We start from the raw sequence: 113,596 nt of genomic DNA on the forward strand, positions 1-113,596 counted from the left end.
CGGGGTGGTAGCGGTTCGAGGGCAGCAAGGGCGCTGCAACCACTTCGCCGGGCGCGGCCAGCTGGTCGATCGAAAACAGTTCGACCTCGGCCGCACCGGGCGCGGCATAGGCCAGCACCGTATTCGTGGTGCCGAGATCGATGCTGACCAGGTAGGGCGTCACTGAGGGTGTCACTGAGGCGTCACTGGTCCGACGTGGAGCGAACGTCGAATTCGACTTTCCAGCGCTGGCCGTCACGCGCCACCGCCGCCAGTTCGAGCGTTCCCGCTTCGGTCGCCAGCGCGTGCAGGGTCACCTGCACCACGTCGCCCGGAGTGCGGCCATCGGCCGGCAGCGTGGCCTGGATTTCGTTCTGTTCCTGCAGCTCGTCCGGGCCCCAGAAGTCGAGCACCTCGCCGATCGCATCCTGGCGCCGCGTGGTGGAGCCGAAGAAGCGGAAGTGGACAGGTTCGCCCACCACCAGGCCGAATTCCTGGCCAGGCAGTTCGAGTTCGCTGCCTTCTTCCATGCCGAAGGGCGCCACGCACAGGGCCTGGATCGGCGGTTCCATGCCGGGAATGGCCGGCATCGACGATTCGACGCCGACATAGTAGGAACGGGCCGTCCCGCCGCGGATGCGCACGCCGCCGCCGCGCCGCGCATAGCTGTAATAGGCCGCGCCGCGCGCCACTGCCAGGTCGAGGTCTGCGCCTTCCAGCATGCGTGCGGCCTCTGCGCCTTCCATGTAGAGCCAGTCGTTGAGGGTGTCCATCACGCGCTGGGCCAGGATGGCGGACTTGAAGACGCCGCCGTTGAACAGCACTGCGCTCGGATGCAGGAAGCTGTGTTCGGCGCTCACGCGGCCCTCGAAGCCTTCGAGTTCTGCCGTGGCACCGGCCTGGCGTGCCAGGAAGGCGCTGAGGTGCTTCGTGATCGCGGCATCCTGCGCATACGGCAGGCCCAGTTGCGTCAGGCCCGCACGCGCACGCGTCGCAGGACGCGCGCCGGCTTCCACACGCGGGAAGAAGCCATCGGTAATGAAAGTGGTGACTTCCTCGCGCGTGAGTTCCGTGCGAATCGAGCCGCCGATCAGCTTCGAGCCGCGGCTCGGCACCACGATCGGCCAGGTGGTGGCATTCGCGTCGGCCAGCAGATGTTCCTTGGCGCCGCGGCAGCCGTAGGTGAGGGCGCGCATCTGCCAGGCGTCCAGCTGGGTGCCGTTGGCGGCCAGCTTGCGCGCGACCAGGTGGGCCAGCGCCAGGTCCATGTTGTCGCCGCCAAGCAGGATGTGATCGCCCACGGCCACGCGGTGCGGTTCGAGCTTGCCGTCGCGTTCGAGGATGGCGATCAAGGAAAAGTCGCTGGTGCCGCCGCCGACGTCGACCACCAGCACGATGTCGCCGGCTTTCACCTGCTTGCGCCAGCTCCCATTGCTGCCCTGGATCCAGCTGTACAGGGCCGCTTGCGGCTCTTCCAGCAGGGTGGCGGAGGTGTAGCCGGCCTTGCGGGCCGCTTCGGCCGTCAGTTCGCGCGCGCCCGGGTCGAACGAGGCGGGAATCGTCACCGTCACCTGCTGCTCGTCGAAGGGCGCTTCCGGATGCGCGCTGTCCCAGGCGCGGCGCAGGTGCGCCAGATAATGGGTCGAGGCCTCGAGTGGCGAGACGCGCGTGACTTCTTCCGGCGCGTCCGGCGGCAGGATGGCGGCGCGGCGGTCCACGCCCGGATGACAGAGCCAGCTCTTGGCCGACGACACCAGGCGGATCGGCGTGGTGGCGCCGCGCGAACGCGCCATCTCGCCGGCGACAAGCGTCTCGCCTTCCGTATTCCACGGCAGGGCCAGTTCGCCCGGCGCCAGTTCGTCCGGATGCGGCAGGTAAAGGAAGGAGGGCAGCAGCGGCAGCGCTTCGACCGTGCCGGGCGCGGTCAGCTGCGGCACGGACAGGACGCCGTGCGCGGTATTCTCGCCGTCACTCGCTTCCAGGTCGACCCAGGACAGCGCGCTGTGCGTGGTGCCGAGGTCGATGCCGATGGCGTAGCGCGCGCTCACAGTTCCACCTCGGCGGGCGCCAGCACGCTGGCGTCGTGTTCCTTGGCCAGCTGCGGCAGGCGCACCTCAGTCGCCTTCCAGCCGCGGTGGGTGAGCAGGCCCTTGAACGGGGCCTTGCCGACCACGTTGCCGGTCAGGCGCACGCTGGACGCATCGAAGCCTTCTTCGAGCGTGACGCGCGTGCCTTCGGCCTCGCTGCGCACCGGTTGAATCGTGAAGTGGTCTTTCAGCACGCGTGCACAGCCTTCGTGCACCACGCGGGCGGCGGCGCCGATGTCGGCGTCGGCATAGGCGGCCAGGTTTTCGTGGGCGAAGTCGATCAGGCGCGCCTCGCGCTGCAGCAGGGTCAAGAGTTGCAGAGCCGCTTCCGGCGTGGTTTCGCGCAACTGGACGGGGACCGGGACCGGGGCGGCGGCGGGCGCCGGCATCGGGGCGGGTGCGGCGACGGGGCCGACCTGGTCATCGCGCACGCGCGCGGCGAATTCGGCGTCGCCGACGGTTTTGAAGAAGGTGCTGAAGGCGAGGGAGAGCCGGCTCCAGAAAGAGGGCAGTTGGGTCGGTGTGCTCATTCTTGATGTTCTGTAGGGTAAGTGACCGGCGCGCTGTCAGACAGCGTCGGGGCCTGGGTCCGGACAAACGCGAATGATACCAGTTTGACCACGGGGCGAGCACGCACGCGGCGGGCACGTCGCGCCCGCCGGCCCTGGCCATATGCTGCCCTTGAACAAGAATGCAATACCCTTTGCGCGCGCCCTCAGCCGCGCCGCGCCGCCTCAATCGTGGCGATGTCGATTTTTTGCATCTGCATCATCGCTTCGAAAACGCGCTTGGCCACGGCCGGGTCGGGGCTGGCGACGCCCTCGAGCAGGACGCGCGGCGAGATCTGCCACGACAGTCCCCATTTGTCCTTGCACCAGCCGCAGGCGCTTTCCTGGCCGCCGTTATTCACGATGGCATTCCACAGGCGGTCGGTTTCTTCCTGGTCCTCGGTGGCAATCTGGAAGGAAAACGCCTCGCTATGGGTAAAGGCCGGGCCGCCGTTGAGTCCCACGCAGGGAATGCCGAGCACCGTGAATTCGACCGTCAGCACATCGCCCTCTTTGCCAGATGGAAAGTCGCTCGGTGCGTGATGGACTGCTTTCACTTCGCTGTCCGGAAACGTTTCAGCGTAGAAGCGCGCGGCCTCGAGTGCGGCGCCGTTGAACCAGAGGCAGATCGTGTTCTTGTTCATGGTGTTCTCCTGTTGTGAAGGTTCTTATTCCTTGATGTCAGCTTCAACCAGTTGCGCCAGCAAAATCAACGATTCCTGCCAGCCGAGATAGCAGGCCTCAGCCGGAATCATCGCAGGAATGCCTTCCTGTTTCACCTGCATCTCGACTCCGCAAAACACCTCGCGCAGCGTGACCGTGGTCTGCATCCGGCCCGGCAGGTTCGGGTCGTCGAAGGCGGCCGTATAGCACAGGCGCTTGCCCGGTTCCAGCTCCAGGTACTCGCCGCCGAAGGCATGGCTGTGGCCGGTGGTGAGATTCGTGAACGACATCCGGTAGCGCCCACCCACGCTGGCATCCATTTCGTGCACGGTGCCGAAGAAGCCGTGCGGCGGCAGCCATTTGGCCATGGCGCCGGGTGTCGTGAAGGCGCGGTAGACGCGCTCGGCTGTGGACTTGAGCACGCGGTGCAGCTCGACGGTATTCGTGGACATGATCGGTTTCCTTATGTGAAGACAGAGGACGTCCCTCTGGAAATACGACGAAGACAGGGTCCGGTATTCGACAGCGCGGCGCACTTATTTTTCGTTGGCCAAGCATGATTTTTGTGTCCGGCTGGAATTTAATTGTGTCGGATTTCTTTACATTTTTATAATTGATGAGTTATCGATAATTTGCAAGTGCCTGATTTTTAACGCCGTAAATGGGCTGGTACGAGGGTTGCTAGTAGTAGGTTGCGGTTCCTGATCAACCACCGAATGAGGAATTCAGTCATGAAACTTTTCAAGAAACTGGCCTGTGCTACTGCGGTTGCATTGTCAATGGGCGCTGTCCACGCGGCCCCGGTCCTGAACGACTGGGTTTTCAATCCAACCGGTGGCGGCTTCGCTAGTGGTCAGGAAATCAACGAGTATCTGGACGTGAACGGCAATGCCTTCATCCAGATCAACCCAACGGGCGGATCGAGCTTCTCGTTCACCGAGCACGCAGTGTTCAACATCACCCAGGCTGACAGCAACGGCGCGCTGTTCCCAGTGAATTACCCGGGCGGCAACATCACCGCAATGTTTGAAGCGACCGGTACCGGCAATTTCAGCGGCTCCTTCAGCTTCAGCGGCGGCACCATTCGCATGTTCCAGAACCCGGCCAACAACCAGTACGCCACCACGGCCGGCATCTATGGCGCCAACCTGGGTAACGAGATTGCCGTGTTCACCGTGATGGCCGGTGGCGGCGGTTTGGTCGATGCAAGCGGCTCGCCCACGAATAACGGCCAAGTGACCGTGTTCGCACGGGCAGAGGCGGGTGGACTCGATTCCGGCTACTTCTTCCGTGAAAACGGTGAGGACCTGTCGACGGAATCGATCATGGCCTTTGCCTTCACCAACGCCAACACCGTTTCTTCGCCAACCGACACCCTGGTGGACGAAGTGGCTTGCGAATACGCTGGCTTCACGGGCAATGGTTGCAACGGCTCCGCCTATGCAAATACCCCGACCAACTTCTTCGTGAGCAACAACGGTCAGTTCAAGCTGTCCGAAGTGCCGGAGCCAGGTTCGCTGGCCCTGTTCGGTATCGCCATGCTGGGCGCGGGCGTCGTGACCCGCCGCCGCGCCGCCAAGATGTAAATCGTTTCAGGCGCATGGACAGGAGCGGGCTTGCCCGCTCTTTTTTTTTGCTCAGAAGCGGTAGGCCTGCCCATCGTCCGGCACCAGCACCCGCGCCTCATCCATCCCGGTTTCGGCCACATGGTCGAGCAAGTCGCGGCGCGATTGCGTCATGTGGTTGAACGCCTCCATGTGGATGCCGATGACCGTCGCGCCCGGCGCCGCATCATGGGCACGTTTCAGGTCGTGCTTGCCCATGATGATCGCGTCATCGAAACCGGCGACGCGCGCATGGCCCGTGTTGAGGACGATGACGTCGGGCCGGCAGTTTGCTATGGCCGCTTCCACGGCGGGCGTCCAGACCGTGTCGCCGGCCACGTACACCGTCTTGCAGCCTTCGCGCCGGAACACGATGCCGATCGTCTTGCCCAGGAAGGAGCCCAGCATCGCCATGACGGCCGTGCTCCCATGCTGGCCCGTGACCGGCGTCAGGCGCACGCCGCGGAACTCGCTCTGCTCACCGAGCACGCGCACGTCCGTAAAACCGTCCTTGCGGATGCTGGCGGCGTCCTGCTCGTCCTGTGCGAACAGGGGGATGTCCTTGGGCAGCGCCTGTTTCGCCGCTTCGTCCCAATGGTCGAGATGGGTGTGGGTGACGATGACGGCGTCGGCCCGGACGATCTCCTCGATGGGCAAGGGCAGCTCGACCAGCGGGTTGCGCAGGTGGCTGTTGACCGTGCCTTCGAAGCCGGGATAGCTGTCTTTTTTCGCCAGCATCGGGTCGACCAGGAAGGTGGTGTCGCCATAGCGAATCTTGACGGTGGCATTGCGGATCTGCTGGAAGCCGACGGTGCCGGTATTGGCGTCGACGAGGGCGTTGTCGAGAACGGGTGCGAGGGTCATGGTCTTGTCCTTTGGTTGTGAAGTGAGGCCATTCTCTGCTCGGCGGCGCGGCGCCGACAGTGGCCCGAAGGTCGATGTTCGATATAATCGGGCCATGTCGATCACCCATCCCCAGCGCATCGCCGTCGTCGCTTTTGCGGGCATGACGCCGTTTCACTTGTCGGTTCCCTGTCTCGTCTTCGGCAGCATGAGCGAGGGGGCGGCGCCCTTCGAGGTGCTGGTCTGCGCCGCCGAAGGCAAGGCCTTGCCTACCTCGGCCGGTTTCGCCATTGCGGTGGAGCGCGACTTGTCGGTCATCGACAGCGCCGACATCGTCATCATGCCCGCCTGGCACGAGGACTGCCGGCCCGCGCCGGTCGAGCTGCTCGACCATTTGCGCCGCGCGCATGCCAGGGGCGCGCGCGTGGTGGGCTTGTGCCTGGGCGCCTTCCCGGTGGCGCAGGCGGGCCTGCTGGACGGGAAGACGGCGACGACGCATTGGGAGCTTGCCGCCGGCCTGGCGCGGCGCTACCCGAAGGTAAAAGTGAACCGGGACGTGCTGTACGTGGACGAGGGCAGGGTACTGACGTCGGGCGGGGTGGCCGCGGGGCTCGATTGCTGCCTGCACCTGCTGCGCGAACTGCGCGGTGCGGAGGTCGCCAACCGGGTGGCGCGGCGCTTGCTCATCGCGCCGCACCGGCAGGGCGGGCAGGCGCAGTTCATCGAGCATCCTGTGCCGTCGAAGGCGAGCCAGGGACGCTTTTCGGAAGTGCTGGACTGGGTGCTGCACAACCTCGCCCAGCCGCACGGCATCGACGCCCTGGCCGAGCGCGCCGCCATGAGCCGCCGCAATTTCACGCGCCACTTCCGCCAGGCGACCGGCACCTCCTTCAAGCAGTGGCTGCTGAGCCAGCGGCTGGCCCAGGCGCAGCGCATGCTGGAGTCGACGAATGCGTCGATCGAGGTGGTGGCGGGCGAAGCCGGCTTCGGCACGGCCCTGTCGCTGCGCCAGCATTTCCGGGCCAGCCTGCATACCTCGCCCTCGCACTACCGCCGCCAGTTTCGGGCGGGACAGGCCGGCGCCTAGGGCAGGACACGGCGCATTCCGCTATCATGGCAGGCCTTCGGATCGCCCGCAGGTCAATCATCCAGGCACATGGAAGCGTATGGAAAGCCACACCGAACGAAAACAGATTCACTGGAATCCACGCCCGCGCACGCGCGCCGGCCTGCATCTGAAAACCGAGAAGCTGCCGTATCAACGGCCGGTCATCGCCCACTCGCAGTTCACGGCCAGCGCCATCATGGTGGCCGAGCGCATGGACCTGCGGGCTTTATCGGGTTTCGAAATCATCGCCAAATCGCCCTTCATGGTGAAGCTGGGCGGGGGCGGGATCGCGGCGCTGTTTCGCTACGGCGCCGTGGTCCTGTTCAACGCCTCGAGCGAGGAAAAGGCGAACCTGCTGGAGATGCTGGCCGCCCATTCGTCCGGCCCGGGCGATATCGGCGCCGAAGAAGTGGCGATGATCCACGTCGGCCCGGACGACGAGGAAGGCCCGTCGGGCCAGTACATCAAGATCAAGAATGCGGACCGCCTGCGTTTGCAGCTCATCGCCGAAGTCATGGCAAAGGCGACCATGCTCTCGTTCCAGGAACGGCGCGCCGCGCGCGACTTCGATCGCAGCGAACCGCTGGCGCGCGACCTGGCCGAAGACGGGCGCTTCTCGGCCAAGCCGGCCGAACTGCTCAAGGCGGTCGGCAACATGCTGCTCGCTGAAAACCGCCTGAACGGCCGCGCCGGCGTGCTCGATCGCCCCGACCTGCTGTGGGATAACCCGGGCCTGTCCGGCCTGTACGCCAGGCTGGAGGGCGACTACGAGCTGCACGACCGCGCGGCGGCGCTGGACCGCAAGCTCACCACCCTGTCGCATACCTCGGAAACGCTGGTCGAAACCATGCGCTACCACAGCTCGCACCGGCTGGAGACGGCGATCTTCCTGCTGATTTTTGTCGAGCTATGCCTCGGGCTCTACGGCCACTTCGGGCATTAAGGCACGGCGCTTACTGACGCGCCTGGATCCCTTGCTTGTCCGCCGCGGCAATCACCTTGTTGACGGCCGCGATCACCAGTTCCGGCTCTTCGAGCTGGATGTTGTGACCGCTCTTTGAGGTCACTACCTGCGCGCCCTCGCTGAACTGGCGCACGAAGCTGGCGTGCAGCGCCTGCTTGACGGCCACCGCCTGCGCCGTCTCCAGGAAGAACATCGGCTTGTCCGCCTGCTGCACCGAGGTCAGGACCACGGTCGGCACGTTCGGCAGCGTGCCGGCCAGCGGCAGCGTGCCGCTGTCGAGCACCGGCTGCAAAAACTTCAGCTCGCTCTGGAACTTGGCCGGCACCATGGCGGCGAACTGGCGGTCGTCTTCGGCAACGCGCGCCGCATCGAGCTTGCGCAGGGCGGGATTGAAGCCTTCGTCGGCCGGGTCGACCAGCACCATGCCCGCGACCTGGCCCGGGTGGCGCGCGGCAAAAGCGCGCACCAGCAAGCCGCCGTAGGAATGGCCGACCAGGATGAAGGGCGGCGTCAGCTTGGCCGCGGCAATGAGCTGTTCGAGTTCGGCCGTCGCCTGCTCGAAGCTGCGCGGCTCGGGACGCGGATCGGAACTGCCGTGGCCCGCGCGCGAATAGGTGACGGTGCGCGCGACCTTGGCCAATTCAGGCGCGACTTTGCGCCAGGCGCGCAGGTCGGTCCCGAAACCCGATTCCATGATGACGGTGTAACGGCCGGCGCCGCCGCTTGCCACCTGCACCTGGTAGGGCTTGGCGCCGACTGCGATGTGTTCGGCCGTGAGGGGCGCGGCGGGCGCCGGCGTCTGGGCTTGCGCATGGGCGGCACAGCAAGCGATGATGGCTGCAGCGGCGAGGGAACGAATGAGGAGCTTCATCTTGTTTCCTTGTGATGGGTGAGACCTGCTTTCCGGATGCTTGAAGGTAGCATCCTGATGCACGGCCCATTGGCGCCGTGCGACGAACTGCCGAAGCAGCAGCCTGGAATGCAGCGCTTGAGAAAGGAAGAATACGGATGATGACCCTCTACCACTGCATGAATGCACGCTCCTTCCGTCCCTTGTGGATGCTGGAAGAACTGGGCCTGCCGTATGAATTGAAGATGCTGCCGTTTCCGCCGCGCGTCGTCGATAAAGCCTACCTGGCGATCAATCCGCTGGGGACCGTGCCCGCACTGTTCGATGGCGAGGTCCGGATGACCGAGTCGGCGGCCATCTGCCAGTATCTCGCGGCACGTGCCGGCTCAAACCTGAATGTCGAGCCGCACGAACCAGGCTATGCCGCCTATTTGAATTTCCTGCATTTCGGCGAAGCGACCCTGACCTTCCCGCAAACGCTGATCCTGCGCTACGCCCGTTTCGAACCCGCCGAACGCCGCTCGCCGCAGGTGGCCGAGGATTACGAAAAGTGGTTCCTGGCGCGGCTGCGCACACTCGAGCCGCTGTTGGAGCAGCACGCTTTCCTGGCGGCGGACCGCTTTACGGCCGCCGACGTCTCGGTCGGCTACGCGCTGTCACTGGCGCAGCGCCTGGGCTTGCACGCGCGCTTCACGCCGGAAGTGGCGCGCTACTGGGAGCGCCTGCAGGGGCGTGACGGGTACCAGGCTGCGCTGGCATCCCAGGAGCGCGCCGCAGTGGCGCAAGATGTGTCGACGCTGTCCGCGACGGATGTCCAGCCTTGACGCACTGGCCGGCTTCTTCGTCCTGCGCAATCAGCCGGCCGGCAGCGCATTCACGGCAACCGGAAGCAGAAGGCGCGCCGCCGCGTAGCGGTTGATGCGTGCCACCGCTTGGGCGGGGCCATAGTCGACGAAATTGAGCAGCCTGCGATTGCGTGCCGTATGGAGCAAGCCGGCAAGCGCCAGCAACAGCAGCGCAATCAACAGAAAGATGTCGGGCATGCTTACTCCGGCCGCGGCGTATCCGGCAGGGTCGCCGCCCCGGTCACCAGGGCCTGGCAGTAGGCCCCGAAATCGTCCAGCCCGCGCTTGATGATCGTCACCAGCGCCGGCAGGGGCGCGGCCTGGTAGTCCCATTCGGCGCGGCAGAATTCGCCGGTGCGCTTCAGGTCCTCGGCCAGGGTGGGGTCGATCCAGCCGTTGTCGGCCAGGATGGTGATGACTTCGCGCTCGTTGAAAGGTTCGCCCAGGTCGGCCATGGCGATGACGTAGTCGCCCATCTCGACCGCCGCTTCCCAGGCGCGGATCACGTTGAGCGTGGCCGCGTCCTGGCGCGTGAGGTCGCCGACGAAAGTCGTCGGGTCCTTCTCGTACTCTTCGCGCGCGCGGCGGCAGCAGCGTTCGATGGTGGCGGTCTTGCCGATCAATACGGTGTCATCCATGCTGGCTCCTTACATCAAGAACAGGATTGCGGCAACGATCGTCGGGCCCAGGGCGCCGGCCAGCAGGCCCAGGGCGCCGATCGATTCGTCGTTGAAGCCGCGCCGCAGCAGGGCGGCGCCGGCGGGGTTCGGGGCATTGGCGATCACGGTCAGGCCGCCGCCGGCAACTGCACCGGCCACCAGCATGTATTTGGCGTGCTCGGACAGCCCGGAGATCAGCGAGCCGAGATAGGTCAGTGCCGCATTGTCCGTGATTGCGGTCAGGCCCAGCGCACCGAAGAACAGGGCGGTGGGGGAGAGGCTGGAAATGATCGGCTGCAGCCACCATTGCTGCATCCCGCCCAGCACCACCAGCCCGGCCAGGAAAAAGCCGACCAATAGCCCTTCTTTCAGGATCAAGGGGTCCTGGTGGCGCTGGTAGGCCTGGGTAAAGCCCAGGAACAGCAAGAACAGGCCGAGGAAGAGCACCGGGTGGTGCGCCAGCAGCACGACCGCGGCCAGGAACAGCAGGTGGACGGCCGAGACTTTGAGCGGAACCGGCTTGATGGCCTCGCCCGTTGCCGGCGCCAGGTGTTTGCGCAGCAGCAGGGTGACGACGCTGGCGTTGATGAGCACGGCCAACGCCGCGCGCCAGCCGAAGTGGGCCAGCATGTAGGCACTGTCCCAGCCCCAGGTCGAAGCGACCATCAATACCGGCGGTGCCGCATAGGCCGTCAGGGTGCCGCCGATCGAGACGTTCACGAACAGCACGCCCAGCGCGCCGTATTTCAGCGGTTCCGGAATCCCGGGGCGAAACACCTGGGGCGCCAGCATCAGGGCGGCCAGCGTCATCGCGGCCGGTTCGGTGATCAGGGAGCCGGTGAGCGGCACCAGGCCCAACCCCAGCCAGGCAAGGGCGACTTCGGTACGCACCGGCACGATCCGCGCCAGCGTGCCCAGCAGCGCGCGTACGGCGTCGAGGATCGGACGCGAAGCGGCGATGACCATGACCACGAACACGAACAGGGGTTCGGTGTACTGGCGCGATTCGGCGTAGTCGACGGCGCTGTCCGGGCCGGAAATGAAGGCCATCGCCGCGATCAGGACGAAGGCCCAGAAGCCGAACACGACCTCGACTTCGCCGAGCAGGTGGTACAGGCCTTCATGGCGCGGATGGCGGTCGGCCAGCAGCTCGAACCCTTTGGCGGAGAAGGTATGGATCAGGGCGCAGGCAAAGACGATGGCGCCAACGAGCTGCATGGTGGTCATGCGCGGCACCCGTGAAATGGGAAAGCGTTCATTGTCAGTAAAATAATGAATGAAGGTCCATTATTTCACCTTTTGGGGCGGACCGGATTCCATCCGCCGCGCGCAGCCGGACATTCGTTATCGGGCAAGCAAGGTATAATCCACCGAGGGTGATCGTACCGCAGGGTACGACAGGATGCGCGATGGTCGGGCCGCCACGCGGTACCGTTACGCCTGTCGCCCATGATCCTGCCCTCGTCCATCTTTCCGCTGCTGCCGGCAACTCCCTCCCTCCCTGGCCTCGATTCGTCCTGACGCCATATCGCCCTGCTTTTCAGCAGGCGACAGCCTTTGCCCGTCCGCGGGCTTGTTAACAAGTGCAGTCCGGACCATGACCGTGGGCCGGCCAACGGAGAAGAAAATTGCGCATCGAAAAGCGACTCTCAAAAACATTCAAGCAATTCACCGAATCGGGCAAGGCGGGCGGCATCGTGCTCATCGTCTGCACGGTCGTCTCGCTCCTGCTTGCCAATTCGCCGCTGGGCGAAGGTTATCTCGGTTTCTGGCACCAGTATGTGGCCGGCCTGTCCATTGAACACTGGGTCAACGATGCGCTGATGGCCATCTTTTTCCTGCTCATCGGCCTGGAACTCGAGCGCGAGCTGCAGAACGGCGAACTATCCGATATCAGGAACGCGATGCTGCCGATCCTGGCCGCGGCCGGGGGCATCGCCGTACCCGCGCTGATCCATTTCATGTTCAATGGCGGGACTGCGACGCAGGCCGGGATCGGCATCCCGATGGCGACCGATATCGCGTTCGCACTCGGTGTGCTGGCCCTGCTCGGGAGCCGGGTGCCGGCATCGCTGAAGGTCTTCCTGACCGCGCTGGCGGTAATGGACGACCTCGGCGCGATCATCGTTATTGCCGTCTTCTATACGGCCGAACTGTCTTTCCTGTACCTGGTGGGGGCGTTTGCCGTCTTCGCCGCGCTGCTGGCCACCAACCGCGTGCTGCGCGTCATGGCGCTCTGGCCCTATCTGCTGGGAGGCGCGCTGATGTGGTTCCTGATGCTCAAGTCGGGCGTGCATGCCACGATCGCCGGCGTGCTGCTGGCCTTTACCATCCCGTATTCCAGCGTCGAGGACGATGCCGCGTCGCCTTCGCACCGGCTCGAACACGTGCTGCACAAGCCGGTCGCCTTCCTGATCCTGCCGGTGTTCGCCCTGGCCAATACGGGCATCGTGATCGGCACCGGCTGGGCCGGGGACCTGATGTCGGCGAACAGCCTGGGCATCGCGCTGGGGCTGGTCGTGGGCAAGCCGGTCGGTATTTTCCTGTTCAGCTTTGGTGCGGTCCTGCTGGGCATTTGCCGCCTGCCGCTCGACCTGGCGTGGCGTCATGTGCTCGGTGCCGGCCTGCTGGGCGGCATCGGCTTTACCATGTCGATCTTCATCACCAACCTGGCCTACACGGGCCAGGCGGATGTGATCAATGCGTCGAAGATGGCGATTCTCCTTGGATCGCTGGTGGCGGGCGTGATCGGTTTTGCCTGGCTCAAGTTTCTCGGTGCGCCACTGGCTTCGGATCCGGATACCGATACCATGGACTTCGACGACGCCCCGCTGCGCGCGCGTTGACATGAAGGCGATCCTGCACCCGGCCAGGGCGGTGGCCCTGGCCTTCCTGGCGGCGATCCTGATCGGCACGCTGCTGCTGACGCTGCCGGTGGCGCGTGCGGACGGGAGCGCGGCACCGGCGATGGTGGCCTTCTTCACTTCGGTGTCGGCCGTGTGCGTCACGGGCCTGGTCACGGTCGACACGGGCAGCTACTGGTCGACCTTCGGCCAGGCGACCATCATGGCGCTGTTCCAGCTGGGCGGCTTCGGCATGATGACGGCGGCGACCTTGCTGGGCCTGATGGTGAACCGCTCGCCGCGGCTGCGCACGCGCCTGATGACGCAGACGGAGACGCGTTCGCTGGCACTGGGCGACGTGCGCAGCGTGGCCAGGGTGGTGCTGGCGATGACCTTGCTGTGCCAGTGCGTCATCGCGGTGGTGCTCATGCTCAGGCTGCACCTGGGGCATGGCCTTGGCTGGCGCGAGGCGGCCTGGTCGGGGCTGTTCCATGCGGTTTCCGCTTTTAACAATGCCGGCTTTTCGATCCATGGCGACAGCCTGGTGCGCTACGCCGGGGATGCGCTCATTCTTCTTCCCCTGATGGCGGGATTCATCGTTGGGGGCATCGGCTTTCCGGTACTGCATGACTTGCGTCAGCGCTTCAACGATCCGCGCCACTGGTCGCTGCACACCAAGCTCACGCTGGCGGGCACACTGGTGCTGCTGCTCACGGGCTTTTGCGCCGTGCTGCTGTTCGAATGGGACAATCCCGGCACGCTGGGGCCGCTTGGCATCGGCGGGAAGTTGCTCAACAGTTTTTTCATTTCGGCCTCGGCGCGTACCGCCGGTTTCAATACGGTCGATATTGCCGCGTTGACGCAGGAAACCTGGGCGCTGCATTACCTGCTCATGTTCATCGGCGGCGGCAGTGCCGGCACCGCCGGCGGCGTGAAAGTGGCGACCGTCGCCGTCCTGTTCCTGCTGGTGCTGGCCGAAGCGAAAGGGCACAGCGACACGGAGGCGTTCGGCCGCCGGGTCGGGGCATCGGCCCAGCGCCAGGCCATCACGGTGCTGGCGATCGGCAGCGCGCTGGTCGTGCTCAGTACCGTGGCCTTGCTGCGCATAACCCATTTTCCGACCGATCAAATTATTTTTGAAGTGATATCCGCATTCGGCACGGTTGGCCTGTCCACTGGCATTACCGCGCAGTTGCCGGAAGCGGGCCAGGCAATACTGGCCTTATTAATGTTTTTTGGCAGGGTAGGTACGATCACGCTGGCCACGTCCCTGGTCATGGGTGAGCGGCGCATGCCTTATCGTTTTCCGGAGGAGCATCCAATTGTTGGGTAGAATTTTCACAGAGCAGTTCGCATTTTCAAGCAGCGACAGCGTCGTCGTCATTGGCCTGGGCCGCTTCGGCGGCGCCGTTGCCCAGTCGCTGGTGCGCCTCGGCCACGATGTCATGGGCATCGATCACAAGGAAGACCTGGTGCAGGTCTGGGCCGATCGCCTGACCCATGCCGTGCAGGCCGACTCGACCAACGAAAACGTGATGCTGCAGCTCGGCGTGGCCGACTTCTCGCATGCGATCGTCGCCATCGGCTCGGACCTGGCCGCCAGCCTGATGACGCTGATGGTGCTGACCGAGCTGGGCATCAAGGATATCTGGGTCAAGGCCATGTCGCCCGAACACGGACAGATCGCGCAACGCATTGGCGCCCATCACATCATCTATCCGGAAGCCCACATGGGCGAGCGCGTTGCACACCTGATTACCGGACGCATGATCGATTTCATCGAGTTCGAAGACGGGTTTGCGATCGCAAAAATCCATGCGCCGGCCGAGACCCATGACAAGACCCTGGCCGAAGCCCATGTGCGCTCGCGTTTCGGCGTCACGATCGTCGGCGTCAAACGCGCCAACGAAGACTTCCAGCATGCCTTGCCCGACACCCACATCCGCCCGGCGGACCTGCTCATCGTGTCGGGGCCGACCAGGAAGATCGAAGAGTTTGCGGCGGGCAAGCGCAAGAACGCCTAGCCGGCTGGCTGATGTTCCGGATGATAGTCCGCATGCTGGCGCCGCACGAGCGCCAGATCGGCCGGGAAGTCCAAGGCGCGTTCGGCACGCGCCAGCGCCAGGTCGGCGTGGCGCCGGGCCGCCAGGGCAAGCTGCACATCGCCGCAGCGGCCCAGCTCGCCGAGCACGCGCTGTACCCGCATTGCCACTTCAAGCAATCCGGCGCCGTCGCGTGCCAGCGCCGGAAAGACATCGTCGAACATGTCGTCGAGCGCCAGGGGCGGCACTTCCACCCGGTCGTACTCGGGCACCTCCGGCGCGGCGCGGCTGGCCCAGTTGGCGAACAGGCGTTGCAGGGAGCCGAGGATGCCGATGGCCGTGCCAGGGTCGTTGATGCCCGGAGATAAGGCGCGCGACCCGATCTCCGCCAGCACCACCAGGCCAAAGCGCGGGTCGTCGTCGAAGCGGCGCACCGGGCCGACGGTAAAGGCCGCGCGCAGGAGGCCGGCGTCGACCGCGCCGCTGTCTGCTCCATCCGGCAGCACATAGCCGAGCGGCCGCGACGGCTCGATCATGCCTCCAGGGACGACAGCGAGCGTGATACGGAGCTTGTTGCGCTCGGCCAGGCGCTGCAATGCCGGCATGTCCACCCGTTGCAGGTAGCCGCTTTCGGCGCCATGGAAGGCAAGGCCGCAGTGCGGACCGCTGGCGCTCAGCCCGCCGAGGCAGGGAAGCTGTCGGCGCCGGTCCATGGCCTTGCCCGTTGCCTGCTCGACCTTGGCGATCACGGCGCCGAGCCGGCCCAGCCGCGCGATGCTGTCGACCCAGCGCACGAAGACCAGCACCACGATGATCAGGGTCAGCAGGGTCAGCACGAACAGCGTGAAGCGTCCGGCCTTGCCGAAATAATCGTTGGTCGCCGCGCTCAGCGCCACGATGGCATAGATAAAGGCGCCGACGAAGACCGACAGCGCGTTTTGCGACACGTCGTCGGCCACCACCAGCGGGAAGGCGCGCGAGCTCGCCGACTGGCCGGTGGAGGCATACGCGGCGACCATCGAGGCCACGGCGAAGGTGGCCACGCCAAGCATGCTGGCGGCAATAATCTTCAACAAGTCGATGATCGCGCCCTGGGCGATTTCAGGAACCTTCCAGTCGATGGGGATACTGTCGGCGAAATGCGCCAGCAGCACGCCCGCCACCGACAGGACGCAGGCAATCACGGGCTTGATCCACAGACGCTCGCGGTAGCGGTTCAGGAGGAACTGGAGGCGGTCGGGCAGCTGCATGCGGGGACTTTCGGTGCGGGGCGTCAAAAATCGTAGCGCAGGCCGGCCACGATGGCCCGGCCGCCGCGCATGCCGGGGTCTGCGTCGGCCAGCCCGCCGCGGCGCGCGACGAGGGCGGCCGTATCTGCCTCGCGATAGACTTCGGCAAACAGCGTGTGCTTGTCGGACAGCGCGTGGTCGAGGCCGAGATGGACGATGTTGCCGCCATAGTTCTCCACCTGCACGAGCATGAGCTTGAAGGTGGTTTTGCCCGCGACATAGCTGCCGAACAGATTGACGGCGCGATTGCCGTCGCTTGAAAATCCGCCCGGCCGGCGGTTGCCGGTGTCGAACAGCTCGACCTTCAGCGCCAGATACAGCTTGCCGAGCCGATGGCTGGCGGACAGTCCGTACAGCCGGTTGCTGCCGTAGCCTGCATTGCCCCGGTCATCGATGCCTGCCGCGACCCGGGTCTCGCCGTGCACCCAGGCGGCCGTCGCCTGCCAGCGCCGCGCGTCGATGCGCGAGGTCGAGACGCTGTTGGCGGAACTGCCGGCATACGCGGCAGCCATCGAGAGCCCGTGCAGCTCCGGCGTTTCATAAGCGACGGTCCGGGCGACCCGAAACACGGTATACGTCGCGAAGCCGCTGTAATAACTGCTGAACATATCCACCGGCGCGGCAATCGCATTGTAATAAGGCATCCACTGCTGGCCGTAGCTGATCGTGCCGGCAGTCCCGCGCAATCCGACCCGTGCGATCCGCAGGCGCTCTTGCTGGTCATACGGGTCGCGCAGCCTGACGTTGGCGGAATCGGCAGGAAGTTCCAGATGCCCGAACAGCGCCAGCGCGGCGCCCTGCGGATAGTCGAGTTTCACGCCCAGGCGCGAGTATGCATCGCGCAGCGACGTATACGCGGCGACGCGGTCGCGGCGATCCGGACTGACCCGTTCCGCCTGCATGCGCAGCGAGCCGTAGAAGTCGATGGCTGGTTTTGTTTGGGCGGCGGCGTCGCTGCAATGGCAGCTGGCGACGGCCAGGGCGACGCCCGCCGACATGGGTCCAGGTTTAAACATGGGCTGTCCTCAGGATCTCGAACATCAATTCGCGCACACCGTCCCAGACGATCTGTACGCCCAGGCACAGCAGGATGAACGCCGTCAGGCGCAGAAACACCGCGGTGCCGGCTTCACCGATCAGGCGCAGCAAGTGCTCACCATAGCGGAAAGCCAGGTACAGGAGCACGCCAATGACCGCCAGCGCCAGCAGCGCAGCGCCCATGCGCGCCAGCGAGGCCGCCAGTTCCGCGTCGTGCAGGGTGACGCCGACCGTGATGGCAACCGAGATCGAGGCCGGGCCGCAGCTGATCGGAAAGGTCAGTGGGTAAAAAGCCTGCCGGTGCGCGTGATCGGGCGTGAAGGCATCGGCCAGCGCGGTCCGGCTATCCTGGTTGGCCGGCGTCGCGCCGAGCAGCCGCCAGGCGACGGAAGCGAGGATCAGGCCGCCGCCGACGCGCACGATGGGAAGCGAAATACCGAAGAAATCGAGGACGTAGGAACCGATCAGCATCGAACCTGTCATCAGCCAGAACATGTTGCGCGCAATGCGGCGCGCAAGCAGGGTGCGGGTCGCAGGCGACGCGCCTTCGGTCATGCTCAGGAAGATCGGCGCCGTCGCGGCCGGATTGAGAATCGGTAGCAGTGTCACCAGCACGAACAGGAAACTCTTGGCAGCTGCCAGCATCAGGTCGGCTGTCATGGCAAACGAAGGAGCTGCATTGGTATCTTCCTGGAAAACGACCGGCGTCGTATGAGGGGGCGTGCCCGGGTGAGGCCAGTCGCGCGACATAGCCACTCTACCTGCGACGCGGTTCGGCGGACACACCACTGGCGGGACGCGTTGTGCTGCGCAGCATTCCATTATATAAAATACATGCATATTTGTGCAAATGTGACTGGTTTGTTACAATTCACCTTCTCTGCATCAATACCAGGCAGGTACAGCGCCAAGGCGACACTGCGTTGACGCCCTCGTTCCCTGTATCCGTTGACGTACGACACGCCGCGGGCGACACGAAGCGGCTTCACGCTTCACCACGATGGAAACCAGGCTATGCGCTACGTCTTTCTTGGAAACGGCTTGACTACATGGTCCATTGCCCTGGGCATTGGATTGTCTGTCTGTCTCCTTCTGTATTTTGCCAGGCAGCTGGTGGTGCGCCGTCTCGCGCTGTTTGCGGCCACGACGGCGACCTATCTGGACGACCTCGCGGTGAAGGTCCTGTCGGCCACGCATCCGCTGTTCTTCGTGCTCATGGGTGTGTACGCCGGGGCGCAGTCGCTGGCCCTGCCCGAGGCGCGGCTGACCTTGCTGTCGCGCCTGGCGATTGCGGCATTGCTGCTGCAGGTGGCGCGCTGGGGCGACGTCGGCGTGCGTGCGTGGCTGCATCATTACCGTACCCATCGCGCCGGCCAGGATGCGGCCAGCACCACGTCGACCGCGGCGCTCGGCTTTGTCGTGCGCACCGTGATATGGCTGGTGATCATCCTGATGATTCTGGATAATTTCGGCGTGAATATCACGACGCTGGTCGCCAGCCTGGGGATTGGCGGCATCGCCGTCGCACTGGCGCTGCAGAACATTCTCGGCGACTTGTTCTCGTCGCTGTCGATTGTGCTGGACAAGCCGTTCGAGGTGGGCGATTTCATCACCGTCGACGATATCTCGGGAACGGTCGAGTTCGTGGGCCTGAAAACGACCCGGATTCGGGGACTCGGCGGCGAGCAGGTCGTTTTTTCGAACAGCGACCTGCTCCAAAGCCGGATTCGCAACTTCAAGCGGATGCAGACGCGGCGCATCGTTTTTGGGATCGGCGTGACTTACGAGACAAGCAAACAGCAACTTTTGGCCATTCCTGACATACTGCGCGAGGCAGTGCAGGCCCAGCCGGACGTGGATTTCGACCGGGCCCATTTCAAGGCCTTCGGGGCCTCGTCGCTCGATTTCGAAACCGTATATATCGTCAAAACGCCGGCCTACGGCGCCTACATGGACGTCCAGCAGGCGATCAATATGGCCCTGTTCGAGCGCTTTGAAAGCGAAGGTATCGAATTTGCGTACCCAACGCAGACGCTCTACCTGTCGCGCGTAAACAAGGCTACCGCCGTCGCGGAATAAAGGAAAGCTATGCAGATGTTTTTCTCGGCCGGCTTCATTTTGTTGATTGTCTTGTGGGGCATTTTTGCGCCGGACAATATGGCCGCCATCTTCGATACCTTGCTCGCCGCGCTCACGCGCAACTTCGGCTGGCTCTACCTCTGGGTCGTGCTGGCCATGGTGGTGTTTGCCGCATACGCGGCCTTCAGCCGCTACGGGAACCTGAAACTCGGCGCCGACGACGACGAGCCGGAGTTCGGCATCGGCAGCTGGTTTGCCATGCTGTTTGCCGCCGGCATGGGCATTGGCCTGGTGTTCTGGGGCGTGGCCGAACCGCTGTCGCATTACGGTACCGCGCCTCCCGGCACGCAGGCCAATACGCCGGAAGCGGCCAACGCCGCCATGCGCTATGTGTTTTTCCACTGGGGCATCCACCCCTGGGCCGTGTACAGCGTGGTCGCGCTGGCGATCGCCTTCTTCCAGTACCGGCGCGGCGCCAGTCCCCTGATCAGCAGCGTGACGAGCGCCTTGCCCTGGCGAGCGGTGCAGTCGATGGCCGGGCTGTTCAACGTCATCGCCGTGGTGGCCACCGCTTTCGGCGTGGCCGCTTCGCTGGGTGCGGGTGCGCTCCAGATCAACAGCGGCTTGAACGCGGTATTCGGGCTGGACGTGGGCAAGGCGGCGCAGGTCGCGATCATCGTCCTGACCGCCGCGGTATTCATCTCATCGGCCGTCACCGGCGTCGACAAGGGCATCCGCTACCTGTCGAACTTCAACATGGGGGTGGCGGTACTGCTGGCGCTGGCGGTATTCGTGCTGGGGCCGACGGTGGCGATCATCGATACTTTCTCGAATACCCTGGGCAACTACCTGAGCGAGTTCGTGCGCATGAGCCTGCGCGCGACGCCGTTCCGCGACAGTAGCTGGGTCGGCAACTGGACGATCTTCTACTGGGCCTGGTGGATTTCCTGGTCGCCTTTCGTGGGCCTGTTCATCGCGCGCGTCTCGCGCGGGCGCACGATCCGCGAGTTCATCCTCGGCACCGTGCTGGCGCCTTCGCTGGCCGCCTTCGTCTGGTTTTCCATCTTCGGCGGCACCGCTCTGTATCTGGAGATCTGGCAGCAGGTGCCGCTGTCGGCGGCGGTCAAGGCCGACGTGGCGACGGCGCTGTTCGCCATGTTCGACGCGATGCCTTTCGGAATGGTGATGTCGGTGCTGGCCACGCTGCTGGTGTTCGTGTTCTTCGTGACCTCGGGCGACTCGGCCGTGCTGGTGCTGGGCATGATGAGCACCGGGGGCAATCCGAATCCGCCACGGCGCATCAAAATCATCTGGGGCGTGCTGGTGGCCGGGATTGCCGTGAGCCTGCTGCTGGCCGGCGGCCTGAAGGCGGTGCAGACGGCCACGATCCTGTTTGCCTTGCCGTTCGCGCTGGTGATCGTCCTGATGATGATTTCCCTGGCGCGTGCCTTGCGCGAGGATTGGCAGGCCGAGGCGCGGCGCGAGCGTGAGTTGCGGCGCCGCATGCGCGAGCTGGCCGTCAAATAGCCCGGCCGTCCATGAACGCCCCCGACAGCCAGCCGCTGCCTCCGTCCCCCTCGCTGCGCGCGGCTATCGCGCACCGATTCAGCCTGCTCGACGACAAGGCGGACGATGCCGAGATCGACCGCAGCCTCCGTGCCGGGATCGAGCTGCGCGGGGCGACGCCGTGGATCCTGATGCTGGCGATCCTGATCGCCTCGATCGGCCTGAACATCAATTCGAATGCGGTGATCATCGGCGCCATGCTGGTGTCGCCGCTGATGGGGCCGATCGTCGGGCTCGGCTATGGCGTGGGCATCTTCGACTTTTTCCTGGTGCGCCGTTCGCTGGCCAACCTGGCGATCGCCGCGGCGATCAGCCTGCTCACCTCGACGCTGTATTTCATGATCACGCCGCTCGACGAGGCGCAGTCCGAATTGCTGGCGCGCACCACGCCCTCGCTGTGGGACGTGCTCATTGCCCTGGCCGGCGGCCTGGCCGGCATCATCGGGCTGACGCGGCGCGAAAAATCGAACGTCATTCCCGGGGTGGCCATCGCCACCGCGCTCATGCCGCCCCTGTGCACGGCCGGCTACGGCCTGGCCAACGGCGACTGGGCCGTGTTCGGCGGCGCCTTTTACCTGTTTTCGATCAACTGCGTCTTCATCGCGTTCGCCGCGGTGGTGGTCATCGAATTCCTGCGCCTGCCGCATCGCAAGTTCGTCGATCCGGTGCGGGAGCGCCGCGTCAAGCGCGCCTTGATCGCGATCGTGCTGGTCACCGGCCTGCCGAGCATCTACCTGGCGGTGCGCCTGGTCGACAACGAGGTCTTCAGCAGCCGCGCGCGCGACTTCGTGCGCAAGGAGTTCAAGGCCGTCAAGGTCCATGTGCTCGAGACGCGCCTGACGCCGCGCACGCGCGACATCGAGGTTACCCTGATCGGCCGGCGCCTGCCTGCCGCCACGATCGGCGCGATCGAGGCACGCCTGGCGCCGGCGGGACTGCAGGGCGCGCGCCTGGCGGTGCACCAGGCACAAGCCGAGGATACCAACAAGATCGACGTCGGCAGCCTGAAGGCCGATATCCTGGCCGGCGTCGTGCGCAGCAACCAGCAGGTAGTCGACGACAAGGACGCCACCATCGCCGCGCTGCGCGCACAGGTCACAAACCAGCAGGGCTGGGTGGCGCAGGCCGACGCCGTGACGCGCGAGTTCGAGGCCCAGCATCCGCAGTGCGGCAACGTCCTGGTCGGCATGGCGGCGGCGCCCGAAGCGGGAGCGGGTTTGATTCCTTTCCTTAGCGCCGATTGCCGCAGGCTGCCGAAGGCCGCCGAGGCCACCCGGATCAAGGCCTGGCTGAAGGTGCGCATGAGCAATCCGGATGCCAGGCTGGTGCTGGCCGCGGTGCGCGGCGCCATCGTGCGCCGGCCGCCCCCGGCCGTGGAGGCGGCGCCGGCCGCTGCGCCCTAGGAAACCGGCATGAAGACCTCCCACGACTGGCGCGGCAGGATGCGCGGCGAGTTCTCCGACTGGCAGCGCTGGTGGGGGCGGGCGCTGGTCGTTGCGCTGGCCGGCGCGGCCGGGCTGACCGTGGTCGGCTTTACCTGGCTGTCCGAGCGTGCGTTCGACCTGTTCGAAGGGATGCAGGGCCTGGCCTGGTGGACTCCCCTGGTCTGGACCCCGCTGTGCACGGCCGCCATCGTCTGGCTGACGCGCCGCTTCGCACCAGGCGCGGCCGGGTCGGGCATACCGCAAGTCATGGCGGCGCTCGATCCGGCGCTGGCGCCTGAGCAGCGCGGACTGTTCGTCTCGCTGCGCCTGAGCCTGGCCAAGATCGCGCTGACCGCCAGCGGCCTGCTGGCCGGCTTGTCGCTCGGGCGCGAAGGCCCGTCGGTCCAGATCGCGGCCGGGATCATGCTGCAGGCCCGGCGCTGGCTGCCGCAGCGCTCGTCGGTGACGGTCCACGGCTTGCTGGTGGCCGGCGGCGCGGCCGGCATCGCAGCGGCCTTCAACACTCCGCTGGCCGGCGTCATGTTCGCCATCGAAGAGCTGGCGCGCTCGCCCGAGCAGCGCAGCAGCGGCCTGATCATCACCGCCATCGTGCTGGGCGGCGTGGTCGCCGTCTCCGTGCATGGCAACGCCACGTATTTCGGGGTCGTGCACACCGGCGACATTGGCATTGCGCTGCTGGTGCCCGGCATGGTCGTGGCCTTGTGCGCCGGTCTCGCCGGCGGCCTGTTCTCGCGGCTGCTGATCGTATCGCTGGCGGGGGAGGGACGCGACCGGCTCAGCCGCCTGCGCGCGCGCCGTCCGGTCTTGTTCGGCGCCGTGTGCGGCGCCGGCGTGGCCGTCATCGGCCTGGTCACGGCCGGCGCCACCTTCGGTTCCGGCTACGGCCCGACCCGCGGCATGGTCGAGGGCGTCGCGACGATGCCGATGATGTATGCCTTCTTCAAATTCGTGGCCACCTGGCTCAGCGCCTGGTCGGGCGTGCCGGCCGGGATTTTCGCGCCGTCGCTGGCGATTGGCGCGGCGCTCGGCAACGACGTGGCGCTGGCATTCTACGGGGCGCAGGTGCCGGCGCTCATCGCGCTCGGCATGGTCGGTTTCCTGGCGGCGGCCACGCAGGCGCCGCTGACAGCCTTCATCATCGTCATGGAAATGGTCGACGGCCATGCAATGGTGCTCAGCCTGATGGCCTGCGCGCTCGTGGCGAGCATGGCGTCGCGCATCATCAGCCCGCCACTCTACCCGACGCTGGCGCGCATGCAGCTGGCGCGGGCGCAACCGGCGGCGCCTGCCCTTGCGGCTCAAGAGGCAAGTCCATGATAAATTTCCTCTTCCTGCGCAAAATGCAGCCGCAGGATGGCGTCGAGGGCATACAGGGTACGGCGCAACTCCTGTAGCGAGGCCCCGTCCGCGCCCTGGTCCGGCGCCGTCTTCGACAGCCGGTCGACGATGCGGCTGAGGCGGTAGATTTCGCGATGCGTGCTGCTCATCGACGCCAATGGGTCTTCTCCTCCGATCAGCCGGGCGACACGCGGATACAGCGCGACATCGTCGTTGGACTCGTGCGGAAGAATCTGGCGCAGGAGAGAATCGTTCAGCGACAGCAGTTCTTCCCGCATGGCCAGAGCGGGAAGCATGCCCGCCTGATCGGCCAGCCGGCCAAGGCGGTCGATGACGGGCAGCAGCCGGGCATGTTCTTCCCTGAGGTGGTCCAGATCGGCGGCCGACATGCGCTCGCCGCCAGGTGGCGCCCCCAGCCGAAGTACACGCAGCGCATTCAGGATGACGGCCACGTCGATCAATTCCTGCAGCAATGCGCCGGCAACCGGCGGCAGGTAGCCGAACGCCGCGACCAGCATGGCGACGGCCGACAATCCCATCCCGCCCACGACGCTCTGCAAGGCAATGGCCCTGGTGCGCTGAGCAATGCGCACGGCGAACGCGAGGCGGTCCAGGCGGTCGACCAGCAGCACGACCTGGGCCGATTCGGCGGCGGCAGCCGCGCCGCGCGCGCCCATGGCGACGCCGATATCGGCCGCCGCCAGGGCCGGCGCGTCGTTGATGCCGTCGCCGACCATCAGCGTGACCCCGTCCTTCCTGGCTTCGGAGATGGCCGCAAGCTTCGATGCCGGCGTCTGCTCGGCCACCACCGCGTCGACGGCCAATGAACGGCCAATGGTGTTCGCGACGTCGGCCCGGTCGCCGGTCAGCATCACGATCCGCCCGACGCCCAGGGCGCGCAGCATGCGCAGTGCGCGCGGCGATTCCAGGCGAATTTCATCGGCCATCTGCAGCACGCCGCAGAATTGGCCGTTCAGCGCGACATACACACCGGCAGCGCCTTCGTCGCCGATGCGTTCAACCAGATTGGCGGCCCAGGCCGGCCATGGCGCCGTACCCAGGATGTAGTCATGGCCGCCGATGCGCACTTCCTGGCCATCCACCCAGCCAGACAATCCCGCGCCCGGCTGCTCGCTCACGCTTTCGGGAACCGACAGGCGCAGTCCGCGCTCGATGGCGGCGCCGACCACCGCCTGCGCGATCGCGTGGCCGGACATTTGTTCCAGCGAGGCCGCCAGCCGCAGCAGCGTTTCCTGGATGACGCCGGGGGCGGCCGCGATCGCCACCAGACGCGCCTTGCCGCCGGTAAGCGTGCCGGTTTTATCGAAAAACATGGTCTTCACTTGCGCCATCTTTTCGAGCGCAGCGCCGTGCTTGATCAGCACGCCGCGCTGGGCACAGCGCGACATTGCGCTGACGATGGCAACCGGCACCGCCAGGATCAGCGGACAGGGCGTGGCGACCACGACCACCGCCAGGGCCCGGTTCGGATCGCCGCTCAGCAGCCAGGCCAGGCCGGCGATACCCAGGGCCAGCGGGACGAACAGCAGCGCATAGCGGTCGGCAAGGCGCGCCGCCGGCGCCTTCGATGCCTGCGCCGCCTGCACCAGGCGGACGATATTGGCGAAGGTACTGTTCTCGGCGCTACTGGTGGCAAGCAGGTCGAATGCGTCGCCGGCGTTCACGACGCCGCTGCCGAGCGATTTCCCCGGTCCGTAAGACACCGGCAAGGACTCGCCCGTCAGACTCGATTCGTCGACAGTAGCGCCTGAGATGAGCGTACCGTCGACCGGTACCGTGTCGCCCGGCCGTACGGCGAGGCGGTCACCCGGCTTGACGGCCGCGAGCGGCACCTGGATCAGTTGCCCGTTCTCGTAACGGTTGGCGCTGCGCGGCGCTTTGCTCAGCAGGGCCGACATGTCGTCATGGGCGCGCTTTTCCGCATAGCCCTCCAATGCGCGGCCGCTGGCAAACATCAGGGCGATGACCGCCGCAGTGAAATATTCCTCGAGGGTAATCGCGCCCGCAATCGATACCAGGGCAATCAAGTCCAGCCCGAATTTTTTATGCAGGAGTGCGACGACCGTATCGACCACCACGGCAACGAGCACGATGGCGGCGCCGCTCAGCCAGATCCAGCCAGCGACCTGGTCCGCGCCGGCAAGACGAAACGCGGCGCCGGCAACCAGCGTGACGGCACACGTCGCTAGCTGCACCAGACTGATGTGATTTGTCGATGGCATGCTGACCCATGCATGAAGCGCCGGCCAGGGTGGTTGGCGCCTGACCCGTACAGCAGTCTAGCACTGCTATAGGTCCTGTCCAGGCCTGGGTCTGGCGGACGCCATGGGCAATGCGGGCAAGGCATTTTGTGCACGATTCCTGGTGTTTTCAAACTAGACACATCTTGCCAAAAGCTGAATGAGCGAGTACTGTACATCCATACAGTACTTTTGCATTGTTCAAATAATGTCTTCTCAACAACACACTGCCACACCAGAAGATTTGCATCCCTCCCTGTGGCGCGCCTCGCAGCTGGCGCATGCGCAGTCGCGCTGTGTCGACACCGGCCATCCGGCCCTGTCCAAGCAGTTGCCGGGCGGCGGCTGGCCCACCGGCACCCTCATCGATTTACTCCTGCAGCAGCCCGGCATCGGAGAAATGCGCCTGCTGCGCCCGGCCCTGGCGGCGGCCGCATCGCGCCGCATCGTGCTGCTGCAGCCGCCCCATCCGCCGCAGGCATTGGCGCTGGCCGCGCTCGGCGTGCCGCCCTCCCAGCTGATCTGGCTGCGCAGCACGCGCGGGGCCGATGCCCTGTGGGCGGCCGAGCAGGTGCTGCGCAGCGGCAGTTGCGGGGTGCTGCTGTTCTGGGCCAACCATGCGCGCGGCGAAAGCCTGCGCCGCCTGCACCTGGCGGCCCAATGCGGCGAGACCCTGTTTTTCATGCTGCGTCCGCTGGCCAGCGCCCAGGATTCCTCCCCGGCGCCGCTGCGCCTGTCCCTGCGGCCCGCCGCGGGCGGGCTCGACATCGGCTTCGTCAAACGCCGGGGACCGCAGCGCGATGCGCCGCTGTTCCTGCCCCTCACTCCTTCTTTGCTCCAACGCCATGCGACTGTGGATCGGCCTGTATTTGCCCCAGCTACCGCTCGAGGTCTTCAGCCCGAACTGGTCAACTGACGCGGGCTGCGTCGTGCTCGAGCAAGAGCGGGTGCTGGCAGCCTCGCCCCTCGCGCGCGCCGCTGGCGTCCAGGTCGGCATGCGCCGCGGCGGGGTGCTGATGCTCATGCCCGAGGCGCGCATCGTCGAGCGTTCGCTCGAGCGCGAAGCCGAGGCCCTGCACGCGGTGGCAATGGCCCTGCTGCAGTACACGCCGCAGGTAACGCAGGCCGAAGAGTCGACCCTGCTCATCGACATCGGCGCTACATGCAAGTAATTGCCAAATTACCACACAATGCAAGTTATAATTAATGGACAAGGTCATTAAGGCAAGGAGCTACGATTGCGAGAGTTACGTCGAAAGGTATTGATTCCTACGTTCACGCTAACTGAGGTTTGCGACAAAGGCGACACTGCTGCATTTAAACGGTTAATCTCCGGCTCAAAGAAACGTGGGCCGTTTACGTATCACTTAAAGCCTGTGGTTGATCCTATAGAAGGAGCTCATCGAAATCATAATCTATTTCCGATTGTACTTAGTCGAGACTCAATCCCCTGGGATTTTGGAACATTATTCATATTGAGCCGATTGGAAGCTGAAGATAATCCAGACATGGTCACATTAAAATGTATAGCCGATGATCTAGGGGCATTCAGAGAGTGGTTAGATTCGCATGAAAACCCGGATGATTTATTATTCAGTTTTCCGAAGTTGCCGTTAAGCCGTGTGACTTATCGCTATCGGGGCAACCTCAAGAAAAAAATTGAAATCGGGGAAATTGCCGCGAGCACGGCGAAACGCCGGATGGCAACTGTAGTATCTTTTTACCGATGGATAATCAAGGAGGAGCTTTTTCAGCCAGCTAATGATCCTTGGCAAGAACGAACATACGGCTTAACGGTGGCGAACTCATATGGAGGCTCTGTTAAAAAGACGGTGAAATCTACCGATTTGCAGATTTTAGCGTCGAAAGCTGATGATCCGCTCGACGACACTATCCAGGATGACGGCAAGCTACGACCTTTGCCACTGGAGGAGCAAAAGTGGGTAATGGAAGCTGCCGATGCGCTGGGTAATGGTGAAATGTATCTTTTTATTTTGTTTATGCTACTTACTGGAGCGCGGATTCAAACCGTTGGTACATTGCGTGTGCGACATTTTATACAACCTGATGCCGCTTTTTCAAATGGCATAGCTGGGCAGGGGCAGGTATTTAAGCTTAAAGCAGGGCCAGGGACAGGCATCGACACTAAGAGAAATAAGAATAAGACGTTGCAGATTCCTAAGCTTTTGTATGAGGCTTTACATGTCTATGTAACCTCAGATCGAGCTCGTCGTCGCAGGGAAATGGCGCCGGGAGGTGACTACTTAGATCAATATTTATTTCTTACTCAGCAAGGCAGTCCTTATTACACAGCTAAAGTGCAGTCATCAAGTTATGATCCAAACATGGTGCGCCGACATCACAAAAACGGAGGAACTGTTCGCCAGTTCCTTAAAGAACGTCTGATTCCTTTTGTGCAAAATCGTTATGATCCAAGATTTAAATTTCGCATACACGATCTTCGTGCAACTTTTGGAATGAATCAAACTAATATACAGATGTCTCTAGTTCAAGCCGGCGTGATTACATTGAACAAAGCCCGTTCAATCGTAAAGGAGCTGATGTGGCATACATCAGCGGCAACCACCGATAAATATCTCGACTACCGTAAGCAGTTGAAAATGATTCACGCTGCGATAAATGGGCATGGCGACCATGTGCAAGGATGGATCGACAGGGCGATGAAAGGCATCGAAAATCGTTAAAAGAGAAATAAAAGATTTCAGTCAGCGGGATTTTTTAATAGTCGATCTGCCGCTGGATCAGAAAACCAAGATCATTCGACCAGAACAGATAATACTTCGATTTGATCGCTTATATATTGATATCGGCGCGTTGTGTTACCTGAGTCGTTCTCGCGCCCGGCGTAATCCTGCGCAACCTCTAAGCGTTGATAAATCCTCCTATTGCGCTAAAAGAGTTGGGCAAATTGGCAATTCAATTAAGCGCCTCTCTAGCATGCTTAAAGATGGGGCGTTCCGCCCATCTTCAGTTTATGGAACGGCAAGACGATTCAAGCAATTTATGGACTGGGCTGATGAAAATGCATACCACGACTGCCTTGATGGAGGCGATGCAACCGAAATTGCTTTCCGCCTCTGGGCAGAGCACGTGTATGAGCAGTTTCGACATCATAAATTAACTTCCGGATCCGCAGGTGCTCTGCAGAGCGATGTATGTGAATTGCTTGAGCAGATAACAAACTGTGAAAACCTACGTCGCGGGGTCCGGTTTGTCAGCTCCCGAAATAGAGGTGAGGGTTCAGAGCCAGCTTCAGAATATGACTTCGCACAGACGCTCGCACTAAACCAATCATTATTTGATGGACTTTGTGATCTAGTTCTCAAGAACTTGCCATTTCCTTTCAAACTAAAAATGCCTGGTTCTCTTGGCTGGAAAGACAATTACTTGTGGTTTTTCCCAAGTCATAAATCGCATTTAGCTCCCCATCTTTGGGGCGCGCCGCGGGAAAAACTGGCTTATCCATATTGGGCCTATGATTACGAGAATGGTCGTATAGCGAGCGTGGAAGAAATTGCACACCATTACAGAACGAAAAGTCATCGTAACAGGGGCCGTGAAGGTGCAAATAAGGCAATTAAGGAAGCGTTAGTACATGTAGATCGTGCTAACACCGATACTAAGCATCGAGTGCGTGTTGACCTTGCAATGGTTGCCCAGGCAGCGTTTCTATTTCTTTTTCATGCCAACACAGGCTGCAACTCGGCAGTTGCTCGTGAAATTGAAACAGATGGTTCAGTCGATGCGTCGACACTTAATCAGAGTTATCGCGTCATAAAAATGCGCGCACAGGGGAAGGAGATTTCGGTTGTTTGCCCCGCCTCGTTTATGCCAAGTCTTCGGCGTTTTATGGATTTGCGGAAATATTTGCTAAATGGCTTAAGTTGTCCATTCCTTTTTTTTACTCTGGGAATGCGGACTAAATCTATCCAAGCCAAGCCTGAGAAAATTTATAGTAGTGTGTTGCATCTACACTATGAAAGCATACGGAGGATTTATCCCGCGATTCCCCGAATAAGTCCCACAAAAATCCGAGCGACAGTGAATGATTATTATCGTCGAACGCATGATGGGTATATATCATCACGTATTATGGGGCATTCTGAAAAAGTAGCTGATCGCAGTTACTTGGCGGGATCACCAGTCGATCATCATGACGAGTTCACGTTATTTTTAGATGCTGTCTCAAATTCTGCCCGGCAGCAGAAGATAGTATCTCCTGGCTCAATGCCTAAAGATGCAAGAAGCCTAGAAGAAGGCGGGAAATGCACGAATTATGGAAAGCCCGAGGTCATAGAAGATGCGCCGTCAATTCCTGATTGCAACCAAGGTTGTCTTTTTTGTGTAAATCGAGTTTTAGTTGCTAACGAGGAGGATGCCCGTAAGGTTGCAAGTGCAGCCTTCGTTATGGAGCAGTTGATTTCTGGTCCTTTATCCGAATCCGAATTCCGTCCAAAAATTCTAAAGTGTGACCAGGATCTGGACAAGATAGCGAGCTTTAATGGCTGCGAACGTATGGTTTTGATAGTGAAGCGAGACGTTTATGAAAAAGGAAATCTAACGCCATATTTTGCCGATAAGTTTCAGCTTTTTTTGGAGTTGGGAATTCTTTGATGAAGTTATTTGATGCGAACCTTAGTCTGCCTAATGAAGCTCGACCTCCGGACCAATGGAAAGATGATTACGAGAATACGCTGCAATTAGAGAGCGTTATTAGCCGCGATAAGGAAGGGAGTGTAGTATCAATTGTAGGTGATTTTGTGTGGGACTGGACTCCATATGACCCTAATGGACAGCGCTCCTCGATTTACTTTTATTATTGGCGTAATCCTAGGGCAACAGTAGATCAATCCGAAGTTACACCATCGCGCATTACTCGCATGCGCGAACTGCAATACCTTATGGTTAAATTGATTTATAGGGAGGGTGGGCAGTTATTGGGAGGACGTGCGCTCAGACAAAATTTGGGTGTGCTTCTTCATATTGCTCGTCTCGCCGAGTCTAGGTCATGCTCTATTCGGGATATTCTTACCAGCCGCGATGATCTTGACGCTTTGATTCAGATTGTACCCAGCGCCGCAGCGCAAGGGCTCATTGCTTGGCTCTGCTTCCTTGCGAAAATCGAAGAGGATGGGAGGCTCGGTTATCGTGTTGCTAAGCCGCGTCGATGGCGTCAGCTTCGAAAAAAGGCCAAGGAATATCAACAGTCTCTTAAGCAGCATGCCGCTATTCCCTCTCGTATTTATGCGTCGATTATTAACGAATTGTCGAGCGAGTTAGATGATATCGAGGAGCATAAAGAGCGCCTCATTTCCGCACTACGTGCTTCAATTACGGAGCGAGAATATGATCGGAAGGATGCCGATGGGTATTTGGGTCCAGCGATTGTCCGGCGCTACGGACTTGAAGAGTATTTTTCTCGTCGTGGATTTACCTACTCTCTAAAAGGCATCAGCGCTGCTGTTACCGACATATTTCGTGTTTGTAAGTTGCAAATTCATGCTTTCACTGGCATGAGGGATGGTGAGGCGCGCCATTTGCCCTTTCATTGCATGGCCACAGAACGTAGACTGCATGGACGCAATCATTCTTTAGTTGTTGGAGTCACCACTAAGCTTGAGGGCGGTCGGGCAAGACGCGCTAAATGGGTTACGACTGACCGGGACGGATTTCGTGCAATTCGATTAGCTCAACAATTCGCTTCAATTATTTACGGCAGTATCGGTGTAACTCCGAGCGAAAGTGAAAGATTGAAGGATAAATATCCGTTGTTCATTTCAACTCAGTATTTGCCGTGGCTTAGTACTAAATCGGAAGGTGCTTCTAGTAAATTCATTGTGTCGCCCGGGGCTCTAAGTGGGGCATCAAAACATTTGCTGGGAAAGCTTAGGCCAATCATACAAGAAGAGGACGTTGCGGAACTGGAGCAGATTGATGCTTTTCGTTCTTGGCGTGACGAAGAAGAGTATGCCATTGGACAGCCCTGGTCTTTGAAGTCCCATCAGTTGCGACGTTCTCTGGCGCTATATGCTAATGCGTCTGGCTTAGTGCGGCTCTCGTCGTTACGGCGGCAACTCCAACACATTACAAGGGAGATGTCACTTTATTATGCTCGTGGAAGCGTCTTTGCGATTAATTTTGTTGCCGAGGACCCAAAAGGCTACAAGCAGCATATGGCGGTAGTGTGGCAGGAAGGAGGGCATGAAGCGGAATACCTTGCATTTGTCAAGGATGTGCTTGATAGCGACGAGCCCATGTATGGCGCGGCAGGAACTTATTACGAGATGAAGAAGAAGCGCAACGAATATTTCTCCCCTGAGGAATTGAAGAAGCAAATCAAAATGGGACGTCTGTCTTATCGGGCGACTCCGCTAGGTGGATGTACTAATCCAAACCCATGTGAAAGCGTAAAAGGACTGCGATTAATCGATTCGGCCTGTGCAACGGAAGGATGCAAGAATTTAATTGGTAAGCACTCGAAGATCATAGAATTGGTACGCCTGCAGCGTGGAGTATTGAATGGGATTGATCCATCATCAATCGCTTATCAAATGGAGAAAGAAGAGCTCGACTCTTTAATTGCAACTGAGGTTTCATGGCGACCTCGTAGCGAATGCAGTGAAGTTTAGAAAGGAAATAAACATGTATGACGCGCTTAATGAATACTATTTAGCGTTAGAACGCCTTAAAAATGGAAGTCCAGAAAGAGTTGCAAAAGGAACGAGGATAACTAACGATGCTGTTTCGCTCGAAGCAGGGCGAAAGAAAGGTACGATCAAAAGATCGAGACCAGTCTTTGAGGATCTAATTAGCGCCATTAGCGCAGCGTCACTTGAGTCTCGTCCGGAAAGTGTCCACAAGGAACAGTTAGCCTTGGCGAAGGCCGAAACCGCAAAGTATCGTGTCCTATGGGAAGAGGCCCTGGCACGCGAGGTGTCGCTGGTCAAGCAATTGTGGAGCGAACGCGCAGAGTGGGCAGCAGAGAAATCTGCGCTTACAGGGAAGAAGGTGTCGTCTATTTTGAGTCAGAAGCTCCATACAAAAGAGAGAACACGTCCTTAATAATGCGTCCTACTTAACGTCTAAGCTGGATTGCTCCTTCCACTATCTCCAACATTGTTCATAGCCATGCGCCTTTGGATCGGTCTACATCTGTCCCAGCTCCCGCTCGAGGTATTCGAATCAAGCTGGTCGAATAATGGCACAGGCGTCGTCCTTGAGAACGAAAAGGTGCTGGCAATGTCATCTGTCGCACACATCGCGGGACTGAAGCGCGGGATGCGCCGCGGGAGTGCACTCATGCTTATGCCGCAAGCGCGGATTTATGAGCGTTCCACCGCTAATGAAGAGGCAGCGCTACACACCGTCGCGATCGCAATGCTCAAATACACGCCCTTGGTAACACTTGCAGAGGAATCGACAATTTTAATCGAAATTGGGGCTAGTTTGCGTCTGTTCGGCGGCGTACGCGCATTGTGTAAGCTCGTCCGGGCAGATTTGCATGGTATGGGATTTTCCGGTTATGTGAGCTGTGCACCAACCGCGCGGGGAGCGTGGTTGCTCGCTCGGTTTCAAGGCGGACGTGTGCTTAAGCCTGAAACCATGATGCGTCATCTAAACCGTCTCCCAGCCATGACTCTGCCTGCAGCGAGGCCTTTCGCTCGCTGGTTGGAAGGTATCGGTTGCGAGACCATTGCAGACCTTCGCCGACTTCCGCGTCCAGGTCTGCAGCGTCGGTGTGGCCGGCAGCTACTCGACACTATTGACAGCGCGTTTGGCGCGGCCCCCGAGCTGTTTGAATGGATCGAGGCGCCCACAACGTTTGAAGCCAAGATAGAATTCTTTGATCGCATTGAAAACGTCGACTTATTGATGGTGGGCGCACAGCGCTTGGTGCTGCAGCTCATCGGGTGGTTGTGTAGTAAGCAGTTGGCCGTAGAGCGAGTCACGCTTCGGCTGGAACACGAGCGAGGAAGAGAAGCCCAGCCCGCCACTGCTGTAGAAATCACGCTTGCTGAGCCCGCGTGGCAGGGCGAACACCTCATCCGCCTGATGAAAGAACGACTTGGAAAGGTCGAGCTCGTTGCGCCCGTCATTGGATTGGCCCTGGAAGTAACGCAGCTACAGCCGATGGCACCGCTGAGCGAGTCTCTTTTTGTAGAGCCAGGAGGATCGCAAGAAGATCAGGTTCGGATGTTGGAATTACTAGTCGCTCGCTTGGGCGCTGATAATGTAGTGCAGCCGTCACCTGTTGCCGACTACCGTCCTGAAGTGGCAAACGCCTGGGTCTCAGTTCAGCAAAAAGTACGAGAGGCCGTTATAACGTCGCAGCTTCCGTCTAACCCTAATAGAGTCATGAGGCCGACATGGTTATTAGCCAAGCCAATTGCCTTGCTGATGCGCAACCACCGTCCGTTCTATGGCTCACCTTTACGCATGGTCTCAAACCCAGAACGCATCGAGGCTGGCTGGTGGAACGGTCCGCAGACACGCGACTACTTTATCGCAGAAGGGGAGGATCACACCTTGTATTGGGTCTACCGTGAGCGTATCGGAACCGACAGTACCGAACCGCGTTGGTTCTTGCATGGCTTGTTCGGCTAGCTCAACCAGCATTCATGGCAGCTTAAGTCAGTCTAAAGGTCTTAAGAACCACGTTCCAGGAGTACAGTCCCTTGGGTTCGTGACCAAGTACTCTGCGTACTCAACCACATCTTGTCCTTTTAGCATTTCGAAGACAATGTCGCCAGCTTTTAAAACCTTATCGAGGAGAATGCTAGTTATCCATGATTCCCTTGCCGAGGAAGGCCTACGCCAAGGTCGAATCGACTGGCTGTTCGCTAGTCGGTAGTCCGCATAACGGCGAATGCTTCCTGGAAGCATGTTGTAGATGTGCTGTGGGGTATGTCTACCTTCTTGTGTCAAGGCGGCAAGGTTCCTGACCGCGTAGTAGATGACATTCCATATCTGCCCAATCGAGCATAGACCCAAGTAAAGCCGCAGGGCGGTAGCAACTTTAGCAGAATAAATACCAGGATGAGCAAATCGGTAGCGTTCCCACTGACTGACGAAGTATCTCCTGCATTCGTCTTCAGCTACCATGTACCAAAGCGCTTCGACTGCTTTAGGATCAGGTTGATCCAGTCGTCGAAACAATACTGCAAGAATTTCGTCTATCGATCTTCCGGAAAGATCGTTAGCGAGCGTCCACGCACCAGCCCTGATGTTACACGTTAAGGCATCGGTGTTTTGGTCCAAGGTAAATGCATCTAGGTCAGAGCACAGAGCGGGAAGAAATATTCCGTCGGTGCAAAGCCGAGCATAGATCTCGTCTGCAAGTTCTGGAGTCGGAGCGAGTTCGTCCATCTGCATCTCTAGCGGTGGCACGACGCCCTCTCCTGGGCCCAAGTTCGCTGCGAGCAGGGCAGCATACAGTAGACACGATTGGAAAAAACTCAACTGCGTGTAGTCAACCGGTTTGGCTTTTTCATGCAAACGCTTCAGTGCGTCTGTCACACGATCCCGCCGGTGCTTCAAGATGACGAAATCGTTTCCTCGCTTCGGCATGAGTGCGACTGCAGAGCAGGAGGTGCAGATTGGAGGAGGCGAACCTCTTTCAGACCTCTGAATCGTCCCAATTAGTGATGAGTACTCGCTACGGGTTGCCAAAGAAATTTGGTTTCCGCAACTGCCACAACGAACGCGAGGGAAGTATAAACGACACGCCGATTTCAGCATGTCAACCATCTCCCCCTTGCTGAGTCCTGAGTCCGACAGCAAGGTCTGGAACGACTCCCTCCACTTACCATTTGACGATCTTGCCCAGTACCTCAAACAAAAATTGTTTGCGATCTCACTGTCGGTCAAGAGGCAGATATAACGCGTGCGATTTCGAATCATTTTCCGAGACGGGTCCTGAGCAAATTGCTGGACCACGTCACATCACTAGAGGCTGGTCGGCTATTCCGCATCGCCGGCTTCATTTTTGAAAATGATGACTATAGTCCGAAGACGCAATCATAACGCAGAGCCATGATTTCCCCCGAATATAGGGAGAAATCTTTTGGATCCAGGTCTAGCGTTTGGAAAGGTGTTGCGTACCGTCCGCCGGGAAGTTGGCCTCACTCAGGAACAACTTGCACTTGCAGCGGACGTCGACCGCACATTCGTCAGCCTGATCGAACGAGGGGAGCGCCAGCCGACCGTACGCGTCCTATTCAAACTCGCTGCTGCCTTGCAGGTTTCAGCTGTGCGACTGATCCAGATGACCGAGGATCAGGTCGGATTGACTGCTACGTAATGCGTAGCCGACCTGCTGTCGGTTCGGCCTTGCTTCAGACACCTGGTCTAATGAACCAGCCAATTGTGGCACGACTTCGAACGGGTTGCCGACCAGGCCATAGCCACCACCGAGTAGATGGGCACTTCCGGATTCTTGTTAAACGCCACGATGGCCTGCAGTCCATAATGCGGGTCAGGTACAGGATCGCGCCTGAGATGCCGACCGACACGTACATGGCCGGGCGACGATCTGTCCGTTCTGGCCAACCTGCCAGTCGTTCGACACGCAACCGGCGTCAACCGCACCGCTCGGCACCCATCACTCGCGACGACAGAGATAACGATACGTGTCGCAGGTTTCTGTCATGCTGGAGGAGCGCTAGATTACTTAAAGTAGAGTGATTCCGAACCGTTTCACTACAAGTGCAAACACACCGAAACAGGCGATTGTGATCAGAGCGCAAGACCCGAGCGTCCACCAGAAACCGAAACGTTGCAACAGCCACGGAAACGCAAGAAACATCGGCAGGGTCGGCACCACATACCAGAAGGTGTACCACGCATGATTCGCGAGCTTAGCCTCTGGCTGGTTTTCGATATGTAGCCACACCAAGGTGAGCAACGTGATCATCGGCAGGGCGGCAACGAACCCACCGAAGCGGTCGCTACGTTTCGCCACCTCCGACACCAGTACGACGACCGCTGCGGTAATCAAGTATTTCGTGATGAGCCACTTCATTGTTCTCCCTTTTCACTTGGTTATTCCGGCGGCCGTCGGAGCGGCCACCGGAACTGCGCTTACTTAATCGAGAAGCGCACGCTGATAGACTTTTTGTCGGCGAATGTGATGGCGGCAACCGCCTTACTGCCCGGTGCCAGTTTGGCGTCACCTTTGACGACTAAGGTGTTGTCTGCGCCTGCCTCAAGCGGCAGCGCGGTCTTTTGCGTGCCCTTGAGCACGGTCAGGGTGCCGGTTGCGCCTGCGGTCGGCAGGGCCTTGCCGTGGTCGTCAACGTAAATCGTGGTAATGCCGTCTTTGGACACTAGTTCGAACGCGAGGTCGCCTGCGCTTTGCACGATGCCGCCGTGCTTGGCCTTGGCGCCGTGTGCAAGAACGTTACCCGACAGGGCCACACTGACCGCAAGGGCCATAACTGCAAAAATCTTTTTCATTTTGATGCTCCAGAAAACTGTAGCGGCTGGGGATGGGCGCCGCCACTTGGCCCGTATGAATCAATAGGTGTCGCCGCCTTTTTCAGCCAACAACCGCTCCAGCGGCCTGCGGCCTACTTTCCAGAAGATAAGCGGCGTCAGTAATGAATCGAGCAAGGTGGAACTGATCAGCCCTCCGAAAATCACGACCGCGACCGGATGCAGAATTTCCTTGCCTGGTGCGTCGGCGGCTAGCAGCAGCGGCGTCAACGCAAAGGCAGCAACGAGCGCGGTCATCAAGACCGGCGTCAAACGCTCGATCGAGCCGCGTACGATCATTGGCCAGCCGAAGGTTTCACCCTCGAACTTGCAGAGGTTGATGTAGTGGCTCACCTTCAAGATGCCGTTACGGGTGGCGATGCCGGCCAGGGTAATAAAACCAACCATCGATGCGACCGACAGCGACACCCCGGCGATCCACATGGCAACCACGCTGCCGACCAGGGCGAACGGAATGTTGCCCATGATGACGAGTGCCAGCGTCGACGACCGATAGCGCGAATAGAGCACCAGGAAGATCAGCACAAGTGAGGCCAGAGACAGGCCGACGATGAGCTGCTGCGCCTGTTCCTGGGCCTGGAACTGGCCTTCTACGCTCACAAAATAGCCGCCTGGGAGCTGGCTAGCGGACACCGTCTTGCGCACGTCTTCAATGATCCTCGACATGTTCGAGCCATCGGTATTGGCATACACGACAATGCGCCGGCGCCCGTTTTCACGGCCGATCTGGTTTGGGCCATCGCCTTCTTCCACAGTCGCAACACTCGACAGCGGGATCTGTCCCGCCGGGGTGGTGAGCATCACCCGCGCCAGGTCCTGCGGCGACCGGTCCACGTCGGCCAGGCGCACAACGAGGTCAAAGCGGCGCGCGCCGTCGATCACTTGGGTCACACGCGTGCCTTCCGCCAGCGACTGCAGCGCCTGGAGCACGTCACCCGCGGCCAGGCCATACTGCGCCGCCTTGCGGTAATCGATGCGCACCTTGATCTGCGGGATCAGGACCTGGCGCTCCACCGACAAGTCGACTAGGCCGGGCACGGCGCGCAGGCGGCCCTGCAGGCCATCGGCCAGGCCACGCAGGGTGTCGATGTCGTCTCCGTAGATTTTCAGGGCAATCTGCGCGCGCACTCCAGACAACAGGTGGTCCAGACGGTGAGAGATGGGCTGCCCGATTGCCACCGATGCTGGAATGACAGAGAGCTGGTTTCGAATGCTGGACATGATCTCTTCGCGCGACCGCTCAGACGGCTTCAGGTCGACGTCGATCTCGGATGAGTGAACGCCCTCGGCATGCTCGTCCAACTCGGCGCGGCCGGTACGCCGCCCAACCCTGGTCACTTCCGGCACCTGGGCAATCAGCGTCTCGGCCAGTGAGCCCATGCGATTCGCTTCCGCCAGCGATGTGCCCGGCGTGAACGTCATTCCCATCACCAGCGAGCCCTCGTTGAAGGCTGGCAGGAATGCACGCGGGAAGAAAGGCACGGATGCAGCGGCCGACACGACAGCGATGAGGGCAATTGCCAGCATCAGGCGGGTACGCGGGAAGGTCCAGTTCAGCGCGGCGGTATCCCATTGCTTCATGCGGCGCACGATCGGGCTGTCACCACGATGCAGGGACTTCATGCGGGGCAGTAGGTAGTACGCCAGGGCCGGGGTAACCGTCATGGAAACCAGCATCGACGCTAGGATCGAGGCGATGTAGGCAATGCCGAGCGGTGCAAACAGTCGGCCCTCTATGCCAGGCAGGGCAAACAGCGGCACAAACACGAGCACCACGATTACGGTGGCATAGACGATGCCCGAGCGTACCTCGACCGAGGCATGCCAAATCACCTCCAGCACCGACTGGCCGTCTTCTTTGCGTTGCTTGAGCCTGCGTACGATGTTCTCGACGTCGACCACCGCATCGTCGACAAGTTCGCCGATGGCGATCGCCAGGCCCCCCAGTGTCATCACGTTGATGGACTGGCCCAGCAAATGGAAAGCAAGCGCAGTCACCGCAAGCGAGAGCGGGATGGCAATCAACGAGATCAGCGTGGTGCGGACGCTGAGCAGGAAAGCGAACAGCACAATGGCAACTAGAATGGCGCCGTCGCGGAGAGCCTCGACAACGTTCCCGATCGAGGATTCGATGAAGTTTGCTTGCCTGAACAGGACTACCGGCTGCGAAATGCCGGTCGGCAGACCCTGCTTGAGTTCGGCCAGCGCCGTTTCGATATCGCGCGTGAGGCGCACTGTGTCGCCTGCTGGCTGCTTCTGGACGCTGACAATCACCGCCGGCTTGCCGTTCAAGCCCGCGTCGCCGCGCTTGAATGACGGCGCGTAGCGTACGCTGGCGACCTGTTCAAGAAGGACTGGTGCCCCGTTGCGATAGGCTACGGCCAGGCCACTGATGTCTTCGAGGCGATTAGTACGGCCGAGGTTGCGGATCAGGTATTCGCGGTTGTTCAGGTCGACGAACCCGCCACTGGTGTTGGCCGCGAAGCCGCGTAGCGCAGTGGTGACTTGTTCGAGAGATACCCCAAATTGCGCCATGCGGGCCGTATCCGGCTCGACCCGCAACTGGCGCACTTCACCGCCGATTGGGATCACCTGCGACACTCCCGGGATCGACAGCAGGCGAGGCCGCAACACGAAGTCGGCATACTCACGCGCCTTCATTGGATCGGTTTTGGCAACGTCGATCGGCAGCGCAATGAGCATGATCTCGCCCATGATCGAGGACACCGGTCCCATCACGGGCGCGATGTTGCCAGGGAGTTGTTCCTTGACCAGGGTGATCCGCTCCGATACAAGCTGGCGGTTGCGGTAGATGTCGGTACCCCAGTCGAACTCGGCATATACGATCGACAGACCGACGCCCGAAACCGAGCGCACCCGTGTGACACCGGGCATGCCGTTGAGGGAAGTCTCGATCGGAAATGAGACGAGTTGTTCCACTTCCTCGGGGGCCATGCCGCCGGCTTCGGTCAGCACGGTGACGACCGGCTTGTTCAGGTCGGGGAAGACGTCTACCGGCGTTTGCCATGCCGTCATGGCACCGTAGATCATCAGCATCAGTGCTGCCGCCAGAACGAACAGGCGATTGTCGAGGCTGAAGCGAACTATAGAATTAAACATGGATGCTCACCGGATCTGGTTGATCAGGGATGTGCCAATGACCACCACCCTGTTGTCGGGTGTGAGCCCCTTGGTGACGATGACGGTGCGCGCGTCCAGCGCCGTCGCCTCCACCGGCAGCGCGATGAAGCGCTGCGCACCGGATTTAATCCAGACCACCGTTTCATTGGCCGGATTACGGGCCAGTGCCGCCGCCGGAAGGGCGATGCCTTTGACCTTGGTATCGAGCTTGGCCAGGACCGTCACCGGCTGACCTACTGCCAGGTCGAGGTTCGTACCGCGCGCACGGAAATTGATCGGCACGGCGCCGTCGCGCAGGGTGCGGCCGCCGCCAAGCAGCGTCAGCTCGACATCCGGCACGTCAACGAGCGTCGCAGTGCTGATTTTGCGGGCGATGCCTGCATCGGCAGACAAGGCTTCGATCACCATTCGCTGCGGATCGACAATCTCGAAAAGCACGTCCTTCGATTCGACGATCTGGCCATTAAGCACCGATGCGCTGGCAATGATGCCGCTAGCCGGTGCAGTAATCGCCTCGCTGCCGCTGATCGACCCGGCAACCGCGCGTTCCCGCCCGATCGTGCTGGTCAATTCTGCCTGGGCCGCTTCAATTTCCTTTGCGGGCACCACGCCTTCGAGCGATTTCAGGCGTGCTACACGCTTTGCCAGCAGGGTCTTATTTGCCCGTAATTCGGCCAGTTCCGCAGCCTGGTTGCCGCGCTCGATGGCAGCGCCGGTTGGGCGCAGGCGAGCCAGGACCTGGCCCTTGACCACGCGCTGGCCAGCGACCGGCAGCCCGTTCGGCCCCGGCGCAATTTGCCCGCCGAACGGCGCCTGCACCCGGCCGCCAGCGTTCGGATCGATGCTCGCGCGGCCGTTCAGAGCCACACTGCGCGCAAATTCTCCCTCCTTGACCATGAGCGTGCGTACGCCCATGCGGCGCTGCGCCAGTTTTGGCACATTGACGCTGCCGTCGGGCAGGCGCGCCAGGCCGCCAACGCTGGCAGTTGCCTGGCCGTCCAGGTGCTCGCCGTTCGGGCCGTGTGCGCCAGGCGCCGCTTGCAGCGAGGTCGCAAACACGCCGGCAACAAGGCTGGTAACAATTCGTTGAGTCATCTTCATATCAAACTTCCTTGCGTTGACGGCGACGGCGGGCGACGAATACTGCGGCGACTGCGAGGGTGGCGGCCGCAATTGCGGCCAGCAGCCAGCGGCTCACGCCGTGGCCATGCCCGTGATCGTCAGCCGCTGCGGCGACCGTCAGCGTGCCTTCGAGCAGATCGCTTTCTTCACCGGAAACCAGTGTGAACAGCAAGGCATGGGTACCCGGTTTTGAAATTGCAGCGAGGAATTTCGGATCGTCGATCGCGTAGTCGCCGAGATCGGCGTGGAACTTGGCTTTTGCCTTGAGGTCTTTGTACTGGACCTCAAGTGCGCCGTTTAGCACGGGCTCATTGGTCTCGTAGCGGTCGATCATGATCGACAGCTCGCCACCAGAAAGGTGGCCAAGCAGCTCGAAGGCTTCGGTAAAAGTCTCGATACGGGGAACTGACGTAGCCGAGCCGGTGGCGGTAGCTTGGCCGTCGAGGTGTTCGCCGTTCGGCCCGTGGGCGCCGGGGCTGGCCAGTGCCGGCGACATGGCGAGCATGGCGGCAAACAGCAGGTACAGGTATTTCATGGAAGAATTCCTAAGGCTTGATTGAGTTGGGCGTGTGCGAGCCCGAGCGCGACCTGTTGCTGGGCGAGCGCGATGTCGGCCTCGTGCGTGAGTGCGCGCGAACGCAGCAGGTCGGCAAGTCCCCGTTCACCCGCGTGAAATGCCTTTTCAAAGAGTGCGGTGTGTTCGTGCAGGGTAGTGGCGCGTTCGGCGGCGGTGTCGAGCGCGGTCCGCGCATTCGCCAGCCGTTCCCGGGCGATCCCGACCTCGGCATCGGCACCTGCCTGGATTTCAGCAGCCTCAGCTGCTGCCGTCGCGATTGCGGTCTGCGCCTGGGCCTCGGCGGTCCGATTGCGGGCGGCGCTTCCGAGCGGGATCTGCAGCGCCATGCCGATGCTGTTGACGCCCTCGCGCAACGGCCTTTCGTCTTCCCTGCGCACTGACACTGCGATCGTCGGCGGCGCCGAGCGGGTGGCCGCGGCCAGCCGCAGGGCGGCGCGTGCGCGCTGTTCGGACGCCTGGGCGGCGGCCAGACGAGGATTGTTCGGCATGGCGGCCACGGGCAGGGCTTCCGGTTCGAGCACCGGCAAGGCCGGCAGCCCCGTCAGCACCCGGTAGCGTGCCAGTGCTTCGGCCGCTGCCGTTTGCGCATGGGTTACCTCGATCCGCGCGGCCAGCACTTCCTGGCGCGCGAGCAAGCCGTCGCTGCGGGCAAGGTCGCCGGCCTTGACGCGCAGCGCTACCTCGTCCGCCAGGCCCTCAAGGTGGTGCAAGTGGTCCTGCTTTTCCTGCAGGCGCACCTGGGCGGCGGCCGCTTCCCACATGCGCTGGCGCACCTGGCCGGCAATGGCCAGGCGCGTCGCCGCGATATGGGCGGCGACTTCATCGGTGCTACGCGCTGCCAGGGTCTCGCGGGCGCTTTTTTGCCCGGGCAGCCAGAACGAGGACGAAACCGAGATTTCCGACTCGCGCTGGTCGCGCTCGGATGCACCGAGGTCGCTGCGGCGCGACAAGCCGAGCGTCGGACTGGAGGCCAGCCAGCTGCGGGAGTTCGCCCGCGCGGCAAGCATTTCGTCCTGGCGCGCGTCGAGCGTACGGGCGGCGCTGGCGCGTTGCCAGGCACTGTCGACGGCCTGCTTAAGGGTGGTTCCGGGCGCGGGCGGCGCGGGAGGTGCCGCCAGTGCCAGGCACGGCAGCGCAAGGACGGCACGGATAATGTACAAGGACAGGCGGCAAGTGCGCATGTGTTCTCCATCGGATGACAATTGAAATCACCGAGGGCGAGCACAGCAGCGCGACCAGGCCGCGCCTGGATTGAACGTTTATGTGTGCTGCAGCCCCCCGGCAGTGTGGCCGGGGGAGCGGGCAGGGGGCCTGTGTGGCCCGTCGAGGAAGGGCTCGGGGACTGCCTGGGCACGGTATGGCCGTGCCACGGACCCTGTCTGTTCAGGCGGGAACATCAGGCGCGGGAACCCGACGCCAGCCGGCTGCGAAGTTGAAGAGTGTTCCTGGGCATGATCGAACGACTCATCGGACTCGTCGTAGTGAACCGAGCCGTCGTCCTCATGGTGATGCTGGATGCCCTCATGGTGCTCGAGTTCATGCACGAGCGAGGCCGCGCCCACGGCCGGCGGCAAGCTGCCCTGCATGGCAAAACCATACAGCGGCAAGCACAACAGCAGGAGGAGATGGACAATCCGGCGCAAGAAAATTACCAATCGAAATTTTCGAGGATTATAGCAGCAGCACTTAATTATCGTGACCAGTGTCCTGTTGACAATCTAGAATGCGAGGCCATGGACTCCTCCGAAACCCGCATCCGCATCCGTACCGATGAGCACCGCTTCTGGCGGGTCTTTCTCATCTTCCTGCGACTTGGCCTGACGTCCTTCGGCGGCCCAATCGCCCACTTGGGCTATTTTCGCAACGAATTCGTCGTACGCCGGGCGTGGTTGTCGGAGCGCAGTTACGCCGACTTGGTAGCCCTGTGTCAATTCCTGCCGGGGCCGGCCAGCAGCCAGGTCGGAATGGCATTGGGTTTTTCCCGGGCGGGCTACGCGGGAGCGCTGGCGGCCTGGGCCGGCTTCACCCTTCCTTCCGCGCTTGCCCTTATCCTCTTCGCGCAGGGAATATCCACCTATGGCCATGCGATCGGAAGTGGCGCACTGCACGGCCTGAAAGTGGTAGCGGTCGCCGTCGTCGCCCAGGCCGTATGGGGAATGGCACGCAACCTGTGTACCGATCGCTTGCGCATTACGATCATGGCCATCGCGGCCTGTGTTGCCTTGCTTGTACCGTCCGCATGGGGACAGGTTGGCGTCATCGCCGCCGCCGGGGCTGCCGGCATGCTGTTGCTGAAACCAGTGCTCGATGCGGCCCACGATCCGCTGCCAATGACGATCGGCCGGCGCGCCGGTGCGGCCTGGCTGGCATTGTTCTTTCTCTTGCTGACCGCTCTCCCTGTCCTGGCCCAGCTGCTGCCCAACCAGGCATTGACCCTGGCGGACATTTTCTACCGTGCAGGATCCCTTGTATTTGGTGGTGGGCACGTCGTCCTGCCCCTGCTGCAAGCGGAGCTCGTGCCCACCGGCTTGGTCAGTAATGAAATTTTTCTTGCTGGTTACGGGGCGGCGCAAGCCGTTCCCGGGCCGCTGTTTACGTTCGCCGCATTCCTGGGCGCGTCGATGGCCGCGACACCTTCCGGCTGGATCGGCGGCATGGTCTGCCTGCTTGCAATTTTCGTTCCGTCTTTCCTGCTGGTCGCGGGCGCTCTGCCGTTCTGGGAGCCATTGCGCCGGAATGCGCGTACGCAAGCGGAGCTGGGCGGAATCAATGCGGCCGTGGTAGGCCTGCTCCTCGCGGCGCTCTATCATCCGGTATGGACGAGTGCCATTCTTCGGCCGCACGACTTCGGCCTTGCTCTGGTCGCTTTCATTGCGCTGATCTTCTGGAAGCTTCCACCATGGCTCGTGGTCGTCTTCAGCGGAGCCGCAGGCTGGCTCCTTCACGCCGCATGACAGTTGCGGCGGCCTATGAGGTTGGACAAACTAACTCAATTCGTCTGCGACCGTCCCTGGCACCCCTGTTCCCAGTGCATGAAGAATCGCGCAAGCGCTGGTTGAATCCGTGGCGAGACAGCGGTTCCGTAGCGTGCGGAGTTGCGAATCGAGTACCGTCAGCGACGCCAGGCGTTCCGCAACGTTCTTGATGTGCCGGTCGAGCAAGTCATTGACGCCTGCGCAGTCCAGTTCGGGGTGGTCACGCAAATCCAGTAATTCCCTGACCTCGTCGAGAGTCATGTCGAGGACTCTGCAGTGTCGAATGAACATGAGCCGCTCGAGATGGCGCTCTCCATAGCTGCGGTAGTTGTTGGATGACCGGTCGGGCATCATCAGAACGCCGATTCGCTCGTAATAGCGGATGGTCTCCACGGGGCATCCCGTTTCATGGGCAAGTTCGCCTATTTTCATTATTCGCTCCGGCGCGCAAATCGTTCTTGACCCTCTACCTGCTACAGGGTATCCAATGTGAACTATACATAGTTTGCAAGGAAAACAATATGTCCGACTGTCAGACCAAAGCCTGCTGCGCGAAGACTGCGCCGGTTGCAACGCTGGACGAGACCGATGCCGCAATCGCACCCAATTCACTGCTTCTGCGTATCGACCAGATGGATTGTCCGACTGAAGAGGGCTTGCTGCGCCAGTCGCTTGGACGCGTTGCGGGCATTGACGAACTCGAATTCAACCTCGTCGGGCGCCGCTTGCGCATCAGCCACAGCCTCGGCGAACCAGGCCCGATTCTGGCGGCGGTGCGCGCTACCGGCATGGACCCGGTGATCGAGCGCATGGAGGAGGAGGAAACAATCGGCGGAGGTACGGTATTTCGTATCGACAATATGTGCTGCCCGACCGAGGAGCGCCTGATCCGCAACAAGCTCGCTGCGATGCCGCAGGTCACTCAACTTGACTTCAATCTCCTTCAGCAGCAGTTGAAGGTCACTCACACGGGCCCGGACGGACCCATCCAGGAAGCGTTGACCACGATCGGAATGCACGCCGTACGCGTCGCCACGAGCACAGAAGGAAGTGCCCCAATAACTCCCGCCACGGTTCCAGGCGCAGGCAGGCGTTGGCGACAAGCGGGTCTGTTCGTCGGCTTGGCAGCGGCGATCGGCGCCGAAGTGATTGCGTGGACGACAGGGATGGAGCATTCGGTCCCAGTCATCCTGCTGTCCGTGCTGGCAATCCTGACCACTGGTCTTGGCGTATACAAGAAGGGCTGGATCGCGCTCAAGAACCGCAATCTCAACATCAACGCCCTTATGTCCATCGCCGTCACGGGCGCTGTCCTCATCGGGCAGTGGCCGGAAGCGGCAATGGTGATGGTTCTGTTCGCGATTGCCGAGATGATCGAAGCAAAATCGCTTGATCGGGCACGAAACGCAATCGAGGGACTGATGGCGCTAACGCCGGATAAGGTCAGCATACGTCAGGCCGACGGTACATGGAGCGAGCGCGAAGCCGGTTCGGTGACGGTCGGAAGCATTGCACGGGTGGGGCCAGGGGAACGAATCGCACTCGATGGCGAGGTAACGACGGGCCAGTCGTCGGTGACCCAGGCGCCGATCACGGGTGAAAGCATGCCTGTGCCGAAATCAACCGGCGATAAGGTATTCGCGGGGACCGTCAACGAAACGGGTTCGTTCGAGTACCGGGTTATCGCCCCACACAGCAACTCGACACTCGCGCGCATTATCCGCGCGGTCGAGCAAGCGCAGGGCAGCCGCGCTCCGACACAGCGGCTGGTCGACCGTTTTTCGCGCATTTACACGCCTGCGGTTTTCGTCATTGCCCTGGCCGTCGCGATCGTGCCGCCGCTGCTATTGGGCGCGGATTGGATGTCCTGGGTCTACAAGGCCCTGGTGATGCTCGTCATCGCTTGTCCTTGCGCCCTGGTGATCTCGACGCCCGTCACGATCGTCAGCGCGCTGGCCGCTGCCGCACGTTCAGGAATCCTGATCAAGGGTGGCGTCTACCTCGAACAGGGGGGCAAGCTGCGTTCGCTGGCACTGGACAAGACCGGGACGATCACGCAGGGCAAACCTGTCGTGACCGATGCTTTGGCCGTGCGCGGCGATGCCGGCACCCTTATGCAACTTGCGGCCTCCCTGGCCGATCGGTCCGATCACCCGGTGTCGAGTGCAGTGAGCCGCTACTGGCACGGCCAGTTACACGGGCAACAGTTGTCGGTCGTAACGGACTTCGAGGCCATTACCGGACGTGGCACGAAGGGACGCATCGATGGCCAATGGTATTACCTTGGCAATCACCGACTGGTCGAGGAACTAGGAATTTGTGACCCGGCAACTGAAAGCGTCCTTTCAAGGCTGGAAGGCGAAGGAAAAACTGCTGTTGTCCTGTGCGATGCCACGGCGCCACTCATGGTCATCGGCGCCGCCGATACCATGCGTGAGTCCAGCCGCGACGCAATCGCCCAGCTGCATGCTTTGGGCATCAGGACAGTCATGCTCACCGGCGACAATGCAGTGACGGCGGATGCCATCGCACGCCAGGTCGGTATCGACGACGCACGTGGCAACCTTCTGCCCGAGGACAAACTCGCGGCGGTCGACGGCGAAATCGCACGGTACGGTATCGTAGGCATGGTTGGCGATGGTATCAACGACGCGCCAGCACTAGCGAAAGCACACATCGGCTTCGCGATGGGCGCCGCCGGCACCGACACTGCGATTGAAACGGCCGATGTCGCGCTGATGGATGACGACCTGCGCAAGATTCCCCAGTTCATTCGGCTGAGCCGGCGGGCCAACGCGATCCTGCGCCAGAACATCGCTTTTGCCCTTGCAATCAAGGCGGTGTTCCTGTTCCTCGCCATGGCCGGCTCGGCCACGCTGTGGATGGCTGTGTTCGCCGATATGGGGGCCAGCCTGCTCGTCGTATTCAACGGGCTCCGGCTATTGAAGCCTGGACGGGCGCCCTGACTGATCTGTATGGACCGGCGGCCAGCCTTGGATTACCTGTTCAGGCTTTATCCGCGTAGTTCGATGGTTGCAGCGCTCGTTCCACCAGCTCGATCAGAATGTGAATGACCTTGATGTGGAGTTCCTGCACCCGATCCGCGTATTGTCCGCCACTCGTGCAGATGCACACGTCGGAATTTTGTGCGAGCTGCGATCCGGCGCGCCCGGTCAGGCCAATCACCTTCATTCCTTTTGCGCGGGCTGCTTTCGCAGCCAGCACGACGGACGCGCTGGTTCCGCTTGTGCTGATTGCAAACAGCAGGTCGCCGGTCCCGCCATTGCCTTCCACAAATCGGGCGAACACCTGCTCGTAGCCGTAGTCGTTGGCAACGCAGCTGATATAACTTGGATCGCTGATGGCGATTGCCGCCATGGCGGGACGGTTGTCGCGAAAACGGCCCGACAGCTCTTCGGCCAGATGCATCGCATCGCACATCGAACCGCCATTGCCGCACGAGATCACGCGCTGGCCGCTTCGTAAGGCGTCGATGAGTAACTGTGCGCCTGCCTGGATATTGCCAAGTTCGATGTCATCGGCGATGAGGCGGTCGAGCGCCTCGCGCGCCTCGACAAGATTGCGCTTGATATAGTCGATCATTCCTTTGCTCCTTCGCGTTCGTCATGGTCGTGGCCTGTGTGATCGTCGGGCGCAGTCTGGGCAGCGGGGCCGAAACTGTGGTCCTCGACTGCTTGTTCGCAAGGCGTCGTCTCGATCTGAATGGTGCTGTGATGGATGTCGTATTTGCTCGCAATGAGCTGGCGGATGTCCAACAACAGCGCTTGTGGGTTCACGACGTTTTCGCGCTGCACGACATGCACTGTCAAGCTGGCTTTTCCACTGGTAATTGACCAGACATGCAGGTCATGTACGCTGGCTACGCCCGGGACCCCGGCGATCGCGCTCTTGACCTCGGCAATGCCAAGACCCTCGGGGACGCCTTCGAGCAGTACGTTCATGCTGGCCTTGAGCAGTGTCCACGTACGCGGCAACACCCACAGTCCGATACCGACTGCAATGATCGAGTCCACCCAGGTCCAGCCTGTGTAGCGGATAACGAGGGCACCGATGATCACACCGATCGAGCCGAGCATATCACTCCAGACTTCGAGATAGGCACCTTTGATGTTCAGGCTGCTGTCTTTGCCGCTGGAGAGGAGCCGCATGCTGATGAGGTTGACCACGAGGCCGAAGGCAGCGACGATCAGCATTGTGCCCGACTGGATCTCAGGTGGATTGTTCAGGCGTTGGTATGCCTCGTACAGAATATATATAGCCACCAGGAACAGCAGGATGGCATTGAAGGCTGCTGCCAGGATTTCGAAGCGGTAGTAGCCGAAGGTGCGCTCGCTATCGGCAGGGCGCCGGCCGATCCGGATTGCCGCGAGCGAGATGGCCAATGCGGCGGTGTCGGTGAACATGTGCGCCGCATCCGAGATCAGCGCAAGGCTGTTCGTGAGAATGCCGCCGATGATTTCTGCGATGAGGAAGGCTGTTGTAAGAATGAGTGCAATCCAGAGCGGTCGTTCGCTCTGGCCCGGCTGTGCTGCGTGTGAATGTCCTGAGCCCATTGTGTCTCCTTTATGTCTTGATTTGATGGTGATGCTTGTAATGCCGATCGTCGCCCAATCAGCCACGATCGGGCGATGCTTGGCAGCTTCGTAGCAAACGTGTCGCCGACCGTGCTCCCGGCACTACTTCCGCTTTGCCTTGCGCCTCGATTTCTGCTGAGGTTTCGTTCTGGTGGATTTTTTCCGGTCGCGGTATTTGAGCCAACCTAAAAACACCATGATGACGCCGAATAAAACGAGGCTGCCGATTGCGACAGTTTCGATTACCTGACCGCGTATCTCCTCCGGCAGCTGTTGTTGCAGTCTCATGTCTTCGTTTCCTTCCATATTTTAGGGGGACGCTTGTTGAGCAGTCAGTTCATTGCGCGCCCTAGATGGAGCAACGCCCGCACGCACAGCATCAGTACGATGGCGATGCCTGCTAGGGCATCGAGCCGCCCTGCATCGGTACTAAGTGCGCTGAAAGCGATACACACGGCAAGCGCAACCGGCGCTGCCGACAGAAGTGCATCAGTACGCGCACTATTGGATCGACTTTCGTCTGAACAGAGCGCAAGGCCAGCGGTTGTGAGCGCCGCGATGACCCCTGGCACGACGAATCCCGCTATCGCCCCGGCATCGATCGTCTCGACGTGAAACATGCCGTGCGCACCAGTCGCCGTTACGAACAGAGCGAGCAGCACGCAAGTCGTCCACAGAAGAAGCTGGGCAACGAAAAACCATGTTTCTCCGCCCCTGGGATGGTTCCTGCCAGCGTCACGTTCGTCGATCAGGAGCCGGAAACCGACACTGGCAACATGATGCGCAGCTGCGCCCATGAGGACGACACTTTCCAGAACAAGCCCCCCGGCTGCGCAGCTGACAAAAGCAATGCCGTGCGCAACTAGGTCAATCTTGACGAACCAGCGCCTTTGGTGCCCGTCCCCGCCTGAATTGTCGCGTGTCATTTCGTGCTCCTAGGAGGGGCCACAGAACAGACTGCGGCCCGGCGCTTTCAATGCACAAGGACTTTGGCTGGTTCAACTGGAACCTCATCGCTGTCCTTGCGATGCGCAAGCCGGTAAAGGAGAGGAAGCACGAGCAGCGTCAGCGCAGTCGACGACAGGATGCCGCCAATCACAACCGTCGCGAGCGGCCGCTGCACCTCGGCGCCGGTCCCGGTGGCGATTGCCATCGGCACGAAGCCGAGCGACGCCACCAGAGCGGTCATCAGGACTGGCCGCAGCCTTGTCAGCGCGCCATGCGTGATGGCCCTGTCCAGTCCCATGCCTTCCTCGCGCAAGGTGCGGATGTACGAGATCATCACCAGGCCGTTCAGGACAGCCACCCCCGACAACGCAATGAATCCAACGGCAGCCGATATCGACATCGGGATGCCCCGCATCGCGAGTGCAACGACGCCACCGGTGAGGGCGAACGGAATGCCGGTAAACACGATCAGTCCATCCTTGACGTTGTTGAACATCATGAACAGCAGCGTGAAGACAATGAACAGCGCGAGGGGCACAACGAGCTGCAGACGGGCGGTGGCCGACTGCAACTGCTGGAAGGTCCCACCCCAGCTGGTCCAGTAACCGGGGGGCACTTTGACCTGCTTCTCAATGGCGGCGGCTGCTTCCGGCACGAAGCTGCCGATGTCGCGGTCGCGCACGTTCGCGCTGACGACGATGCGGCGTTTGCCGTTTTCGCGACTGATCTGGTTCGGGCCAGGCGCGAATTCGAGCGTGGCGACTTCACCCAGCGGAATGTAGGTCGTGGCGGCGCCGTCCTTGGAGGGCAGCGAAATCGGCAACTGACGCAGCGCGTCCAGATCGGTTCGCAAGGTTTCCGGCAAGCGCACAACAATGTCGAAACGACGATCGCCCTCGAACATGGTGCCCGCTTCGCGCCCTCCAGTTGCGATTGCGAGCGCCTCCTGCACATCGCCGATATTGAGGCCATAGCGCGCTGTCTTCTCACGGTCGATATTCACGGTCAGCATCGGCAGACCTCCCGTCTGCTCGACCTTGACTTCGACAGCTCCAGGGATTCGCCCAAGCACCTCGGCGATTTCCTGGCCTGTTGCCGCGAGCACGTCCATGTCGTCGCCGAACACCTTCACGGCGACGTCGCTGCGTACGCCCGAGATGAGTTCGTTAAACCGCAACTGGATCGGTTGCGAGAATTCATACGCGTTGCCCGCATACTTCTCGGTTTCCTCCTGGATCGCCGTGATCAGCTCGGCACGGCTTTTCTTGGGCTTGGGCCAGTCCGACTCGGGTTTGAGCATGATGTAGCCATCCGAGATGTTTGGCGGCATCGGGTCGGATGCGATCTCGGCAGTGCCGGTCCGGGCGAATATCCGATCGATCTCCGGGAACTTCGCTTTCAGGCCGGCCTCGACTTTTTTCTGCATCTCGACCGATTGGCTCAAGCTCGTGCCAGGAATGCGCAGCGACTGCAGGGCCAGGTCGCCTTCGTTGAGGCTTGGGATAAACTCGCTGCCGAGCCGCATTGCAAGGAGGCCCGACAATCCAACCAGGACGATCGCGCCCGTGATGACAACGGCCGCATTACGCATGACTTTGCCCAGCATAGGCTCGTAGGCTCGCTTGGCCATTGCCATGATCCGGTTCTCCTTCTCGGCGACGCGCTTGCCGATAAAGAGGGCGACAGCTGCGGGAATGAAGGTGATCGACAGGATCATCGCCCCAACCAGCGCGGCGACGACTGCAAATGCCATCGGATGGAACATCTTCCCTTCAACGCCGGACAGCGCGAAGATCGGCAGGTAGACCACCATAATGATGAGTTGGCCAAACAGCAGCGGCCGGCGCGCTTCCTTGGCGGCGATGAAGACTTCGTGGAAGCGCTCCGTCAGGGTCAACTCGCGCTTGTGGTGGTCCTGCGCGTGGGCCAGACGGCGCACGCAGTTCTCGACGATCACGACCGCGCCGTCGATGATGATGCCGAAGTCGAGAGCGCCCAGGCTCATCAAATTCGCGCTGACCCGGTACGTGACCATGCCGGTGAACGTGAACAGCATCGCCAGCGGGATCACCATGGCGGTGATGATCGCCGCACGGATATTGCCGAGGAAAAGGAATAGGATGACGATCACGAGGACCGCGCCCTCGAGCAGGTTCTTCTTGACCGTATTGATGGCTTTGTCGACCAGCACGGTACGGTCGTAGACCGGGATCGCCTTGACCCCTTTCGGCAGCGAGCGGTTGACGTCGACCATCTTGGCGGCAACTGCCTGGGAGACGGCCCGGCTGTTCTCGCCGATGAGCATGAAGACCGTGCCGAGCACGACCTCGCGGCCGTTCTCCGTTGCGGCACCCGTGCGCAGTTCCTGCCCGATACCGACAGTGGCCACGTCACGCACGCGGACCGGCACCCCTTTCACGTTGGTTACTACCGTGTTGCGGATGTCGTCCAGGTTGCGCACTTGGCCCGGCGCGCGGATCAGGAACTGCTCGCCGCGGCGCTCGATATAGCCCGCGCCCACGTTGTTGTTGTTACGGTCGATCGCGCCGACGACGTCGGACATCGACAAACCGTAAGAGCTGAGCTTGGCCGGGTCGGGCGCGATCAGGTATTCCTTCGCGAAGCCGCCGATCGAGTTGATCTCGGTAACCCCGGGCACCTGCCGCAGTTGCGGCTTGATGATCCAGTCTTGGATTTCGCGCAGGTCGGTCGGGGTGTAGAGCGTGCCGTCAGGCTTTTTCGCTCCGGGATCGCTTTCCACGGTCCACAGATAGATCTCGCCAAGACCCGTGGAAATCGGGCCCATCATCGGCACGACGCCGCCGGGCAGGTTCTCCCGAGCTTCCTGGATCCGCTGGTTGACCAATTGGCGGGCGAAGTGGATGTCGGTACCGTCCTTGAAGATGACGGTCACCTGTGAGAGCCCGTAGCGCGATAGCGAACGAGTTTCTTCCAGCCCGGGCAGCCCGGCCATCACCGTTTCGATCGGGAAGGTCACGCGCTGCTCGACTTCGAGCGGAGAGTAGCCGGCTGCTGACGTGTTGATCTGGACCTGAACATTGGTGATGTCGGGCACCGCGTCGATCGGCAGCTTCTGGTAGTTGTAGATGCCGACGGCCGCCATCGCGGTGACCGCCAGCATGACGAGCCATCGGTGTTCGATGGCAAAGCGAATGATGCGTTCAAACATATCTGTTCCTCGTTCAGTGGCCGTGCTCGGCGCCGCCCTTGCCTTGCTGGGCTTTCACAACGAAGCTTCCCGTTGCAACGTATTGCGTCCCGGCGGTCAGCCCGCTCAGGATCTCGATGCTTTTTCCATCGCTCGCGCCGACCGTCACCGGCTGGGCCTGGAAACCCTGCGGCACTTTCGTGAAGACGACGGTCTTGCCTTCGATCGTCTGGATTGCCTCGGCCGATACGGTGACGGCCGCATCCTTCCTGCCGCGCACGACGGCGACATTGACGAACAGGCCCGGGCGCCAGGCAAGCCCTGGGTTGTCGATCACGACACGCGCGGTCGCGGTTCGAGTCTGCTCCCCCAGCAGGCTGCCGACATAGTTGACCTTGCCGGTTACCGATGCGCTGCCGGCGGCGGACCGGATCGTGACCGGCTGGCCAACACGCACGGTCTCCAGGTCCTTGGCGGTGACGACGATCTCGACCCACACGGTCGACAGATCCGACACGAGGAAGACATTCGCATCTTCCTTGACCGCCTCGCCTTGGGCCAGGTGCTTTTCAACGACGACGCCGTTAAAGGGGGCACGCAGGATGTAGCGGTTGACGGCGCCCGAGGCTTGCTCGGCGCCGAGGGCCGTCAGCTTCGATTTGGCCGACTGCGCCTCGATCTGCGCTTCTCGGTAGGCCTGCTCGGCTTGCAGATAGTCCTGTTGGGCCGAGATCCGGTCTTCCCACAGTTTTTTCTCACGTTCATAGGTCACGCGCGCCAACCCGAGCCGCTTGTCTGCGGCCAGGGCGGTGCTGCGCAGCTCGGCGACGTCGGCACTGGCGATCACGGCCAGTGGCTGGCCCTTCTTCACCTCCTGCCCAAGGGAGGCGGACACCGACTCCACCACGCCGGCCAGGCGCGGGACAATGTGCGCGGTACGGTCTTCGTTGAACCGCACTTCACCAGGGAGAGTGACGGCAGTGTCGATGCTCGCCGGAGCGGCCTGGGCGGTGACAATCCCGGCGCCTTGCACCTGCTGCGGCGTCATCTCGACCAGACCAGGGGCTTCGTCGGCATGGCTTTCCTCTTTGCCTGGTGCTTTTTCAGCGGTCTCCTCTGCGTGCTCGCCACCTTCCTGCGCGGCAGGAGCATCCTTCTTCCAGAAGAAGATAGTGAGGGCAAGCACGACGCCGATGGCGAGTACCGCGAGGACTGAAAACGTGGATTTCTTGTCGATGTTGAACTTCATGGGGTGATCCTGTTGGGGTGATGGGCGCCGGCGTCTGGGTCGACGTAGCGGCCAAGTTCCGCGACGGCGCGATAGCGGTCGTAGAGTGTCTGGATGTATTGGGTGCGAATCTGCAGTAGCGTGCGTTGCGCATCGAGGACGTCGAGGAAAGCGAATTTGCCGGCCTCGAAACCGGTCACGGTCGAATCGAACACCCGTTGCGCCGCCGGCAGGATTTCCTCGCGCATGCTGCGCACCTGTTCGCGCGCCAAATGTGCACGCTGATAGGCGCTTGCTAGGCCCTGATGCAAGCGTATGCGCTCAGCTTCGAGCTCTGCCTGTGCTTTCTCGGCGCGGCCGAGCGATGCCTGCAGGCTTCCCTGGTTACGGTTGAACAGCGGTAGTGGGACCGACAGCCCGAGCACGGTCTGCGACCGGCCGATTTCGTCGTCCTTCTTGTTGCCTACAATGAGCGTGAGATCCGGCATCCGCTGCGAACGGTCGAGGCCGACCTGCGCTTCTTCGCGTTCGACCCGCAGGCGGGCGCGCCCCAGCTGCGGCGAAGTGTCGAGACCTTGTTCAAGCTCGGAAAGGGGAGGGGTGGAGGACAGGTCGAGTTCCGGAATCACCAGGGTCGGGGCTGAGGGACCTGTCTCGCCCCAGTATGCGACCAGCGTGTGCAGTGCAATCGATAAGTCGCTCTGCGCCTGGGCGAGCTCGAGCCGGGCCGACGCCTGCGCTACACCTGCGCGGTCTTGTTCGACGGGCGACACGCGGCCGGCCGCAACCCGCTTTTGCGCAGCGACTGCAGCCTTTGCCGCCACGTCGAGCGAGGTTTCAGCGAGCAGCACCCGTTCCTGGGCGCCGAGCGCATCAAAAAAAGCAGTGGTCACATCGACACGCAGGTCGATTCGCGCAACGCGCAGGTTGCCAGTGGCAAGGCTCCGCTCGCGTTCAGCGAGGCGCATGCGCGCCGAACGCTTGCCTCCGAGCTCGATCAATTGGCTCAGCTGAACCGTTTGGGTGCGGGTGCCACGCTGAGCGCCTTCGCGTACGAACGAGACTTCAGGATTGGGCAACAGGCCAGCCTGGCGTTGCAGGCCAGTGGCGATTGCGACGTCAAGCGCTGCCGCACGCAGGCCTGGATTGGCAGCAAGGGTCTTCGCGACAGCCTGTTCCAGCGTGAGTGTCGCGTCGACCGCCTCGATGAATTGCTGGGCCACGCCAAGGGGCGCGTTCTGCGCTGAAATTTGCGCAGCAGTCGGGGACATCTGTGCCAATAGCACGGACGCCCCGACGAGGAAATACTTGGGATGCATGAATAACTCCGGTTGTTAATAACGAAGGCTATTCAGCAGCGATGCGTATCGGAGCACCCGCAGGCGCTCCAGAACAACGATTAGATTGGGTTTATACGATCTGCCGCCGAATCAGACGGCGGAGATCCATTGAGGCCGCTCTGGACGCGCGGAGTACGAAGAGGAGTAGAGCATCAGGCTCACGGGTGGCGCAAGCCGAACCGGTTCGAGAATCGCTACGGCTATCGGGAGGCTGTCGAAGGAGAGCGGCGCATGGGCACAAGACGAGCAGTGCGAATGCAGGCTTGCTTTCTTGGCCGATCCGGTCGGCTTGTCACTATTCTCGGAAGCCAGCTTGTGCGCATCGGTCTCTGAGGAGTGATGGCCTAAATGCTGGGCCGCGCGCCCCGATTCATGCTGGCAATAGGCAGCGACCACGCTCCAGCTGAGCTGAAGAGCGAGAATTGTTAGGACGAGGTAGATGAATCGTCGGGCTGCCATGACAAAAAGTATAGCACGAGGCATCGCTTGCACTCGTACGAGCGTCGACGCGCGGCCCGGTTCCGCAGTTCAGCCTCTTATGTCCGCAATTGCAAACCGACCGTCGGAATCAGGTCTCTGCCTGATTCGCGTATCGCTCAGGCACCGTTCTCAATGCGTCTGGCGAACTTGTTCGTTATCAGATGATTAGCTCTTGGCGTGCCCTAGGATGGCTGCATCCACCTCTCAAGATTTCAGCCATGCCGAAGATTTCCATCCTCCAACGCTCGAACCTGTCCGAAGACCAGTGGCACTCGATGCTGATTTCGCTCCTGCGTGGCCTTGCGGCGCTTCAAGTCGCGGCGGCGCACCTACGCGCCCAGGTGTACCCCAGCTTCGACAGCGTTCAAAACCCTTCGCTTGCCTTTATAGGATTCGCATTTGGCGTCGGGTTCCCGTATCTGGCGGTGATCGTATTCTTCGTGCTCAGCGGCTGGCTGGTCGGAGGCAGCCTGCTCAACCGCCTGAACGCAGATCGCGCCATTGCAAACTACGCTATCGACAGGGTCACGCGGTTATGGATCGTGCTGACACCGACCTTTGTAGCGATGCTGCTGTTCGGTGTGGCAACAGGTGCGCTCGATTCTTCAAGGCTATCGTTCGCGCCCGATAATGACTACTCGGCAGCGGCGTTCGCCGGGAACCTCGCTGGGCTGCAAACCATCTTCGTGCCTAAGTTTGGAGGTAACTTTCCGCTGTGGAGCCTGGCAAACGAGACCTGGTACTACATCCTGTTTCCCATGCTAGTGATACTGCTCCGTACTCGCTCGACGCTGCACAGGGTTGCAATCCTGATGGCGATCGCTGCAATCGTGTACCTGCTCGACAGTGCCATCCTGCTGTACTTCTCGATCTGGCTGCTGGGGGCGGCGTTCTCGCGCATACGGATCGACTGCGGTACCGCCCTGCGTTGGGCCTTATTCCTGGGCGTGATCGCCGCCGCAGTCGCAATCCGCCTGAAAGGAAAGAGCCATATCGAGGTCGACAGTTTCGCTCAGTACCTGTTGTTCAGTCTGGTCTTCGTTCTGTTCCTGTCGAGCATGCAGTTCAAACAAGCCCGCACTCGGTCGATTGACTGGCTGAATCGCATCGGTCGCTTCTTTTCGGAGTTTTCGTTCACGCTGTACGTGCTGCACATTCCCTTAATGGCCGCCTTGCTTCATTTCCTCACGCCTGTCCTGGGCATGGAGCAGCTCGACCCGAGCCGGCCAGCCCATCTGTTGATCTACGCAGCCGTCTATCTCGCACTGGTCGGCGGCGCCTGGCTGTTCCACTTGCCGTTTGAAGCCAGGACTCACCGTGTCCGGGAATGGCTCAAGTCAGTACTGGGAACCCGCACTCGTCCCGCCAGCGCAGCTGTTTCCGATGCTGCCGCTGGTCTGACACGGGAAACTGGCGCAGGGGTTCAGTCAAGATAAGGGGCGATCGCCGCCGTCTGCACGCCCTTGCTGCCGAGTATGCGACGCATGCGCCGCTCCTGCAACAAGCGCCATGCGGCCGGTATCACCAATAGCGACAGAAGTGGCGCTGTGACCATGCCGCCTACCATCGGCGCGGCAATGCGCTGCATGACTTCGGAACCGGCAGCGTCGCCGAACATAATGGGCAGCAGGCCCGCAACGATCACGGCAACCGTCATCGCCTTGGGGCGGATGCGCTGCAGCGCCCCTTCGCGGATTGCTTCGAGCACCAGTTCGCTCGTGAGCATCCTGCCGGCGTCAAGGCGGCTCTGCAGCGCATTGCGCAGGTAGACCTGCATGACAACGCCGAATTCGGCCGCAAGTCCGGCCAGGGCAATGAAACCGACGGCGGTCGCCACCGAGACCGCATGCCCCAGCAGCCAGATGAACCAGAATCCGCCGACCAGCGCGAAGGGCACGGTCGCCATCAGCAGGAGCGCTTCGCCCACCGAGCGGAAGGCAAGGTAGAGCAGCACTGCAATCAGAAGCAGGGTGAGCGGAATCACGGTCGCCAGGCGGTCGGACGCGCGCTCCAGGTACTCGAACTGTCCGGACCACCCGATCGCATATCCTGGCGGGAGGACCACCGCCTCGCGCACCCGGGCCTGCATCGAACGCACGGCGCTCAAGAGGTCGACGCCGCGCACGTCCACATACACCCATCCGGACAGGCGGGCGTTCTCGCTGCGGATCATCGGCGGTCCGTCGGTGACGACGATGGTCGTCACGTCGCCAAGCCTGATCTGGGCTCCGCGTGAGGTCACGAAGGGCAGCTCGCGCAGCGCCTGTACCGAATCCCGGTAGTTCTGTGGGTAGCGCATGTTGATCGGGAAGCGCTGCCGGCCATCGACGACTTCGCCGACGTTCTGGCCGCCGATCGCCGACGCCACCAGCGACTGGATCTCGGCGACATTCAGGCCGTAGCGCGCAGCACGGACCCGGTCGATGCCGACGTCGATGTAGCGCCCGCCACTGAGCCGCTCGGCCAGCGCCGAGCTCACGCCGGGGAGCGGCTTGACGGCAGCTTCGATGGCAGTAGTTAGCTTGTCGATCTGGTTCAGGTCCGGACCCGACACCTTGATGCCGACCGGCGTCTTTATGCCGGTGGAGAGCATGTCGATGCGGTTCCGGATCGGCGGCACCCACACGTTCGACAGGCCCGGCACCTTGACGATGCGGTCCAGCTCTTGCACCAGCAGGTCAGTGGTCATGCCCGCGCGCCACTGGTCTCTCGGCTTGAACTGGATCGTCGTCTCGAACATCTCCATCGGGGCCGGATCCGTCGCGCTCTCGGCACGGCCGGCCTTGCCGAACACGGTCGCCACCTCCGGAACGGTCTTGATCAGGCGGTCGGTCTGCTGCAGCAGTTCGCTTGCCTTGGCGGCGGATAGCCCGGGCAGGGCCGACGGCATATAGAGCAAGTCGCCCTCGTTCAGCGGCGGCAGGAATTCGCCGCCAAGCCGGGATACAGGAAGGGCTGTGAGGACGAGGGCTGCGAGCGCGATGCCGATCGTGGTGCGCGGATGACGCAGGCTCGCGTCTAGGACGGGCCGGTACACGCTGACGAGAAAACGGTTGACCGGGTTCGACGACTCTTTCGGAATCCTTCCCCGGATCAGGTAGCCCATCAGCACCGGCACCAGCGTGATGGCCAGTCCCGCTGCGGCGGCCAGCGTGTAGGTCTTCGTATAGGCCAGCGGCCCGAACAGCTTGCCCTCCTGCGCTTCCAGACCGAATACCGGCACGAAGGACAGCGTCACGATCAGCAACGAAAAGAACAGCGCCGGACCGACTTCGGTCGATGCCCGTGCCACGATTTCCCAGCGGGTGCGCGCGTCGATGGCTTGGGTTGGGTGGGCGGCGCCATGTTCTTCCAAATGCTTGTGGACGTTCTCGACCAGGACCAGGGCCGCGTCGGTAGCGGCGCCGACGGCGATCGCAATCCCTCCGAGTGACATGATGTTGGCGTTGACGCCCTGATAGCGCATGACGACAAAGGCCGCCAGCACGCACAGCGGCAGGGTGATCACGGCGACCAGGGCGCTGCGCAGGTGGAACAGGAACACGGCGCAGACGATGGCGACGACCACGAATTCCTCCGCGAGCTTGGTGGCCAGGTTGGAGACGGAGGCCTTGATCAGGGTCGAGCGGTCATAGGTAGTCACCACTTCGACCCCTGGCGGCAGCGAGGGCTTCAGGCTCTCGAGCCTGGATTTCACCGCTGCGATGGTATCGAGCGCGTTTTTACCCGAGCGCATGACGACCACGCCGCCGGCCACTTCACCTTCGCCGTTGAGCTCCGCGATCCCGCGCCGCATTTCCGGGCCCAAGCGCACGCTCGCCACGTCGCGCAGCAGGACCGGCGTACCGGCGTCGCTCGCGTTCAGCACGATCTGGCGGAAGTCTTCCAGCGAGCGCAGGTATCCATGCGACCTGACGACGTACTCGGTTTCCGCGATCTCGACCACGGAGCCGCCCGATGCCTCGTTGGCCTTGCCGACCGCATCGAGCACCTGGGTATGCGACATTCCGAACGCACGCAGCCGGTCCGGGTCGAGCACGATCTGGTACTGCCTTACCATGCCGCCGATACTGGCCACCTCCGCGACGTTCGGCACCGTCTTGAGCTCGAACCGCAGGAACCAGTCATTCAGTGCACGAAGCTGGCCCAGGTCCAGCCGGCGGCTGCGGTCGACCAGTGCGTATTCGAAGACCCAGCCGACGCCGGTGCCGTCCGGACCGAGTTCGGCGCGCACGCCGGCCGGAAGGCGGCCCTGCACCTGGTTGACGTATTCGGTCACGCGCGAACGGGCCCAGTACAGGTCGGTTTCGTCGTCGAACAGCACGTAGACAAAGGAATCGCCGAAGAAGGAATAGCCCCGCACCGTCTTCGCGCCGGGCACGGAGAGCAGGGCGGTCGTCAGCGGATAAGTGACCTGGTCTTCCACTAGCTGCGGCCCCTTGCCGGGATATTGCGCGCGGATGATGACCTGGGTGTCGGACAGGTCGGGCAGCGCATCGAGCGAGGTGGCGCGCAGCGCGTGCACGCCCCAGGCCGCCAGCAGCGCTGCGGCAAGCAGCACCCACACCCGTCCTGCAATCGACGCGCGGATGATGCGCGCGATCACGGCTTGCCTCCCTTCGACACGACCACCTTCTTGAGGTCGTAGCCGTCCTCGCCTTCGACAAACTCGAACTCGACGACTTGCCCCGCTTTGATGTCCCTGAACGCATCGGCGCCGGGCTTGTTGAACTCCATCGTCATGGACGGCCATTGCAGGGTCGGAATCGGTCCGTGCGACAGCGTCAGTGCTTCGTCCGTGACTTGCTCGACCTTGCCGATGCCCACATGCGTTGTCGGGGCAGCCTTCGCCGGCGTGCCTGGCTTGGCCGGTGCCGGTTTAGCCATCGTGCCCATGTCGTTCGCCTGGCCGCCGCCGGAAAACTTCGGCAGGATCGACTTCAGGTTAGCTTCCGAATCGATCAGGAACTGGCCGGATGCGACCACCTGCTGGCCCTCCGTCAGGCCGGCGGTAATCTCGGTGTCGTCGCCGGTCTCGCGGCCGGTTGTCACCACCACAGGACGAATACGGCTCCCGCCCTCGACGACCAGCACGACCGAGCGGGTACCCGAAGCGATGACGGCTTCGCTCGGCACGAGCAGCTTCGACGCGGCTTTCCCGGCACTCAGGCGTACCCGCATCAACATGCCCGGCGTCAGCGAGCCGTCCCGGTTGTCGAGTTCGACCCGTGCCTGGGCCGTACGGGTCGAGGCGTTCACGCCGGGCAGGAGCGCGGCTACCTTGCCCTGGTAGGTACGCTGCGTGTCGCCACTGCCCGTCGCAGTGACCTGCATGCCAGGCCTTGCCGCGCTGATCAGTGCTTCAGGTACTTCGGCCACCAGCCATACCGTGTCCATGCCAACCACCTTCGCAATCGTCATGCCGGGCGTGACCTGCGCGCCTTCGCGCACGTTCAGCTCGCTGACGATGCCGGTGACCGGGGAAGTCAAGGTGTAATGTCCTCGCACGCGCCCGGTGCGTTCGAGGTCGGCGACCAGGGTCGCGGGCATCGCCAGCGCACGCATGCGCTGGCGTGCGGCATCCGCCAGGACGGCGTCGCCCGTGCGTTTGAGCGCCAGGTATTCCTCCTGGGGCGCGATCCATTCAGGGACGAACAGCGATGCGACCGCCTGGCCGCGCCGGACCCGTTGCTGCGGCGAGCGCACGTGCAGCTTGTCGATGAAGCCGGTTGCGCGGCTCTGGATCACCTCTTCGCCGCTTGCATCGAACTGCGTGCTGCCCACCAGCTCGAGCGTGTCCGCGACGTCCGCGCGGCGCACCGTCGCGTAGCGGATGCCGAGATTCTGTTGCAGGGCAGGCGACACCGTTACGCCTGCCGATGCGTCCTCGTCAGCGTAGACCGGCACAAGCTGCATGTCCATGAAGGGACTCTTGCCGGGCTTGTCGAAACGCTTGCCCGGCACCATGGGATCGTGCCAGTACAGGACGCGACGGCCTGTTGCCGCAGCCGGCCCGCCAGTACCTGCATCCGGCGCGGTCTGTTGCGATCCGAGCCAGTATCCGCCGTAGCCAAGCGCGATGCCGGCCGCCACGAGCAGGCCGATTTTCTTCATCGAGTTCGGTTTCATCGCGCCTCTCCCGATGCCATATTGCTGTCTTGCGGGAGCAGGCGCAGCTCCAGTTCCACCCAGGTCAGCGCCGCCTCGAGTTCCAGGGCATTGACCTGAAGGCGCCGATCCAGCGCATTGCGGCGCGCCTTGAAAACCGCGGTCAGCGTGCCAGTCCCGCCGCGATAGTCCGCCGCGGAGGTCTGCACCTGCCCGTCGGCCGCCGGAAGGAGCGCTTCGCGTAGTCGGGCAATGCGGCCTTGCATGCTGGCGAGCCGCTCGGACTGCATTTCGACCGCCGAATGCGCGGCGACCAGCGCTTCTTCGTACTCAAACCTGGCCTTGGTGCCGAGTTCCGCCTTTTCGGCGATCTCGCGGTCCTGCCGCCGCGCCCTGGCAACCGGCAAAGGGACGCTAACGCCGAAGGACACCATGTTCGAATACGGGCTGCTGCGCTGGGCGAAACCCAGCTCGAAGGACCAGTCCGGCCTGCTGTCACGGACCGTTGCGGCCGTGTCGGCGTCCGCCAGGGCTACGCTGCGCTGCGCAATGAGCACGGTGGGGTGACGCCGTTCCAGTTCGAAAGCCTGAAATCCAGGTGCGCCGGCAGCGAGCGCCGGAGGCGAGTCCATGACCGCCGTCGTGCCGGTGCGGGTCCAGCGCCGTAGCTCGATAAGCGCGCCGCGCAGATCCTGTACGGTTGCCTCGACGCCATCGCGGCTGAGCACCAGTTCGGCGCGCGCCTGCAGCACGTCCCCCGCGCTCGCCTTCGCCCCGCGATGGGCCGCCTCCAGACCCGCCAGGTCACGCTCCATCTCGCGGGTGATCGACTGTGTGAGCGCAAGTGCGCGCTGCCCGTGCAGGACGCTCATCCAGGCTTTGCCGGCGGCCACGCGCACATCGGCAAGCCGCTCCAGGTGCACGGCTTCCCCGGCTTCCACAGCGCGGCGTGCGCGCTCGGTGCGGGCCAGGCGCTTGTCGCGTGCTACCCATTGCTGCTCGATGCCGATTCTGCGCATCGTCATGAAGTCGGCGTTCGGGCGAAACGCATCCGGCCCGGACGCTGGAAGGTTGTCGATGCCGAACTTGAGCATCGGGTCGGGTAATTGGCCAGCGCGTGCTTCGGCCTGCCGGCTTGCGGCGACATCGGCTTGCGCCGCCTTGCCTGCCGCGGAAGCGGCGGTGGCGAGACGCAATGCATCGTTCAAGCCCAGAGGTTCAGGCGCGGCGCCAGCGCAGGCGCTGGCGGCGAACAGGGATAGCGAGACGAACAGGGCAAGGTCGCGCCGGGCGCGCTCAGCCGGGACCGCCCGGTGTGGCGTAAATAAAGTAAACATGATTCCTCCGCAATGGATAACGAGTCCCGGCAGCCAGCGGCCGGGCGGTATGCAGGCGGAAGACGATCAGACGCGAATGCGCCGGGTGCGAAGGTAAGGCGGGTCGCCGGCCGGCGCAGGCGCCTCGTGAGCCACAGGCAGCCACGCGGCACCCTTCGACTGTGGCGCAACGATCCCGAGCAGGGCCGCGTGCGACAGCAGCGCGAGGGCGGGCGGGGCGTTCTGGTGATCGACGGACGCCTGGGTATCGGCGGACAGCGCGGCGCAGTGCACGGGCTGCTCGATGTCCATGCCGGCACAGGGCATGCCGTCCATCATGGACATAGCGTCGGCTTTGGCTACCAGTTGGGGGCAGACATACGATGCCATCGCCATGGCCGAGGTCGTCATTGCGACGACGAGGAACAGGGCGATGCAGTAAAACAGGGACGGTCGTGAACGTCGCATCGAAAGAAGTGCCATGGGATCGAAGCCCATTTTAGCGCAGGGTTGGAAAAATACCAACGCTCTCTAAAGTCCGTGCAAATTTGCGGTTGTGCATGCTACATTTGAGATATGCGTAACAGGTTGAAATCATTTTTCTTGTGCCTACTGATCGTTTCCCTTCCGATGCAAGGCATCGCGGGAGTCGCGAGGTTCGGGTGCGGGATGGAGCATCAGCCTGCCGACATCGACCATCAGGCGACGCTGGACCAGCCTGCTGCGCAGGATGCCGAGGCGCACGTCATGGATCACGGCATGGAGCACGCTATGTCGCCTGCGCCTGGCGACGCCGTGGCACAAGATACTGCCTCGGCCGGCGACGACTGTGAAGAAATGGGCGACCACGGCCCTTCCGGCTGCGGCACTTGCACAAGCTGCAGTATCGGCGCTTACGCGCCGCCTCCTGTCCTGACCATTTCCGCCGTCGAGGAAGCGGTCATTGGACGCCAGCAATTCATCTCCTCTTCCTTCACCGGCCATATTCCGGCCCGGATCGAACGGCCGCCTCGCGCCGTTTGAACTGACGCGATCCGCCGGGCACCCGCCCGGCACTGCTTGCCTGTCCCGACACTCGCCGCCGGCGTGCGCACGTTCGCGTGCGCGGCCATCTGGCGTCAGGAGAAAAGGCAGCGCCATGCCTGCCGGGTTCGGTACTCGGCAGCGCGGCTGCGTCGTTACGTCCCGCACATGTGCCGTACCTGGCAGTCGTGCTTCCCCTATTCAGTACCAACAAGTTTGTGCTCACGCTTGAATAACAATTAATCCGGAGGGTAAATGGCTTACAAGTACTTCCCAACTACTGCGACCGCGCTTGCGGTCCTGCTCATGCCGCACGGGGCGCACGCCCAGCAACCCGCCACAGGCGATGCGCAAGCGGCCGACATGCAGCGCGTCCAGATTACCGGCAGCCGGATCAACCTTCGGCAGGAACAGATTTCCGGCGTCGGCCCCGTGACCGTCATCGATGCGGAAGCCATCCAGCGCTCCGGAGCGATTTCGGTAGAGACCCTGCTGCAGCGCCTGCCATCGTCGGCGGGCACGGCAGGTAACCAGGGCAGCGCCTACTGGACTAGCAATGGTTACGGCACGACCCAAGTCAACCTGCGTGGCCTCGGGATCGACCGCACCCTGGTTCTCCTGAACGGGCGCCGCGTGGTCAGTGGCGGTACTGGCGCGAACAGCTCGGTCGACCTGAACATGATCCCGGTGGCGATGATCGAACGGATTGAAGTGCTGAAGGACGGCGCTTCGGCGATCTACGGCGCCGATGCGGTAGCCGGCGTCGTCAACATCATCACGAAAAAAGCAATCGATGGCATCGAAGCCTCCGTGCGCTACGGTAAAACCGAGCGCGGCGACGGCGACGAAAAGTCGGCCGACCTGGTCTGGGGTACGCGCAGCGAACGCGGCTCGCTCATGGCTTCGCTGAATTATTCCGAAAGCGAAGCGGTCAACCTCGCAAGTCGGGCGCCTTGCGCGCTGTTCGAGGACGAGGGCGAACTGGTTTGTTCCGGAAGCTCGTCGACCATCGGCGGCCGGGCACGCCTGGCCGACGGCCGGCGCGTGAACTTCAACCAGGACCCGGGAGGCAATCCGCGCGGCTTCGAAACCTACAGCGCAGCCAAACATGCCTACAACAGCAACCCCTTCCTGAACGCGGTCAATCCGATCAAGCGCGTCGGCGTATCCGCCTTCGGTAACGTCAAGCTCAGCGACAAGGTCGACCTGTTCAGTGAACTCATGTTCACCAACCGCCAGTCCGAGCAGTTGGCCACGCCAGGCGCGATCGGCGTCTATCGTCCGATCGAGATCGCCGCGAACCACCCGACCAATCCTACCGGCCAGGACCTGACGCTGGAACGGCGCCGCGTGGCCGAGGTTGGCCCGCGCTACTTCTTCCAGGAGACGAATACTTTCCGGATTCTCGCCGGCTTGAAGGGAACCTTCGCCCAAAAGTGGGACTGGTCCGCCTCCGTCAACTGGGGACGCAATACAGGCGTCGACGGCATGACGAACATCATCAACCTCGACCGGGTCGATGCGACGCTTAATGCCGCAACCTGCGGCACCGGCCCCACCGCTGCACCGTGCGGCAACTATCTCGGCTACGGCAACCTCAGCCCGGCAGTGCTCGAGTATATCCACTTCACGACGCGCGACCACGGCGGCAACGACCAGAAGAGTTTTAATGCGAGCATCAGTGGAGAAGTATTCTCGCTGCCGGCCGGTCCCGTTGGCTTCGCCTCCGGCTTCGAATACCGGCGCGAGAAGGGCTGGCGCGACCCCGACAGCCTTATCGTGTCAGGCGCTGCCAACACGAATGCACAGGGTCCGATCGCCGGCGAGTACAGCGCGCGCGAGCTCTTCGCCGAACTGTCCGTGCCCCTGCTAGCCAAGTTGCCGTTGGTCGATTCTCTGACGATGAATGCCGCAGCCCGCTATTCGGACTATAGTCTGTTCGGCTCGCAAGGCACCTACAAGGTCGGCCTCGATTGGCAGGTCGTGCCGTCGCTCAAGCTGCGCGCGAACCGGTCGACCGCCTTCCGCGTGCCGACCGTCCCCGAGCTCTTCGGCGGCGTCTCCGAAGGCAACCTGACCACGACCGACCCTTGCAATGGCTGGAACACGCTCGACCCGAATTCCGCGGTTTACAAGAACTGCCAGGCGTCGGGCGTGCCGGCCGGATTCCGTCAGTTCGGCCCGTCTATCCTGACGACCGGCGGCGGCAGCCCGAACCTGAAACCGGAGGAAGCCGATACGTTTACGGTGGGCGCGGTATGGCGGCCTGCCAAAGCGCTGACCCTCACGCTCGACTATTTCAATATCGAGATCGACAACGCGATCGAGACGGTGCCGGGCTCGACCAAGCTGTCCGTGTGCTACAACACTCCAGGGCTCGCACACATTTTCTGCGGGCCGTCGAGCTTTACCCGCGATCCGCGTACCGGCGAAATCAACTTCCTGTCCTCGCAACCCGAAAACGCCGCGCAGCAGCGCGTCTCGGGGCTCGACCTGGGTGCGGTAGTGGACTTCTCGCTTTTCGGCTGGACCTCGTCGCTGACTGCCGATGTCTCGCGCCTGAGCCGGTTCGACGTCACCCCGTTCCCGGGGGGGGACACGATCGAGTATGCGGGCAAGATCACTGGCGGGCGCGGAAGCTATGCCAAGTGGAGGTCGACCGCTGCCCTGACGAGCGCCAACGGTCCCTGGTCCGGCTCCTACTCGATCCAGTACATCGGCAGTGCGGACGATATCAATGCGCAGCCGGCCGATATCGGATCGCGGGCGCCGAGTGTGGCGTATCACAACGTCAGCGTGAAGTACGCGCTCAACAAGGCAATGGCCATCTCGTTCGGCGTCGACAACCTGTTCGACAAACGCGCGCCCTACATCCAAAGCTGGACCGACGGCAACACGGACACGATGACCTACGACTTGCTCGGCCGGCGCTGGCACGCTCGCCTTGGTTACAAGTTCTAATCAGCGGATAGTGCCCACCGGGCTGTGGTGTCCTAGCCGCGCCACAGCCCGGTGGGCATGCCCGGGGTAACTAAACATACAAGCGACGACTATGCAATCAGCTTTCTGGGTGCGACGCGCCCACAAATGGATCGGCCTCGTCATCGGGGTACAAGCGCTGCTCTGGATGATCAGCGGACTCTACATGGTAGTGGTGCCGCTGGAAGTCATCCACGGCGACCACCTTGCCCACGTGCCGACGGAGCGGCTCATGCCATCGGCGACGCGCCTCTCGCAGGCGCGCCTGCAGGAGATGTACCCGGGCCTCACGTCGATTCGCATGAAGAACCTGCTCGGGAAAGAAGTCTACGAGATTAAGCAGGGAGCGCAGGCGAGCCTGATCGACGCTGGCAGCGGGGAAAAGATCAGTCCACTGGAGCGCGCCGACATCATCGCGCTTGCCGATACGGCCTATGTTGGCGAAGGCAGTATCCGCGGCGTCGAATGGGTGGTCAAAGCGCCCCAGGAAGTGGGCAAGCGCCCGGTGCCGCTGTGGGCAGTTCATTACGACGAGGCAGGCAAGACGACGCTGTATTTTTCACCGCACACCGGCGACCTGGTGGCGCGCCGCCACGAGCTGTGGCGGTGGTTCGACTTCCTGTGGATGTTTCACATCATGGATTACGAGGAGCGTGAGGATGTGAACAATACCTTGCTGCGCGTGGCCTCGATCACCGGGCTGGCCTTCGCCCTGAGCGGCGCCTGGTTGCTGTTCTACAGTTTCAACCGGAGGAAGCAGGCATGAGCCACTGGATGAGACGCCTTCACAAATGGGTTGGATTGCTGCTGGCGATCCAGTTCGCGCTATGGATGACGAGTGGTGTCATGATGAGCCTGCTCGATTCGAACAAAGTGCAGGGCCGCGAATTTCGCATCAAGCCGCCGGCGACGCCGGTCTGGCCGGGCAATGTGCTCAGCCCCGACGCCGTGCTTGCTGCAACCGGCGAGAGCGTCATGGCGGTCACCTCCGGCTGGCTGCTCGAGCGTCCGGTCTACCGGCTGCAGAACGACAAGCGCAGCTGGCTGGTCGATGCCGGCAACGGCAAGGGCGTGACGATCGATGCCGCGCTGGCGGGGAGCATTGCCAGGGCCTCGTATTCCGGACCGGGACAAGCCAAGGCGGCACACCTGCAGGAGCCGACACTGGAGACGCGCGCCCACAAGGAGCCGGTCTGGCGCGTCGACTTCGACGATCTTGAGGAGACCTCGGTCTATGTCTCGGCGCGCTCGGGGAATGTGCTCGAGCACCGCAACAGCACCTGGCGCCTGTTCGACTTCTTCTGGATGCTCCATATCATGGACTACACCGAGCGCGTCGACTTCAACAATCCCTTGCTGGTGTCGAGCGCGATCGGCGGACTGTGGATGGCCCTGACCGGCGTCTGGCTCCTGTTCGCCAGCGTGCGGCTCGCGGAACTCGTGCCAGGCCGCTGGCGCCGCCGCGTCACGGTCAACCTGGTCGACCGCCAGGGTCTGCGCCAGCGCGAGGTGCCCGCATCGGCAGGCGATACGGTCTACCAGGCGCTGGCACGCTCGGGCCTGCAGTTGCCGTCGAACTGTGGCGGCGGACAGAGCTGCGGCTTATGCGAGGTGCGGTGCGTCGGCAAAGCACCGGCGCCGACGGCGGCCGACCGCGCACTCCTGTCGCCCCAAAAACTCGAGGCGGGCTTCAGGCTGGCGTGCAATCTACCCGTCAAGCGCAGCGTCGATGTCGACGTCGGCGAAGCGCTGGCCTCGTCGTCCGAGCGCAAGGGTGTGGTGACGAAGGTGCATGCGGTAACGCCGTTTCTGCGCGAGGTCACGGTGCGTCCCGAAGGGGTGCTCGCATGCCGCCCGGGCGCGTATGTGCAGATCCACGTGCCGGCGTTCACGCGCAGCGCGAGCGACCTTGCCATCCCGGACCATCATCGCGATCACTGGCAAGGCCTAACCGTGCCCGCCGAGCTGGCCAACAGCGAACCGGTGCGGCGTGCGTATTCCGTGGCAGTCCCGCTGGAGCGCTGCGACGGGCAGCTGACCTTCCTGGTGCGCTTCGTGCCGGGCAAGCCGGCCGGCCGCGGCTGCAGCTACATGTACACGCTCAAGCCTGGCGACGAGGTGCGCTTCAGCGGGCCCTTCGGCGACTTCGCCCTGCAGCCGGGAGCGCGTCCCAAGGTATTCATCGGCGGCGGCGCGGGCATGGCGCCGCTGCGCGCGATGATCCACGAACGCCTCGCGCAGGGCGCTACCGAACCGCTGCATTTCTGGTACGGTGCACGTAGCCTGGTGGATGCTCCTTACGTGGACGAGATGCGCGCGTTTGCGCAGCAACATCCCAACTTCCAGTGGCAGCTGGTGTTGTCGGAGGAGGCGGGTTCAGACGAAGCGCACAGTGGCTTGGTGCATGAGCTCGTGCTGGACAGGCTGCTGCGCCGGCACGAGGATGTTCGGTCGCTCGAGTTCTATGTCTGTGGGCCGCCTGGCATGCTGGCGGCAACGCGGACGATGCTGCGCGATCTCGGCGTGGAGGACGAAAACGTCGCGTACGACGACTTCAAGATCTGAAGGAGGGCGGGCGCAAGGGCAAAAGCCGCTTGCGCCCGCCGGCAGGTCGCTGTGAGTCCGGCTTACTTCGCCTTGCGCGACGACCAGTGGACGTGCACGATTGTCCAGGCGTCGCCCTTCTTTTCCAGGACGGCGGTGCCGGTTCCGAACACATGCACTGGTTTGCCGCGCACCGTGCCGGTCGTTTCGCTTTCTTCCCATACCACGGCCGTGTTGCCGTCGATCCGCTCTGTCTGCTTAAGCACCTTGCGCGAAGAGCTCTTGGCGAACTCGATATCGCCGCCGAGATGGTGACTGGCGTACTCGTCGCGCGAGCGCTCGACATAGCCGGACTCGTAGATCGCGATCCCGGGCGACAGCAGGCTGACCGCACGTGCCTTGTCGCCGCTTGTCAGGGCGCCATGGAAGGCCGCGAGGGTTTCTTTCGGCGTCGCGGCCGAGGCGGTCGCAGTCAGCGCGAGCAGGGCGGAGGCCAGCAGCAGGCCAGCCACGTTTTTATTTTTCATTTCCGATCCTTGTGAACAGGTTGATCAAGCCGCCGTGGGCGGCGACGTCGAACTTAAAAAGGCTGCCGCAACCAGGACGGCCAGCAGGACGGCCGCTTCGACCTTGAGGACGGCCGCAAAACGGCGGCTAATTTGCTGGTCGACGAGTGGCTTGCGCAGTCCTTCTAGCAGGCTCGGCATAACGACGAAGCGGTTCATTCCGCCTAGCGCGGCCGCGCTCAGGACCAGGGCAATCTTGACGAGCAGGGTAGTACCGTAGGGGTCGCCGACGACGTTATCGAGTGCCCCGAGGCCACGCCACGCACTGATTGCACCCGTGATGAAGATCCCGGTCAGCGCGATCGTGGCCGAATGCGACAGTTGCTCGGTATAGCGGGCGCAATCTTCGCGGTTCGTGGAATCGTCCGATGGCTCCTTGTTCAGCACGAGCAGTCCCGCCACGATCACTTCGCCGACCCATACACTGACGAGCACCAGGTGGACCCAGTCGACAGCGACGGCCCAGGTGAAGTCGCCTGCGGCGCCCGCATGGCTGACCATGCTGCGGCTGTACAGAAACACCCCGAGGGCGAGGATGTGTGCAGCATTCGCCGGTGCCTTCGCCTGGTGTGCAGGCAGGGCAAAACCGGTCAAGCCAACGACCACCAGTGCCGCGGCGCCGATCAGCCACGCGATGCCATAGTGAGTCGCGCTGAGGACCGACACCACGGCGGGCCAGGCGCTGGCGAGCGGCACCTCGGCCATGGATGCCGCCTCCAGCCAGAGGACGGCAACGTATGCGGCCAGTGCAATCGGCACGCAAGCGCGCATTGCCGTACGCAGGCGTGGCAGCACTGCGGCTGCCCATGCCGAGGAGGCGGACCGCAGCCACAGGCTAGCCGCGCTCGCTCCGACCAGGATGGCGATCGTTAGGTTGAGGACAACGACCACCGTCCGCTGCGCATAGAGAAGATCCGGCTCCACCTCACTTTACCCGGAAGCCGAACTCGCCCTTGACCTTGTGCCCGTCGCGGGTGAGGGTCGTCCATTGGACGCGGTAGGCACCCGCCTGTAGTGCGGGAACGGCCGCCACCAGGACCTTGGCGTTCGCGCTATCGATCGCCAGCTTCGACGCTTCGGTCACCACGCCTTTTTCGTCGACGAGTTTGACCTTGCTGAATGGCAGTTCCAGGGGCTCGTTGAACTGCAGGCGCAGCTGGGTCGGCGCCGGGCTTACCACGGCGTTGGCCGCCGGCGTCGAGACTTCGAGTTTCGCATGCGCCAGCGCCGACGAGGCGAACACACAGCCGGCGGCGGCCACGCCCGCAGCGAGAATTTTCTTCAGTTTCATAGACTTCTCCGGTCAGCATCCTTACAGCGCACGGCGGCGTGCAAGGAGGCAAGGATTAAAGAAATGGCTTACTGCGCAGCCTTGAGTTCGACGATCGTCACGGCGCCGTTAACGCGGTCGGCCGCGAACCTGACCTTGTCGCCGACCTTGACCTGGTCCAGCATGGCCGCATCCTTGACACGGAATACCATCGACATCGCAGGCATATTGAGGCTCTTGAGTTCGTCGTGACGCAGCGTCATCTTGCCAGCGTCCTTGTCGATCTTCTTAACTTCGCCGTCGACCAGTTCGGTCGCCGCCGTCGCCTGGACAGCGGCCTGCGCGGCCTTGGCGCCGTGCGCGCCGGGGCCGCCATGTGCGTGGTCCTGGGCGGACGCAAACGCCGCTGCGGCGAAGAGGATGGTGGCGAAGGTCAGTTTCGAAAATGCGTTCATGGTGAGTCCCTTTATTGGTATGAGTGATTGATCAGTTGTAGTGCTTGAATACGCTGGAGCGGCCTTTGGCGTCCACCAGCAGGACGTCGAACGGATCCTTGCGCGGGCCTTCCATGCCCGGGGAGCCGAGGGGCATTCCTGGCACCGCCAGGCCCCTGGCCTTGGGCTTCGTGGCCAGCAGCCGCTTGATGTCGCTTGCCGGAACGTGGCCCTCGATGGCATAGCCCTGCACCATGCCGGTGTGGCAGGAACCGAGTTCGTTCGGAATCCCGCCACGTTCGCGGTAGTCCGACGGATTGTCGACATTGACAACCCGCGTGACGAATCCGTTCGCTTTCAAATGCTCAACCCACGCGCCGCAGCAGCCGCACGATTCGGTCTTGAAGACCTCGATGACGGGCGCGGCCGCCATGGCCATTAAAGGCATGGCCAGCGCAGTGCCCACGGCGGCTCGTATGAATAAACGTCGGATCATGGAGTAGTCCTTTCTCACTTGTTCGGCAATTTAATTAGTGATGGCCTTGGTGGCTAGCTGGCTTACGTACGGTTACTTCCACGTCGGCTGGCTTGGTGGCCGGCATGGCCTGGCCGCCGGCCGTCTGGCTGCGCACCGCAGCTGGTGGCTCGCCCTTCCACTCGTAGGCGACGGTGCCGGCCGGATGCTTGTACCAGCCCGGGTCCTTGTAGTCGCCACGCTTCTGGTCCTTGCGCACCTTCAGCACGGTGAACATGCCGCCCATCTCGACCCCGCCGAACGGCCCCTGGCCAGTCATCATCGGCAGGGTGTTTTCGGGAAGCGGCATTTCCATGTCGCCCATTGACCCGCCCTTGTCGCCCATGACCATGTAGTCGGGAACGAGCTTGCTTATCTTCTCGGCTACACCGCGGTGGTCGACACCGATCATGGTCGGGACGTCGTGCCCCATCGCGTTCATCGTGTGGTGTGACTTATGGCAGTGGAAGGCCCAATCGCCCGGCTCGTTGGCAACGAACTCGATCGCGCGCATCTGGCCCACCGCGATGTCGGTCGTCACTTCCGGCCAGCGCGATTCCGGCCGCGTCCAGCCGCCGTCGGTGCCGGTCACTTCGAACTCGTGGCCATGCAGGTGGATCGGGTGGTTCGTCATTGTCAGGTTGCCGGTGCGAATACGCACCCGATCGCCCTGGCGCACGTTCATCGTGTCGATGCCTGGGAAGACCCGGCTGTTGAAGGTCCAGATATTAAAGTCCAGCATCTCGTTGACCTTCGGCGTGTAGCTGCCCGGTTCGATGTCGTAAGCGTTGAGTAGGAAGACGAAATCGCGGTCGACGGCGTGCTGCGCAGGGTTTTTCGGGTGCGTGACCCAGAAACCCATCATCCCCATCGCCATCTGCACCATTTCGTCGGCATGCGGGTGGTACATGAAGGTACCCGGGCGGCGCGCGACGAACTCGTAGACAAAGGTCTTGCCCGGCTGGATGGCCGGCTGGGTCAGGCCCGAGACGCCATCCATGCCGTTCGGCAGGCGCTGGCCGTGCCAGTGGATGCTGGTGTGCTCTGGCAGGCGGTTGGTCACGAAAATACGTACGCGGTCGCCTTCGACCACTTCGATCGTCGGCCCCGGGCTTTGTCCGTTATAGCCCCACAGATTGGCTTTCATGCCCGGTGCGATTTCGCGCACGACAGGCTCGGCGATCAGGTGGAACTCCTTGACGCCATTGTTCATGCGCCATGGGAGCGACCAGCCGTTAAGGGTGACGACCGGATTGTAGGGGCGGCCGTTGGGCGGCGGTGGCGGCGGCTGGGTGGCCGCGCTGGTCATGATCGGCGCTTCCGGCAGCGTGGCGGCGCCCGCGCGGGTCACCAGGCCGGCGCCCACCAGGGCGGCGGCGCCGCTGAAAAAATCTCGACGTGAACTCATTTGTCTTCCTCGTTTAATGTTCTGGAGCCGCTTCGGCGGCAGCGCTGGCAGTGAGCGCGGCAGGCGAACCGCCGCTACCGCTGATGGCTGCCTGCAGGTCGGTCTCCGCAAGCCAGTAGTCGCGCTGCGCGTCGATGGCGGCGTTGACGCCCGTGATCTGGGCCCTGGCATCGGCCAGCAGCTCGAACACGCTCATGAGCATGCCGTTGTAGCGCAGCAGGGACTCTTCGGAGATCTTCTTGCGCAGCGGGACGATGTCGTCGCGGTAGCTGCGCGCGACGTCGTAGCTGGTCCGGTAAGCCGAATAAGCCTCGCGAACTTGCGACCTGGCGACCGTGGCGGTGTCGGCGGTGCGATGCACAGTTTGCATGTAGGTCGCCTCGGCTTTCGCCACGCGGGCGCCGCCCCAGTCGAAGATCGGCAGCGACAGTTCGATCTCGTAGCCGTTCTCGCGCGGTGAACCGGACTTGCTCGAGTTAACGTAACCGGCGTCGAGCACGTTGATGACGCCGGTCGCTTTCGTCAGGCCCAGCGCCCGCGCGGTGGACTCAGCGTCGAGTTTGGCCAGGCGGATGTCGAGGCGCTGCTGCATCGCGAGCGACTCCATGTTTGCCGCCTCGCGCGGTGTAGCCGGCAGGTCCGGCAGCCGGTCCGGAAGCTGGAATCCGGTGTTCGCACCCCACACGCCCATCAGCCTGGCGAGCTGCTCGCGCGCAGCCGTGGCCTTGTGGCGCGAACGCGCCAGCTGGGTCGCGGCTTCCGCCGAGAAGGCCTGTTCGCGCGCCTGGTCCAGGGCACTGAGGTTGCCGACCCGGGTCATGCGCTGGGCCAGATCGGAACTGGCCCCGGCCGCCTCGCGCACCTGCTCGGCGTAGCGCGCGGACTGGCCGGCCGCGACCGCGTTGAACCAGGCCTTGCGCGTGTCGGCCGCCAGGCGCACGGCCTGGGTCGCGGCGACCAGCTTGGCGCTTTCGAAACGGCGCCCTTCGATGTCGCGGCGCAGCGGAATCGTCAGCAGGCCGACCAGGTTGAACATGACGCTGCGCTCGATCTCGGTCTCGCCGCCGCCGGACATCCGGCTAAAGCTGAAGCCCGGATTGGCCATGCGCCCGGCCTGCACCAGGTCCGCCTCGGCCACGCCGAGTCCGGCCAGCGAGGCGCGCAGCCCGCGGTTGTTGAGCAGGGAGATGCGCACGGCGCTATCAGCCGAGATCGGCTGCTTGAGCATCTGGTCGAGCTCGGCCCGCGCCGCCTCGGTGCCGGCAGTGCCTTTGGGAAGCCGGACGTCCTGTCCTGTACGTTCGGCCGTCAGGGCCGAGACGGCGTCCAGGCCGCCGTCCTTGGAGAAGGTGGCGCAGCCGCTGAGCGCGAGGACGGCGACCGCCGCCGCAATGGTGCGCAGCGAAGCGATAGGGGATGTTCTTGTCATTGTTCCGCCTGTTTTTTTAATGGTGATGTTTGCCGTGCCCGGCAGCCGGCTGAGGCTCAGCTTTCTTCTCGGGCTGTGGAGCCGCTTGCGCGGCAGGGGCATGGTGCCCATGGGCTTTTTCGACCGGCTGTGGGACGCCGTGGCCCGCATGCCCGCCATGGTCCGGCACGGCCGACAGTGCATCGTTGGCCGCGCGCCAGACCTTGTCGGGCGTCTGCGCAGCGTCTGCAGGACGCGAAGCATTCTGGAAGGCGGACGCATAGACAAGTGCCGGCACCGGCGCAGCCGGGTCGGCCGGGTTGGCGGCAGGACCGGATTGCTGGGCGTGCGCAACGAATGGCACGCCGAGGGCGGCCAACAGGACGCCAGAGACGGCGGCCGAGAGCTTGGTGTTCATTGTCAAATCCTCAAAATCGGAAACAGGCATGCGCGGGGTCGCGCATATGTTCAAGACGCATGAGGGCGACAGGAAAGGCCGGCCGGTTCAGCGCTTGTTTCGATCAGGCGGATTTATTGCCGGGGAGGTCGCTGCGGGCCGTCCTGGATGAAACCAACGGCAAATACGGAAGGCGAAACGATGACGGCATCGGAGCCTTCAAACGTGGGGGCAGGAAGATGGGACGAAGGTGGCGCAACCGCGCCGAGGCAAAAGGCCGAGCATGCACTGCAGGACGAGTGCGACAGCTTGCCGGCGTGGTGACCGGATGCGTCGTCATCGGCGCTGGCCGTCTGCTTGGCATGCTCGCTGCCGTGGCCGGCGTGTGCCTCGGCCATTTTCTCATGGGCGACGCTGGCAAGGCTCTGGACATCCGAGCTGGACTGCTGATGAACCGGCGCGCAAGTCATGCCGAAGCCGCCGGCAACCGCCTGAAGCGGAAGCAGGGCCACGAGCAGCCAGACGAGCAACTTCTTGAAAATGCGGTTCATAGTGGCGGCGAGTATATCACGACGGATTTTGTGTGGTAGACGGCTTAAGGTTGATTAAAGCAAGGCGGTGCATAGCATGAGTGAAAGCTGTTCAAAGGTGCGTTCGCGCACCGCATGCTTGCCGAGAGCCTCTCACAATTGGCGTTCCCTACTCCGCTTCAGTGTACCGGAGCAACGTTATGATCAACTTCAATCAGGAGACAAGCATGAATCAATCGCGCAGGAGTATCGCGTGCATGGCCGTGACGGTGGTATTCGCCGCCGCGATGGCGGCGCCCGCGGCGGCCCAGTCGGGACAGCATGCCCAGCATGGCACCGCCGCGCAGGGTCTGCAACAGCACGACAATATGTCGTCGCACGACATGATGAAGAGCATGCAGGAAATGCATCAAAAAATGGCCAGCATGCCCATGAGCGGAAACCACGACCATGATTTCGCGATGATGATGCGTTCGCATCACCAGGCCGGCATCGACATGGCGCAGGCAGAACTCAAGCATGGCAAGGATCCGCAGATGAAGCAGGCAGCGAAGAAGATCATTTCCGAGCAGACCAAAGAGGTGAAGAAGTTCGATGCCTGGCTGGCCAAGCATCCGGCACCGGCAAAATAAACAGTGCTGCCGTGGGCGCCACGCCGTGGCGCTTCCGGCTTTCCGCGCACATGCTGCGCGCGCGCCTGGCTGTACTTCCATGCACTGTGGGAGGAGGGAATTCCTGCGAGAAGACTGTCACCTCGATATTCCGAACTGTAGCTAACCGCAGCAGGCCTGGTCGAGTTGAATCGGCGGACACTTCACGGTGCCGTAGGAGCAGAATACGCAGCAGTCACCCGCCTTCGGACGCAGCAAGGCATGGCAGCCCTCGCACTCATAATAGAACTGGCAGGCATCCGTCGGCATCGTCTCCAGTTTTTTCACACCGCAGTGCGGGCAGGTCAGGGTGGACTCGAGAATCGCTTGCGCCATCGCCTTATTTCCTTGCCGTCGATGGAAAGCCCGCATCGGTCGTCGCCTTGGTCAACATCTGCGCACTCGCCTTGTCTGGATCAAGCTGGACAGTTGCCGTCTTGTTTTCGAAATCGATTTTTACGTCCTTGACACCCGCCACCTTTTCGAGCGCCATCCTGACAGTGATGGGACACGTCGCACAGGTCATATTCTGGACATCGAGGATAACTGCTTGCGGTGTTCCGGCAAAAGCGGCTGCCGATGCTGTCAGCAGGACGCCGCCAGTCAGTGAGATAAAGCGCATGTGAATTTCCTTTCAATAGAACAGTGGGGCATACCAGGGAAATGTCAACAACAGAATCACAGATGCGGAAATGAACCAAAATAGGGCACGCTGGTTCTTCTGAACGCGGCCGACGGCGCAAGCATCCCCCGGTTCGCACGGACGCGGACGCACATACAGGTTATAAAATGCCATGCCGAGGAAAAGTAAAGTAAGTACCGTCAAGAAAGGACTGTAGGGTTCGAGAGCAATCAGGCGCGACGCCCAGCCGCCGCCGATACCCAGCAAGACAAGTATGAGCGGGCCAGCGCAGCACGCGGACGCTCCCAACGCGGCAAGCACCCCGGCAATCATCGACCCTTTGGTATTTGTTGCCATTCCCTCTCCAGCGCCTTTTTGACCAGGCTAGAATAAACTCCGTACCTGTATACGGAGTCAAGCGATGATGAAGATAATGAAGATAATGACGATAAGCCGTCTGGCCGCGGCGGCCTCTGTGAACCTGGAGACAGTCCGCTTTTACCAGCGTAGCGGGCTCATTGAAGAGCCGGCACGGCCGCGTAGCGGCTACCGCACTTACCGCGATAGCGATGTGCGCCGTATTCAATTCATTAAGCGAGCACAGCACTTAGGATTCACCTTGGGTGAGATCGCTGTCTTGCTCAAGCTTGAAGGATCCATGGTATGCGCCGAGACGCGCGAGTTGGCTGCAAGGAAGCTGGCAATGGTAGAGGTAAAAATATCCGATTTGCTGGCGATGAAGATTGCGTTGGTTGACATGGTCGGCCGCTGCGACCGGGAAGGCGAGAACGGAGGATGTCCGATCATCAAGGCTTTAATCGAAGACTAATTTGGAAAATGACTGTCGCTTGAAGCGGGGGACAGATTTCAATTTGCTCCTGCGGAAGACGCGGTGCCAGTCAGGTACCAGTGTCACTGGGCGCTTCAACACGCTGCTTGACCTTGCCATAATTGGAAGGTTTACAGTGCAAGCGAGTCGTAGCGGGCGGGATCATAACGCTAGCTGGTCCGAAAGCCCACCGCAATCTATTCCTGGAGGTGACATGAAGCACGAATCTCACGTACACGCGGGCCACGGACATGTGATTGATCATTGCACGCATTCAACCCTGCAGGACGGCCCCGCGACACACGCTGAAGCGGCCCCTGTCGTATCCGAAGCTCTCTCGTCTGAACAGGTCGACGAGCCGTACTCAGGGACTGTCTATACCTGCCCGATGCACCCGGAAATCCGGCAAGACGCGCCCGGAAACTGTCCGAAATGCGGAATGGCGCTCGAGCCCCTGATGCCGTCGCTCGACGACGAGGGAAGTCCCGAGCTCGGCGATTTCAAACGCCGTTTCTGGTGGACCCTGCCGCTGACGGTCGCCGTGACCGCCTTGGCGATGGCGGGACACCGGCTCTTCGACGGCGGATTGGCTTACCAAAGCTGGATCGAGCTGGTATTGAGCACGCCCGTGGTGCTGTGGGCAGGCGCTCCTTTCTTCGTGCGTGGTGTTCAGTCGATCAAGAACCGCAGTCCGAACATGTGGACGCTGATCAGTACCGGCGTGGCCGCCGCGTATGGCTACAGCATCGTCGCCACTCTGGCGCCCGGCCTGTTCCCGTCGGATTTCGCCATGCACGGACGCATCGGCGTGTATTACGAAGCCGCGGCGGTAATCGTATCCCTGACCTTGCTCGGGCAGATCCTCGAGCTGCGCGCGCGCTCGCAAACCTCGGCGGCGATCAAGTCATTGCTGGGGCTTGCGCCCAAGACGGCGAGGCGCATCCGCGCCGACGGAGACGAGGAGGATGTCGAGCTGTCCCATGTTCACATCGGCGACATGTTGCGCGTGCGGCCCGGAGAGAAGGTGCCGGTGGACGGAAGCGTGCTGGAAGGCGAGAGCGCCATCGACGAGGCCATGCTGACGGGCGAGCCACTACCGGTCATGAAGAGGGCCGGCGACAAGGTCATCGGTGCGACGATCAATACGAGTGGCAGCCTGATCATCCGGGCTGAACGGGTAGGCGCGCAGACCATGCTGTCGCAGATTGTCCAGATGGTTGCGCATGCGCAACGCTCGCGGGCGCCCATGCAGCGCCTGGCCGACGTGGTGGCCGGCTACTTCGTCCTGACGGTGGTCGCCATCGCACTCCTGACCCTGGTCGGGTGGGGCCTGTGGGGGCCGGAGCCGAGTTGGGTGTACGGATTCGTCAATGCCGTGTCGGTGTTGATCATCGCCTGTCCATGTGCGCTCGGGCTGGCGACCCCGATGTCAATCATGGCGGCGACCGGCCGCGCCGCGACGCAGGGCGTATTGTTTCGCGACGCGGCGGCGATCGAAGCCATGCGCACGGTCGACACGATTATCGTCGACAAGACCGGCACGCTGACCGAAGGCAGGCCCGCATTCGATCGCGCGATCGCGGCCGAGGGGTTCGAGGACGACGAGGTGCTCCGGATCGCGGCGAGCATCGACCAGGGGAGCGAACATCCTCTTGCGCACGCCATCGTCGCCGCAGCCCGCGAACGCAAGCTGCAGCTGACCAAACCCGAGGCATTCGAATCGGCGAGCGGGATCGGCGTACGGGGTACGCTCGAGGGGCAGCGTGTCGCATTGGGCAATACCGCGCTGATGGACATCGAGAAGGTTGACTGGACGCCCCTGCGGCAGGCTGCCGAGGAGCTGCGGCATGCCGGCGCCAGCGTCATGTACCTGGCCCTGGACGGCCGTCTGGTCGGACTGCTGTCTGTGTCCGACCCGATCAAGGCAAGCACACAGGAGGCATTGACGGCACTACACGACGCGGGAATGACCGTCGTGATGGCGACCGGCGACGGTGTCACGACCGCGAAAGCGGTGGCGACGAGGCTGGGGATTTCGGAAGTGCATGGCGAGGTCAAGCCGCAGGACAAGCTTGCACTGGTCGAACGGCTGCAGCAAAGTGGCAAAGTGGTGGCGATGGCCGGCGACGGCATCAACGACGCGCCGGCACTGGCAAAGGCGGATGTGGGGATCGCGATGGGAACCGGTACCGATGTCGCCATCAACTCGGCCCACCTCACCCTGGTCAAAGGCGACCTGCGTGGGATAGCAAAAGCGCGGCTGCTGTCGATCGAGACCGTGCGCAACATGCGGCAGAACCTGGGCTTTGCGTTCGCATACAATGCGATGGGGATTCCCCTTGCGGCCGGAATTCTTTATCCTTTCACCGGGCAGCTGCTGTCGCCGATGGTTGCGGCTCTGGCGATGAGCCTGAGTTCGGTGTCGGTCATCGGTAACGCGTTGCGGCTGCGCCGGGGAAGGGAGTGAACAATTGTGTGCGGGGCGATGATTTCCCTCGCCACTGAACAGCGCTGTTCGCCTGCCGGGCGCCCGTCTTTTACTTGTTGGCCACGGAAAAGGACATATGGAGATTATCGTCACAAAAGGAATGCTCGATGTCATGATGGTCGCGGGCGCGATCTTTGGCGTGTGCGCAGCCGGATTCGTCGGTTATTCGGAGGTGCAACGCCGCCGCGGCCGCCGCCAAAAGGCGCAGCTTCGAGATGCCAGGTCTGGCAAAACACGGAACGGCTCTCGTTCGCGTGGGAAGCGGAGGTGACGAAGCCCGTGCTAGAACGGCGGTGGGAGATTCCCCCTACGATTATCATTCGGATCTGTCCGCTATTGCACGAGAACTAAATTGATAATTAAAACCGGTCTGCTCTTTATCGCCACCGCCGTAGCCGAAATCGTCGGTTGCTTTCTTCCATACCTGTGGCTGCGCAAGAGTGGGCCAGTCTGGCTTCTGCTGCCCGCAGCAGTCAGCCTCATCCTCTTCGTCTGGTTGCTGACCCTGCATCCCGCAGCAAGCGGGCGTGTGTACGCGGCCTATGGCGGCGTTTATGTCGCGACCGCGCTTGTCTGGCTAAGGTTTGTCGACGGGATCAAATTGTCGACAATGGACTGGGCCGGGGCTGTAATCGCGCTGTGCGGAATGGCGATTATCGTCTCCGGGTGGACTGTTGAAGGAAACTGAAGCCGTCTAGCGCTGGCCTTGCATCCCCACGCGAATCTTCTAACATTCCGGCAACCTTGTCGGTTTCACTCCCATTTCGCAGTCAGAACATTATTTTGTCACGGACCGATGAGGGAAATACTGCCTGATTCATACAAGATCAGCAGTCCCAGAGCGATGAGCACGAAAGGTACGACTCGGTGGCCATACCGGCGGATCGGCGCGCCAATCGTTTTGTGGTTGGTCAGCCAGTGCGCGGCGACCAGCCAGATCGCCGTCATGATGATGAAAACGATGCCGATCACCGTGATGTCATACCGGTCTCTCATCGAGAAAATCGGAACGTAAATACTAATATTGTCGGCGCCGTTCGCAACAGTGACGGCAGTGACAGCAATCATATTCCCACGACCGGCGGGCGTATCGATGTGTTCACCGTCTTCATTTTCGCCCGTATGTTTTCGCTGCTCCCACAGGGCCTTCAAACCCAGAATGATGGGCACGATGCCCAGCAAACCAACGTAAGCAGGTGATACAACCAACGCAATCAGCGATCCGACTACGCTTACGCCAAAAAGCACCGTAATCCCGATGTACTGCCCCAGCACGACATGACGGGATTTGAATTTTGGATCGGAAAAAAAACCTAGCAACACAAAGATATCGTCGATATTTGTGGTGGCAAACAGACCTGCGGCGATGCCAATTAGCGAGATATAGTGATCCATGTATTGTTGCAGCGGGGCAGGTAATTAATGCTGCATTATCCCTGCTACACCAGAACCTTGCATTTTCAATGGTACATGCGCTCATCGTGATTCACACTTGTGGAGACTTTAATTTGGCATTGAAGTCAATCCGAGGAGGGTGGGATCAAATCGATTTCAGCGCGAGGTGCAGTCCCGTCATCTTTCGCTCGAATGACCAGTGAGAAATCCTGGCTGTTACTTAGGCCCACTGGCGCCCCATGATCTGCGTTGGAATTTTTACCTAGCGCCGCGAACGTCGCGAGCGCAATACCTGTGGCGGTTATTATTGGCCAATACGCGGTTACAGCCGCGAAGTGGGCCATGCTGGCTCCAGCGGCTAATGCCATCAAGGAAGGCGCGATGATCGGGATGCAGCAACCGGCGCAGGATGCGACGGCCAAGCTGATCAACGCGGCGTCGCTCGACATCCACTTTCGTTTACGTGTGATTTCCATTTTATTCTCCCGGTGTTTGATAAGATGAACGATGAGACCTCAAGCAACTTGAGGTGCAAACGTTTTTTTCGGGGAAAGCATGACGGATGCAAGACTGACGATCGGAGCCTTGGCTGAACGTACCGCATGCACGGTGCCGACGATTCGCTACTACGAACAGATCGGCCTGTTGCCGCGTCCTGCCCGCGCGTCGAATGGTCATCGGTACTACCGCGATTCTGACCTGCAACGACTTGGCTTCATCAAACGCTGTCGTGATTTCGGTTTTCCGATTGAGCAGGTACGGACCTTGGCCTCGCTGTTCGACGACGGTGGAAGGGAGTGTATCGAGGTACGCGACGTGGCGAAAATTCACCTCGAAGAAGTACGTCGGAAGCTTCATTTGATGAAGGAGCTGGAATCGAGCCTGGAGTTCTTCGTTTCCCGTTGTGACGCAGCGTGCAACGGCGGACTGACGCGCGATTGCGTCATCTTCGACGATATCGCGCGTGCAGACGGTACGACCTCCTGTGCCGGATCATGTGCAGAGACACCGTCAGTCCGTTCCGCTACGTGCGGCACCGCTGCTTTCACCGCACGCGAACTGAAACGCTGACATCGGCTGCCGATGACTTCGCCGGAGACCGGCTCGGTTACATCCGAACACCATGGCGCGGCGTCAGATCCTGTTTACTGCTTAATAGAATCGTCCCAGCGAGACCGCCGATGAGAAACACCGTCGCGATCAGCTGGGCCTGCGTGGCTTGGAAGCCTGCAAACGAAAATACCGGGTTCACACGGATCTGCTCGATCAGCAAACGCTCCATGCCGGCCAGGATGAGATATACGGAAAATAGCCATCCTGCTTTGAAAGGATGCTTGCGAATGATCCACAAGAGCCCAAAACATAACAGGGCCAGCAGCGTTTCGTATAGCGGCGTGGGATAGACCCCGGGCTGTGCGATAACTTCTCCATAAATGTTGTTATCGTAAGTCTGAGCCCATAGCCAGGTAGGCAGCCACTCAGGTTTCAAGCTGAGGTCGGCGCGTATTCCCCAATCGCCATCGCCTGACACCTGGCAGCCGACACGGCCGATTGCATAACCCAGCATCATCGCTGGCGCGACAGCGTCAAGGATGTCGCGGACCTGCAGGTGCCAGCGACGAACATATACCAGCCCGGCAAGCGTTCCAAAAATCAGGCCACCGAAGACGCTGAGCCCCGACCGACTCAATATCATTGCCCAGGGCGACTCCAGAAATTGATCCACGTTCTCCAGGATGTGAAACAGCCGGGCACCCGCTATGCCGGCAAGGAAGACAACCAAGGTCAGATTCGGAACCAGTTCATGCGGTGGCTTCGAAATCAATACGATGGCCCCGTCGGCGTTTCGTGATTGACGGCTCCCAGCCTGAATCAGCCCCGCTTCCCACATGCGCCGCAACTCGGCGTTAAGGCAGGCGGCGGCAGCGATTGCCGCGCACGCTATGAAGAGGCCAAATGTCGCGATCGGGAGTGCCACGTCGTGACCAGTGAGGGCTTTTACTACATCGCTCAGGTAGGGAAAGGACATTGTTTCGCCATTCGATAAATATTGGTGAAAGGCGAGCTTAGTACCTGAAGTGGCTTTAGGTGCAATGAACATTGCGGCTTTCTCTGGCCGGCTTGACCTTCCAATGATGGTAAGGTGTACGGTGTGATCCTGCTGAACACTTACAGAGGAAACACCTTTATGTCGCACAAGGACTTGGTGGGCAACGGCCCTGCGATGATCAGTCTGCCGATCGAGGGCATGACTTGCGCTTCCTGCGTCGGGCGCGTGGAAGCGGCGCTTCGAAAGGTCGCAGGCGTCGACAGCGTTGCGGTCAACCTGGCTACCGAACGAGCCGAGGTACGGTCGAGCGGAGGCAGCGCAGTCGATCGGGCTGCGCTGGTTCAGGCAGTTGAGGCGGCGGGCTACGATGTCCCTGCGCAGACGATCGAATTGTCAATCGACGGGATGACCTGTGCGTCGTGCGTCGGCAGGGTCGAACGTGCGCTGCAAGCCGTGCCGGGCGTCGTTCGGGCCACCGTGAACCTGGCCACCGAACGAGCGACCGTTCGCGGGTTGGCAGCGGCCGACGCGCTTGTCGCAGCAATCGACAAGGCGGGCTACGAAGCCCGGATCGTCACTGCCATTGCACGGCCCGGCGATGACGACGCGACGGCCAGGAAGGATGCCGAGCGGCTGGCGATCAAGCGCGACCTGGTGCTTGCGTCCGTTCTTGCGCTGCCAGTGTTCATTCTCGAGATGGGCTCGCACCTGGTTCCGGCGATGCACCACTGGGTCATGGGCACGATTAGCCAGGCGCCAAGCTGGTACCTGCAGTTCATGCTGACGACAATCATTTTGCTGATCCCGGGCCGCCGTTTCTTTACCAAAGGTTTGCCCGCACTGGCGCGGCTCGCTCCCGACATGAATTCGCTAGTGGCGGTTGGCACACTGGCCGCCTATGCGTACTCGTCCGTCGCCACCTTCGTGCCGCGTGTTCTGCCGGTGGGTACGGTCAATGTCTACTACGAAGCGGCAGCCGTGATCGTGGCGCTAATCCTGCTGGGGCGCTATCTCGAGGCCCAGGCGAAGGGAAGGACGTCGCAGGCCATCGGGCGGCTGGTCGGTCTCCAGCCGACAGTTGCGCACGTGGTACGCAACGGACGCGCGAGCGATATCCCGATTGTAGAAGTCGCAGCAAATGATGTCGTCGAGGTACGCCCTGGGGAACGGGTACCGGTCGACGGTGAGATCATCGACGGCGACAGCTACGTTGACGAATCGATGATCACGGGGGAGCCCGTCCCGGTCAAGAAAAGCGCAGGCAGTGCAGTGGTAGGTGGAACCATCAATCAGACGGGCGCCTTCAGGTTGCGCGCCACCGCTGTGGGTGGCGACACGGTCCTCGCCCAGATCATCCGCCTCGTCGAGCAGGCGCAGGGCTCCAAGCTGCCCATCCAGGCTGTCGTCGACAAGGTAACGATGTGGTTCGTACCCGCCGTGATGGCTGCTGCCTTGCTCACCTTCCTGGCCTGGCTCGTCTTCGGCCCTGCGCCAGCCTTGACGTTCGCCTTGGTTAACGCCGTGGCTGTGCTCATTATCGCGTGCCCATGCGCCATGGGCTTGGCGACACCGACGTCGATCATGGTTGGCACCGGGCGGGGTGCGGAGCTCGGCGTTCTGTTCCGGAAGGGCGAGGCGCTGCAGCTGTTGAAGGATGCGAGGGTCGTAGCGCTGGACAAAACCGGCACCCTGACCGAAGGAAGGCCAGTACTGACCGACCTAGAAGTGATCGACTCCTTCGGGCGTGCGGACGTATTGGTCAAGATAGCATCCGTGGAGTCGCGCTCCGAACATCCGATCGGCCGCGCAATCGTCGAGGCTGCCGAGGGGGAAGGTATGGCGATCCGGGCGCCTGGCGAGTTCGAGTCGGTCACCGGCATGGGTGTACGCGCCAACGTCGGCAACATACGCGTTGAGATCGGCGCAGACCGCTACATGCGGTCCCTGGGATTGGATGTCGAAACCTTTGCTCAGTCGGCCGAGCAATTGGGTCGAGAAGGAAAATCGCCGCTGTATGCTTCGATCGATGGGCGTCTCGCTGCGATTATCGCCGTGGCCGACCCAATCAAGGCGAGCACGCCGGGAGCGATCGCGGCCCTGCACGCACTCGGGCTAAAGGTCGCAATGATTACGGGGGATAACGAACGCACCGCCAGGGCAATTGCCGCACGTCTCGGTATCGACGAGGTGGTTGCGGAAGTGCTACCCGTCGGCAAAGTGCAGGCGATCCAGCGCCTGCGCGCTACGCACGGGCATGTGGCCTACGTCGGTGACGGGATTAACGATGCGCCGGCGTTGGCCGAGGCCGATGTGGGACTTGCAATCGGTACCGGTACAGACATTGCGATGGAGGCCGCCGACGTGGTGCTAATGTCCGGCAGTTTACAGGGGGTTCCAAACGCTATCGCGTTGTCGAAGGCAACCATCGCCAACATTCGACAAAATCTTTTCTGGGCGTTTGCCTACAACGCGGCCTTGGTGCCGGTGGCGGCGGGAGTGCTGTATCCAGGCTATGGGGTATTGCTCTCGCCAGTCGTTGCTGCAGGTGCGATGGCATTGTCCAGTGTCTTTGTACTGGGGAACGCCTTGCGTTTGCGAGGCTTTAAACCGCCATTGATCGGCGCATGAAAACGGAGAACACATATGAACATCGGTGAAGCATCCAAGGCATCGGGCGTCTCGGCGAAGATGATCCGCTACTACGAAGACACGGGCCTGATCCCGGCTGCCGCTCGTACCGAATCGGGCTACCGTGCCTATGGGCGTAGCGACGTCCATCGCCTGGGTTTTATCCGTCGCGCCCGGGACCTAGGGTTTTCAGTGGCTGAAATCAGCGAATTACTCAGCTTGTGGAGTGATCGCTCGCGACAGAGTGCTGACGTTAAGCGGGTGGCAAAAGCTCACATTGCGGAGCTCGAGGATAGGATTGCAAGTCTGCGGGAAATGGCGGACACCCTTCAAGAGCTGGTCGACTGCTGCGCGGGCGACGAGCGGCCCGATTGTCCGATTCTGGCTAATCTTGAACACTACGTCGATGGCGACACGAAAGCGCCGCGGCATTCGGAAACGATGGCTGGCTTTCGCGACAAGGTACCCGCCCGCAAGTAGCGGGCACCGTGCTTGGCTCAGCCGCTGGAGCTGCGAATACCCCGAAGGATTATCACGGCCGGATGACCGGTCCTGCCCCAAGGACGGGGCAGGGATGTTATCAAGCGCTCGGTGGAAAACCTGCCTCGGTCAGAGCGTGCTCAATCTGGGAACGCGTAGCAGAGGCGACCACGTGCATTGTGCGGTTCGGCGGATCGGCGGTTACCTGTGCACCAGCGTCTACCGACTGAATCGCCTTTGTCACGCCTCTGGCGCAGCCGCCACAGGTCATATTTTCGATGTGAAATTCCATGCAAACCTCCTTGTGAGTGTGAGAACAAGCATAAGGCTTACAACGATGGGAAGGTCAAGGGCTGATTTGTTGGTGAAACGGAGCGCATTAGGTACTCGATCGGCCTTGCTCCCAAAACTGGGGCTTGGCATTCCCCCACTAGCCCGGACACGTTCGACAGGTATGATGCCCCTATCGGAGGTGTGACACCAGTGACTTGTCATACCGTTTCGGTGGCGGAAAACGGCCGCAGCTCACACCTGCTTAGTTACTAAATGTGAGTAATCAAGAGTACACTGCAAGACACAACAACAAATCTGAGAAGGGCATGAGTACTCAAAAATTCTACTCGTACAGACTTTCGTTCCAGTTTTCTCGCAAAGGCGTTCTTGACGTTGATGAGTCTGAAGCAACCTCCGAGTGCCAAATTGCGATGAAAACCTCCGACTCGGTTCCTCATGCGTTGATCTCAAGGGGCGCGCCTCTATGCAATGCAGACGCGTTTCAGTTGTGCCACGGCGGCTATGCCTCTCCTGAAGAGGCGTGGACAGTGGCCCAAGCCGACGCCGTAGCCTTGTGTTTGCTGGCCGCTGATTTAGGGCTTGGCGTCGATATCGGAGGTATAGACATAGGTCCTTATTCGCCCGCCAAGGCGGCACCAGGAGGACTGACCTTTAGCGAAACTATGTTCAAGAATCTAGAGGAAGAGCACAACGTAAAGACCATTGGCCAGAAGCGCGGGATTACGGTTATCGAACACTCGAGTCGGAAGCAAGGAATCGTAAGTGCCGAGGTCCAGGGCGGCCTACTTATAGATCACGGACTTACGCCAATCGGCCTACTGCAACTGTGGTCGCTAATGGGGCAGCAGCAAGTGCAGCTTTCCGAGAAGGGATCTCTAGCCCTTGAGTTGTATAACAACTCTTTTTTTGAAAGCAGTCCCCGCACAACGTTTCTTACGCTCATTCAGATGCTGGAGTGTCTGTCAGAACGCCTTCCGCGTGCTGACGCAATACTAGGCCATGTAGAACTGTTGCGAACAGCTACAAAAGCCGCTCGAGACACTGCCAAAATTAATCAAAATACCGAGGAGCAAGCTGCATTTGAGCGCATAATGAGTTCGCTCGCCGAATTAAGGAAGGAATCGATAACTCAATCGATTCAAAACTTAACAGAGGCATGCTTGCAGGGAAATGTCATTTTAGACAAAACACCTGCTGACTTCATCAAGGCTTGTTATACGGCCCGCGGTGAGTTGACGCACACCGGCAAAACATCACTCACAAATGCAGAATTTTTGACACTTCTGACAGCACTCCGCCAAGTCTGTCTCAGGGTGCTTCGGCACACGATCGGCTACCAGTCCGTAGAAATTCCTCACACGGCAGTAACCGGCCCACGCTTGCTGGGCTCAATTCTCTTTACCGAGCGGAGCAACCGTACCGTAGCTGAAGTAGAGTCCAGAATTCGCGAGAAGACACCCGCCAGCTAGGCGCCAGGCATCAGTAGTGGACACTCATCAACTAGGCTACTACCTCCTCGAGTCGCAAAGTAACCGGGAAATATATATTAGGACAATTAAGATAACTGAACCGGCCCGGGTTTTGTGGAGGCTCCATTGTTTGAGAGAATGGGGCTATGAAGAAACAACCCAAGTATTCCCCGAAGTCATCAAGCGCGCGGTGCGCATGGTCAGCGAGGCCGCCAGCGAGTACAGCTCTCAGTGGGCAGCGATCGAGTCCATCGCAGGCAAGATCGGCTGCACACCTGAAACTCATCGATTTCACCTATGTCTTGAAGTGGCAAGGCTTCGTGTACGTGGCCTTCGTCATCGACGTTTTTGCCCAGCGCATTGTCGGTTGGCGAGTCAGCAGTTCGATGCGAACCGACTTCGTGCTCGACGCACTGGAGCAGGCGCTGTACGCACGTCAGCCCGAACGGAACGAGCAGGTCCACCATAGCGATAAAGGCTCGCAATACGTGTCGATAAAGTACAGCGAGCGCCAGGCAGAAGCTGGCATCGAACCGTCTGTGGGCAGCAAGGGCGACAGTTACGATAATGACTTGGCTGAGACGATAAATCGCTCTATAAGGCTGAACTGATCCACCGCCACACTCCCTGGAAAACGCGCGAGGTTGTCGAACTGGCCTCGCGGGAATTGGTGTCCTGGTTTAACCACCATCGACTGCTGGAGCCGCTCGGCTATATACCGCCGGCCGAAGCTGAGGCAAACTATTGCAAGTAACTGAGCAATCAGGCCATTCCGGCCTGACTCAAACTAACCGCCTCAAGAAAGCCGGGGCGATTCATTACTTCGTTTTTGGTGGCGTAACCTCCGTTTTCACTGATCTGGTTGCTGGTGGAGGAGGTGGGGGGGGCGGGGGCGGTTTAGTTTGCATGAGGACGTGGTGGTGGTGGTGGTGGTGGTGGTGAAGGACGCCGGTCATCACGAACGAGTCTTGTCGGTGGTGGAGGTGGTGGAGGCGGTGGCGATGGTTTAGTTGTCATAGATACTCCCTTTTGTGAAACAATCACGATCTCAGTAGGCTTGGTATGCAGTGATTTGTCAAGCATTCCAAAAAAATAAAAGATAAATGTCAGCGAAACGCAAGTAATAGCCCAAAGGAAGTATTTAATGGACAAATGGTATTGATAAGATCTCGTCGCATTCAATCCGGCATTTACTGACGCGCATTCTATGTATTTATTTAACACAGCGTCTTCTAATGCGCCTTCTATCAAGCCAGCCCTTTCTTGCTCCTCTTCGCCTTGATACAAGGTTACGCAACTATCGTAGTAACCTTTCCATTCTGTTGAAAAGGAAGTCATATTGTAGGTATGACCCCAAGCGGCCTTGACGCAAAAATAACCACTGATAATAATAAAGATCGCCGAGGTTATGCAGGCGCCTACAAATAGATATGCCCACCCATCCTTATTATCCCTTTCAAAGTTTTGAATCATGAAGCCGAGGGCGCCAATGATAGAGATCAGCAGTGCCAGCGGTATCTGTATCCGCGTATTCATCTGCTCTCTCGACTCCAACTCGTGAAAATATAATTTTTCGAAGAACTCAAATCTCGATCGGCGGTCCATGAAATATCGCTTTGCATAAGTAATGTATACGCACTTGCCAACTATCCGGAGTCGGTACCATATATATTGCCTATGGCCAACGATTAAGTTTCAGTAATAGGAACTGGAATGCGGTCACGTGCGACGCAAATTCCTTGACGGATAATGTAGCACTCAACAAAATGCCTTCCGGGGAAGGACGTGGTTTCGGTTCGTTCCTGGCGTCCGTCGTCCCCGAGGAGTTGTCCTCGAATCCCACGTTCTTCTGCAAAAGGGCCACGGTTCCGTACCTTCCATAGAACATTATATGGTTGTGGAACATTGCACTCTACAATATGAAAACGCAGTTTCCTGTTTAGTTGAAGCCATGGGAACGTAGTTTCGATAAAGCGGAATACGCGTTCACGCGAACCGCGAAACAGAACTTCGCATGCCAGCCCAAGCTCATACTGAATGTCGACTGGATACTCATCCTCGACAAACTGTTCAGTAGAGCGCGCGCTACTTGCTTTTGTAACAGCTTCAGTGGCTATTGCGGAAGTAGCTGTACTTGGGAAGTGACGTCCAAAAATCTTTTTCCAAGCTTTTTCCTTCGCTCTGTCTGTGTCAGCGTCCAGTGCTTCCTGCGCCTTCTGTGCGGCTTTTTTTGCTTTGGATTGAAATCGGCCACTAGTATAAACGCGGTCATCGCTGCCTGGAGCTTTCCAGTAGTTCTGGTCTGCTTGTTCACTGAGGTAGTCAAAGAGTTCTTTTACCAGCAACGGATAACTAGCATATCCCTTATTATCGAAACTTGTATTTCCTTTAAAGAAGTTGTAGCACAGGGTATCGATGAGCATGCCGCTCATGGCAGCGCCATGCTTATTCTTCCATGCACGTACCATTTTGCATACGCGTTTGAGGTTGCGGCTGGAGCGGTCATGAATATCCTGAACGGCTTCTATTTCGTCCCGCGGGTGGCACCATTTCCAACTTCCGCCGTCGTTTGCATCTGGATATTTGTAGCGGCGATCCGCCTCTACAAAAGTTGGTAACACTTCGACTCTGTAATTCTTGAAATCGACAGTAACAACTTGGCCGTCGGAACGAATAGGAGTATTTGGATATAAAACCTTTAATTTTTCTCGAATCTCATCAAGGAGAATCTTCTGGCAGTTGCCAGGGCGCTTTTGAATGCGATCATGGACGGCCCAAGGCAACTCGAATGCCATGTCAAGATCGCTGACTCCGTGAATAGCAGTGTTGCGGCCGTACGATCCTACTTGTAAGCAGTGCGCATATTCTGACTCTGTGTCCCAGTAGTCCTTGTTCAAGCGCCTTGTTATCGCCAGATATCTGCCGGAGATCTCTTCAGAATTTTTTACTGACAAATTTTTACGGAACTGTTCAAATAGCGTTGCACTCAAAGTGATTCCAATTAGCAGAAAGATTTATAAAATGACATATATCCGAACGTGCATACGCTTGCGATGAGTATTCCAGAAAGAGTTAAAGTGGTCGTTAAGGGGATCTTGTCTTTAAAAAAGCTAAATTCAATCTGTTCTTCGATCCAGCCGATCTGTTGTTGCCAAAAAAATTTGTAGTGTGCAGCGGTATCGCTTAAAAATATTTGTCGCGAGATACCGGCTCCATTAGCCGCTGATCGAATGCGAGTGTACTCAACTACACACGATGAGAAATCGGAATCGATCGGCATTGACTTTACATGCGAGTAGATCGAGCGCAACTCCTGAAAGTGCTCCGTCAGCTTTTCGCCGGCTTTCATATATGCAGCCTTGTCATAGAAACTCATGTACAGGCTTGCAACGGCCAAAATTATAAGCATTGCCGAAGGAAGCTTCTCGCTCAAAGTTGAAAAAACGAGGGCTAAAACTCCGATCGCGAGCGATATAAAGCCAATCCACCCAGGAATTTTGTCGACAAACTCTGCCGTGGCAAAGTGCTTTTTTGCCCCATAGCCAACGTTATATCCAGATTCAGCGATCTGTTTCAGCAGTTCTGCTTGATTCATTTAGGGTCTGCGCAAATGCGGGTTGTGGGACTGTTGGTGAAAGTGCCGTAAGGAAAGATGCGACGGTTTCCCAGAAACGTATGTCGCTTGTGGAAAATAATTCTAAAGTAAAACGATGGTAAAGTGAGAGTTATCCACAATTCTGGTGCCAAGGTCGGCACTTTCTAATATGCCGATGCCTAATTTCGAGCAAGCCAATGTGCTCGCTTACGAGGATGTTCTTCGATTGCTCAGGGACAGGGTTCGATTTGAGCGAGGACGTCTCGGCTTCTCGCAGGCAGATTTCGCTGTCTCGTGTGGAGTTCCGCTCCGCACGTACAAGCGATTTGAGCTTGGCGAGTGTGATTCGTTAGGGGTGCTAATACGGATAGCACAGGGCTTTGGTCGAGCGCCTGGTTTCGATATGCTGTTTCCACCACAGCCGGTTGTAATGGCCCCCCGGCGAATGGATGCAGCCCTGTTGAGTATCCGGAAAAAGCTGGACGCAGAGGTGAGTAAAAGAGGCGTCGAGCAGGCCGAAGCGGCGTTGAAGTAAGGCGGAGCACACCAGAAAGCTTGGCCGGTCAGCCGCTGCGAGCCATGTTCTTGCTAAAGCTCATCTGCAACGTGCGGAAGCTCCAAGAGGTGTATATTATTTTGAAAAATTGAGGTAGGCCCTGCACTCGCCCTGCCCAGGCGGCGGGTGCACTGAGCAATTCGGGCGCCGTTTCCGGCTCAGTTAGGTAGGCAGCGAGGATGGACCGACCACGGTTTAGAGCCCTAAGGACCACAGCAACCTAAAATGGCGCGTAGTCAAAAAATGGACAACATGGTTCGAATTTGTCCATCACCAAGAACATTTCGATGGACATGCGAGAAATTCTATGTGCTTGATTTGTTTGAGGAAAAGGTTGTCCATTTAGGGGGAACTTGGGTGTGGGGGGCCAGCCTGCGCCTGTTCGGCGGCATCCGCGCCCTGTGCCGGCGCGTGCGCGCCAGCCTGCGCGCGCTGGGCTTTTCCGGCTACCTCAGCTGCGCGCCCACCGCCCGCGGCAGCTGGATGCTGGCGCGCCGCCGTGCCGGGCGCGTACTCACGGTCGCCACCCTCACGCGCCGCCTCGACCGCCTGCCAAGCACGCTGCCGCCGCCCGCACGCAGCTATGCCGGCTGGTTCGAAGGCATCGGCTGCTTCGACATCGGCGCCATGCGCCGCCTGCCGCGTCCCGGCCTGCAGCGCCGCTGCGGCCGCGCGCTGCTCGACATGCTCGATGCCGCCTACGGCATGGCGCCTGAACTCTTCGAATGGATCGAGGCGCCCACCGTCTTTCACGCGAAGATCGAACTGTTCGACCGCATCGAGAACGCCGAACAATGCCTGCAAGGCGCCGAGCGCCTGGTGCAGCAACTGACCGGCTGGCTGTGCGCGCACCAGCTCGCGGTCGAACGCATCACGCTGCTGCTCGAGCACGAGCGGGGCAAGGTGGCGCGCCCACCCACCGCGGTCGAGATCGCGCTGGGCGAACCGACCTGGCGCAACGAGCACCTGATGCGCTTGCTGAAGGAGCGCCTGGCGCAGGTGGTGCTGGAGGCGCCGGTCATCGGCCTGGCGCTCGACGCCCCCCAGTTGCAGCCGATGGCGCCGCCAAGCGAGTCGCTCTTTCCGGAACCCGGCGGCAGCGAGGAAGACCGCGTGCGCATGCTCGAACTGCTGGTGGCGCGCCTCGGACCGGACAATGTGCTGCAGGCGCTGCCCCAGGCCGACTACCGGCCGGAAGTGGCGAATGCCTGGGTGCCGGTGCAGCAGAAGGTGCGCGAATCCGTGCGTGCCTCGCAGATGCCGGCGGACGTACAAAGCCTGCCGCGCCCGACCTGGATCCTGGCCAAGCCGATCGCGCTGCTCATGCGCAATCACCGGCCGTTTTATGGCTCGCCTTTAAAAATGGCGTCGACGCCGGAGCGCATCGAGGCGGGCTGGTGGACGGAACCGCAGACGCGCGATTATTTTATTGCGGAGGGGCAGGATCACACCTTGTACTGGGTGTACCGGGAGCGGATCGTGGGGGCGAGCGAGGATGCGAATCCGCGGTGGTTTTTGCATGGACTGTTCGGGTGAGCCGCTGCGACACCAGACAGGTCTCGCCAGGCAAAGGGAAACGCGCCGTTTTTTGTTTGATCTTCATCAACGGAAATCACGGGATCGACGCCCATATTGAACATCGGCCGTCTTCGCGCAGGTGCCGGAAATGCAGATGTCGCTCAGCGAAAAGCTTCGCCGGGTCAAGCACAAGGGCAGCGCCGCCGTCCTGCTGGTGCTGCTGGCGGGCGCCTATGCGGCGCGCCCGCTGCTGTTCGGACCGGAAGTGCAGGTGTATGCGGTCGAGCGGCGCGAGCTGGTGCAGACCGTGGTCGCCACCGGTCGCGTGGAAACGCCCTTGCGCGTCGAGATCGGCAGCCAGGTGACCGGCACCATCGCGGCGATCCCGGTGGACGAAGGGCAGGCGGTCAGGGCGGGGCAGGTCCTGATCGAACTCGAGCCTGACGAAGCACGCGCCGCGGTCGAGCAGGCGCGCGCCGCCGTGCTCCAGGCGCAGGCGCGGCTGCAGCAACTGCGCCAGCTCAGCCTGCCGGTCGCCGAGCAGGCACTGCGCCAGGCCGAAGCCAACCTCGGCAACGCGCGCCGCCAGTACGCGCGCAGCCAGGACCTGTTTGCCCGCGGCTTCGTCGGCCAGGCGGCGCTCGACGAGGCCCGGCGCAGCCTGGACGTGGCCGACAGCCAGGCCGCCAGTGCCCGCATCCAGGCGCGCAGCATGGGCGAGCAGGGCAGCGATGTGCTGATGGCGAAGGCCACCCTGGAGCAGGCCCGGGCCGCCCTGAAGCAGGCGCGCGCCCGCCTCGCCTACACGACCATCACCGCCCCCGTCGACGGTGTGCTGATCGCCCGCCAGGCCGAGCGCGGCGCCGTCGTCCAGCCGGGCAAGGTGCTGATGGTGCTCTCGCCCAAAGGCCGGACCCAGCTGGTGGTCGACCTCGACGAACGCAACATCGCCCTGCTGCGCATCGGCCAGAACGCGCTGGCCTCGACCGACGCCTATCCGCAAGAACGTTTCGGCGCGCGGCTGGTCTACATCAATCCGGCAGTCGATCCGCAGCGCGGTTCGGTCGAGGTCAAGTTCGACGTCGAGCGCCCGCCCGCCTACCTGCGCCAGGACATGACGGTATCGGTCGACATCGAGGTGGCGCGGCGCGCGAATGCGGTCGTGGTGCCGACCGAAACCGTGCACGACCTTGCCGGACGCGCGCCCTGGGTGCTGAAGGTCGTCGGGCGGCGCCTGCGGCGCCAGCCGGTGGCCACCGGCATCGGCGGCGCCGGCAGTACCGAGATCCTGGACGGCCTGCAGCCGGGCGAGCTGGTGGCCCCCGTCTCCGGCGCCTTGTCCGAAGGCAGCCGCGTGCGCCCGGCCGTCGCTGCGCACAGTGCACGCAGCCTTGGAGGCTGAGATGCCTTTCGAATGGATCGCCGCCGTCCGTTTCCTGCGCGAAGGCCGCATGCAGTCGCTGTTCATCATCGTCGCCGCGGCGATCGGAGTGGCGGTGATCGTGTTCATGTCGGCACTGCTCACCGGCATGCAGGCCAACCTGTTTCGCCGCGTCCTCAGTTCGCAGCCGCACATCGTGCTCGAGCGGCCCAAGGATGCGGCGCGCGCGCTGCGCCAGGCGCAGGCCGGGCAGGCGGACGCGGCCATCCTGCAGACGCCCCTGCAGCGGCCCGACGTGATCGACCAGTGGCAGAAAGTGCGCGACGAGATGCGCCTGCGCAGCGACATCCTGGCAGTCGCGCCCACCCTCAGCGGTCCTGCATTCGTGCTGCGCGGGGCCACCAGCCAGTCGGTCTCGGTGACCGGCATCGACCCGGAGCAGTACGTCCGGATCGTGCCGCTGCCCGAAAAAATCGTTGCCGGCACCTACTGCATGAGCACGACCGACGTGCTCGTCGGGCAGACGCTGGCGAGCGACCTCGGCGTGCGCCTGGGCGACAAGCTGCGCCTGCAGGCAGCCAGCGGCACCGTCATCCTCGACATTGCCGGCATCGTCGACCTGGGCAGCCGCGGCGCCAACCAGCGCGCCGTCTACGTGCTGCTGGCCACCGCGCAAAACCTGCTGCACCTGACCGGCGGCGTCTCCAGCATCAACCTGACGGTGCCGGATCCCTTCGACGCCGAGACCGTCGCCCGCTCGGTGGCCGGCCAGACCGGCCTGGAGGCGCTGAGCTGGATCGCCGCCAACAACCAGTTCTTCCTTGGCATGAACGCGCAAAAATTTACGAGCGAGCTGATCCGCATCTTCGTCGACCTGTCGGTGGCGGCCGGCATTGCCAGCGTGCTGGTCGTGTCGGTGGTGCAGCGCTCGAAGGAAATCGGCATCCTGCGTGCGATGGGGGGCTCGCGCGGCCAGATCATGCGCGTGTTCCTGCTGCAGGGCGCCATCGTCGGCCTGCTCGGCTCGGTCGCCGGCTCGGCCATGGCGACGCTGCTCGTGCTGATCTGGCGGCTGGCGGCCAGGAATCCGGACGGCACGCCGATGTTCGTGCTGCAGATCAGCCCCAGCCTGTATGTGCTGGCGACGCTGGTGGCCACCCTGACCGGACTGGTGGCGGCCGTCACGCCGGCATTGCGTGCGGCCCGGATGCTGCCGGTGGAGGCAATTCGTGGCTGAGGACGTCCTGCGTGTGGAAGGCGTCACCAAGTCCTATGGCCTGGGCACGCCTGCCGCCACCGAGGTGCTGCACGGGATCGACCTGCGCCTGGCGCGCGGCGAGTTCGTCGCGTTGATGGGGCCTTCGGGGTCGGGCAAGAGCACTTTGCTCAACATCATCGGCCTGCTCGACCGCCCCAGCAGCGGCAGGCTGTTCATCGACGGCCGCGACACCGCCATGCTCGACGACGACGCGCTGACCCGCTTGCGCGGGCACAGCATCGGCTTCGTGTTCCAGTACCACTACCTGATTCCCGCCTTTACCGCGCTGGAGAACGTCATGATGCCCGAACTGCTCGCGCGCGGCCGCCCCGACGCGGCGATGCGCGCGCATGCGCGGCAGCTGCTCGAGCATGTCGGCCTGGCGCAATGGCGCGACCACCTGGCCAACAACCTGTCGGGCGGGCAGCAGCAGCGCGTGGCGATCGCGCGCGCGCTCGCACTGCAGCCGCCGCTGGTATTGGCCGACGAGCCGACCGGCAACCTCGACACGCAATCGGCCGCCGCCGTGTTCGCGCTGATGCGCCGCGTCAGCGCCGAGAGCGGCGCCGCCTTCCTGTTCGTCACCCACAACCTGGCGCTGGCGCAGCGCTGCGACCGCATCGTCGAACTGGTCGACGGGCGGATTGCCGGCTGACGCAAGCGCAGACCGGTGGGGGCGGCGGAGCAAGGCGATGCGCGCCGGTTCCTGCATGGCCTGTCCGGATGTACGGCTTGGCAAACATGGCCAAGCGTCAAGCGCCGTGGCCGAAGACGGCCCCGGCGCCGTCGAGGATGCGGCGCACTGCCGGGTGGCTTTCGCGCCGTTCGACCGACACGGCGTAGAAGTGCTCGACGATGGTGTCGATCGTGCCGACGGCTTCCAGTCCGTTTTCCTTGCACACGATATCGGCGAGCACCGTCGGCGCCACCATGAAACCGCTGGCGGCCCGTGCGAAGGACTTCAGCAGGGCGCCGTCGTCGAATTCACCCACGGCGATCGGGCGCAGCGCGTGGCGCTCGAACCAGCTGCGAAGCTGGCTGTGGATGGCGGCGTCCTGGCCCGGCAACAGGAAAGGCGCCTGCTTCAGGCGCTGCGGGAACGGGCCCGGCCAGGCGCTGCACAGGTCGGGGTGGCCCATCACGGTCAAGGTACTCGAACCGAGCAGGTGCGTGTAGCCGCGGATTGCGCCTCCGGGCGGCAGGCCCTGGTCGGCGATGACGAGGTCGAGCTTGTGCGCCGTGAGTTCAACCATCAGGGCATCGAACCGGCCTTCCTTGCAGATCAGGCGCATCCCCAATCCTGCCTCGTGCGCCGGCTGCAAGAGGCGGAAGACCATCGTCTTCGCAATCATGTCGCAGATGCCTACCCGCAGCGTTTCCGAAGCGAATACGCCGCGCCGCACGGCTTGTTCCAGCTCATTTCCCAGGTCAAAGATCTGCGTGGCATAGCCCATCACGGTCTTGCCCGCCTCGGTCAGCTCCAGCCCGCGGCCCTTCTTCTGTAACAGCGGCTCGCCCAACTGGTCTTCGAGGACCTGCAACTGCATGCTGATTGCCTGCGCCGTCACATGCAATTGCTCGGCCGCCCGCGCCACCGACCCGTGGGTGGCGACCGCCTTGAAGTAATGGAGGTGCTTGTAGTTAATCATGCAATCCTCAATAAAAACTGATCTTTTATCCGATATTAATTGATTTTACTTTGAGTTTGCACGCTCCTATAGTGGACTTGTATTCCACTTTGATGAGGTCACCATGCATACCTATCCCACCGACAGTCCCACTGCCATCAGCCGCCTGCTGGCCCTGACCATGATCGTCGACGGCCACGTGAGCCCGTCCGAGGTGCGCGCCATGCACGACGCCGCCTTCCTGGGTCAGGTCGGGGTCGACGCCGATACCTTCGACCATACCCTGCGCGAACTGTGCGAGGACCTGCTTGACACGGCTGTCAACCGCTGCGCCGGCATCGTCGAGATCGACCCGGCGCTGCTCGATGGCCTGCTGGACGAGGTCCGGGACCCGCTGCTGCAGATCTGCGTGTGGCAGGCCATGGCCGGTATCGTTCGGGCCGACGGCCGCATCGACGAGCGCGAGACGACGCTGGTGCGGCGCGCGGCCAGGACCTGGTTCGGCACTGAGGCGGGCAGGCAAGGTGGCCGGACCGTCCCGACGGGAAGCGTTTTATAATCGGCAGCGCAGCGGCAACGACCTGCGGCGCCCATTGCCGGCCTTGCGTAAGGAGGAGACGCAATGATGGAAGTCCTGATGTTCTTGCTCGGGCTGGTCCTGCTTGTGGTCGGCGCCGAAGCACTGGTGCGCGGGGCGTCCCGCCTCGCGCTGTCGGTGGGCATTTCTCCGCTCGTGGTTGGACTCACCGTGGTCGCCTTCGGCACCAGTTCGCCCGAAATGGCAGTCAGCGTGCAGTCGGCCCTGGCCGGAAGCGCCGACCTGGCGCTGGGCAATGTCGTTGGCAGCAATATTTTCAACGTCCTGTTCATCCTTGGCGTGTCCGCCCTGATCGTGCCGCTGCTGGTGGCGCGCCAGCTGGTGCGCCAGGAAGTGCCGGTCATGATTGGCGTCTCGCTGCTGCTGCTGGCGCTGGCACTGGACGGGCGCATCGGCCGTGGCGACGGCGCATTGCTGACCGGCTTGCTGCTGGCCTATACCGCGTTCCTGGTCCGCCAGTCGCGCCAGGACCGGGCTGGCGGTGCCGGCCTGCTCGACGACACGCTGGCACCGCCCGCGCCCTGGGAACGCCACCCGGCAGCGCAGCTGCTGCTCATCGCCGCCGGGCTCGGCGCGCTGGTGCTGGGCGCCACCTGGCTGGTCGACGCAGCGGTCAGCTTCGCGAAATACCTTGGCGTCAGCGAACTGGTCATCGGCCTGACCATCGTTGCGGCCGGCACTTCGCTGCCGGAAGTGGCCACATCGATCATCGCGGCGCTGCGGGGCCAGCGCGATATCGCCGTCGGAAACGTAGTAGGAAGCAATGTCTTCAATATTCTCGGCGTACTGGGCCTGTCCTCCATGGTCAGCCCTGCGGGGATCGAGGTCGCCCCGTCGGTGCTGGCCTTCGACCTGCCGGTCATGCTCGCCGTGGCGCTGGCCTGCCTGCCGATCTTCTTTACCGGTGGCCTGATCGCGCGTTGGGAGGGCGCCCTGTTCTTCGGGCTGTATGGCGCCTACATGGCCTATGTGCTGCTGGCCGCCCAGCAGCATGACGCCTTGCAGCCGTACAGCAGCGTCATGCTGACGGCGGTGCTGCCTCTGCTTGCCCTGACCCTTGCGCTGCTCGCCTGGCGCGAGTGGCGCGGCCAGCGCGGCGCCTGAGCCGGACCTTCCACTTCGGCAGGACGACGACATGGACCACGCAGCGCTCCCGGCGGCACCGCAGGCGATATGGATCCGCTGGGCCTGGCTGCTGCCGCTGGCCTTGCTGCCGGTGGTGGCGAGCCTGCCGGCCGAGCCTGCCAGCTGGTCCGTGCCCTGGGTCGCGCCGCTCGGCGTGCGCCTCGGTTTCGCCGCCGATGGCCTGGCGCGCCTGTTCCTGCTGCTGGTGTGCGGGGTGGGCGCGGCGGTGCTCGCCTATACGCCCGGCTACCTGCGCGGCCATGCCCGGCTCGGCCAGTTGATGGGCCTGCTGATCGGATTCACGCTGGCCATGATCGGGGCCATCCTGGCCGACGACCTGCTGCTGCTGTTGCTGTTCTGGGAAGCGACCAGTGTGCTGTCCTTCCTGCTGGTGGGCTTCGGGCACGACAGCCCGGACAGCCGCGACAGCGCGCGCCAGGCGCTGCTCGTCACCGGCGCCGGCGGGCTTGCGCTGCTTGCCGGGATTGTCCTGATCCTGCTGGCCGCGCCCGCACTGCGGCTGAGCGACCTGGCCCATCTCGATCCGGCCGTGCTGGGCGATCCCCGCTTCCAGGCCGGCGTGGCGCTGGTGCTGGCCGGGGCCATGACCAAGTCGGCCCAGTTTCCATTCCACTTCTGGCTGCCGGGTGCGATGGCCGCGCCGACGCCGGTCTCGGCCTATCTGCACTCGGCCACGATGGTGAACCTCGGCGTGTACGTGATGGCGCGCTTCGACGAGGCCATGGGCGCGACGCCCTGGTGGGAAGCGGCGCTGCTGTCGATCGGCACCGTGACCGCCTTGTGGGGCGCCGTGCAGGCCCCCCGTGAACGCGACCTCAAGCGGCTCCTGGCCTGGTCCACGGTCTCCGCGCTGGGTACGCTGACGGTCCTCATCGGCCTGCCCAACGAACTGGGCGCGCTGGCTTTCGCCGCCTTCCTGCTGGCCCATGCGCTGTACAAGGCGCCGCTGTTCTTCGTGGCCGGCAACGTCGACCATGCCACCGGGACGCGCCTGATCGACCGCCTGCGCGGACTGCGCCATGGCATGCCGGCCAGCGCGCTGGCGGCCCTGCTGGCGGGCCTGTCGATGGCCGGGTTGCCGGCCACGGCCGGCTTCGTCGCCAAGGACAGCATCAAGGCCGCCAAGGAAGTAAGCGAGGTGCTGTGGGTGGTCGAAGGCGCCAGCCTGCTGGTGAGCTCGGTCGGCGTGGCCGTCGCCAGCGTGGCGGTGGTGCGCATCTTCTTCGGCCGCCCGGCGCACCCCGCGGGCCGCGCGCCGCACGAAGGCGGCTGGCGGCTCACCTTGCCGCCCCTGGCCCTGGCCGCCATCGGCATTGCGCTCGGCCTGTTCCCGGCGCTGGCCGAAGCGCTGGTGACGGACGCTGCCCGCATGATTTCCCCGGCGCTCGGACGCGCCGATGCCTCCCTGGAAGCCGACTGGCTGCTGCGCATCGAGAGCTTCGCCGCCGTCTGGCTGGTCGGGGCGCTCGTGTACGCCCGCTGGAACGCTCTGGCGCGCATCCTCGGGCGCCTGCACGTGCTCGACGGCGCTGGCCCGGCCGCCGCCTACGGCGCCGCACTGCGTGGCCTGAAGCACGTGGCCGGCGTGCTGGCGCGCGCCCAGCAGGGGCGGCGCCTGAGCCGCTACCTGGGCGCGACGGTCGCCGCCACGGTGCTGCTGTCGGCGCCATGGGCGTTCGGCTTGCAGGTGCCTGCGCCTGCGCCGCTCCAGGCCGGCGGTGCCGGGGTGCTGGTGGGGTGCGCCGGCGCCATTGCCGGGGCCATGCTGGCGGTGCGCGCGCGCGACACGCTCGGGCGGCTGCTCGGCGCCGGCGCGGTCGGCGCCGGCAGCGCCATGGTCTTCCTGTTCCGCGGCGCCCCCGACCTGGCCTTGACCCAGTTCGCGGTGGAGACCGTCTTCGTGGTGGTGGCCGCGGTCGCCCTGCACCGCTATCGGCAGCGGCAGGACATCGGCGTGGAGCGGGGCGGCGTGGAGCGGGGCGGCGCGGGGCGGGGCGGCGCGGGGCGGGGCCGCGCCTGGCGGGCCGGCATCGCCCTGGCCTTCGGCCTGCTGCTCGGCGCCGTGCTGCTGGCGCTGTCCGGCCGGCCGCTCGACCCCGCCATGGCCGATTACTTCCTCGCCCAGAGCGTACCGCAGGCGCACGGCCGCAACGTGGTCAACGTCATCATCGTCGACTTTCGTGCACTCGACACGCTCGGCGAGATCCTGGTGGTCATGCTGGCGGCCCTGGCTGCCTGGCCGCTGGCGCGCCGCCTGCCGCTCGGGAGAAAAAACCGATGAATGCGCCGCGCTCGATCGTGCTGGAAACCACCATCTCCTTGTTCTACTGGATCATGCTGGGTGCGGCCCTGTGGCTGCTGCTGCGCGGGCACAATGCGCCCGGGGGCGGCTTCGTCGCTGCCCTGGTGGCGGTGGCGGCGACGGCTGCCCATGCGCTCGTGTTCGGCCCGGCAGCCGCGCGCGCCCGCTTGCCGCTCGGCCCGCTGAGCCTGAGCGCTTTGGGACTTGCCCTGGCGGCGGCCAGCGGCCTGCCGGCGCTGCTGCTCGGGCAGGCTTTCCTCACGCACTGGTGGGGCGAACTCGCCCTGGCCGGCCTGGCGCTGAAGGTCTCCACCGTGCTGCTGTTCGACCTCGGCGTGGCGCTGTGCGTGTGGGGTGCGCTGGGCGGATTCTGCCTGCGGCTACTGGAGACGGTGCGATGATCGAATGGGCGATTGCGGCGAGCGTGACCGTGGTGGCGGCCGCCGGCCTGTACCTGGCCAGCGCGCGCGACCTGGTGTCGATCACGGTGGGACTGGCCTTGCTCGGCTCGGCCGTCAACCTGTTCGTGTTCGCCGCCGGCCGCCTGGGCCAGGCGGCGGCGCCGATCATCGCGCAGGGCGCGGCGGCGGCGCCGACGGCGCTGGCCAACCCGGTGCCGCAGGCCCTGGTTTTGACGGCGATCGTGATCGGGTTCGCCTTTGCCTGTTTCGGCATCGCCCTCGCGCTGGCGCTCGCCGGGCACGACGGCCGCGCCGACGCCGATGCGCTCGAGCAGGCCGAACCGCCTCCGCGCCCGGACGGCGAGCCCGGGGAGCTGCCATGAACGGGGCGCTCGTTGCCGCGCCGGTGCTGGTGCCCTTGTTGACGGCCGCGCTGACGGCCGCCCTGGCGCGCTGGCCGCGCCGCCAGCGCGCGGCCAGCGCGGCCGGCATACTGCTGCTCCTGCTGTGCTGCGCCGCGCTGCTGCACGGCGCCATCGGCGGCGCCGTGGTGACGGCGCGCTTCGGCGACTGGGCCGCGCCGTTCGCGATCGTGTTCCGCATCGACCGTGCCGCCGCCCTGATGCTGACCGTCAATGCCGTGTTGGCGCTGGCGGTGCTGGCCTACCCGAGCCGGGGCGGGGCGCTGGCCACGCCGTTCGGGCAGCCGCTGGCGCACGGCCTGCTGGCGGGGGCGGGCGGGGCATATGCCACGGCCGACCTGTTCAACCTCTACGTCTGGTTCGAAGTGATGCTGATCGCGGCCCTGGGACTCATCGTTGCCGGCCGCAAGCCGGCGCAGCTGGAGGCCGGCCTGAAATACCTGGTCCTGAACCTGTTCGGCACAATCCTGCTGCTGGCGGCGGTAACGGGCCTGTACGGCCTGACCGGCCAGCTCAACTACGAGGCCCTGGGCAGGGCACTGGCCGGGCGCGGCGACGATCCGCTGGCCTTGCTGCTGGGCGCGCTGCTGCTGGTCGCGCTCTTGATCAAGGCAGGCGCCTTTCCCTTCCTGTTCTGGCTGCCGGCGGCCTACCCCGTGTTGCCGGCGCCGGTGCAGGCGCTGTTCACGGCGCTCACGACCAAAGTCGGGGCCTACGCGCTGTTGCGCCTCCTGTACGAGGTCTTGCCGGCCGGTGCGCCCGTCTACGCCCAGGCCCTGGGTGTGATCGCGCTGGCCACGATGGTGGCCGGCGTGATGGGCGCCGTGCACCACTACGACCTGCGCCGTATCCTGGCCTTCCACAGCGTGAGCCAGATGGGCTATATCCTGCTGGCGGCGGCCCTGGGCGGGGCGGCCGGAATCGCCGCGGCCCTGTTCTTCAGCATCCACCATATCCTCGTCAAGGCCAACCTGTACCTGATCGCGGGCATGATCGCGCGCAGCGGCGGCCACCACGACCTGCGCCGGATCGGCAACCTGGCGCGCACCAGTCCCGCGCTGGCCGTCCTGTTCGGGCTGAGCGCGGCCGCGCTGGTGGGCATTCCGCCGCTGTCGGGTTTCTGGGCCAAGCTCCTGATCCTGCGCGAAGGTCTCGACCAGGAACGCTACCTGTGGATGGCGCTGGCGCTGGGCACCGGTGGCCTGACCCTGCTGTCGATGGCCAAGATCTGGATCGAGGCGTTCTGGAAGCCGCATCCCGCGCCCGCCGGCGCGCCGCAGGCGGCCCAGCGGCCGGGTGCATGGGCCGCCTGCGGCCTGCTTTCGCTGCTGGCCCTGGCCATGGGCATGATGCCGGGCCCGCTGATCGATTTCCTGAACGCGGCCGCCGCGGCGATGGCCGCGCCGGCGGCCGGGGGACTGCCATGAAGCGCCTTGCCGCCGGCGGCGCGCTCCTGTGGCGGCTGTTCGCGGCCATTGCGCGTTCGGGCTGGCAGATATCCTTGCGCATCCTGTCCTCTCCCGGCAGCGTCGCGCCCGGATTCGTCGAGTACAGGTTCGCGCCGATGGGAGCGGGAGCGACGACCATGCTCGCTTGCCTGATTTGCCTCACCCCCGGCACCACCGCGGTCGACGTCGACGCCGTGGCCGGACGCATGCGACTGCACCTGCTCGACGTGCGCGATGGCGCCGCCGAGGCGGCGCTGCAGGAAATCCGCCTGCTGTTCGAAAGCGCCGTGCGCACGCTGTTCGCTGAAAGGACACACCATGACGATACTGGCTGAACTATTCGTGGGGGCGGCGCTCCTGCTGGTCCTGGAAGCCTTGCGGCGCTTGCCGGGCGCGGCCGACCGGCTGGTGGCGGTCGACGTCCTCTCCGCCTGCGGCCTGGCGGCCTGCCTGCTGGCCGCCGCGCGGACCGGCCAGACGGCTTTCCTGGACGTGGCACTCGGCTTTGCCCTGATCGCCTTCCTGGCCACGGTCTGCTGGGCCTTCGCGCTGCGCTCCGCGGCCGCCACAGAGGAAGCGCCATGATTGCGCTGGGATGGACGCTCATGATTCTCGGCGCCGCGCTGCTGGCGGTGGCGGCGCTGGGCCTGCTCAGGCTTCCGGACGCCCTGGCGCGCCAGCATGCGGCGACCAAGGCGGCGACGCTGGCGCTGGGGGTGATGCTCGCCGGACTGGCCGTGCTGCAGCCGTCGTGGGCATGGTGGGTCAGGATCGGTGCGCTGGTGGCGGTGCTCGCGGCGACGGTGCCGATTGCTTCGCACGCGCTGGCGCGCGCCGCCGCGCCCAGGCCGGACACATCAGAATCGACCTGATCGGGCATCCTGGTTTCGCATCGGCCGGTTGATGGCAGATAGCTTACGCCAAATTGCGCAACGGTAATGATCCTGGCATGAGGACTTGCTGAGCTCGTAATCGTCCCTGGGTTGTCCCGGTTTTGAAAGGTGCACACCTGTTCAAGCGACGCTACGCAGCTATATTCGATGGCAGGCATGCTGCAATTTTTGATCTGTTCCACTCCACTTCGAAACATTAACTAGTTTGATGGAGAACTCGATGAAAACACGCAACTTCCTGAGATTCGGACTGGCAGTTGTCGCCTTGGCCATGACCTTGGCCGGGTGTGGTGGCGACGACGATCACGACCCGGTCGCTACGCAGGGAAATATTGCTGAAGTAGCGAATGCACAAGGATTCAATGCATTGCTGGCGGCCGCCACGAAGGCCGGCATCGCCGGCACACTCGGTGATTCGAATGCACAGCTCACCGTCTTTGCGCCGACTGACCAGGCTTTCAATGATCTGGCAGGCAAGTTAGGGTTTGCCAATGCGACAGCCATGGTCAATGCATTGCCTGCCCCCACACTGCAGAGCATCCTTACTTACCACGTGCTTGGTTCGAAAAAGCTCGCTGCCGACCTGTCCGCTGGCGGCCCTACACAGACGACTGCTTATGTGTATGCCAATACGCCAACGACGCTGGCCTTCGATTTCACGAGCGGCGTAAAAATCACGGACGCCGCTTTGACGACCGCTACTGTCGTCACCCCGGATGTATTGGCGAGTAACGGTGCGATTCATGCCGTCGACAAAGTACTGATCCCTCCAGGCGTGCTCAACATCGTCCAGATGGCGCAGGTCAATCCGCTCTTCAGTTCACTCGTAACTGCCGTCGTTGCCGCCGACCTGCAAGCGACCCTGAGTGGCGCTGGTCCGTTCACCGTCTTCGCTCCGACCAATGCCGCATTCGCTGCGGCCCCACAAAACCTGACTGCCGCCCAACTGCGCACCGTGCTGACGTATCACGTCCTGGGGAGCCAGGTGCTTTCCGCGCAGATCCCGTTTGGCGTGCCGGTTCAGACGGTCGCGGGCCAAAGCATCAGGTTTGCATCGGGAACGCCGCCGTTGATCAATGACACCACCGCTGCACCGGCGAACATTGTCGCAGTCGACGTCAGGGCCAGCAATGGCGTCATCCACGTCATCGACAAGGTGCTGATTCCAGCCTTGTAAGCCGTTCGTCGTTCATGACCGAGGCTGCTGGGGTGGAGGTCAATTCAGCGGCGCCGCGTCGGTCAGCGCGCCGCGTTCTTGCACATCGCGCCGATCCGGTGCACAGTAGCTGCTTCTTCAAGCAAGGAAGCACATGCTGACCGAACGCGTTGAATTTCAGGGGTCGCACGGAAAGTTGTCCGCCAAGATCGATCTGCCCGATGGCTTGCCGCGCGCCTACGGCCTCTTCGCCCACTGTTTTACCTGCAGCAAGGACGTGCTCGCCGCCAATCGCATTTCGCAGGGACTGGCGGCACATGGCGTCGGCATGCTGCGCTTCGATTTCGCCGGTCTCGGCGCCAGCGCCGGCAATTTTGGCGACACCAATTTTTCGTCGAACGTGCAAGACCTGGTCGCCGCCGCCGGCTTCCTGCGCGACAAGTTCGCCGCGCCGCGCCTGCTCGTTGGCCACAGCATGGGCGGCACGGCTGTGCTCGCTGCGGCGCACCTGATACCCGAATCGAAAGCGGTAGTAACGATCGCCTCGCCGAGCGATCCGCATTATGTGGTGAACTCCCTGTTGCACGAGCACCTCGACACGATTGCCCAGCTGGGCGAAGCGCGCGTCAAGCTGGCCGGGCGCGATTTCAATATCCGGCAACAGTTCGTCGACGATGCGACCCAGCACCAACTGGCCGAGCGGATCGCGCATTTACAACGTGCGCTGCTGGTCATGCATGCGCCGAACGACGATACGGTGGAGATCGCGAACGCGCTGCGCATTTTCGAGATGGCGTCGTATCCGAAGAGCTTCGTGTCGCTCGACGGGATAGATCACCTGGTGACGGGCAGGGAAGATGCCGCGCAGGTGGCAGCGATGATTGCGGCGTGGAGCGCGCGGTATATCGAGAGTGATCGTTAACGCCGAGGTAACGTAGGGTGGGCACCCGGTGCCCACGCGGAATGCGGCACAGTGCGAACGTCATCAGGAGAGCGATAACCGAAAGTCGTGGAAGCACCCAAGGTGACACCGCGACATGATCACGTAGCCGCAATAACAGAGCAAACATGACGCGAGCGTCCGCGTGGGCACGGAGTGCCCACCCCACAATGTCCTCTTACTCGTCGAACTCTTCAGCCAGATTCTTCCAGCCGCGGGCCTTGGCAAACGGCGCAAACTCCTCCGGCGCCTCCAGCACGATCAGCTTGCGGTCCTGCAGGCCCGGGTCGCTGTGGCCGAAGTCGGGGCCCTTGTAGCCGAGCCCGCGCAGGCGGTCGATGATCGCCTTGACGAGGACGCTGTCCTTGTACAAGCCGGCGTCGAGCTGCGAGGCGAAATCCACGTACACGTCGATAATCCCGTAGCCCTCGTCGAAAATGCGGATCGCCTTGACGTCGTGGGAACGGCCGGTGCTGTCGAGAGCCTTGAACGGGCCGGACAGTTCAATGTCGGTATCGGTAGTCATACCCGAAAGCATACCACCGACCCGACTTCCACGATTCTTACTTGAGCGCCTTGTAAATCGCTTCCAGCCGGTCCGGCGTGCCCGGGATGCGCTCCAGGCGCGGATAACGCGCGCCGCCGTGATAATCGAGCGAAATCGTGCGCAGGTTGTTGCCCTTCCTGACCAGGAGTTCGATCGGCGCCTTGTTGTCCTTCGAGGCCTTGACGGCCGCCTTCAGCACTTCCGGCTTGAACACCTTGTTGTTGACGGCGACGATGGTCGTATTGCCCGCCAGGCCAGCGCGGAAACCGACGCCATCCCACTGCACGTTGCTCACACCGCCATCGGCGCGCACGGCGAAGCCCAGCGAATAGCTGAAGTCGGTCGACTTGCTGCGCTCTTCACCGCCCTTGATGTAGTCGGTCGGGGTGTCGGTGTAGACCAGCTTCCAGCCGGCGCGCGTCAGGCCGTCGAGCGGGGCGCCGGGGCCGTGGCCGTCCAGGCGCGAGCGCAGGAAGGGCGCCCAGTCGAATTTCTGGACCTTGTTCAGTGCCGCCACCACGTCCTCGAAGCTGTAGAAGGCCGGCAGCATGCTGCCGTTCTTGATGCCGTAGAAGGCGCGCGCGAAATCGTCGAGCGAGCGCTTGTCGGCGGACAGTTCGCGGATCCTGGTGTCGACGTCGAGCCAGATCAGCGCGCCTTCCGAGTAGTAGTCCTCGCCGCGCTGCCAGTTGCTCCAGCCGAGGGCGCGGCGCGCAATGATGATCGGGTCGTTCACGGTGTCCTGCACTGCGCGCCAGGCGCGGCCCTGCACGTTGTCGTAGCGTGCGGCGGTCGCGGCCAGCGCATCGCGTGCGCTCGCCTGCGAGACCATGCCGGAGCGCGCGCCCAGCACGCTGCCCCAGTACTGGGTCTGGCCTTCGTACACCCACAGCAGGTCGTTCTGCAGCGGCGTGTTGAAGTTCGGGACGTCCTGTCCGGCCGGCCGGCGGAACTTGCCGTTCCACGAGTGGGTGAACTCGTGCGGCAGCAGGTCGCGGCCCGACTCGGTACGCGCCCACTCGGTGAAGTAGTTCGGCTTGACGCCGTTCTCGCTCGACTGGTGGTGTTCGCGGCCGATGCCGCCGAATTCGTCCGACAGCGCCAGCAGGAAGTCGTAGTGCTCGTAGTGGTGCGAGCCGAAGAGCTTGAGCGCTTGCTGCACCATCGCGCGGTGCGCGGCGATCTGCTCGGGCTTCGCTTCCAGGCTCTCGGCATTGTCGGCCACGACGTTCAGCGAGACGCGCACCTTGGCGCCCGGATCGAGGTCGAATTTCTTGAAGTGGCGGCCCGCGAACAGCGGCGAATCGATCAGCGTTTCGAGGTCGTGCGCCTTGAACTGGACTTCGTCGCCCTTACGTTCGGCTGTCTCGAGCGCGGTGCCGTACTGCCAGCCGGCGGGGAGCGTGAGCGATGGCTGCACCGTGATGCGGCGCGCCACGTAACCGGCCGGGTAGAGCGTCACCGACGGCCATTGCAGGCCGAGGATATCTTCGGTCATCACGATGCGGCCCTGGCTCGCATCGAGCGGCGACAGGAACTGGTATTCCGCTTCCAGGGTCGTGACGCCTTCCGGCACGTTGACGTGGAAGGCGTACACCTCGACCTGGTCGCGCGTCCATGCCACCGGCTTGCCGTTGGCCGTGAATTTCAGGCCCGCGAGCTGGGTCAATGGGCCGCTCGGGCCGTGGTTCGCAGGCAGCCATTGCGGGTACAGGAAAGTCATCGGGCCAGGCTTCACGGGCACCGTCATGCGCATGCGGAAAATCTGCTGCGACAAATTGGTCGCATCGACTTTCAGCACGATGGTGCCGGGGTAGGCCTGGTCGACTGGAACTGGGACGGCGGCTTGTGCCGGGAAGGTCAGCGCGATGGCGAGGGCGAGGCTGGAAGCGGTCTTGGCGGCGAAGAGGAAGGGAGCGTGTGCGGTCATCTCGTAGGCAGTGTGGGTAACAGAACCGGACGAGTGTAGCACGCAGAAAATCACGAAATACTCTGAAACATCGTTGCAAATTAAATTTGCATGAGAGGCAAAAAATCCGTATTTCGTATGCCTTGAAAAGTAAGGGGCATGGCATTAGATTGGTTCCAACGGATGCTCACGATGAGGTCCGTCAACTTATCGCTTAACTTTTACAAGGATATATATCATGCGTACTTTTGACCTCGCTCCCCTGTACCGTTCCGCCATCGGCTTCGACCGCCTGGCCAGCCTGCTCGAGCAACGCGCCGAATCGCAGCCGAGCTACCCGCCGTACAACGTCGAGCTGCTCGCCGAAGACAAATACCGCATCGTGATGGCCCTCGCAGGCTTCTCGCGCGATGAAGTGGAAATCGTCTCCGAGCGCGACACCCTGCACGTGACCGGCCGCAAGCAGAAGGATGCAACCGAACGCACTTTCCTGCACCGCGGTATCGCCGCCCGCGATTTCGAACAGCGCTTCCAGCTGGCGAACCACGTGAAGGTCACCACCGCGTCCTTCGACAACGGCATGCTGACCATCGACCTGGTGCGCGAAGTGCCCGAAGCGCTCAAGCCGCGCAAGATCCAGATCGCAGACGCGCACGTTGGCGACGCCAACGGCAATACCGACAATGTTCAGCAGATCGAACAGCGTCAAGCCGCTTAAGGCAGAACGCGTGGCATAAGCAGTACAGGCAGTAAGGAAAAGGGTGCCCGCGGTTTGGGGTGCCCTTTTTTGCGTCTCGATACGGACAGGTTTGTCCACCCGACCCAATGCTGAGTTTAAGAATCATCTAAGACAGATCAGCCACACTAATCAACATCGATACACGTTATCGGCCAACCTCTTTGATCCAGGAGCACGTAAATGCTAAACGAAGGTGCAGTCACCGCCATCACCGCAAAACGTCTCACGCTGGCGCTTTGCGCGGCGGGCGTTATTGGCGGCGCGGTCGGAGCGATTACCGTCAACCATAACAACGCCACCGCCCAGAGCGCACCGGCTGCCGTGGCGCCTGCGCCTGCGCCGGTCATCGCTCCGCCGGCCGTTGCCGGCGCGTCCACTACCACGGTCACGCTGCCCGATTTCACCCGCATCGCCGCCCAGCACGGCAAGGCGGTGGTGAACATCCGCGTCGTCGGCACCACCAAGACCAGCGCGCGCGGCGGACCGCAAATCGATCCGAACGACCCGTTCTATGAATTCTTCCGTCGCTTCCAGGGCCCGCAGCAACGCGGCCCGCAGCGCGACGCTCCCGTTTTCGGCGCCGGATCGGGCTTCATCGTAAGCCCGGACGGCGTCAT

The 113,596-nt window shown here is 62.2% G+C and carries 106 protein-coding genes and 2 pseudogenes (2 of these 108 running past the window's edge); 53 read left to right on the forward strand and 55 right to left on the reverse strand.

Going from position 1 to position 113,596, the window contains the following annotated elements; translation table 11 throughout:
- The 5 genes from NMB41_RS06460 to NMB41_RS06480 all read right to left on the reverse strand — a co-directional run.
- Positions 1–175, reverse strand: the 5' end (the start) of a protein-coding gene (locus NMB41_RS06460; protein ID WP_494381651.1) for an Hsp70 family protein. 2,672 nt of this gene lie to the left of the window's left edge; only the first 175 of its 2,847 coding nucleotides appear in the window; the start codon lies at positions 173–175; its stop codon lies beyond the left edge, outside the window.
- A 7-nt stretch (positions 176–182) separates the two neighbouring features.
- Entirely contained in the window at positions 183–2,027 is a 1,845-nt protein-coding gene (locus tag NMB41_RS06465) for an Hsp70 family protein (RefSeq protein ID WP_494381652.1), read from the reverse strand.
- Positions 2,024–2,596 (reverse strand): DUF2760 domain-containing protein, encoded by a 573-nt coding sequence (locus NMB41_RS06470; RefSeq protein ID WP_494381653.1) that lies wholly within the window; start codon positions 2,594–2,596, stop codon positions 2,024–2,026. The genes NMB41_RS06465 and NMB41_RS06470 overlap by 4 nt, the downstream gene beginning before the upstream one ends.
- Before the next feature lie 185 nt (positions 2,597–2,781).
- Entirely contained in the window at positions 2,782–3,258 is a 477-nt protein-coding gene (locus NMB41_RS06475; RefSeq protein WP_494381654.1) for a VOC family protein, read from the reverse strand.
- 24 nt (positions 3,259–3,282) lie between these two features.
- The gene (locus tag NMB41_RS06480; protein WP_494381655.1) at positions 3,283–3,729 is read right to left on the reverse strand and encodes an SRPBCC family protein; all 447 of its coding nucleotides are present in this window, start codon (positions 3,727–3,729) and stop codon (positions 3,283–3,285) included.
- A 279-nt stretch (positions 3,730–4,008) separates the two neighbouring features.
- Between NMB41_RS06480 and pepA the strand changes: the two genes are divergently transcribed.
- Complete coding sequence (gene pepA, locus NMB41_RS06485) at positions 4,009–4,863, forward strand: flocculation-associated PEP-CTERM protein PepA (protein WP_494381656.1); 855 nt, start codon at positions 4,009–4,011, stop codon at positions 4,861–4,863.
- Between the two features lie 51 nt (positions 4,864–4,914).
- Here pepA and NMB41_RS06490 read toward each other — a convergent pair whose 3' ends face one another.
- On the reverse strand, positions 4,915–5,745 hold the full coding sequence (locus NMB41_RS06490; RefSeq protein ID WP_494381657.1) for an MBL fold metallo-hydrolase: 831 nt from the start codon (positions 5,743–5,745) through the stop codon (positions 4,915–4,917).
- Positions 5,746–5,839: 94 nt separating this feature from the next.
- Here NMB41_RS06490 and NMB41_RS06495 point away from each other — a divergent pair, with 94 nt between their 5' ends.
- Together NMB41_RS06495 and NMB41_RS06500 are read left to right on the forward strand one after the other, a co-directional pair.
- Positions 5,840–6,811 carry a GlxA family transcriptional regulator gene (locus NMB41_RS06495; RefSeq protein WP_494381658.1) on the forward strand — a complete coding sequence of 324 codons (972 nt, stop codon included), beginning with the start codon at positions 5,840–5,842 and terminating at the stop codon, positions 6,809–6,811.
- A 79-nt stretch (positions 6,812–6,890) separates the two neighbouring features.
- Positions 6,891–7,775: an RMD1 family protein gene (locus tag NMB41_RS06500; RefSeq protein WP_494381659.1), complete on the forward strand. Its 885-nt coding sequence runs from the start codon at positions 6,891–6,893 to the stop codon at positions 7,773–7,775.
- Positions 7,776–7,785: 10 nt separating this feature from the next.
- Here the strand turns inward: NMB41_RS06500 and NMB41_RS06505 are convergent, their stop codons facing one another.
- Positions 7,786–8,667, reverse strand: coding sequence for an alpha/beta fold hydrolase (locus NMB41_RS06505; RefSeq protein ID WP_494381660.1), 882 nt, complete (start codon positions 8,665–8,667; stop codon positions 7,786–7,788).
- Positions 8,668–8,804: 137 nt separating this feature from the next.
- Here NMB41_RS06505 and NMB41_RS06510 point away from each other — a divergent pair, with 137 nt between their 5' ends.
- On the forward strand, positions 8,805–9,470 hold the full coding sequence (locus NMB41_RS06510) for a glutathione S-transferase family protein (protein WP_494381661.1): 666 nt from the start codon (positions 8,805–8,807) through the stop codon (positions 9,468–9,470).
- Between the two features lie 30 nt (positions 9,471–9,500).
- Here the strand turns inward: NMB41_RS06510 and NMB41_RS06515 are convergent, their stop codons facing one another.
- Genes NMB41_RS06515 through NMB41_RS06525 form a run of 3 tightly spaced genes read right to left on the reverse strand, consistent with a single transcriptional unit; the run spans position 9,501 to position 11,377 of the window.
- Complete coding sequence (locus tag NMB41_RS06515; RefSeq protein WP_494381662.1) at positions 9,501–9,689, reverse strand: hypothetical protein; 189 nt, start codon at positions 9,687–9,689, stop codon at positions 9,501–9,503.
- Between the two features lie 2 nt (positions 9,690–9,691).
- Positions 9,692–10,129, reverse strand: coding sequence for a type VII toxin-antitoxin system HepT family RNase toxin (gene hepT, locus NMB41_RS06520; protein WP_494381663.1), 438 nt, complete (start codon positions 10,127–10,129; stop codon positions 9,692–9,694).
- Positions 10,130–10,138: 9 nt separating this feature from the next.
- Positions 10,139–11,377 (reverse strand): putative Na+/H+ antiporter, encoded by a 1,239-nt coding sequence (locus NMB41_RS06525; protein ID WP_494381664.1) that lies wholly within the window; start codon positions 11,375–11,377, stop codon positions 10,139–10,141.
- A 401-nt stretch (positions 11,378–11,778) separates the two neighbouring features.
- On the opposite strand from NMB41_RS06525, the gene nhaA reads away from it, so the two are divergent.
- From nhaA to NMB41_RS06540, 3 genes are read left to right on the forward strand one after another with little or no spacing between them, the layout of a single operon-like run.
- Positions 11,779–12,996, forward strand: coding sequence for a Na+/H+ antiporter NhaA (gene nhaA / locus NMB41_RS06530; RefSeq protein ID WP_494381665.1), 1,218 nt, complete (start codon positions 11,779–11,781; stop codon positions 12,994–12,996).
- 1 nt (position 12,997) lies between these two features.
- The gene (locus NMB41_RS06535; protein WP_494381666.1) at positions 12,998–14,326 is read left to right on the forward strand and encodes a TrkH family potassium uptake protein; all 1,329 of its coding nucleotides are present in this window, start codon (positions 12,998–13,000) and stop codon (positions 14,324–14,326) included.
- Positions 14,319–15,017, forward strand: a complete 699-nt coding sequence (locus tag NMB41_RS06540; RefSeq protein ID WP_494381667.1) for a potassium channel family protein — start codon at positions 14,319–14,321, stop codon at positions 15,015–15,017. Before NMB41_RS06535 ends, NMB41_RS06540 begins: the two co-directional genes overlap by 8 nt.
- On the opposite strand, the gene NMB41_RS06545 is transcribed toward NMB41_RS06540, so the two are convergent.
- The 3 genes from NMB41_RS06545 to NMB41_RS06555 are packed head-to-tail and all read right to left on the reverse strand — an operon-like array spanning position 15,014 to position 18,022.
- Positions 15,014–16,285 carry a DUF2254 domain-containing protein gene (locus NMB41_RS06545; RefSeq protein WP_494381668.1) on the reverse strand — a complete coding sequence of 424 codons (1,272 nt, stop codon included), beginning with the start codon at positions 16,283–16,285 and terminating at the stop codon, positions 15,014–15,016. The two genes, NMB41_RS06540 and NMB41_RS06545, sit on opposite strands and share 4 nt — an antisense overlap.
- A 23-nt stretch (positions 16,286–16,308) precedes the next feature.
- Positions 16,309–17,340, reverse strand: coding sequence for a porin (locus NMB41_RS06550; RefSeq protein WP_494381669.1), 1,032 nt, complete (start codon positions 17,338–17,340; stop codon positions 16,309–16,311).
- Positions 17,333–18,022 (reverse strand): MarC family protein, encoded by a 690-nt coding sequence (locus NMB41_RS06555; RefSeq protein WP_494382799.1) that lies wholly within the window; start codon positions 18,020–18,022, stop codon positions 17,333–17,335. Before NMB41_RS06555 ends, NMB41_RS06550 begins: the two co-directional genes overlap by 8 nt.
- A 354-nt stretch (positions 18,023–18,376) precedes the next feature.
- On the opposite strand from NMB41_RS06555, the gene NMB41_RS06560 reads away from it, so the two are divergent.
- The 4 genes from NMB41_RS06560 to NMB41_RS06575 are packed head-to-tail and all read left to right on the forward strand — an operon-like array spanning position 18,377 to position 23,769.
- Entirely contained in the window at positions 18,377–19,441 is a 1,065-nt protein-coding gene (locus tag NMB41_RS06560; protein ID WP_494381670.1) for a mechanosensitive ion channel family protein, read from the forward strand.
- 9 nt (positions 19,442–19,450) lie between these two features.
- Positions 19,451–20,968 (forward strand): BCCT family transporter, encoded by a 1,518-nt coding sequence (locus NMB41_RS06565; protein ID WP_494381671.1) that lies wholly within the window; start codon positions 19,451–19,453, stop codon positions 20,966–20,968.
- Positions 20,969–20,979: 11 nt separating this feature from the next.
- Positions 20,980–22,410: a DUF389 domain-containing protein gene (locus tag NMB41_RS06570; RefSeq protein WP_494381672.1), complete on the forward strand. Its 1,431-nt coding sequence runs from the start codon at positions 20,980–20,982 to the stop codon at positions 22,408–22,410.
- 9 nt (positions 22,411–22,419) lie between these two features.
- Positions 22,420–23,769: a chloride channel protein gene (locus tag NMB41_RS06575; RefSeq protein WP_494381673.1), complete on the forward strand. Its 1,350-nt coding sequence runs from the start codon at positions 22,420–22,422 to the stop codon at positions 23,767–23,769.
- Here NMB41_RS06575 and NMB41_RS06580 read toward each other — a convergent pair.
- Positions 23,751–26,033 carry a heavy metal translocating P-type ATPase gene (locus tag NMB41_RS06580; RefSeq protein WP_494381674.1) on the reverse strand — a complete coding sequence of 761 codons (2,283 nt, stop codon included), beginning with the start codon at positions 26,031–26,033 and terminating at the stop codon, positions 23,751–23,753. The genes NMB41_RS06575 and NMB41_RS06580 overlap by 19 nt on opposite strands.
- Before the next feature lie 226 nt (positions 26,034–26,259).
- On the opposite strand from NMB41_RS06580, the gene imuA reads away from it, so the two are divergent.
- The 7 genes from imuA (at position 26,260) to NMB41_RS06615 (ending at position 34,676) form a co-directional block, all read left to right on the forward strand.
- Entirely contained in the window at positions 26,260–26,967 is a 708-nt protein-coding gene (gene imuA, locus NMB41_RS06585) for a translesion DNA synthesis-associated protein ImuA (protein ID WP_494381675.1), read from the forward strand.
- Positions 26,968–26,980: 13 nt separating this feature from the next.
- Positions 26,981–27,223 carry a Y-family DNA polymerase gene (locus tag NMB41_RS06590; protein WP_494381676.1) on the forward strand — a complete coding sequence of 81 codons (243 nt, stop codon included), beginning with the start codon at positions 26,981–26,983 and terminating at the stop codon, positions 27,221–27,223.
- Between the two features lie 90 nt (positions 27,224–27,313).
- Positions 27,314–28,756 (forward strand): tyrosine-type recombinase/integrase, encoded by a 1,443-nt coding sequence (locus NMB41_RS06595; RefSeq protein ID WP_494381677.1) that lies wholly within the window; start codon positions 27,314–27,316, stop codon positions 28,754–28,756.
- Positions 28,757–29,009: 253 nt separating this feature from the next.
- Positions 29,010–30,686: a hypothetical protein gene (locus NMB41_RS06600; RefSeq protein ID WP_494381678.1), complete on the forward strand. Its 1,677-nt coding sequence runs from the start codon at positions 29,010–29,012 to the stop codon at positions 30,684–30,686.
- The gene (locus NMB41_RS06605) at positions 30,686–32,701 is read left to right on the forward strand and encodes a hypothetical protein (RefSeq protein ID WP_494381679.1); all 2,016 of its coding nucleotides are present in this window, start codon (positions 30,686–30,688) and stop codon (positions 32,699–32,701) included. Before NMB41_RS06600 ends, NMB41_RS06605 begins: the two co-directional genes overlap by 1 nt.
- 13 nt (positions 32,702–32,714) lie before the next feature.
- Positions 32,715–33,134 carry a hypothetical protein gene (locus NMB41_RS06610; protein WP_494381680.1) on the forward strand — a complete coding sequence of 140 codons (420 nt, stop codon included), beginning with the start codon at positions 32,715–32,717 and terminating at the stop codon, positions 33,132–33,134.
- 66 nt (positions 33,135–33,200) lie between these two features.
- The gene (locus tag NMB41_RS06615; protein WP_494381681.1) at positions 33,201–34,676 is read left to right on the forward strand and encodes a Y-family DNA polymerase; all 1,476 of its coding nucleotides are present in this window, start codon (positions 33,201–33,203) and stop codon (positions 34,674–34,676) included.
- A gap of 27 nt (positions 34,677–34,703) precedes the next feature.
- Here NMB41_RS06615 and NMB41_RS06620 read toward each other — a convergent pair whose 3' ends face one another.
- Positions 34,704–35,438 (reverse strand): hypothetical protein, encoded by a 735-nt coding sequence (locus NMB41_RS06620; RefSeq protein ID WP_494381682.1) that lies wholly within the window; start codon positions 35,436–35,438, stop codon positions 34,704–34,706.
- 724 nt (positions 35,439–36,162) lie between these two features.
- Between NMB41_RS06620 and NMB41_RS06625 the strand changes: the two genes are divergently transcribed.
- The gene (locus NMB41_RS06625) at positions 36,163–36,372 is read left to right on the forward strand and encodes a helix-turn-helix domain-containing protein (RefSeq protein WP_494382800.1); all 210 of its coding nucleotides are present in this window, start codon (positions 36,163–36,165) and stop codon (positions 36,370–36,372) included.
- Positions 36,373–36,420: 48 nt separating this feature from the next.
- Here NMB41_RS06625 and NMB41_RS06630 read toward each other — a convergent pair.
- The 7 genes and pseudogenes from NMB41_RS06630 to NMB41_RS06660 form a co-directional block, all read right to left on the reverse strand.
- Positions 36,421–36,657 (reverse strand): annotated as a pseudogene (locus NMB41_RS06630) (FAD-binding protein); the annotation flags it as partial.
- Positions 36,658–36,741: 84 nt separating this feature from the next.
- Positions 36,742–37,092, reverse strand: coding sequence for a DUF3147 family protein (locus tag NMB41_RS06635; RefSeq protein WP_494381683.1), 351 nt, complete (start codon positions 37,090–37,092; stop codon positions 36,742–36,744).
- A 59-nt stretch (positions 37,093–37,151) separates the two neighbouring features.
- Positions 37,152–37,526 carry a hypothetical protein gene (locus NMB41_RS06640; RefSeq protein WP_494381684.1) on the reverse strand — a complete coding sequence of 125 codons (375 nt, stop codon included), beginning with the start codon at positions 37,524–37,526 and terminating at the stop codon, positions 37,152–37,154.
- 60 nt (positions 37,527–37,586) lie between these two features.
- Positions 37,587–40,685, reverse strand: coding sequence for an efflux RND transporter permease subunit (locus NMB41_RS06645; RefSeq protein ID WP_494381685.1), 3,099 nt, complete (start codon positions 40,683–40,685; stop codon positions 37,587–37,589).
- 6 nt (positions 40,686–40,691) lie between these two features.
- Complete coding sequence (locus NMB41_RS06650) at positions 40,692–41,807, reverse strand: efflux RND transporter periplasmic adaptor subunit (RefSeq protein ID WP_494381686.1); 1,116 nt, start codon at positions 41,805–41,807, stop codon at positions 40,692–40,694.
- A 1-nt stretch (position 41,808) separates the two neighbouring features.
- The gene (locus NMB41_RS06655; RefSeq protein WP_494381687.1) at positions 41,809–42,363 is read right to left on the reverse strand and encodes a hypothetical protein; all 555 of its coding nucleotides are present in this window, start codon (positions 42,361–42,363) and stop codon (positions 41,809–41,811) included.
- Positions 42,360–43,586, reverse strand: coding sequence for a TolC family protein (locus NMB41_RS06660; protein WP_494381688.1), 1,227 nt, complete (start codon positions 43,584–43,586; stop codon positions 42,360–42,362). Before NMB41_RS06660 ends, NMB41_RS06655 begins: the two co-directional genes overlap by 4 nt.
- Positions 43,587–44,138: 552 nt before the next feature.
- On the opposite strand from NMB41_RS06660, the gene chrA reads away from it, so the two are divergent.
- Positions 44,139–45,359: a chromate efflux transporter gene (gene chrA / locus NMB41_RS06665; RefSeq protein ID WP_494382801.1), complete on the forward strand. Its 1,221-nt coding sequence runs from the start codon at positions 44,139–44,141 to the stop codon at positions 45,357–45,359.
- A gap of 30 nt (positions 45,360–45,389) precedes the next feature.
- Here the strand turns inward: chrA and cadR are convergent, their stop codons facing one another.
- Entirely contained in the window at positions 45,390–45,812 is a 423-nt protein-coding gene (gene cadR, locus NMB41_RS06670; RefSeq protein WP_494381689.1) for a Cd(II)/Pb(II)-responsive transcriptional regulator, read from the reverse strand.
- A gap of 89 nt (positions 45,813–45,901) precedes the next feature.
- Between cadR and NMB41_RS06675 the strand changes: the two genes are divergently transcribed.
- The gene (locus tag NMB41_RS06675; RefSeq protein ID WP_494381690.1) at positions 45,902–48,346 is read left to right on the forward strand and encodes a heavy metal translocating P-type ATPase; all 2,445 of its coding nucleotides are present in this window, start codon (positions 45,902–45,904) and stop codon (positions 48,344–48,346) included.
- Positions 48,347–48,386: 40 nt separating this feature from the next.
- Here the strand turns inward: NMB41_RS06675 and NMB41_RS06680 are convergent, their stop codons facing one another.
- The 7 genes from NMB41_RS06680 to NMB41_RS06710 all read right to left on the reverse strand — a co-directional run bounded on the left by NMB41_RS06680 (position 48,387) and on the right by NMB41_RS06710 (position 56,639).
- Positions 48,387–48,983 (reverse strand): SIS domain-containing protein, encoded by a 597-nt coding sequence (locus NMB41_RS06680; protein ID WP_494381691.1) that lies wholly within the window; start codon positions 48,981–48,983, stop codon positions 48,387–48,389.
- Positions 48,980–49,954, reverse strand: coding sequence for a cation diffusion facilitator family transporter (locus NMB41_RS06685; protein ID WP_494381692.1), 975 nt, complete (start codon positions 49,952–49,954; stop codon positions 48,980–48,982). Before NMB41_RS06685 ends, NMB41_RS06680 begins: the two co-directional genes overlap by 4 nt.
- Before the next feature lie 123 nt (positions 49,955–50,077).
- Entirely contained in the window at positions 50,078–50,263 is a 186-nt protein-coding gene (locus NMB41_RS06690; protein WP_494381693.1) for a hypothetical protein, read from the reverse strand.
- Positions 50,264–50,307: 44 nt separating this feature from the next.
- Positions 50,308–50,901 carry a hypothetical protein gene (locus NMB41_RS06695; RefSeq protein ID WP_494381694.1) on the reverse strand — a complete coding sequence of 198 codons (594 nt, stop codon included), beginning with the start codon at positions 50,899–50,901 and terminating at the stop codon, positions 50,308–50,310.
- 47 nt (positions 50,902–50,948) lie between these two features.
- The gene (locus NMB41_RS06700; protein WP_494381695.1) at positions 50,949–54,113 is read right to left on the reverse strand and encodes a CusA/CzcA family heavy metal efflux RND transporter; all 3,165 of its coding nucleotides are present in this window, start codon (positions 54,111–54,113) and stop codon (positions 50,949–50,951) included.
- A 13-nt stretch (positions 54,114–54,126) separates the two neighbouring features.
- On the reverse strand, positions 54,127–55,341 hold the full coding sequence (locus NMB41_RS06705) for an efflux RND transporter periplasmic adaptor subunit (RefSeq protein ID WP_494381696.1): 1,215 nt from the start codon (positions 55,339–55,341) through the stop codon (positions 54,127–54,129).
- The gene (locus NMB41_RS06710) at positions 55,338–56,639 is read right to left on the reverse strand and encodes a TolC family protein (protein WP_494381697.1); all 1,302 of its coding nucleotides are present in this window, start codon (positions 56,637–56,639) and stop codon (positions 55,338–55,340) included. The genes NMB41_RS06705 and NMB41_RS06710 overlap by 4 nt, the downstream gene beginning before the upstream one ends.
- A 719-nt stretch (positions 56,640–57,358) precedes the next feature.
- On the opposite strand from NMB41_RS06710, the gene NMB41_RS06715 reads away from it, so the two are divergent.
- Positions 57,359–58,576 carry an acyltransferase family protein gene (locus NMB41_RS06715; protein ID WP_494381698.1) on the forward strand — a complete coding sequence of 406 codons (1,218 nt, stop codon included), beginning with the start codon at positions 57,359–57,361 and terminating at the stop codon, positions 58,574–58,576.
- Here NMB41_RS06715 and NMB41_RS06720 read toward each other — a convergent pair.
- The 4 genes from NMB41_RS06720 to NMB41_RS06735 form a co-directional block, all read right to left on the reverse strand.
- Complete coding sequence (locus NMB41_RS06720; RefSeq protein ID WP_494381699.1) at positions 58,564–61,746, reverse strand: efflux RND transporter permease subunit; 3,183 nt, start codon at positions 61,744–61,746, stop codon at positions 58,564–58,566. The two genes, NMB41_RS06715 and NMB41_RS06720, sit on opposite strands and share 13 nt — an antisense overlap.
- Positions 61,743–63,269, reverse strand: coding sequence for an efflux RND transporter periplasmic adaptor subunit (locus tag NMB41_RS06725; RefSeq protein WP_494381700.1), 1,527 nt, complete (start codon positions 63,267–63,269; stop codon positions 61,743–61,745). Before NMB41_RS06725 ends, NMB41_RS06720 begins: the two co-directional genes overlap by 4 nt.
- On the reverse strand, positions 63,266–64,585 hold the full coding sequence (locus NMB41_RS06730) for a TolC family protein (protein WP_494381701.1): 1,320 nt from the start codon (positions 64,583–64,585) through the stop codon (positions 63,266–63,268). The genes NMB41_RS06725 and NMB41_RS06730 overlap by 4 nt, the downstream gene beginning before the upstream one ends.
- 66 nt (positions 64,586–64,651) lie before the next feature.
- Positions 64,652–65,032 carry a hypothetical protein gene (locus NMB41_RS06735; protein ID WP_494381702.1) on the reverse strand — a complete coding sequence of 127 codons (381 nt, stop codon included), beginning with the start codon at positions 65,030–65,032 and terminating at the stop codon, positions 64,652–64,654.
- A gap of 201 nt (positions 65,033–65,233) precedes the next feature.
- On the opposite strand from NMB41_RS06735, the gene NMB41_RS06740 reads away from it, so the two are divergent.
- From NMB41_RS06740 to NMB41_RS06755, 4 genes are all read left to right on the forward strand, one after another.
- Positions 65,234–65,587, forward strand: coding sequence for a hypothetical protein (locus tag NMB41_RS06740; RefSeq protein ID WP_494381703.1), 354 nt, complete (start codon positions 65,234–65,236; stop codon positions 65,585–65,587).
- Between the two features lie 255 nt (positions 65,588–65,842).
- Positions 65,843–68,548 carry a TonB-dependent receptor gene (locus NMB41_RS06745; protein ID WP_494381704.1) on the forward strand — a complete coding sequence of 902 codons (2,706 nt, stop codon included), beginning with the start codon at positions 65,843–65,845 and terminating at the stop codon, positions 68,546–68,548.
- A gap of 91 nt (positions 68,549–68,639) precedes the next feature.
- A complete protein-coding gene (locus NMB41_RS06750; RefSeq protein ID WP_494381705.1) occupies positions 68,640–69,332 on the forward strand; it encodes a PepSY domain-containing protein in 693 nt (230 codons plus the stop codon).
- Positions 69,333–69,340: 8 nt separating this feature from the next.
- Complete coding sequence (locus NMB41_RS06755; RefSeq protein ID WP_494381706.1) at positions 69,341–71,131, forward strand: 2Fe-2S iron-sulfur cluster-binding protein; 1,791 nt, start codon at positions 69,341–69,343, stop codon at positions 71,129–71,131.
- A gap of 62 nt (positions 71,132–71,193) precedes the next feature.
- Here NMB41_RS06755 and NMB41_RS06760 read toward each other — a convergent pair whose 3' ends face one another.
- The 9 genes from NMB41_RS06760 to NMB41_RS06800 all read right to left on the reverse strand — a co-directional run bounded on the left by NMB41_RS06760 (position 71,194) and on the right by NMB41_RS06800 (position 77,658).
- Positions 71,194–71,637 (reverse strand): YybH family protein, encoded by a 444-nt coding sequence (locus NMB41_RS06760; RefSeq protein ID WP_494381707.1) that lies wholly within the window; start codon positions 71,635–71,637, stop codon positions 71,194–71,196.
- 24 nt (positions 71,638–71,661) lie between these two features.
- Positions 71,662–72,600, reverse strand: a complete 939-nt coding sequence (locus tag NMB41_RS06765) for a copper resistance D family protein (protein ID WP_494381708.1) — start codon at positions 72,598–72,600, stop codon at positions 71,662–71,664.
- A gap of 1 nt (position 72,601) precedes the next feature.
- Entirely contained in the window at positions 72,602–72,967 is a 366-nt protein-coding gene (gene copC / locus NMB41_RS06770; protein ID WP_494381709.1) for a copper homeostasis periplasmic binding protein CopC, read from the reverse strand.
- A gap of 68 nt (positions 72,968–73,035) precedes the next feature.
- Positions 73,036–73,401, reverse strand: coding sequence for a copper-binding protein (locus tag NMB41_RS06775; RefSeq protein WP_494381710.1), 366 nt, complete (start codon positions 73,399–73,401; stop codon positions 73,036–73,038).
- 31 nt (positions 73,402–73,432) lie between these two features.
- Positions 73,433–73,876, reverse strand: coding sequence for a DUF411 domain-containing protein (locus NMB41_RS06780; RefSeq protein WP_494381711.1), 444 nt, complete (start codon positions 73,874–73,876; stop codon positions 73,433–73,435).
- A 34-nt stretch (positions 73,877–73,910) separates the two neighbouring features.
- Positions 73,911–75,302, reverse strand: a complete 1,392-nt coding sequence (locus tag NMB41_RS06785) for a multicopper oxidase family protein (RefSeq protein WP_494381712.1) — start codon at positions 75,300–75,302, stop codon at positions 73,911–73,913.
- Between the two features lie 13 nt (positions 75,303–75,315).
- Complete coding sequence (locus NMB41_RS06790) at positions 75,316–76,731, reverse strand: TolC family protein (RefSeq protein WP_494381713.1); 1,416 nt, start codon at positions 76,729–76,731, stop codon at positions 75,316–75,318.
- Between the two features lie 16 nt (positions 76,732–76,747).
- On the reverse strand, positions 76,748–77,128 hold the full coding sequence (locus NMB41_RS06795) for a hypothetical protein (protein ID WP_494381714.1): 381 nt from the start codon (positions 77,126–77,128) through the stop codon (positions 76,748–76,750).
- Positions 77,129–77,241: 113 nt separating this feature from the next.
- Positions 77,242–77,658, reverse strand: coding sequence for a hypothetical protein (locus NMB41_RS06800; protein WP_494381715.1), 417 nt, complete (start codon positions 77,656–77,658; stop codon positions 77,242–77,244).
- A 236-nt stretch (positions 77,659–77,894) separates the two neighbouring features.
- On the opposite strand from NMB41_RS06800, the gene NMB41_RS06805 reads away from it, so the two are divergent.
- Positions 77,895–78,269 (forward strand): DUF305 domain-containing protein, encoded by a 375-nt coding sequence (locus NMB41_RS06805; protein ID WP_494381716.1) that lies wholly within the window; start codon positions 77,895–77,897, stop codon positions 78,267–78,269.
- 141 nt (positions 78,270–78,410) lie between these two features.
- Here NMB41_RS06805 and NMB41_RS06810 read toward each other — a convergent pair whose 3' ends face one another.
- The 3 genes from NMB41_RS06810 to NMB41_RS06820 are packed head-to-tail and all read right to left on the reverse strand — an operon-like array spanning position 78,411 to position 79,266.
- The gene (locus NMB41_RS06810) at positions 78,411–78,623 is read right to left on the reverse strand and encodes a GDCCVxC domain-containing (seleno)protein (protein ID WP_494381717.1); all 213 of its coding nucleotides are present in this window, start codon (positions 78,621–78,623) and stop codon (positions 78,411–78,413) included.
- 4 nt (positions 78,624–78,627) lie between these two features.
- On the reverse strand, positions 78,628–78,909 hold the full coding sequence (locus tag NMB41_RS06815; protein WP_494381718.1) for a cation transporter: 282 nt from the start codon (positions 78,907–78,909) through the stop codon (positions 78,628–78,630).
- 12 nt (positions 78,910–78,921) lie between these two features.
- Positions 78,922–79,266, reverse strand: a complete 345-nt coding sequence (locus tag NMB41_RS06820; protein WP_494381719.1) for a mercuric transporter MerT family protein — start codon at positions 79,264–79,266, stop codon at positions 78,922–78,924.
- Positions 79,267–79,330: 64 nt separating this feature from the next.
- On the opposite strand from NMB41_RS06820, the gene NMB41_RS06825 reads away from it, so the two are divergent.
- The 3 genes from NMB41_RS06825 (at position 79,331) to NMB41_RS06835 (ending at position 82,914) form a co-directional block, all read left to right on the forward strand.
- Positions 79,331–79,738, forward strand: a complete 408-nt coding sequence (locus NMB41_RS06825) for a MerR family transcriptional regulator (protein WP_494381720.1) — start codon at positions 79,331–79,333, stop codon at positions 79,736–79,738.
- A 388-nt stretch (positions 79,739–80,126) separates the two neighbouring features.
- On the forward strand, positions 80,127–82,205 hold the full coding sequence (locus NMB41_RS06830) for a copper-transporting P-type ATPase (protein WP_494382802.1): 2,079 nt from the start codon (positions 80,127–80,129) through the stop codon (positions 82,203–82,205).
- Positions 82,206–82,578: 373 nt separating this feature from the next.
- On the forward strand, positions 82,579–82,914 hold the full coding sequence (locus NMB41_RS06835; protein WP_494381721.1) for a YnfA family protein: 336 nt from the start codon (positions 82,579–82,581) through the stop codon (positions 82,912–82,914).
- Positions 82,915–83,012: 98 nt separating this feature from the next.
- Here NMB41_RS06835 and NMB41_RS06840 read toward each other — a convergent pair whose 3' ends face one another.
- Entirely contained in the window at positions 83,013–83,621 is a 609-nt protein-coding gene (locus NMB41_RS06840; protein WP_494381722.1) for a cadmium resistance transporter, read from the reverse strand.
- A 342-nt stretch (positions 83,622–83,963) separates the two neighbouring features.
- Here NMB41_RS06840 and NMB41_RS06845 point away from each other — a divergent pair, with 342 nt between their 5' ends.
- Positions 83,964–84,125, forward strand: coding sequence for a hypothetical protein (locus NMB41_RS06845; RefSeq protein WP_494381723.1), 162 nt, complete (start codon positions 83,964–83,966; stop codon positions 84,123–84,125).
- Positions 84,126–84,176: 51 nt separating this feature from the next.
- Entirely contained in the window at positions 84,177–84,692 is a 516-nt protein-coding gene (locus tag NMB41_RS06850) for a MerR family transcriptional regulator (protein WP_494381724.1), read from the forward strand.
- A 37-nt stretch (positions 84,693–84,729) separates the two neighbouring features.
- On the opposite strand, the gene NMB41_RS06855 is transcribed toward NMB41_RS06850, so the two are convergent.
- On the reverse strand, positions 84,730–85,722 hold the full coding sequence (locus NMB41_RS06855) for a prolipoprotein diacylglyceryl transferase (RefSeq protein WP_494381725.1): 993 nt from the start codon (positions 85,720–85,722) through the stop codon (positions 84,730–84,732).
- 87 nt (positions 85,723–85,809) lie between these two features.
- On the opposite strand from NMB41_RS06855, the gene NMB41_RS06860 reads away from it, so the two are divergent.
- On the forward strand, positions 85,810–88,299 hold the full coding sequence (locus tag NMB41_RS06860) for a heavy metal translocating P-type ATPase (RefSeq protein WP_494381726.1): 2,490 nt from the start codon (positions 85,810–85,812) through the stop codon (positions 88,297–88,299).
- Between the two features lie 15 nt (positions 88,300–88,314).
- The gene (cueR, locus tag NMB41_RS06865; protein ID WP_494381727.1) at positions 88,315–88,779 is read left to right on the forward strand and encodes a Cu(I)-responsive transcriptional regulator; all 465 of its coding nucleotides are present in this window, start codon (positions 88,315–88,317) and stop codon (positions 88,777–88,779) included.
- Positions 88,780–88,879: 100 nt separating this feature from the next.
- On the opposite strand, the gene NMB41_RS06870 is transcribed toward cueR, so the two are convergent.
- Positions 88,880–89,071, reverse strand: a complete 192-nt coding sequence (locus tag NMB41_RS06870; protein WP_494381728.1) for a heavy-metal-associated domain-containing protein — start codon at positions 89,069–89,071, stop codon at positions 88,880–88,882.
- 307 nt (positions 89,072–89,378) lie between these two features.
- Here NMB41_RS06870 and NMB41_RS06875 point away from each other — a divergent pair, with 307 nt between their 5' ends.
- On the forward strand, positions 89,379–90,542 hold the full coding sequence (locus NMB41_RS06875; protein ID WP_494381729.1) for a hypothetical protein: 1,164 nt from the start codon (positions 89,379–89,381) through the stop codon (positions 90,540–90,542).
- 281 nt (positions 90,543–90,823) lie between these two features.
- Positions 90,824–91,296, forward strand: a pseudogene (locus tag NMB41_RS06880) (IS3 family transposase); the annotation flags it as partial.
- A 143-nt stretch (positions 91,297–91,439) separates the two neighbouring features.
- On the opposite strand, the gene NMB41_RS06885 reads toward NMB41_RS06880, so the two are convergent.
- From NMB41_RS06885 to NMB41_RS06895, 3 genes are all read right to left on the reverse strand, one after another.
- Positions 91,440–92,147 carry a hypothetical protein gene (locus tag NMB41_RS06885; RefSeq protein ID WP_494381730.1) on the reverse strand — a complete coding sequence of 236 codons (708 nt, stop codon included), beginning with the start codon at positions 92,145–92,147 and terminating at the stop codon, positions 91,440–91,442.
- 83 nt (positions 92,148–92,230) lie between these two features.
- Positions 92,231–93,532, reverse strand: a complete 1,302-nt coding sequence (locus NMB41_RS06890; RefSeq protein ID WP_494381731.1) for a nucleotide-binding domain-containing protein — start codon at positions 93,530–93,532, stop codon at positions 92,231–92,233.
- 11 nt (positions 93,533–93,543) lie between these two features.
- Positions 93,544–94,137: an SLATT domain-containing protein gene (locus NMB41_RS06895; RefSeq protein ID WP_494381732.1), complete on the reverse strand. Its 594-nt coding sequence runs from the start codon at positions 94,135–94,137 to the stop codon at positions 93,544–93,546.
- Between the two features lie 913 nt (positions 94,138–95,050).
- Here NMB41_RS06895 and NMB41_RS06900 point away from each other — a divergent pair.
- From NMB41_RS06900 to NMB41_RS06915, 4 genes are all read left to right on the forward strand, one after another.
- Positions 95,051–96,229 (forward strand): Y-family DNA polymerase, encoded by a 1,179-nt coding sequence (locus tag NMB41_RS06900; protein WP_494381733.1) that lies wholly within the window; start codon positions 95,051–95,053, stop codon positions 96,227–96,229.
- A 136-nt stretch (positions 96,230–96,365) separates the two neighbouring features.
- On the forward strand, positions 96,366–97,613 hold the full coding sequence (locus NMB41_RS06905) for an efflux RND transporter periplasmic adaptor subunit (protein ID WP_494381734.1): 1,248 nt from the start codon (positions 96,366–96,368) through the stop codon (positions 97,611–97,613).
- 1 nt (position 97,614) lies between these two features.
- On the forward strand, positions 97,615–98,829 hold the full coding sequence (locus NMB41_RS06910) for an ABC transporter permease (RefSeq protein ID WP_494381735.1): 1,215 nt from the start codon (positions 97,615–97,617) through the stop codon (positions 98,827–98,829).
- Positions 98,822–99,505, forward strand: a complete 684-nt coding sequence (locus NMB41_RS06915; protein ID WP_494381736.1) for an ABC transporter ATP-binding protein — start codon at positions 98,822–98,824, stop codon at positions 99,503–99,505. Before NMB41_RS06910 ends, NMB41_RS06915 begins: the two co-directional genes overlap by 8 nt.
- A gap of 97 nt (positions 99,506–99,602) precedes the next feature.
- On the opposite strand, the gene NMB41_RS06920 is transcribed toward NMB41_RS06915, so the two are convergent.
- Positions 99,603–100,499, reverse strand: coding sequence for a LysR family transcriptional regulator (locus NMB41_RS06920; protein ID WP_494381737.1), 897 nt, complete (start codon positions 100,497–100,499; stop codon positions 99,603–99,605).
- 103 nt (positions 100,500–100,602) lie between these two features.
- Here NMB41_RS06920 and NMB41_RS06925 point away from each other — a divergent pair, with 103 nt between their 5' ends.
- The 11 genes from NMB41_RS06925 (at position 100,603) to NMB41_RS06975 (ending at position 109,766) form a co-directional block, all read left to right on the forward strand.
- Positions 100,603–101,037 carry a tellurite resistance TerB family protein gene (locus NMB41_RS06925; RefSeq protein WP_494381738.1) on the forward strand — a complete coding sequence of 145 codons (435 nt, stop codon included), beginning with the start codon at positions 100,603–100,605 and terminating at the stop codon, positions 101,035–101,037.
- A 63-nt stretch (positions 101,038–101,100) separates the two neighbouring features.
- The gene (locus NMB41_RS06930; RefSeq protein WP_494381739.1) at positions 101,101–102,180 is read left to right on the forward strand and encodes a calcium/sodium antiporter; all 1,080 of its coding nucleotides are present in this window, start codon (positions 101,101–101,103) and stop codon (positions 102,178–102,180) included.
- Positions 102,181–102,211: 31 nt separating this feature from the next.
- The gene (gene mbhE / locus NMB41_RS06935) at positions 102,212–104,503 is read left to right on the forward strand and encodes a hydrogen gas-evolving membrane-bound hydrogenase subunit E (RefSeq protein WP_494381740.1); all 2,292 of its coding nucleotides are present in this window, start codon (positions 102,212–102,214) and stop codon (positions 104,501–104,503) included.
- Positions 104,500–104,925: an MnhB domain-containing protein gene (locus tag NMB41_RS06940; protein ID WP_494381741.1), complete on the forward strand. Its 426-nt coding sequence runs from the start codon at positions 104,500–104,502 to the stop codon at positions 104,923–104,925. Before mbhE ends, NMB41_RS06940 begins: the two co-directional genes overlap by 4 nt.
- Positions 104,922–105,308 carry a sodium:proton antiporter gene (locus NMB41_RS06945; RefSeq protein ID WP_494381742.1) on the forward strand — a complete coding sequence of 129 codons (387 nt, stop codon included), beginning with the start codon at positions 104,922–104,924 and terminating at the stop codon, positions 105,306–105,308. The genes NMB41_RS06940 and NMB41_RS06945 overlap by 4 nt, the downstream gene beginning before the upstream one ends.
- On the forward strand, positions 105,305–106,774 hold the full coding sequence (locus NMB41_RS06950; RefSeq protein WP_494381743.1) for a complex I subunit 5 family protein: 1,470 nt from the start codon (positions 105,305–105,307) through the stop codon (positions 106,772–106,774). The genes NMB41_RS06945 and NMB41_RS06950 overlap by 4 nt, the downstream gene beginning before the upstream one ends.
- Positions 106,771–107,130 carry a Na+/H+ antiporter subunit E gene (locus NMB41_RS06955; RefSeq protein WP_494381744.1) on the forward strand — a complete coding sequence of 120 codons (360 nt, stop codon included), beginning with the start codon at positions 106,771–106,773 and terminating at the stop codon, positions 107,128–107,130. Before NMB41_RS06950 ends, NMB41_RS06955 begins: the two co-directional genes overlap by 4 nt.
- On the forward strand, positions 107,114–107,380 hold the full coding sequence (locus NMB41_RS06960; protein WP_494381745.1) for a monovalent cation/H+ antiporter complex subunit F: 267 nt from the start codon (positions 107,114–107,116) through the stop codon (positions 107,378–107,380). Before NMB41_RS06955 ends, NMB41_RS06960 begins: the two co-directional genes overlap by 17 nt.
- Positions 107,377–107,667, forward strand: coding sequence for a monovalent cation/H(+) antiporter subunit G (locus NMB41_RS06965; RefSeq protein ID WP_494381746.1), 291 nt, complete (start codon positions 107,377–107,379; stop codon positions 107,665–107,667). The genes NMB41_RS06960 and NMB41_RS06965 overlap by 4 nt, the downstream gene beginning before the upstream one ends.
- Positions 107,668–107,908: 241 nt before the next feature.
- On the forward strand, positions 107,909–108,865 hold the full coding sequence (locus NMB41_RS06970) for a fasciclin domain-containing protein (RefSeq protein ID WP_494381747.1): 957 nt from the start codon (positions 107,909–107,911) through the stop codon (positions 108,863–108,865).
- A 133-nt stretch (positions 108,866–108,998) separates the two neighbouring features.
- Positions 108,999–109,766, forward strand: coding sequence for an alpha/beta hydrolase family protein (locus NMB41_RS06975; RefSeq protein ID WP_494381748.1), 768 nt, complete (start codon positions 108,999–109,001; stop codon positions 109,764–109,766).
- A gap of 196 nt (positions 109,767–109,962) precedes the next feature.
- On the opposite strand, the gene NMB41_RS06980 is transcribed toward NMB41_RS06975, so the two are convergent.
- On the reverse strand, positions 109,963–110,310 hold the full coding sequence (locus NMB41_RS06980) for a hypothetical protein (RefSeq protein ID WP_494381749.1): 348 nt from the start codon (positions 110,308–110,310) through the stop codon (positions 109,963–109,965).
- A 37-nt stretch (positions 110,311–110,347) separates the two neighbouring features.
- Positions 110,348–112,261: a M61 family metallopeptidase gene (locus NMB41_RS06985; protein WP_494381750.1), complete on the reverse strand. Its 1,914-nt coding sequence runs from the start codon at positions 112,259–112,261 to the stop codon at positions 110,348–110,350.
- 217 nt (positions 112,262–112,478) lie between these two features.
- Here NMB41_RS06985 and NMB41_RS06990 point away from each other — a divergent pair, with 217 nt between their 5' ends.
- Together NMB41_RS06990 and NMB41_RS06995 are read left to right on the forward strand one after the other, a co-directional pair.
- Entirely contained in the window at positions 112,479–112,958 is a 480-nt protein-coding gene (locus NMB41_RS06990) for an Hsp20 family protein (protein WP_494381751.1), read from the forward strand.
- Positions 112,959–113,159: 201 nt separating this feature from the next.
- On the forward strand, positions 113,160–113,596 hold the start of the coding sequence (locus NMB41_RS06995) for a DegQ family serine endoprotease (RefSeq protein ID WP_494381752.1). It continues 1,084 nt past the right edge of the window; only the first 437 of its 1,521 coding nucleotides appear in the window; the start codon lies at positions 113,160–113,162; the stop codon falls past the right edge of the window.

Source organism: Massilia sp. FBCC-B171 (assembly GCF_059134155.1).

Bases quoted from the DNA above. Each gene is read 5' to 3' on its own strand.
- NMB41_RS06620 (WP_494381682.1), bottom strand. From the start codon at position 35,438: ATGGACGAACTCGCTCCGACTCCAGAACTTGCAGACGAGATCTATGCT.
- NMB41_RS06820 (WP_494381719.1), bottom strand. From the start codon at position 79,266: ATGGCAACAAATACCAAAGGGTCGATGATTGCCGGGGTGCTTGCCGCG.
- NMB41_RS06965 (WP_494381746.1), top strand. From the start codon at position 107,377: ATGATTGCGCTGGGATGGACGCTCATGATTCTCGGCGCCGCGCTGCTG.
- NMB41_RS06930 (WP_494381739.1), top strand. From the start codon at position 101,101: ATGATGGAAGTCCTGATGTTCTTGCTCGGGCTGGTCCTGCTTGTGGTC.
- NMB41_RS06750 (WP_494381705.1), top strand. From the start codon at position 68,640: ATGCAATCAGCTTTCTGGGTGCGACGCGCCCACAAATGGATCGGCCTC.
- NMB41_RS06785 (WP_494381712.1), bottom strand. From the start codon at position 75,302: ATGAGTTCACGTCGAGATTTTTTCAGCGGCGCCGCCGCCCTGGTGGGC.
- NMB41_RS06805 (WP_494381716.1), top strand. From the start codon at position 77,895: ATGGCCGTGACGGTGGTATTCGCCGCCGCGATGGCGGCGCCCGCGGCG.
- NMB41_RS06895 (WP_494381732.1), bottom strand. From the start codon at position 94,137: ATGAATCAAGCAGAACTGCTGAAACAGATCGCTGAATCTGGATATAAC.
- NMB41_RS06855 (WP_494381725.1), bottom strand. From the start codon at position 85,722: ATGTTCATTGCACCTAAAGCCACTTCAGGTACTAAGCTCGCCTTTCAC.
- NMB41_RS06905 (WP_494381734.1), top strand. From the start codon at position 96,366: ATGTCGCTCAGCGAAAAGCTTCGCCGGGTCAAGCACAAGGGCAGCGCC.
- NMB41_RS06565 (WP_494381671.1), top strand. From the start codon at position 19,451: ATGCAGATGTTTTTCTCGGCCGGCTTCATTTTGTTGATTGTCTTGTGG.
- NMB41_RS06950 (WP_494381743.1), top strand. From the start codon at position 105,305: ATGAACGGGGCGCTCGTTGCCGCGCCGGTGCTGGTGCCCTTGTTGACG.
- NMB41_RS06795 (WP_494381714.1), bottom strand. From the start codon at position 77,128: ATGAACACCAAGCTCTCGGCCGCCGTCTCTGGCGTCCTGTTGGCCGCC.
- NMB41_RS06800 (WP_494381715.1), bottom strand. From the start codon at position 77,658: ATGAACCGCATTTTCAAGAAGTTGCTCGTCTGGCTGCTCGTGGCCCTG.
- NMB41_RS06840 (WP_494381722.1), bottom strand. From the start codon at position 83,621: ATGGATCACTATATCTCGCTAATTGGCATCGCCGCAGGTCTGTTTGCC.
- NMB41_RS06490 (WP_494381657.1), bottom strand. From the start codon at position 5,745: ATGACCCTCGCACCCGTTCTCGACAACGCCCTCGTCGACGCCAATACC.
- NMB41_RS06755 (WP_494381706.1), top strand. From the start codon at position 69,341: ATGAGACGCCTTCACAAATGGGTTGGATTGCTGCTGGCGATCCAGTTC.
- NMB41_RS06525 (WP_494381664.1), bottom strand. From the start codon at position 11,377: ATGACCACCATGCAGCTCGTTGGCGCCATCGTCTTTGCCTGCGCCCTG.
- NMB41_RS06790 (WP_494381713.1), bottom strand. From the start codon at position 76,731: ATGACAAGAACATCCCCTATCGCTTCGCTGCGCACCATTGCGGCGGCG.
- NMB41_RS06925 (WP_494381738.1), top strand. From the start codon at position 100,603: ATGCATACCTATCCCACCGACAGTCCCACTGCCATCAGCCGCCTGCTG.
- NMB41_RS06860 (WP_494381726.1), top strand. From the start codon at position 85,810: ATGTCGCACAAGGACTTGGTGGGCAACGGCCCTGCGATGATCAGTCTG.
- chrA (WP_494382801.1), top strand. From the start codon at position 44,139: ATGGACTCCTCCGAAACCCGCATCCGCATCCGTACCGATGAGCACCGC.
- NMB41_RS06500 (WP_494381659.1), top strand. From the start codon at position 6,891: ATGGAAAGCCACACCGAACGAAAACAGATTCACTGGAATCCACGCCCG.
- NMB41_RS06685 (WP_494381692.1), bottom strand. From the start codon at position 49,954: ATGGGCTCAGGACATTCACACGCAGCACAGCCGGGCCAGAGCGAACGA.
- NMB41_RS06825 (WP_494381720.1), top strand. From the start codon at position 79,331: ATGATGAAGATAATGAAGATAATGACGATAAGCCGTCTGGCCGCGGCG.
- NMB41_RS06710 (WP_494381697.1), bottom strand. From the start codon at position 56,639: ATGCATCCCAAGTATTTCCTCGTCGGGGCGTCCGTGCTATTGGCACAG.
- NMB41_RS06650 (WP_494381686.1), bottom strand. From the start codon at position 41,807: ATGAAGATGACTCAACGAATTGTTACCAGCCTTGTTGCCGGCGTGTTT.
- NMB41_RS06725 (WP_494381700.1), bottom strand. From the start codon at position 63,269: ATGAAACCGAACTCGATGAAGAAAATCGGCCTGCTCGTGGCGGCCGGC.
- NMB41_RS06470 (WP_494381653.1), bottom strand. From the start codon at position 2,596: ATGAGCACACCGACCCAACTGCCCTCTTTCTGGAGCCGGCTCTCCCTC.
- NMB41_RS06480 (WP_494381655.1), bottom strand. From the start codon at position 3,729: ATGTCCACGAATACCGTCGAGCTGCACCGCGTGCTCAAGTCCACAGCC.
- NMB41_RS06960 (WP_494381745.1), top strand. From the start codon at position 107,114: ATGACGATACTGGCTGAACTATTCGTGGGGGCGGCGCTCCTGCTGGTC.
- mbhE (WP_494381740.1), top strand. From the start codon at position 102,212: ATGGACCACGCAGCGCTCCCGGCGGCACCGCAGGCGATATGGATCCGC.
- NMB41_RS06745 (WP_494381704.1), top strand. From the start codon at position 65,843: ATGGCTTACAAGTACTTCCCAACTACTGCGACCGCGCTTGCGGTCCTG.
- NMB41_RS06495 (WP_494381658.1), top strand. From the start codon at position 5,840: ATGTCGATCACCCATCCCCAGCGCATCGCCGTCGTCGCTTTTGCGGGC.
- NMB41_RS06615 (WP_494381681.1), top strand. From the start codon at position 33,201: ATGCGCCTTTGGATCGGTCTACATCTGTCCCAGCTCCCGCTCGAGGTA.
- pepA (WP_494381656.1), top strand. From the start codon at position 4,009: ATGAAACTTTTCAAGAAACTGGCCTGTGCTACTGCGGTTGCATTGTCA.
- NMB41_RS06850 (WP_494381724.1), top strand. From the start codon at position 84,177: ATGACGGATGCAAGACTGACGATCGGAGCCTTGGCTGAACGTACCGCA.
- cueR (WP_494381727.1), top strand. From the start codon at position 88,315: ATGAACATCGGTGAAGCATCCAAGGCATCGGGCGTCTCGGCGAAGATG.
- hepT (WP_494381663.1), bottom strand. From the start codon at position 10,129: ATGGATGACACCGTATTGATCGGCAAGACCGCCACCATCGAACGCTGC.
- NMB41_RS06660 (WP_494381688.1), bottom strand. From the start codon at position 43,586: ATGCGCACTTGCCGCCTGTCCTTGTACATTATCCGTGCCGTCCTTGCG.
- NMB41_RS06600 (WP_494381678.1), top strand. From the start codon at position 29,010: ATGCTTAAAGATGGGGCGTTCCGCCCATCTTCAGTTTATGGAACGGCA.
- NMB41_RS06775 (WP_494381710.1), bottom strand. From the start codon at position 73,401: ATGAACGCATTTTCGAAACTGACCTTCGCCACCATCCTCTTCGCCGCA.
- NMB41_RS06575 (WP_494381673.1), top strand. From the start codon at position 22,420: ATGAAGACCTCCCACGACTGGCGCGGCAGGATGCGCGGCGAGTTCTCC.
- NMB41_RS06655 (WP_494381687.1), bottom strand. From the start codon at position 42,363: ATGAAATACCTGTACCTGCTGTTTGCCGCCATGCTCGCCATGTCGCCG.
- NMB41_RS06940 (WP_494381741.1), top strand. From the start codon at position 104,500: ATGAATGCGCCGCGCTCGATCGTGCTGGAAACCACCATCTCCTTGTTC.
- NMB41_RS06605 (WP_494381679.1), top strand. From the start codon at position 30,686: ATGAAGTTATTTGATGCGAACCTTAGTCTGCCTAATGAAGCTCGACCT.
- NMB41_RS06990 (WP_494381751.1), top strand. From the start codon at position 112,479: ATGCGTACTTTTGACCTCGCTCCCCTGTACCGTTCCGCCATCGGCTTC.
- NMB41_RS06510 (WP_494381661.1), top strand. From the start codon at position 8,805: ATGATGACCCTCTACCACTGCATGAATGCACGCTCCTTCCGTCCCTTG.
- NMB41_RS06475 (WP_494381654.1), bottom strand. From the start codon at position 3,258: ATGAACAAGAACACGATCTGCCTCTGGTTCAACGGCGCCGCACTCGAG.
- NMB41_RS06910 (WP_494381735.1), top strand. From the start codon at position 97,615: ATGCCTTTCGAATGGATCGCCGCCGTCCGTTTCCTGCGCGAAGGCCGC.
- NMB41_RS06555 (WP_494382799.1), bottom strand. From the start codon at position 18,022: ATGACAGCCGACCTGATGCTGGCAGCTGCCAAGAGTTTCCTGTTCGTG.
- NMB41_RS06970 (WP_494381747.1), top strand. From the start codon at position 107,909: ATGAAAACACGCAACTTCCTGAGATTCGGACTGGCAGTTGTCGCCTTG.
- NMB41_RS06985 (WP_494381750.1), bottom strand. From the start codon at position 112,261: ATGACCGCACACGCTCCCTTCCTCTTCGCCGCCAAGACCGCTTCCAGC.
- NMB41_RS06640 (WP_494381684.1), bottom strand. From the start codon at position 37,526: ATGAAAAAGATTTTTGCAGTTATGGCCCTTGCGGTCAGTGTGGCCCTG.
- NMB41_RS06735 (WP_494381702.1), bottom strand. From the start codon at position 65,032: ATGCGACGTTCACGACCGTCCCTGTTTTACTGCATCGCCCTGTTCCTC.
- NMB41_RS06675 (WP_494381690.1), top strand. From the start codon at position 45,902: ATGTCCGACTGTCAGACCAAAGCCTGCTGCGCGAAGACTGCGCCGGTT.
- NMB41_RS06740 (WP_494381703.1), top strand. From the start codon at position 65,234: ATGGAGCATCAGCCTGCCGACATCGACCATCAGGCGACGCTGGACCAG.
- NMB41_RS06505 (WP_494381660.1), bottom strand. From the start codon at position 8,667: ATGAAGCTCCTCATTCGTTCCCTCGCCGCTGCAGCCATCATCGCTTGC.
- NMB41_RS06705 (WP_494381696.1), bottom strand. From the start codon at position 55,341: ATGAAGTTCAACATCGACAAGAAATCCACGTTTTCAGTCCTCGCGGTA.
- NMB41_RS06830 (WP_494382802.1), top strand. From the start codon at position 80,127: ATGCACCCGGAAATCCGGCAAGACGCGCCCGGAAACTGTCCGAAATGC.
- NMB41_RS06715 (WP_494381698.1), top strand. From the start codon at position 57,359: ATGCCGAAGATTTCCATCCTCCAACGCTCGAACCTGTCCGAAGACCAG.
- NMB41_RS06975 (WP_494381748.1), top strand. From the start codon at position 108,999: ATGCTGACCGAACGCGTTGAATTTCAGGGGTCGCACGGAAAGTTGTCC.
- NMB41_RS06760 (WP_494381707.1), bottom strand. From the start codon at position 71,637: ATGAAAAATAAAAACGTGGCTGGCCTGCTGCTGGCCTCCGCCCTGCTC.
- NMB41_RS06875 (WP_494381729.1), top strand. From the start codon at position 89,379: ATGAGTACTCAAAAATTCTACTCGTACAGACTTTCGTTCCAGTTTTCT.
- NMB41_RS06570 (WP_494381672.1), top strand. From the start codon at position 20,980: ATGAACGCCCCCGACAGCCAGCCGCTGCCTCCGTCCCCCTCGCTGCGC.
- NMB41_RS06580 (WP_494381674.1), bottom strand. From the start codon at position 26,033: ATGCCATCGACAAATCACATCAGTCTGGTGCAGCTAGCGACGTGTGCC.
- NMB41_RS06885 (WP_494381730.1), bottom strand. From the start codon at position 92,147: ATGGACCGCCGATCGAGATTTGAGTTCTTCGAAAAATTATATTTTCAC.
- NMB41_RS06810 (WP_494381717.1), bottom strand. From the start codon at position 78,623: ATGGCGCAAGCGATTCTCGAGTCCACCCTGACCTGCCCGCACTGCGGT.
- NMB41_RS06870 (WP_494381728.1), bottom strand. From the start codon at position 89,071: ATGGAATTTCACATCGAAAATATGACCTGTGGCGGCTGCGCCAGAGGC.
- NMB41_RS06535 (WP_494381666.1), top strand. From the start codon at position 12,998: ATGAAGGCGATCCTGCACCCGGCCAGGGCGGTGGCCCTGGCCTTCCTG.
- NMB41_RS06550 (WP_494381669.1), bottom strand. From the start codon at position 17,340: ATGTTTAAACCTGGACCCATGTCGGCGGGCGTCGCCCTGGCCGTCGCC.
- copC (WP_494381709.1), bottom strand. From the start codon at position 72,967: ATGAAACTGAAGAAAATTCTCGCTGCGGGCGTGGCCGCCGCCGGCTGT.
- NMB41_RS06610 (WP_494381680.1), top strand. From the start codon at position 32,715: ATGTATGACGCGCTTAATGAATACTATTTAGCGTTAGAACGCCTTAAA.
- NMB41_RS06680 (WP_494381691.1), bottom strand. From the start codon at position 48,983: ATGATCGACTATATCAAGCGCAATCTTGTCGAGGCGCGCGAGGCGCTC.
- NMB41_RS06980 (WP_494381749.1), bottom strand. From the start codon at position 110,310: ATGACTACCGATACCGACATTGAACTGTCCGGCCCGTTCAAGGCTCTC.
- NMB41_RS06945 (WP_494381742.1), top strand. From the start codon at position 104,922: ATGATCGAATGGGCGATTGCGGCGAGCGTGACCGTGGTGGCGGCCGCC.
- NMB41_RS06695 (WP_494381694.1), bottom strand. From the start codon at position 50,901: ATGACACGCGACAATTCAGGCGGGGACGGGCACCAAAGGCGCTGGTTC.
- NMB41_RS06560 (WP_494381670.1), top strand. From the start codon at position 18,377: ATGCGCTACGTCTTTCTTGGAAACGGCTTGACTACATGGTCCATTGCC.
- NMB41_RS06780 (WP_494381711.1), bottom strand. From the start codon at position 73,876: ATGATCCGACGTTTATTCATACGAGCCGCCGTGGGCACTGCGCTGGCC.
- NMB41_RS06690 (WP_494381693.1), bottom strand. From the start codon at position 50,263: ATGAGACTGCAACAACAGCTGCCGGAGGAGATACGCGGTCAGGTAATC.
- NMB41_RS06920 (WP_494381737.1), bottom strand. From the start codon at position 100,499: ATGATTAACTACAAGCACCTCCATTACTTCAAGGCGGTCGCCACCCAC.
- NMB41_RS06955 (WP_494381744.1), top strand. From the start codon at position 106,771: ATGAAGCGCCTTGCCGCCGGCGGCGCGCTCCTGTGGCGGCTGTTCGCG.
- NMB41_RS06515 (WP_494381662.1), bottom strand. From the start codon at position 9,689: ATGCCCGACATCTTTCTGTTGATTGCGCTGCTGTTGCTGGCGCTTGCC.
- NMB41_RS06730 (WP_494381701.1), bottom strand. From the start codon at position 64,585: ATGTTTACTTTATTTACGCCACACCGGGCGGTCCCGGCTGAGCGCGCC.
- NMB41_RS06815 (WP_494381718.1), bottom strand. From the start codon at position 78,909: ATGCGCTTTATCTCACTGACTGGCGGCGTCCTGCTGACAGCATCGGCA.
- NMB41_RS06700 (WP_494381695.1), bottom strand. From the start codon at position 54,113: ATGTTTGAACGCATCATTCGCTTTGCCATCGAACACCGATGGCTCGTC.
- NMB41_RS06635 (WP_494381683.1), bottom strand. From the start codon at position 37,092: ATGAAGTGGCTCATCACGAAATACTTGATTACCGCAGCGGTCGTCGTA.
- NMB41_RS06845 (WP_494381723.1), top strand. From the start codon at position 83,964: ATGCTGGCTCCAGCGGCTAATGCCATCAAGGAAGGCGCGATGATCGGG.
- imuA (WP_494381675.1), top strand. From the start codon at position 26,260: ATGTCTTCTCAACAACACACTGCCACACCAGAAGATTTGCATCCCTCC.
- NMB41_RS06645 (WP_494381685.1), bottom strand. From the start codon at position 40,685: ATGTTTAATTCTATAGTTCGCTTCAGCCTCGACAATCGCCTGTTCGTT.
- cadR (WP_494381689.1), bottom strand. From the start codon at position 45,812: ATGAAAATAGGCGAACTTGCCCATGAAACGGGATGCCCCGTGGAGACC.
- NMB41_RS06545 (WP_494381668.1), bottom strand. From the start codon at position 16,285: ATGCAGCTGCCCGACCGCCTCCAGTTCCTCCTGAACCGCTACCGCGAG.